Below are 111,506 nucleotides of genomic sequence, written 5' to 3'. Positions count from 1 at the left end.
ACGCGACCGAGGTAGACGTTGCCGATGAGCGAGGACTCCTGGCTGCGGGCGACGTAGTGCTCGACGAGGACGTTGTCCTCGAGCACCGCGATCTGGATGCGGCCGTTCTTGGAGCGGACGATCATGTCGCGGTCGACGGCCTCGCGACGGGCGAGGAACTCGGCCTCGGTGACGACGGTGCGCCGGCGTCCGGCCTCACGGCCGTCGCGGCGGCGCTGCTTCTTGGCCTCCAGGCGCGTGGAGCCCTTGATGCGCTGCGGCTCGGTGATGAGCTCGACGGCGCGGCGGCGCGGTGCGCTCTGACCGCCCGTCGTGTCGTCGGCGTCGGATGCCGGTGACCCGCCGCCGCGGCGACGGTTGCGCCGCCGGGCGCTCGAACCGCCCTGCGAGCCCTGACCGGACGCGTCGTCCTGGTCGTCGCGGTCCTCACGCGCCGACCCCGGGCGCGCCGGCAGCGGCACGATCTCGGGCGCGTAGAACACCAGCTGCGTGGACACGCTGGAGACGAACTCCGCCGGCAGGAGCCCGAGGCTCACGGCGGTGGGCGGCTCGGGCGTGGTCGGCTCGGGGGCTGCGGGCGCCTGTGCCCCGGTCTCGGCCGTCTCGGCCACGGGTGACTCGGGGGCGGGCGCCTCGGGGGCGGCCGCCTCGGCCGCCGTGTCCTCGGCGGCGGGCGTCTCGGCCGCCGTGTCGTCGGCGGCGGGCGCATCCGCGTCGGGCTTCACGGCCGCGGGCACCTCGGAGGCGGCGGTGTCGGCATCCGTCACCTCGACCACGGCGAGCACCTCGGCGGTGTCGAGGCGGGACGGGTCTGCGGCGGCATCCGCGACGGCGTCGGTCTCTGCGATGTCGGCGGAGATCTCGATCTGCACGTCGTCGATGGTCTCGACGGTGGGCTCGTCGGTGGTCTCGGGCGTCAGCGCCAGCTCTTCGTGGGCGGGAGTGGTCTGGTCGTTGTGCTCATCGGCCATCTCTGGCTTACTCCTAGCCGGCGGCTCCGCGGGCCGTCTGGCGAAATCTGGCGGCGTCACCCAGGTGCTGGGGAACCGCGAACTCACTCGGTCTGCAGCCTCACCCGCTCCCTGGCGGGGCTCGTGCTGCGAAGGGCGTTCATCGCCCGAAGTCTTCGGCGATGCCGTGCGCGGCGCGGCCGCGGAGCATCGGCGACTATTATCGCACTTTCACCCGCGGAATGCGCGAAGCCCCACGGCCGGGTCGCCCGGCCGCCTCCGGAGGCCGCCCGAGGGCACAGGCGGCACAGGCGCGGATGGGATAATCGCGCTCATGTCCCCGCGCACGATCAACGCCCGCCCCGTCGCCCTCGCTGTGTGGCTGGTGATCGCGGGGGTCATCGGCTGGATCGCGGCGTTCGCCCTCACCGTGGAGAAGTTCCACGCCTATGCGAACCCGGGTACGGCCGCGTCGTGCGACTTCAGCATCATCGTGCAGTGCACGGAGAATCTGAACTCGCCCCAGGGCAGCGTGTTCGGTTTCCCGAACCCGATCCTCGGTCTCACCGGCTGGGTGGCGCCGATCGTGGTCGGCATGGCGATCTTGGCCGGAGCGCGGTTCGCCCGCTGGTTCTGGTGGGCGTTCTTCGCGGGGATCACGTTCGCGTTCGGTTTCGTACTGTGGCTCATCAGTCAGAGCATCTACGTGCTCGGCACGCTGTGCCCGTGGTGCATGGTGACCTGGCTCGTCACGATCCCGACGTTCTACGCCGTTGCCGTGCACCTCGTCCGCTCGGGCGTCGTGTCCGACGCGCCGCGCGTCCGTGCGGCCGGTGCCGCGCTCGCGCCCTGGGTGCCGCTCATGGCGTTCGTCACCTACGCCGTCGTGCTGCTGCTCGCGCAGCTGCGCCTCGACGCGATCCCCCAGCTCATCGACGTCATCTTCTGACGCGCCCGGCATCTTCTGACGCCCGGTGCGCGCACGTGGCGCGCGCTGAGGATCAGAACCAGATGTCCAGCTCGCGCGCCGCGGACTCGGGGCTGTCGCTGCCGTGGACGAGGTTCTGCTGCACCTTCACTCCCCAGTCACGGCCGAAGTCGCCGCGGATCGTGCCGGGCGCGGCCGTCGTGGGGTCGGTCGTCCCGGCGAGCGACCGGAAACCTTCGATCACGCGGTTGCCGGCGAGGCGGATGGCCACCGACGGTCCGGAGAGCATGAACTCCAGCAGCGGCTCGTAGAAGGGCTTGCCGGCGTGCTCGGCGTAGTGCTGCTCGAGCAGGTCGCGGTCGGGCTCGACGAGCTTGATGTCGACCAAGGCGTAGCCCTTCGCCTCGATGCGCGCCAGGATCGCGCCGGTGAGGCCGCGCGCCACACCGTCGGGCTTGACCAGGACGAGAGTCTCTTCGGTGGGCATGTCAGTCTCCGTTCGTTGCGGGCGGTGAGGTCGTCTGAGCGCGCTGCGCGTTGCGGCGGTCCAAGGCGCCGCCCTTGATCGTCGCATACGCGTACATCGCGCCGAAAATGAGCCCCACGAGGGCGAGGGCGGGTACGAGGAAGGCGCCGAGGACCACGACGAGCTGCCACGCCCAGCCGAGGGCGATTCCCCACCGGTACCGGACGAGGCCGGTCGTGGCGATCATGAGGAGCGCCAGGATCGAGCCGGCGACGATGCCCCACCACTGCGGCACGGCATCGGGGAGCGCGCCCAGGCCGTACGCGGCGAGGCCGCCCAAGAAGACGATGACCGACTCGAAGCCGAGGACGATCTGCGCGAGCGACTCCTCCGCACCGCGCGCCCGTCGCGCCCTCCCGGGCGCCGGCGTGCCCGACGGATCCGGTGCGCTCATCGCTGCCACCCGCTCTTCCAATCCTCTTCCGCCGCGAGCTGCACGGCCTCACCGGCGAGGACGACGCTCCCGGCGATGACCACGGCACGGCGATCGGATGCCGCGGCCCACTCCCGCGCCGCCTCCGCGGCGTCAGCGAGGTCTCGGTGCACCGTGACGGGGATGCCGGCCGCCTCGACGAGGTCGGCGACACGGTCGGGGTCGGCGGCACGGTCGGAGTCCGGCGCGGTGACGAAGACCTGGGTCGCCGCCGGCGCCAGCGTCGACACGATGCCGGCGGTGTCCTTGTCGCCGAAGGCGCCGAACACGATTCCCCATTCATCGAAGTCGAACGAGTCACCCAGCGCCGCCACGAGAGCGCGCGCGCCGTGCGGATTGTGGGCGCTGTCGACGAGCACGGTCGGCGCGACGCCGACGAGCTGCAGGCGGCCGGGCGAGGTCACCTGGGCGAGCCCCTCGGTGAGGACGTCGCCGGTCAGCGGCTGGGTGCCCCCGCCGATGAGGGATTCGACCGCGGCGATGGCGAGAGCGGCGTTGTGGCCTTGATGTGCGCCGTACAGCGGCAGGTAAAGGTCTTCGTACGTGCCCGCGAGCCCCTGCACACTCAGCTGCTGCCCGCCGACGGCGAGGCGCTGCGCGGTGAGCCCGAAGCCCTCGCCCTCGACCGCGAGGCTCGCGTGGCGGGCCGCGGCGGCCGTCTCCAGCACGCGCAGGGCCGCGGCATCCTGCTGCGCGGAGACGACGGCGGCACCGTCCTTGATGATCCCGGACTTCACGGTCGCGATCTCGGCGATCGTGCCGCCGAGCTTGTCGGCGTGGTCGATGTCGATCGGCGCGAACACCGCGACGTCGCCGTCGGCGGTGTTCGTGGAGTCCCACGCACCGCCCATGCCCACCTCGATGACCGCGACATCCACCGGAGCGTCGGCGAACGCGACGAAGGCGAGCACGGTGAGCAGCTCGAAGAAGGTCAGCGGCGCGTCGCCCTTCGCGGCGAGCTCGGCGTCGACGAGGTCGACGAACGGCGCGATCTCCTCCCAGGCGTCGGCGATCAGACCGTCGTCGATGGGCTCGCCGTCGATCATGACCCGCTCCGTGAAGCGCTCCAGGTGCGGGCTCGTGAACAGGCCCGTGCGCAGGCCGTGGGCACGCACGATCGACTCGATGATGCGGCTCGTCGAGGTCTTGCCGTTCGTGCCGGTGACGTGGATGACCCGGTAGGTGCGCTGCGGGTCGTCCAGCAGCTCCAGCACCCGACGGGCGCGCTCGACCCGCGGCTGCACCCACTGCTCGCCCTGCCGTGTCAGCAGCGCGGCGTAGACGGCATCGGCGCGATTGCGGTCGCTCATGAGGTCCTCCCGACGCGGGTCACCGCGATGGTCACTTCTCCGACGTTGGCGTAGGCGCCGGCAGCGACGGATGCCGTGTACTCGGCGTCGATCGTCTCGGCGCCCGCCAGGACCGACCCTTCGCCGACCAGCACCGTGCGCTCGGGGGCGACGACGGCGTACTCGACCGCGAGGGTCTCCCCCGCGACGTCGGCGGCGGTGAACGCCGAGGCGACGGCCGCGGCATCCTGCGCATCGGCGAACAGCAGCTGCAGGCGGATGCGGTCGCTGACATCGAACCCGGCCGCGCGCCGCGTCTCCTGCACGGCGCGGATGACGTCGCGCGCGAGGCCCTCGGCCTCGAGTTCGGGTGTGGTCGTGGTGTCCAGCAGGACGAAGCCGCCGCCGGACAGCAGCGAGATCGCGGTGCCCTCCGCGACGCCGCCCGCCTCGAGCGTCAGCTCGTACTCCGACGGCTCGAGCGCGACGCCGTCGACGATCACGACGCCGTCCACGACCGACCACACGCCCGCTTTGGCGCCCGCGATGACGTGCTGCACCTGCTTGCCCAGCCGCGGCCCGGCCGCGCGGGCGTTGACCGCGAGGCGCTGGCTGATGCCGTACTGCTCGGCAAGCCCCTCCGTCAGCTCGATGACCTGCACCGACTTGACGTTGAGCTCGTCGCGCACGATGTCCTCGAACTGCGAGAGCGCGGCGGCGTCGGTCACGGCGACGGTGAGCGCCGGCAGCGGCAGGCGCACGCGCTTGCCCTCCTTCTTGCGGAGGGCGTTCGCGACACTCGAGACCTCGCGGACGGTGTCCATCGCGGCGCGGATATCGGCCGCCGCGGGGAACGCGTCGGCATCCGGCCAGTCCTCCAGGTGCACGCTGCGCCCGCCGGTCAGGCCCTGCCAGACGCGCTCGGTGACCAGCGGCAGCAGCGGCGCAGCGACGCGCGTGAGCGTCTCGAGCACCGTGTACAGGGTGTCGAAGGCCTCGGTGGTGCTCTCGTCGCCGGGGACGACGCCGACCCAGAACCGATCGCGGGAGCGGCGGATGTACCAGTTGGTCAGAGCCTCGGCGAAGTCGCGGAGCTTCGCGGCGGCGGTCGTCGAGTCGAGCACCTCGAGCTCGGCGGCGACGTCACGGACGAGGTCGCCCGTCAGAGCGAGGATGTAGCGGTCGAGGACGTTCGTCGAATCGGTGCGCCAGCGCGCGGTGTAGCCGGTGCCGGGCGCGGCCGCGTCGCCGGCGGACGCCGCGTTCGCATAGGTGGCGAAGAAGTACCACGCGTTCCACAGCGGCAGCAGGAACTCCCGCACGCCCGCGCGGATGCCCTCCTCCGTCACGATGAGGTTGCCGCCGCGGAGCACCGACGACGCCATGAGGAACCAGCGCATCGCGTCGGAGCCGTCGCGGTCGAACACCTCGCTCACGTCGGGATAGTTCCGCAGCGATTTGCTCATCTTCTGGCCGTCGCTGCCGAGCACGATGCCGTGGCAGGCGACCCCGGTGAAGGCGGGACGGTCGAACAGCGCACCGGAGAGGACGTGCATGACGTAGAACCAGCCGCGGGTCTGACCGATGTACTCGACGATGAAGTCCGCCGGCGCGTGCTCGTCGAACCACTCCCGGTTCTCGAACGGGTAGTGCACCTGCGCGTACGGCATCGACCCGGAGTCGAACCAGACGTCGAAGACGTCCTCGATGCGACGCATGGTGGACCGTCCCGACGGGTCGTCGGGGTTCGGCCGTGTCAGTTCATCGATGTACGGACGGTGCAGGTCGACCTCGCCGGACTCGTTGCGCGGCAGGCGCCCGAAGTCGCGTTCGAGGTCGGCCAGCGAGCCGTAGACATCGATGCGCGGGTGCTCCGGATCGTCGCTGCGCCACACCGGGATCGGCGACCCCCAGAACCGGTTGCGGCTGATCGACCAGTCGCGCGCACCTTCCAGCCACTTGCCGAACTGGCCGTGCTTGACGTTCTCGGGCGCCCAGGTGATCTGCTCGTTCAGCTCGACGAGGCGGTCCTTGATCGCCGTCACCCGCACGAACCAGCTCGAGACGGCCTTGTAGATGAGGGGGTTCCGGCAGCGCCAGCAGTGCGGGTAGGAGTGCTCGTAGGAGGCCTCGCGCAACAGGCGCCCCTCGGCCTTGAGCAGTCGGATGAGCGGGCGGTTGGCGTCCATCCACAGCTGACCGGCGACGTCGGTGACCTGCGGCAGGAACTTTCCGCCGTCGTCGAGGCTCATGATGAGGGGGATGCCGGCGGCCTCGGTCACGCGCTGGTCGTCCTCACCGTAGGCCGGGGCCTGATGGACGATGCCGGTGCCGTCGGTCGTCGTGACGTAGTCATCGACGAGGATGCGCCACGCGCGACCGGTGCCCCACACCTCGGCATCCGCGTAGTAGTCGAAGAGCCGGTCGTACTGCACGTCGGCCAGCTCGGCGCCCGAGATCGTGCGCTCGACGGCGTCAGCGGCGTCGGCGGGGTTCTCGTAGCCGAGGTCCTTCGCGTAGCCGGCGAGCAGCTCGGCGGCGAGCAGGTACCGGTGGGCGGTGGCCTCCTCGGCATCCTGCAGAACATCCGCCGCGCCACGGGGACCGCCCGGGACGACGACGTAGGTGATGTCGGGACCCACCGCGAGGGCGAGGTTCGTCGGAAGCGTCCAGGGGGTCGTCGTCCAGGCGAGCGCACGCACGCCGGTGAGCCCGAGGGCCTCGGCCTTCGCGCCGACGAGGGGGAAGGTGACGGTGACCGACGGATCCTGGCGCATCTTGTAGACGTCGTCGTCCATGCGCAGCTCGTGGTTGGACAGCGGGGTCTCGTCGCGCCAGCAGTACGGCAGGACGCGGTAGCCCTCGTAGGCGAGCCCCTTGTCCCACAGCTCCTTGAACGCCCAGAGGACCGACTCCATGAAGCCGACATCGAGGGTCTTGTACCCGCGCTCGAAGTCGACCCAGCGGGCCTGGCGGGTGACGTAGTCCTGCCACTGCTGGGTGTACTCGAGCACCGACTCCCGGGCTTTGGCGTTGAACGCCGCGAGCCCCATCGCCTCGATCTCGCTCTTCTCGGTGATGCCCAGCTGCTTCATGGCCTCGAGCTCCGCGGGCAGGCCGTGGGTGTCCCAGCCGAACACGCGGTCGACTTTCTTGCCGCGCATGGTCTGGAACCGCGGGAAGAGGTCCTTCGCGTAGCCGGTGAGCAGATGCCCGTAGTGCGGCAGGCCGTTGGCGAAGGGCGGGCCGTCGTAGAAGACCCATTCCTCGGCGCCCTCGCGCTGGGCGATCGACGCGCGGAAGGTGTCGTCGCGGGCCCAGAAGTCGAGCACGTCGCGCTCGATGTCGGGGAACCGCGGGCTCGGCACGAGTGCGGCGTCGGCGGCAGCCCCGAAGGAGCTTATCGAAGGGCGGGGATAGGTCATGTCACTCCAGCAGGTGCTCGTGCGTCTTGCAGCGCTTCCTGCGAGGACGATCGCCGTGCGACCGCGGTACCACCCCGCTTGCCGTCGGTCGGAGACCTCGGGCCACTCACTCTGCGGCTGTGACGGGCCTGCCCCGCGCGGTTCTAGTGAGCGCCGCCCCGTGCGTGCCGGGGTCGTGCTGTTCTTCCGCGAGCTCCCCGGTGATGGCCGGATCGATGCCGATGCGTCCATCATACGCGGGCCTACGCTGAAGCACATGGATCGCCGCACCACCGCCCCCACGCCGCCGCGCGATCACACGCCCGACCTCCCGCCGCGCCTGGAGGAGCACACCGGTCTCGTGCCGCGCGCCGACGTCGTCGAGGCGCAGGTCACGCTGGACGCCGGTGACACGGATGCCGCACACGGACGCATCGCCGAGTCGCGGCTGGCCGCGGCATCCGTCGGCCGGCTCGACCTCACGGGGGCCACACTGACCGACGTCGTGGTGACAGATCTGCGCGCGGTGGAACTCGTCGCCCGCGACGGCACGTGGCGCAATGTCGTCGTCGAGGGCGGCCGGCTCGGGAGCCTCGACGCGTTGCGTGCCGAGTGGGACGGCGTGACCCTTCGCGGCGTGCGCATCGACTACCTCTCGCTGCCGTCCGCGTCACTCGGCGACGTCCGCTTCGTGGGGTGCGAGATCGGAACCCTCGACGTGCCCGAGGCGCGGCTGACGCGGGTGCGGTTCGACGACGCGCGTGCCGACGAGGTCGACACGCGGGGGCTCCGGTCGACGGATGTCGACCTCACCGGGCTGGAGGCGCTGTCCTTCACCGATCCGCGGGGTCTCGCGGGTGCGTGGCTGTCTCCGCGGCAGAGCGAGCTGCACGCGGCGTCGTTCGCGCACGCCCTCGGCATCCGGATCGCCCCGTGACGATCGCGACCGCGCGGCTCGATCTGCGTGAGATGAGCGAGGCCGACATGCCTGCCCTGGCGGCGATTCTCACCGATCCCGTCGCCATGGTCGCCTACGAGGGCGCGTTCAGCGCGGGTGAGGTCGAGGAGTGGCTGCATCGGCAGCGCGAGCGATACGCGCGCGATGGCTTCGGGCTGTGGGCGGTGGTGCTGCGCGCGAGCGGCGAGATGATCGGCCAGTGCGGCATCACGCTGCAGCGCATCGACGACGACGAGGTGACCGAGGTCGGGTACCTGTTCCAGCGTGCGCACTGGCACCGGGGCTATGCGCTCGAGGCCGCCGCCGCGTGCCGCGACTGGGCGTTCGGCGCGCTGCCGCTCGACGACCTGTACGCCAAGGTGCGCTCGACCAACGTGGCCTCCATGAACGTCGCCATCCGACTCGGCATGACCGTCCGCCGCACCTTCACGACGCACTACCGCGGCGTCGACATGCCGCACCTCGCGTTCGCAGTGTCCCGCGCTGCATGGGAGCGCCGCGCGCCGGAGCGGACGGCATAGGCATCTGCGCCGGCCGGGGCGGATTCCGAGGAGAAAGTCGGGTTCCGAGGAGCGGATGCCGGGGTTCGCTCCTCGGCATCCGCCATCTCCGCGGCATCCGCCGCCGGAACGGGCGTGAAGGGCCCGGGCTGGCGCAGTGGGTCAGCGGGTCAGCGGGCGAGGTGAAGGCCCTGCGCGATCGCGCGCTGCACGAGCGCCTGCACCTCGTGCCAGCGGTGCACGACCTGGTCGTAGCCGACCCGGATGACGTGATAGCCGAGGAGCATGAGCTGCGCGTCGTGGCGGATGTCGCTGTCGCGCTGTGCACCCACGTGGGTGCCGCCGTCGATCTGCAGGACGAGTCGGTCGCCGATGAGAAAGTCGACCCGGTGCCCCGCCAGCCACACCTGCGGTGTGATCGGCACCCGCAACCACGCCAGTCGGGGCGGGATGAACGACTCGAGCCCCGAGCCGGAGTACGGCGATGCCTGCTCCAGGATCTCCTGCGCGCGACCGCGGAAGGGCAGGCGCCGCAACTCCGGCAGGGTGACCAGGCGCTTGTCGAGCGCCGACTCCCAGACCGCGAGCGCCTCCTCGTACGGGAGACATCCGGCGACGAGGGCGAGCACGTTCTCGATGGCGTCTTCCAACGCGTCAGGATGCCGCGGCACGATCGGCTGCGCCCAGTGCACGACCGCCTTCGGCTCGCCCGTCGCCGCGTCGGTGCCGATGTGGACAGTGCTCGAGCACGGCGGCGCGGCCACGTGCGGCCGGTCCGGCGCGTCCAGCACCCACAGGCCCATCCGTTGGGCGCGTGTCACGCACGAGATGACCACCCCCGCGCGTGTGGCCGACAGCAGCAGCGGATCGGCGCCGGGGAGCGCCACCCAGCCCTTCCGTGGCCGCACCAGCTCCCGGGCATCGACGGCGCGCCGCACGGCCCGCTCGCTCCAGCCGTCATGACGCAGGGTGCGCAGGCGCACGATCCCGCCCGCGCGCCGCACCGATTCCGCAACTGTCATGCGTGCCAGCCTGGGACTCGGGGCGCCGCCGTAGGGCGCCGGCCCCGGCATCCGTGGACAATTCGGCACGAAGGCGTCCTGTGGAGGAGGCGATGGTCGGCGCGGATTCCGAGGAGAAAACCCGATACCGAGGAGCGGATGCCGGCGTCTGCTCCTCGGCATCCGCCATCTCCGCGGCATCCGCGCTGCGCCGCATCCGACTCGGGCAGCGCCCCCGGGTGCCTGCGGCGGCGCTCCCCGGTAGAATGAGCCCACAACCCACACTCAGGCACGCTCACACAGTGCCGCACATACCGCTCGAGGAGATCCCGATGTCGAACGCGCAGATTCCGGACAAGCCCGCGCTGGAAGGCCTCGAGCAGAAGTGGGATGCCGCGTGGAGCGCGGCCGGAACGTACCTGTTCGACCGCGACGCCGCCACGGCGAAGGGTCGTGCGGGGGTCTTCTCCGTCGACACTCCCCCGCCGACCGCGTCGGGGAGCCTCCACATCGGCCACGTCTTCAGCTACACCCACACCGACGTCAAGGCGCGGTTCGAGCGCATGCGCGGCAAGAGCGTGTTCTACCCGATGGGCTGGGACGACAACGGCCTGCCGACCGAGCGGCGCGTGCAGAACTTCTACGGCGTGCGCTGCGACACCTCGCTGCCGTACGACCCCGACTTCACCCCGCCGTTCCACGGCGACGCGAAGAGCCTCAAGCCCGCCGATCAGGTGCCGATCAGCCGCCGCAACTTCATCGAGCTGTGCGAAGAGCTGACGCTCGAGGACGAGAAGGCCTTCGAGGCGGTGTTCCGTCAGCTCGGCCTCTCGGTCGACTGGACGCAGACCTACCGCACCATCTCCGACGAGACCATCCGCACGAGCCAGCTCGCGTTCCTCCGCAACCTCGAGCGCGGCGAGGCGTACCAGTCGATGGCGCCGACCCTCTGGGACATCGACTTCCGCTCGGCGATCGCGCAGGCCGAGCTCGAGGACCGCGAGCAGCAGGCCAGCTACCACCGCATCGCGTTCCACAAGACCGACGGATCGGGTGACATCCACATCGAGACGACGCGGCCCGAGCTGCTCGCGGCGTGCGTCGCGCTCGTCGCGAACCCCGACGACGAGCGCTACCAGCCCTACTTCGGCACGACTGTGCGCACCCCGATCTTCGACGTGGAGGTGCCCGTGCTCGCGCATCACCTCGCGCAGCAGGACAAGGGTTCGGGCATCGCGATGATCTGCACGTTCGGCGACGTGACCGACATCATCTGGTGGCGCGAGCTCGACCTCCCCAACCGCACGATTCTCGGCCAGGACGGACGCATCCTGCCCGACCCGCCCGAGGCGCTGACCACGGATGCCGCGAAGGGCGCCTACGCCGAGATCGCGGGCCTCACGGTGTTCAGCGCGAAGAAGAAGATGGTCGAGCTCCTCGACGCCTCTGGTGAGCTGCTCGAGGTGTCGAAGCCGTTCAGCCACCCGGTGAAGTTCTACGAGAAAGGCGACCGGGCCCTTGAGATCGTCTCGACGCGGCAGTGGTACCTGCGCAACGGCGCCCGCGACGAGGCCCTGCGCGACCAGCTCATCGCGCTCGGGCGCGGCATGGACTGGCACCCCGACTTCATGCGCGTGCGCTACGAGAACTGGACGAACGGCCTGACGGGCGACTGGCTCATCTCGCGCCAGCGCTTCTTCGGCGTGCCGATTCCGGTCTGGTACCCGCTCGACGAGAACGGAGAGCGCATCGACGGCGAGGTGATCACCGCCGACGTGACCACGCTGCCGGTCGACCCGACGACCGATGCGCCCGCGGGCTACACCGAGGACCAGCGAGGCGTCCCGGGCGGCTTCGAGGGTGAGAAGGACATCTTCGACACGTGGGCGACGTCGTCGCTCACGCCGCAGCTGGCCGGCGGCTGGCAGCGCGACGAGGAGCTGTGGAACCTCGTCGCGCCGTTCGACCTGCGCCCCCAGGGGCAGGACATCATCCGCACGTGGCTGTTCTCCACGATGGTGCGCTCGGCTCTCGAAGACGGCCGCGCGCCGTGGACGGATGCCGCGATCAGCGGCTTCATCGTCGACCCCGACCGCAAGAAGATGTCGAAGTCGAAGGGCAACGTCGTCACGCCCGCCGACATCCTCGAGGCGCACGGCACCGACGCGGTGCGGTACTGGTCCGCATCGAGCCGCCTGGGCGCCGACGCCGCCTTCGATCCGCAGAACCCGACGCAGGTGAAGATCGGTCGGCGTCTCGCGATCAAGGTGCTCAACGCCGCGAAGTTCGTACTGTCGTTCCCCGTGCCCGAGGGTGCCGAAGTGACGCATGCGCTGGATGCCGCGATGCTCGCGACCCTCGATCAGGTCGTCCGTGACGCCACGAAGGCATTCGACTCCTACGACCACGCCCGCGCGCTGGAAGTGACCGAGGCGTTCTTCTGGACGTTCTGCGACGACTATCTCGAGCTCGTCAAGGAGCGTGCGTACAACCAGACCGACGCCGGCCAGGCATCCGCCGCGCTCGCGCTGCGCCTTGCGCTGTCGACCCTGCTGCGTCTGCTCGCCCCTGTCCTCGCGTTCGCGACGGAGGAGGCGTGGTCGTGGTTCGAGGACGGGTCCATCCACACCGCCGCGTGGCCCGAGCCGCTCGAGATCGCGGGTGACCCGGCGGTGCTCGCCGCGGCATCCGCCGCGCTCATCGGCATCCGTCGCGCGAAGACCGAGGCGAAGGCCTCGCAGAAGACGCCGGTCGCCCGCCTCGTGCTGCGCGCCGACGACGCGACGATCGCCGCGCTGCGGTCGGCCGAGGGTGACCTCAAGGCCGTCGGGCGCATCGCCGAACTGGAACTCATCGGTGGCGGCGACGCTCTCGCCGTCGACGCCGTCGAACTCGCCACCGAGGAGGTCTGACATGCAGCTCGGTACACGTTGGACGAGCGGTGACGAGCCGCCTGCGGCGGTACCGGCCGTGCTGCGCCCGCAGATCGCGGCCGTCGACCGGGCGATGCCGCGGGACGACCTCGGTCAGCCGCGCCCGCGGTGGACGCTGACGTTCCTCGAGGGGCGGCCGATCGCCGAACTCGACACCGGCGTCATCGTGGAAGCGAGCGCCTCGGGCGAGGTCGTCGTCCGTCACGACGACGAGGACGAGTTCGGCTGATCCTCAGCGGCGGATGCCGAGAAGGTGCGCGCGCATCGCGCACTGGTCCCATGCCGTCTCCGCGACGTCGGCACGTCGGCAGTCGTTACGGAATCGGCGGCGCTCGATGCGCTCGATGACCCCGACCTCCAGCGCCACCGCAATGCGCAGGGCGACCCGGTCCGCGAGCGTCAGGCGTACCGGCGGGGTCGCGATGGCGGCCATCAGCGGGCACCTCGCGCGCGCGGAGGATTCTGGGAGGGCAGGATGTCGAGGCGGACGCTGTAGCGCACCGCCTCTTCGTCGTCCTGGTCGCGGGTGTCCTCGGCGACCTCGTCGATGATCGCCTGCAGTCGCTGAGCGAGCTGCTCGTACTGCGGCACCGTGAGGGACAGGTTGGCGAACGTCAGGTGCGCATCCCACTGCTCGCTCGGGCGCGCCAGCCGCTCCTGGAGGGTCCGCAGGAACCACTCGCCGCGCTGACGGTAGAGCTCGGTGAGCGCCAACTGGGTGGCGGCGAGCCCCGCGGGGGTTGCCGAGGTCTCCTCGCTCCCCACCAGCACCCGTCCCCGCGGCAGCATCCACCAGCGTTCGCGGGCGTTGCCGCGGGTGGTGTCCTCTTCGATGAGGTGGGCGCGGGCGAGGATGCGGAGGTGGTAGCTCGTCGAGCCGCTGGACTCCCCCGTCATTTCCGACAGGCTGCTCGAGGTCTGGGCGCCCTCGCGGCTGAGGATGTCGAAGATCCGCACCCGCAGCGGGTGCCCGAGCGCACGCAGCGCCGCGGTGTCCAGTTCGCGCATCTGCTGTTCGGCCATGATGCAAAGATACCTTTGCACGCACTCCTTTGCAAACTGTTCTTTGCATGAGCAGCGCGACGGACTCTAGGGTGGTTCCATGACGGATGCCGCGACGAACCCCCTCCTCCTCGAGAGCATGCTCCCCTACGGCCTGCCCGACTACCGGCAGATCCGTCCGGAGCACTATCTGCCGGCCTTCGAAGCGGCGTTCGCGGAGCATCGGCGCGAGATCGAGAACATCACCCGGGTGCGCTCGATGCCGACGTTCGAGAACACGATGGTCGCGCTGGAGCGGTCCGGCGACCTGCTGGGACGCGTCGCGCGCACCTTCTACACGGTGTCGTCGGCGGACGCGACGGCGGAGATCCAGGAGATCGACGAAGCCCTCGCCCCGCTCATGGCCGCTCATCAGGACGCCGTGCAGCTCGACGGTCAGCTCTACGGGCGCGTCAAGACGCTGCACGACCGGCTCGACGATCTCGCGCTCGAGCCCGAGCAGCGCTATCTCGTCGAGCGTCACTTCCGCGAGATGACGCACGCCGGCGCCGGGCTCGACTATGCACAGAAGCAGCAGCTCACAGAACTGAACCAGCGACTCTCGGTGCTGACCACGACCTTCGAGAAGAATCTGCTCGCCGACACCAACGACCTCGCCGTCGTGTTCGACGACGCGGCCGAACTCGACGGACTGACCGAGGGCGAGCTGTCGGCGGCGGCGCAGAACGCCACCGATCGAGGGCTGGATGGCCGCTATGTCGTCACGCTGACGCTGTTCACCGGGCATCCGTATCTGTCGAGTCTCACCAATCGCGAGAGCCGACGACGGCTGATGGAAGCCTCACGCAGTCGCGGTTCTCGCGGAAACGAGCACGACAACCACGAGGTCCTCCGCGAGATGGTCCGGCTGCGGGCCGAGCGCGCGGCGCTGCTCGGGTACGACAGCCACGCCGCGTATGTCACGAGCGACGAGACGGCCGGGTCACCGGAGGCCGTGCACGCGCTGCTGCGCCGGCTCGCCGTGCCCGCGGCCCGCAACGCGCGCGCCGAGCAGGAGGCGCTGCAGCAGATCGTGGATGCCGATGCGGAGCCCTTCGCCCTCGAGGCGCACGACTGGGCGTTCTACACCGAGAAGGTTCGCGCGGCGGAGTACGACCTGGATCGCACAGCGCTGCGCCCCTGGTTCGAGGCGGAGCGCGTCCTGCAGGACGGCGTCTTCCGCGCCGCGACCGCGCTCTACGGGATCACGTTCACCGAGCGGGAGGACCTGCCGGCTTACCACCCCGACGCGCGCGTGTTCGAGGTGCACAATGCCGACGGATCGCCGCAGGGTCTGTTCATCCTCGATCTGTACACACGCGACACGAAGCGCGGCGGCGCGTGGATGAACTCGATCGTGTCGCAGTCGCGACTGCGGGGAACCCTGCCGATCGTCGTGAACAACCTGAACGTCCCGAAGCCCGCGGCCGGACAGCCGACTCTGCTCACCCTCGACGAGGTGACGACGCTGTTCCACGAGTTCGGCCACGCCCTGCACGGACTGTTCGCGACCGTCACCTACCCCCACTTCGCGGGGACGGCGGTGTTCCGCGACTTCGTGGAGTTCCCCAGCCAGGTCAACGAGATGTGGATCCTGTGGCCCGAGGTCCTCGCCGCGTACGCCCATCATCGCGAGACGGGTGAGCCGCTGCCGCAGGAGGTCGTCGACAAGCTGCATGCGTCGGAGGCGTTCAACCAGGGCTTCGCGACGAGCGAGTACCTCGCGGCATCCTGGATCGATCAGGCCTGGCACGCGCTGGACGCGCGTGCGGCTGCCGAGGTCACCGACGTCGCGGCCTTCGAAGCCGCGGCCCTCGCCGACATCGGACTCGACAACCCGGCGGTGCCGACGCGATACTCGTCGACCTACTTCGCGCACGTGTTCTCGGGAGGCTACAGCGCCGGCTATTACTCGTACATCTGGAGCGAGGTGCTCGACGCCGACGCCGTCGAGTGGTTCCGCGAGAACGGCGGCCTCACCCGCGAGAACGGCGACCGGTTCCGCCAGCGCCTCCTCGGCGTCGGCGGCTCGAAGGATCCGCTCGAGGCCTACCGCGACTTCCGCGGACGCGACGCCGACATCGCTCCGCTGCTGAAGCGCCGCGGGCTCGACGCCTGACAGGATGTGGGCGCATTGATCTTGCACAATGCGGGCGTGCATGCTGCCGTCGTGGCGGTGTTCGACGAGATGGCGCCGGACTACGACGAGAATCGCATGCATCGTGCTCTGGCGGCGGAGGTGGCGCGATTCATCGGGCCGCTGGCAACCCATGCAGAGTGGGACGTGCTGGATGTGGCTACCGGCACCGGCCTGGCGCTGCGTGCACTCGCCTCGGCGAACCCCGAGACGTCGCTGAGGATGAGGGGCGTGGACGTCTCGCCGGCCATGCTCGAGGTCGCACGCACCCAGCTGCCGACGGCACGGTTCACTCGCGGCGGCGCCGAGAGCCTTCCCGTCCGTGACGACTCCGTCGACCTCGTGATGTGTGTCACGGGACTCCACGTGTTCGCTGATGCGCGGGAAGCGATCGCGGAATGGGCGCGGGTGCTGCGACCGAATGGCCGCGCCACTGTCGCCACCTTCGCGGAAGGCGGCCCTCAGCCGAGCCCGGAGGCCGGTTTCGTCGTCAACCATGACCCGTTCCGGACGGGGCCGGCCATCGACGCGACCGCGCGCCCCCTCGGCTTCACCGTCACGCGCAGTGAGTCATGGCGTCAGATGCTTCTCGTGGAACTGGCGCATCTCGACGCCAGGCCACGTGAGCGCCGCGGGCTCGACGCCTGACAGGATGTGGGCGCAACTGGTCGCTGCGCGCGCGGGAAGCGACGATCTGCGCCCACTTCTCGTCCGGTGAGCAGCATGGGTCAGCGCGTAGGGGCTGCCGTGACCTCGTAACACAGACGCGCGAACTGGCCGGCGGCGGATGCCGACAGCAGACGCAGCCGGTTCGACTCCAGCCGCCGCGGCAGGAGCGGTGCTCCCCCGTTCAGCAGAACCGGCGCGATCGAGACGGCGATCTCGTCGAGCGCGCCGGCATCGAGGAACTGGCCGGCGAGCTCTCCCCCGCCGACGATCCACACGTCGCCGTCTCCGGCGGCTGACCGGATGGCGGGGAGGGCGTCGGTGACCGCGCCGGACACGAACCGGACATCCGCGCCCTCCGGGACGGGCAACGCACGCGTCGTGAACACGAACGTCGGCCGATCGCCGTGGAAGTTCCGCCACTTCTCGGGGTGCGCGAGGATGTCCTCGTGCTCGAGGACCCACTGGTACGTCGTGGCGCCCTCCACGAGCACCGTCGCGTTCTGCGGCACGAGTGAGGCGTCGGGCTCGGCGCCGCCTTCCACGGCGAACAGCCAATCGAGCGAGTTCTGCTCGTCGGCGATCCAGCCGTTGAGGGTCGTGGCGGTGTCGAAGAGGAATCGGTTCATGCCGGCATCCTACGAACCGGCGCCCACACGCCTCAGGCGCTCTTGCGCTTGCGCTCCAGCACGAGGGTGGGCGGCGCGCCCTCCGTCACCGACGCGCGCGTCACGATGACCTTCGCGACATCGTCGGTCGACGGGATATCGAACATGATCGGGCCGAGCACATCCTCGAGGATCGCGCGGAGACCGCGGGCGCCGGTCTTGCGGGCTACGGCCAGATCGGCGACGGCGCGCAGCGCCTCGTCCTCGAACTCCAGCTCGGCGCCGTCGAGCTCGAACATGCGCTGATACTGCTTCACGAACGCGTTCTTCGGACCGGTCAGGATCTCGATGAGCGCTTCCTGATCGAGCGGCGCGACCGAGGTGACGACCGGCAGACGGCCGATGAACTCCGGGATGAGACCGAACTTGTGGAGGTCCTCGGGGCGCACCTCGCTGAAGAGGTCGAGCTCCTTGCCCTTCTCCTGCAGCGGGGCGCCGAAACCGACGCCATGCTTGCCCACGCGCGAAGAGATGATGTCCTCGAGACCCGCGAAAGCGCCCGCGACGATGAAGAGCACGTTCGTCGTGTCGATCTGGATGAATTCCTGGTGGGGATGCTTGCGGCCGCCCTGCGGCGGGACCGAGGCGACCGTGCCCTCGAGGATCTTCAGCAGCGCCTGCTGCACGCCCTCGCCCGACACGTCACGGGTGATCGACGGGTTCTCGGCCTTGCGGGCGATCTTGTCGACCTCGTCGATGTAGATGATGCCCGTCTCGGCGCGCTTGACGTCGAAGTCGGCGGCCTGCAGGAGCTTGAGCAGGATGTTCTCGACGTCCTCGCCCACGTACCCGGCCTCGGTGAGGGCGGTGGCGTCGGCGACCGCGAACGGGACGTTCAGGCGCTTGGCGAGCGTCTGCGCGAGATAGGTCTTGCCGCAGCCGGTCGGGCCGAGCAGCAGGATGTTGCTCTTGGCGATCTCGACCTCGTCGGCGCGCTGCTCAGCGCTCTGCAGGGTGCCGTGGGCGCGGACGCGCTTGTAGTGGTTGTAGACGGCGACCGAGAGCGCCTTCTTGGCGGCATCCTGCCCCACCACGTACTCCTCGAGGAACGCGTAGATCTCGCGGGGCTTGGGGAGGTCGAAGTCGGCCACGACGCCGTCGCCGGACTCGGCCATGCGCTCTTCGATGATCTCGTTGCACAGCTCGACGCACTCATCGCAGATGTAGACGCCGGGGCCGGCGATGAGCTGCTGCACCTGCTTCTGGCTCTTGCCGCAGAAGGAGCACTTGAACAGGTCGGCGCTCTCACCGATTCGAGCCATGGTGCTCCTCCTTCAGAGAACTCTCAGGTGCGGTTCGAGCCTAACCGCTGTCCGGGACATCCCGGCGGATTGCGACGCCGATGCGTGGATCGCGTGAACCGACGAAGTCCCGCCGCCCGAACAAACCGGTGCGCGGCGGGACTTCGCGGGTGGGTCCGCTCAGGACGTGATCGCGGCGGGCTGACGCTTGCGCGAGGTCAGCACCTGGTCGACGATGCCGTACTCGAGCGCCTCGGTCGCCGACAGGATCTTGTCGCGGTCGATGTCCTTGTTGACCTGCTCCTGCGTGCGGTTGGTGTGACGGGCCATCGTCTCCTCGAGCCACGTGCGCATGCGCAGGATCTCGGCCGCCTGGATCTCGATGTCCGACGCCTGCCCGTGCCCGGCCTCGCCGACGGCGGGCTGGTGCATGAGGATGCGGGCGTTCGGCAGCGCGAGGCGCTTGCCCGGCGCGCCGGCCGCGAGCAGGACGGATGCCGCCGACGCGGCCTGGCCGAGCACGACGGTCTGGATCTGCGGCGAGACGTACTGCATCGTGTCGTAGATGGCCGTCATGGCCGTGAACGAGCCGCCCGGCGAGTTGATGTACATGATGATGTCGCGGTCGGGGTCCTGCGACTCGAGCACCAGCAACTGCGCCATGACATCATCGGCCGACGCGTCGTCGACCTGGACGCCGAGGAAGATCACGCGGTCCTCGAACAGCTTGTTGTACGGGTCCTGACGCTTGTAGCCGTAGGCCGTGCGCTCCTCGAACTGCGGGAGGATGTAGCGGCTGGAGGGCATCGCGATGCCTTGCGGCAGCCCTGCGGTGGGGATGTTCATGTGTCGGTGTCCTCCGGTCAGTTCTCGGTGCCGCCGCCGCCGATGACGTCGGAGGCCGATTCGCGGATGTGGTCGACGAAGCCGTAGGCGAGCGCCTCCTCGGCGGTGAACCACCGGTCGCGGTCGCCGTCCGCGTTGATCTGCTCCACGGACTTGCCCGTCTGCGCCGCGGTGATCTCCGCGAGGCGCTTCTTCATGTCGAGGATCAGCTGGGCCTGCGTCTGGATGTCGCTCGCGGTGCCGCCGAAGCCGCCGTGCGGCTGGTGCAGCAGGACGCGGGCGTTGGGCGTGATGTAGCGCTTGCCCTTCGTGCCCGCCGTCAGCAGCAGCTGCCCCATCGAGGCGGCCATGCCGATGCCGACCGTGACGATGTCGTTGGGCACGAACTGCATCGTGTCGTAGATCGCCATGCCCGCCGTGATCGAGCCGCCGGGCGAGTTGACGTAGAGGTAGATGTCCTTCTCGCTGTCCTCGGCCGCAAGCAGCAGGATCTTCGCGCAGATCTCGTTCGCGTTCTCGTCGCGCACCTCCGACCCGAGCCAGATGATGCGGTCTTTCAGCAGCCTGTCGAAGACGCTCGTCGCGACTAGTGGTTCAGCCATGGATACTCCTGATTCCGGGTTTCCGTACGCCATCGAATCTACCGACGCGGCATCGGCGTCCCGCCCGTGTTCGCCGTCGGCGGAGCGCCGTGTCGCCGGGCCCGCCGCCGGGAACGACGAAGGGCCGGATGCCGCGGCATCCGACCCTTCGTACGTGTGCTTACTCTGCGTCGGCCTTCTTCGCCGGAGCCTTCTTGGCGGGTGCCTTCTTGGCCGGTGCCTTCTTCGCGGCCGGCTTCTCGTCGGCATCCGCCTTCACTTCGGCAGGCTCAGTGCGGCGCTTGGCCGGAGCCTTCTTGGCGGGAGCCTTCTTCGCGGAAGCGGCGTCCTCGGCGTCGGCCGCGGCATCCGCGATCTCCTGCGCCTCCTCGACGACCTCGGCCTCAGCCTCGTCCTCGTCGACAGCGGCGAAGCCGGTGAGGTCGACGCTCTTGCCGTTGGTGTCCACGACGGTGACCTTGCCGAGGGCGATCGCGAGCGCCTTGTTACGGGCGACCTCGCCGACCATCGCCGGCAGCTGGTTGCCCTGCTGCAGCGCGTCGACGAACTCCTGCGGCGCCATGCCGTACTGCGCGGCCGACTGGATGAGGTACTGCGTCAGCTCCTCCTGCGACACCTGCACCTCGTGCGCCTCGGCGAGCTTGTCGAGGATCATCTGGGTGCGGAACTGCTTCTGGCTGGCCTCGGTGACCTCGGCACGGTGCTCGTCGTCCTCCAGGCGTCCCTCGCCCTCGAGGTGTGCGTGCACCTCGTCCTCGACGAGCTGGGCCGGAACGGGGATCTCGACCTTGGCGAGCAGCGCCTCCAGCAGCTTGTCGCGCGCCGCGGCGCCCTGCACGAACACCGACTGCTCGGCGACGCGCTCGGCGAGGCTTTCGCGGAGCTCCGCGATCGTGTCGAACTCGCTCGCCATCTGAGCGAAGTCGTCGTCGGCGTCGGGCAGCTCGCGCTCCTTGACGGCGGTCACCGACACCGAGACCTCAGCCTCCTCGCCGGCGTGGTCGCCGCCGACGAGCGTGCTGCGGAACGTGGTGTCCTCACCGGCGGTGAGCGAGTCCACAGCCTCGTCGATGCCCTCGATCAGCTCGCCGGAGCCGACCTCGTACGACACGCCCTCGGCGCGGTCGATCTCGGCGCCGTCGATCGTGGCGACGAGGTTCAGCTCGACGAAGTCGCCCTTCGCGGCGGGACGGTCGACCGTCACGAGCGTGCCGAAGCGGCTGCGCAGGCGATCGAGCTCGGCGTCGATGGCGGCCTCGTCGGTCTCGACGGCGTCGATCTCGACGGTCACGTCCTCCAGCGCCGGCAGGTCGAACTCGGGGCGGACGTCCACCTCGACCTCGACCTTGAGGTCGCCGGAGAAGTCCTTGTCGCTCGGCCACTCGATGACCTCGGCCGACGGGCGGCCGACGATGCGGATCCCGTTGGCCGTCACGGCCTCGCGGTAGAAGCCGTCCAGGCCCTCGCTGACCGCGTGCTCGATCACGGCGCCGCGACCGACTCGCTGGTCGATGATCGGAGCCGGGACCTTGCCCTTGCGGAAGCCGGGGATCTGGATGTCCTGGGCGATGTGCTCGTACGCGTGCGTGATGCTCGGCTTCAGCTCATCGGGGGTGACCGTGATGTGCAGCTTCACCCGGGTGGGGCCGAGCTTCTCGACGGTGCTGGTGACCATGCCTGTTGTTCTCCTCGTGTCCGGCCGCGCAACAGCGCGTCCGTGGTGGTCTGGGTCTGCGGGCCGTATGTCGGGGCGACAGGATTTGAACCTGCGACCTCCCGCTCCCAAAGCGGGCGCTCTACCAAGCTGAGCTACGCCCCGGGCGCGCACTTGCCTTTCGACAGGGGGCGTGCGCCGAAAAACGGCCGGTGGTCAGTCTAGCCGACGTGACCTAGTAGACTCTTCGAGGCCCTGCCACGCGGCAGGCTCGGGGATGTAGCTCAATGGTAGAGCCTCAGTCTTCCAAACTGATTACGCGGGTTCGATTCCCGTCATCCCCTCCACCGGCCCTCGTGGCCACCTCCGCCGAGAGGCCGCACCACGGCAGGGCTCAGCGGGCGTCGGATGCCGTCGCATGGGCGGCGGAGTGCGCGCGATAGATCTGGGCGTTGCGCACGATCCCCGCCTTCTCATCATCGGTCAACGCGCGCCGCACCTTCGCGGGCACACCGGCGACGAGCGACCCGTCCGGCACGACGGTGCCCTCCAGCACGACAGCTCCCCCGGCGACGAGGCAGCCGGCGCCGATCACGGCCCCCGACAGGACGACGCTGCCCATCCCGATGAGCGAGCCGTCGCCGATCGTGCAGCCGTGGACGACGGCGTTGTGCCCCACGGAGACGTCCGCGCCGATCAGGACGGGGTGCCCAGCATCCACGTGCACCGACACGTTGTCCTGCAGGTTGCTGCCCGGCCCGAGCACGATGGGCGCGCTGTCGCCCCGCACCACGGCGTTGTACCAGACGCTCGCTCCCTCGCCGAGGCTCACGTCCCCGACGAGGCGCGCCCCGGCGGCGACGAACGCCGTCTCGTGCACGCGCGGGGACCCGGCGGGAAGGGACAGGATCGAGGCGTCGTCGGCGATCGTCATGCCCCCGAATGTAGCGCCCGATCGCGCGGTCGACGCAGGGCGTAAGCCCAGCCTTCTCTTGCTTGCGGAATGCTCCGGGCTGAGTAGCGTTGAACACAACGTGGGGCACCGCCCCGACGAATGGAGGCCACATCATGACCAAGACGCAGACGATCTCCTCGACGGCCGCGAGCCCCGAGTACGCCGCCAGCACGGCACAGTTCCTGACGCCGGTCGCGCTCGGCCTGCAGGGCCTCGCCGTCAACGGCAAGCAGGCGCACTGGAACGTTCGTGGCGCGAACTTCATCGCGATCCACGAGCTCCTCGACTCCGTCGTCGCGCACGCGCAGGAGTTCGCCGACCTCGCCGCGGAGCGCATCGTCGCCCTCGGCCTGCCGATCGACGCGCGCCTGAACACCGTCGCCGACAAGACCCAGCCCACCGCGGTGCCGGCCGGCTTCACCCAGTGGGAGCAGGTCATCGCCGCCGTCGTGAGCGACATGGACACCGTGATCGCGGACGTCCAGGCAGCCATCGACGGTCTCGACGAGACCGACCTGACCAGCCAGGACGTCGCGATCACCATCAAGGCGGGCCTGGAGAAGGACCGCTGGTTCCTCTCGGCTCACCTCGCCGCGTAACCGCACCGCACGAAACACGGATGCCCCGGGCCTCGCGCCCGGGGCATCCGTCGTTCCGGACAGGCCATCGGCCGCCCGGCGCCGCGACAGGCGCCAGGAGGTCACGCCATGTGGGTGAGCCGCCCGGCGAGCAGCGTCGCCGAGACGGCTGTGGCGCGCAGCTCCGGCTCCGCCGCCGTCAGCGGGTCGCGATCCACGACGGCCAGGTCGGCCGCGGCGCCCGGCGACAGCGCCGTGGCCGCCGCCGACCCGCCCTCGGTCGACGCCGCGAGGGCGATCGCGGCATCCACGGCCTGCTCGGGGCGCCACGCCGGCCGGCCGTCGCGAGTGCGGTGCACGGCGGCGGCCATCGCGGCCCAGGGGTCGAGGGGGGCCACGGGCGCGTCGGATCCGAACAGCAGGTTCGCATCGGCATCCGCCAATGCGCGCAGTGGATACGCGATCGCTGTCTGATCCGCCCAGATCGCGTCGGTCATGTCGCGATCGTCGATCGCGTGCTCCGGCTGCACACTCGCTCCGACGCCGAGCCGCGCGAAGCGTGGGACATCAGCGGCGGCGACCAGTTGCGCATGCTCGATCGTGCCGGTGGCTCCGGAGAGGGCGAACGCGTCGAGCGCGTGGGAGTTCGCGACGTCGCCGATCGCGTGCACCGCGCACGACAGCCCGCCGCCCGTCGCGCGCGTCATCAGCTCGACGAGCGCGTCGGGCGACACGGTGAGGATGCCGTGGTTGTGCGGGTCTCCGGGGTAGGCGTGCGAGCACGCCGCGGTGCGGGTGCCCAGTGATCCGTCGGTGATCACCTTGAGTGAGCCCACGCGGACGAGTCCCCGCTCATCGAGCGCGTCGCCGGTGCGCATCCCCTCGGTGAGGGCACGATCGAGCTGCGGGGGGTAGATGCCGAAACGGATGCGGGTGGTGTCGAACCCGGCAGCCGTGCGGCGACGCCATGCCTCGGCGTTCCATGCCATGTCGAAGTCGACGATGCCGACGACGCCGCGCGCGGCGGCGGCCTGCAGCGACGCCGCGACGAGCGTGTCGCCGACGGCCGGATCGGCGGCGTTGAGCCGCCGGGAGATCTCGAAGGCGGGCTCCTCCCGGAGCACCCCGGAGGCATCGACGGCGAAGCCCTCTCGACGCAGGGCCGCGGAGTTCAGCCACACGCTGTGCACGTCGGCGTTGATGAGGTAGGTCGGCACCTCGCCCGTCGCGGCGTCGAGGGTGACGATGTCCATCTCATCGGGCCACAGCGCGTCGCGGAACCCGGCACCGACCCGGCGTCCATCCGCGAGCACCGGAGCACGGCTCATCAGGGCAGCCGCCGCGGCCGCCGAGGGCGCGCCGTCGAGCGGCACGCGCTGGGCCGCCAGCGCCCACTGCACGGTGTGCACGTGGTGGTCCCAGAGCCCGGGGATCACCCACCCGCCGTCGGCGTCGAGCACGAGCCCACGGTGCGGCAGCGCGCCCGCCGGAGCGATGTCGACGATGCGGCCGGCAGCGAGATGGATGTCGACCGCGTCGTCGCCGAAAGGGTCGAGCCGGTCGGCTCCGGTGAGGCGCGCGTTCGCGATGACGTCGGGTGCCTCGCCGCGCTGCGGCCGACCGCTCACGACGCCACCCCGCCGGTCGATGGCCCACCGCGGGCGGCCCGGATCGCGTCGTGCGCACGCCGCATCTCCGCGGACAGGCGCGGGTCGGCGTACGGGCTCGCCCCGGCCTCCAGCTCGGCGATGATCGTGTCGACCACCTCGTCGGACTTGTTCTGGCTCAGCTTGCGCTTGGCGACGACCTTCGTCGGCGTGAGGCGGAATCCGACGGTGCCGCGTTCGAGCCGCCGCACATACTCCTCGTCGTTGGGCGCCTGCCACATCAGTCGCGGCTGCGGCAGGGCCGATTCGAACCGCGCGACGAGGCGGTCGAGGACCCGCAGGTTCTCCTCGGGCGAGAGGATTTCCGGGATGCCGCTGAGGTGCACCGACACGAAGTTCCAGGTGGGCACGCTCGGCACATCGCCGTACCAGCCGGGCGAGATGTAGCCGTGCGGACCCTGCACGATGACCAGCAGCTCCCGCTCCCCCAGCCCGTGGATCGCGTCGTCGGGCTTGCCGACGTGGCCGACGATCGTGAGGTCGTCCCGGTCCTCGTCCAGCAGCACGGCATAGTGCGACGCGACGAGACCGTCGGGGGTCTGGCTGACCAGCGTCATCCAGGGGTTGTCGTCGATGACGCGGCGGAGCTCCGCGGCATCCGTCATCGCGAAACTGGGATTCTGCCTCATCGCGGCCCCTTCCTCACTTCTGACACGACGGGCCTCACTTCTGCCACGACGGGCCTCACTTCTGACACGACGGGCACCAGTAGAGCTTGCGGGCGCCCATCTCCTCCAGCACGATCGCCGTGCCGCACACTCGGCACGGCAGTCCCGCGCGGTGGTAGACCCAGTGACGGTCGTCGCGGTGCGCCATGGCGCGGGCGTAGGCCTCGGGGTCGAGGTCGTCCATCGTCATCATCTGGCCGGTCTCGACACCGATCGCGAGGAGCCGCGTCCAATCGCGCCAGATCTCGCGGACGAGCTGCTCGGGCACGAGCTTGCCGGGCGTGTGCGGGTCGAGGAGGGCGCGGTACAGCAGCTCGGCCCGGTAGACGTTGCCGATGCCGCTCACGACCGTCTGATCCATCAGCAGCAGCCCGATCGGAGTGGGCTTGCGCCGTACGGTGGCGACGAACCGCTCCTCCCCCTCGGCGGGGTCGTCCACCAGGGGGTCGGGACCGAGCTTCGCGATCGTCGCCTGCACCTCCTCCGGGCTCTGCAGCTCGCAGGCCGTCGGCCCGCGCAGATCGGCGGACGTGACGTCGGTGAGCAGTCGCAGGCGCACCTGACCGACGACCGGGGGCGGCCACTCCGTCTCGTCGTCAGCGACGAGATCGCGCGTCTGCTCACTCATCCGCACCCGCCCGCGGGCGCGGCGCGGCGCGCCGATCGAGCTCAGCGAGTTCTCCCCCGCCGCGTCGAACACCGCCGCGTCGAACACGGGAGCATCGGATGCCGTGGCGAGATCCGTCCCGCGCTGATTGGTCTGCCCCATCCGCCCGTTGGCCGACGCGATCGTCGGGTCGACGAGGATCTCGCCGGCGAAGTCCCACGCGCCGTACATGCCGAGGTGCACGCGGAGCCACAGGTCGCCGTCGAATTCGAGGAACATCTGCTTGCCGACGGCGCGGACGCTCACCGCCTCGCGCCCCGAGATGAGCGCGGCGCCTTCGACGAAACGGCCCTGGGGACTGGATGCCGCGACCTGGCGGCCGACGTAGTTCCGGTCGAACTGCCGCGCGATGCGGTGGACGGAATGCCCCTCAGGCATCAGCGGAGGAGGGCATCAGCCGGCTTCGGGGTCCATCGCATCGGCGGACTCGCCGCCGAGGCTCTGCGCCGGTTCCTGAGCCTGCCCACGGGCGGCACGCGGGTCGGGCAGGAGAGTGCCGTCCGCCTCATAGGCGGCGAGCTGGGCGATGCGGCGCGCGTGACGCTCCTCACCGGAGAACGGCGTCTGGATGAACCGGTCGATGTACCCAATGGCCTCGGCGACGGTGTGCTGGCGCGCGCCGATCGCGATGACGTTGGCGTCGTTGTGCTCGCGGGCGAGTTCGGCCGTGGCGATGCTCCACACGAGCGCGGCCCGCACGCCGCGCACCTTGTTCGCGGCGATCTGCTCGCCGTTGCCCGAACCGCCGAACACGACGCCGAGGGTGGGGATGCCCGCCTGCTGGTCGCGGACGACGGCCTGCGCGGCGCGGATGCAGAACGCCGGGTAGTCGTCGAGCGGGTCGTACTCCAGTGGGCCGTGATCGATGACCTCGTGCCCCTGCTCGGCGAGGTGGTGCTGCAGCTGCGTCGAGAACTCGAGCCCCGCGTGATCGGTCGCGATGTGGATGCGCATGGCTCCCATCCTAGGGACGCCGGGCGGGCGCCGGACCTCGCGATATGATGGATCCATCATGCCATTCACTCACGCGCAGCGCCCGCTCTACGAGGTCAAGGCGAACCTGTTCAGGGGGCTCGCGCACCCGTTCCGCATCCGCCTCCTCGAACTGCTCGCCACCGCCGATGAGCGCAGCGTCGCCGAGCTCCAGCACGAGACCGGCCTGGAGGCCTCCCATCTGTCGCAGCACCTCTCGGTGCTCCGTCGCCACCGCCTCGTCGACTCCGAGCGCCGTGCCAGCCACGTCTATTACCGACTCGCCGATCCTCGCGTCGCCGATCTGCTCACGGCCGCCCGTGAGTTGCTGCTGGGTATCCTCGCCGCCGACGGCGAGCTGCTCACCGACGCGCGCGCCCTCCCGGCGCTGCCCGATCCTCCCCGCGGTTCGCGCGCGTGACCGCCACCGTTCCGCAGGCGATCAGCGGACCCGGCTGGCGCCGCATCGCCTCGTACCTCCGGGACCTCGCCCCGTCCCGCGCCGACTACGCCGGTGCGCGGCGCACGTGGCGGGGCGATCTGCTGGCGGGGCTGACGGTCGGGATCGTCGCCCTGCCACTCGCGCTCGGCTTCGGCGTCAGCTCGGGCGTCGGCGCCGAAGCTGGGCTCGTCACCGCGATCGTCGCGGGCGTGCTGGCCGCCGTGTTCGGCGGCTCGCCCGTGCAAGTGTCGGGTCCCACCGGGGCAATGGTCGTCGTCCTCGCCCCCATCGTCGCGACCCAGGGGGTCGGATCGGTCGCGGCGGTCACGCTCCTCGCCGGCGGCATCGTGCTCGTGGCCGGGATGCTGGGCCTCGGCCGCGCCGTGTCGTTCATCCCGTGGCCCGTCATCGAGGGGTTCACCCTCGGTATCGCCGTCATCATCTTCCTGCAGCAGATCCCGCAGCTGGTCGGTCACGCCGCCACCGGCCACAGCTCGAACGCCCTCATCGCCGCCGTGCAGGCGCTCGGCGAGGCCGATCCTGTCCTCCTCGCGTGGGGCGTCGGAGCGGCTCTGGTCGTGGCGGCATGCATGGTGCTGGCGCCGCGGCTGCACGCGGCGATTCCCGGCTCCTTGGTCGGGATCGTCGTCGTGACGCTCCTCGCGCTCGTCCTGCCGACGCCGCTGCCGCGCATCGGCGCGCTGCCGGCCGGCCTTCCCACCCCCGCCCTTCCCGCCGTCGACCCGGCGGCGCTGTCGGCGCTGATCCTGCCCGCCGTCACGGTCGCCGCTCTCGCCGCGATCGAGTCGCTGCTGTCGGCGCGGGTCGCCGCGGGCATGGCCGACACCGGCCCCTACGACCCCGACCGCGAACTCGTCGGTCAGGGCATCGCCTCCCTCGGCTCGGCCCTGTTCGGGGGCATGCCCGCCACCGGCGCGATCGCCCGCACCGCCGTCAACGTGCGCTCCGGCGGACGCTCGCGACTCGCCGCCATCGGTCACGCCGTCGTCCTGCTGGTCGTGGTGCTCGCGGCATCCGGCCCCGTCGCGACCATCCCTCTGGCGGCTCTCGCCGGCGTCCTCATGGTCACCGCCGTGCGGATGGTGCACGCCGGCACGGTCCGCGCGATCCTGCGCTCGACCCGGTCCGACGCGCTGGCCTTCGTGCTGACGGCGGTGATCACGGTGTCGTTCGACCTCATCGTCGCCGTCGTCATCGGCGTGATCCTCGCCGGCATCGTCGCGCTGCGGAGCCTGTCCCGCGCCTCTTCCGTGCACCGTGAGGCCATCGGCGGCGACGCGCAGTCCGGCGACGAGCGCATCGCCGTGCTCCGCTTCGACGGGCCGCTCTTCTTCGCGGCCGCGGACCGCGTCTTCGAGGAGGTCAGCGCCCTCGACGACGTATCGGTCGTGGTCCTGCGGATGAGTCAGCTCGAACTCGTCGACGCGACGGGGGCGCGGATGCTGGGGGACATCGTCCAGAGCTTGGAGCGGCGTGGCATCACGGTGCTGATCAAGGGCGTGCAGCCCCGTCACGAGGACCTGTTCCGCTCCGTCGGGGTGCTGGGGTCGCTCCGCCACCACAAGCATCTGTTCACCGACCTGCCCACGGCGATCGCCCACGCCCGCGACCACATCCGACGCGAGCGCGACGCCGCGACGACGTAGGCTTGACCAGTTGCCGTCGACGCCAGCAGCGTCGCCTTGCGGCATCCACCCCTCACCCACGGGAGCATGGCTGTGCCTGGAGAGAACCTCACCCGCACCGAGGCGCAGGAGCGCCGCGCGATCGTCGAGACCGAGTCGTACGACATCGCCCTCGATCTGACGAAGGGACCCGAGGTCTTCGGCTCCCGCGCCGTCATCCGGTTCCGCGCGACCGAAGGCGCCTCGACCTTCATCGACCTCATCGCCCGCGAAGTGCGGGAGATCACCCTCAACGGCCGCGCGATCGACCCCGCGACGGCGTTCGCCGACGCGCGCATCGCGCTGACCGACCTCGCTGCCGACAACGAGCTCGTCGTGGACGCCGACTGCCTGTACACGAACACCGGAGAGGGTCTGCACCGCTTCGTCGACCCGGTCGACGGCGAGGTCTACCTCTACTCGCAGTTCGAGGTCCCCGACTCACGGCGTGTCTTCGCGGTGTTCGAGCAGCCCGACCTCAAGGCCACCTTCCAGTTCACCGTGACCGCGCCCGCCGCGTGGCGGGTCATCTCCAACTCCCCCACCCCCGAGCCGATCGTCCGCGAGGGCGACGACAAGGCGACGTGGGCGTTCGAGCCGACTCCGCGCATCTCGTCCTACATCACCGCGATCGTCGCCGGGCCGTACGAGTCGGTCTTCAGCGAGCTGACGAGCGCGTCCGGGCGTGTCATTCCGCTGGGCGTATACGGCCGCAAGAGCCTGTGGCAGCACCTCGACGCCGACTACATCTTCGACAAGACCCGCGAGGGCTTCGCGTACTACGAGGAGAAGTTCGGGGTCCCGTATCCGTTCGCGAAGTACGACCAGCTCTTCGTCCCGGAGTTCAACGCGGGCGCCATGGAGAATGCCGGCGCGGTGACCTTCACCGAGACGTACGTGTTCCGGTCGAAGGTGACGGATGCCGTGAAGGAGCGCCGCGTCGTCACGATCCTCCACGAGCTCGCCCACATGTGGTTCGGCGACCTCGTCACGATGAAGTGGTGGAACGACCTCTGGCTGAACGAGTCGTTCGCCGAGTGGGCGTCGACGATCGCGACCGCGGAGGCCACCGAGTGGACCGAGGCGTGGACGACGTTCAACGCCATGGAGAAGACCTGGGCGTACCGTCAGGACCAGCTCCCCTCCACCCACCCCGTCGTGGCGACCATCAACGACCTCGAGGACGTGCAGGTCAACTTCGACGGCATCACGTACGCCAAGGGCGGCTCGGTGCTCAAGCAGCTGGCGGCGTGGGTCGGCATCGACGCGTTCTTCGCGGGCGTCGGGCAGTACTTCCAGAAGCACGCCTGGGGCAACACCGAACTCGTCGATCTGCTGACCGAGCTCGAGGCCACGAGCGGGCGCGACCTGTCCACCTGGTCGCGCAAGTGGCTCGAGACCGCCGGCGTCAACACTCTCGCGCCCGAGCTGCGCGTCGGCGACGACGGCGTGATCTCGCGCTTCGCGATCGTACAGACCGCGCCGGCCGACTATCCGACGATCCGACCGCACCGTCTCGGCGTCGGCTTCTACACGCTGCAGGGCGACGAGCTGCTGCGCACGCACCACATCGAGCTCGACGTCGACGGCGATCTCACCGAGGTGCCCGAGCTCGTTGGCCAGCGGCGCCCCGACCTGATCCTCCTCAACGACGACGACCTCGCCTACGCGAAGATCCGCCTCGACGACCGGTCGCTGCAGACGGCGATCGCGCACCTGGCGAAGATCAGCGACCCGCTGGCGCGCTCGCTCGTGTGGGGCGCGGCGTGGGACCAGACCCGGGATGCCGAGGCGTCGGCATCCGATTACATCGACCTCGTGCTGCGCAACATCGGCGCCGAGACCGAGTCGACGACGGTGCGGACGACCCTCGGCCAGCTCCAGCTGGCCGCGAACGCGTACGTCGCCCCGGAGCGTCGGGACGCGGCCCGCGTGCGCGTCGCGGACGGACTGTGGGAGCTCGCGCAGGCCGCGCCCGCCGGCAGTGACAGCCAGCTGCAGTTCGTGACCGCGTTCGCTGGCGCCGCCGCCACGCCGGCGCACTGGGAGCAGGTGCGCGCGCTCCGCGACGGCGACACGACGCTCGCCGGTCTCGACATCGACGCCGACCTGTCGTGGGCGCTGCTGGTGTCGCTGGCCGCCGGCGGCGTGGTCTCCACCGCCGACATCGACGCGGCGCTGGCCGCCGACAACACCGCGAAGGGCGGCGAGTTCGCCGCGCAGGCGAAGGCGGCCCTGCCCGACGTCGCCGCCAAGCGCGCGGCGTGGGCGTCGCTCGTGGACAGCGCGGACCTGCCGAACACGGTCGTGCGCTCCGCCGCAGCGGGCTTCACGCACCCCGCGGGGGTCGAAACGCTCGCCTCGTTCGTCGAGCCGTACTTCGAGATGCTGCTGCCGGTGTGGGACTCGCGGACCTATCAGATCGCCAACTACCTCATCACCGGGCTCTACCCCGCCGCGCTGGCCTCCGCCGAGCTGCGTGACGCGACGCGCGCGTGGCTGGCCGCCCACGCCGACGCCCCCGCGGCGCTGCGGCGACTGGTCCAGGAGAACCTCGCCGGTGTCGAGCGGGCCCTCGCGGTGCAGGAGCGCGACGCCGAGGACTGAGCACGCCGACCGACGCGGCGGCCTCCCCCTACGGGTGGAGGTCGCCGCGTCGTCGTCGGTACCTCCGATGGATGTGGCCGCGGCGCGTGTTCCGTACCGTCGAGGTCATGATCGTTGCAGAGAACCTCACGAAGCGATACGGCGAGAAGACCGCCGTCTCCGACGTCTCCTTCACCGTGCAGCCCGGCAAGGTGACCGGCTTCCTCGGGCCGAACGGCGCCGGCAAGTCGACCACCATGCGGATGATCGTCGGCCTCGATCGGCCCACATCCGGTCACGTCACGGTCGGCGGCGCGGATTACCGGAGCCTGCGGTCGCCGCTCACCGACCTCGGGATCCTGCTCGACGCGAAGGCCGTCCACACCGGGCGATCCGCTCGCAGCCACCTGCGCGCCATGGCCGCGACCCACGGCATCCCCCGTTCCCGCGTCGACGAGGTGCTGGAGATCACCGGTCTCACGCAGGTCGCCCGCCGCCGTGCCGGGAAGTTCTCGCTCGGCATGGGCCAGCGTCTCGGCATCGCCGCGGCGCTCCTCGGAGATCCCCACACGCTGATCCTCGACGAGCCCGTCAACGGGCTCGACCCCGAGGGCGTGCGCTGGGTGCGCCAGTTCGTCCGTGGGCAGGCGGCGCAGGGGCGCACCGTGCTGCTGTCGAGCCACCTGATGAGCGAGATGTCGCTCACCGCCGACCACGTCATCGTCCTCGGTCGCGGCCGGGTGCTCGCCGATGCGCCCATCGACGAGCTGGTCCGGGGGTGGACGCGCACCACCGTGACCGTGCGCACGCCGCGCGCCGACGAGCTCACCCGGCTCGTGGCCGGCCCCGACGTCACGATCGAGGCGGCAGAGGCCGGTGCGCTCCTGATCACCGGTGTGGATGCCGCCGTCATCGGCGACACCGCCGCCGCCCACGGCATTCCGCTGCACGAGCTCAGCCCCCGCGCCGGCTCGCTCGAGGACGCCTACCTCGCCCTCACCGAGACCGCCGTCGAGTACAAGACGAAGGACGCATGATGACCACCGCACTGAACGCCGACGCCACGCCGACCGCCCCCGGGCGCCCGCTGCGCGCGGACAGCCGCTCCGAGCACCTCAGCTTCGGCCGGGTGCTGCGCAGCGAACTGATCAAGTTGACGACGCTGCGCTCCACCTGGTGGTCGCTCGGCATCACGGCACTGCTCGCCGTGGGCATCTCCCTGATGATCGCCTCGGCGGTGGAGTCCTCTCGCGCGTCGGCCGCCGAGGTCGGTGCGACCTTCGACTACGCCGCCGTCACGGCGATCGTCGCGCCCATGCAGTTCACGATGCTCGTCGCCGGGATCTTCGGCGCGATGGCCATCACCGGCGAGTACTCCACCGGCATGATCCGCTCTACCCTGACGGCCGAGCCGCGTCGCGGCACCGTGCTCATCGCGAAGGCCGTCACCGTCGCGGCGCTCCTGATCGCGACGACCGTGGTGAGCTCCCTGGTCGCGATCCTCGTGACCGCGCCGATCTTCGGCGACAGCGGCATCGACTGGTCCGACCCGGCCGGCTCGACCATCCCGCTGCTGTACAGCCTGCTCGCGATGGCGAGCTTCGGCCTGCTGGGCCTCGGCTTCGGGTTCATCGTGCGCAACGGCGCCGGTGCCATCGCCGCCACCGTCGGTGTGCTGTTCGTCCTCCCGATCGTCACGAACATGTTCGTCATGGGAGGCGAGGCCTGGCAGTGGGTCGTCGACCTCGGGAAGTACCTGCCGATGTCGGCGGCTCAGGTGCTGACGACCCCCGGCTCGGAAGACATCGGGACCGCGATCGTGTCCCTCCTGGCGTGGCCGGTCGCCGCGCTCGTGGGAGGCTGGCTGATCCTGCGCACCCGCGACGCCTAGGCTTCAGGCGTGCCCGATCGCCGCAGCCGCAGCGTCGACGTCCCTCGCGACGTCGACCTGCGGCTGCCGCGTGCTCCGGGCGTGATCCGGCGGTTCTGGGCACGGCATCCCCTCTTCGCCGACATCCTCATCGCCCTCGTGACCCTCACACTGTCGGTCGGGCCGGCGACTGGTGGCCTCCCGCCCGGACAGGGCGGTTCGGCGACGGCGCTGCCTTCGGGAGTCGTGCTGGTCGCCGCGGTGACCGCGTCGGCCGCGCTGCTGCTGCGCCGCCGCTTCCCCGTTGCGGTCGCGGCCGTGGCGACCGCCGCCTCAGCCGGCATGATGCTCGCCCCTTCGCCCGGGTCGGCGCCCCTGCTGATGGTCGCGCTGTACGCCGTCCCGGTCTACCGCGGCACGCGCGTGGCGTGGATCTGCTGGGCCGGTGCCGGAGCAGTCCTCATCGCGCTCGCGAGCGCCGGCGTCCTGCTCGGTGGGGCGTCGCCTGCGGATCTGTCGAACATCGTCATCACGAGCCTCGGCTCTTCGCTGATCGGGGTGCTCGTCGGCATCAACGTGGGCAATCGCAAGCGGTATGTCGAGGCCATCATCGACCGCTCACGGCAGCTGCTGGTCGAGCGCGATCAGCAGGCGCAGCTGGCCGCCGCGGCCGAACGTGCCCGCATCGCGCGGGAGATGCACGACATCGTCTCGCACTCCCTGACGGTGGTCGTGGCCCTGGCCGAGGGCGCGACAGCGACCGACGATCCGGAGCGGGCACGGCGCGCGACCGCGCAGATCAGCGACACCGCACGCGACGCGCTGCGTGAGATGCGCGCGATGCTCGGCGTGCTCCGCGACGGCGCGCCCGATGCGCCGCTGGCCGCCGTCGACGACGATCCCGTCGCCGCCCCGGTGGCCGCTGCCCGCCGCGCCGGATTCCCGGTCACCGTCCAGCTGGCCGGCGCCTATCCGGAGTCGGCCGCGGTGCGACGCGCCCTGGCCCGCATCGTCCAGGAGAGCCTCACCAACGCGATGCGTCACGCCCCGCACACCACCGGCATCGACGTCGTCATCGCGACGACCGCGTCGGAGACGACGGTCACCGTGAGCAACGACGGCGTCACCGGTGCGCCGAACGCGGGCGGCCACGGCATCCAGGGTCTGCGGGAACGGGCGGACCATGTCGGCGGCACCCTCGAGGCCGGACCGGCGGAGCGGGGCCGGTGGCGCGTGCACGCCCGTCTGCCGCAGGAGCCGCAGCCACCCTCGACCCCGGAGGACGAATGACCGCTCCCATCCGCGTGCTGCTCGTCGACGACCAGGAGCTCATTCGTGTCGGCTTCCGGCTCGTCCTGGACGCCGAAGCAGACATCGACGTCGTCGGCGAAGCCGGCGACGGGGAGGCCGCGGTCGACGCCGTCCGTCGCACCCGCCCCGATGTCGTGCTCATGGACGTGCGCATGCCCCGCACCGACGGCATCGCCGCGACCGCCCGCATCGTCGCGGAGATGCCGACCACCCGCGTCCTCGTCCTGACGACCTTCGACCTCGACGAGTACGCGTTCGGTGCGCTGGATGCCGGTGCCAGCGGGTTCCTCTTGAAGGACGCCCGCCGGGACGAACTCACGGCGGCGGTGCGGGCGATCCACCGCGGCGACGCCGTGCTCTCGCCGCGGGTGACGCGGGAGCTCATCTCGCGCGCCTCACGGCTGGCGCCGGCGGATTCGGCGTCGCGCCTCGTCGCGAGCCTCACCGAGCGCGAGCGCGATGTGTTCCTCGCGATGGGTCGGGGCCTCACGAACGCCGAGATCGCGGCCTCCCTGTTCCTCGGCGAATCGACCGTGAAGACGCACGTCGGACGCATCCTCGCCAAGCTCGGCGCGCGAGACCGCGTGCACGCGGTGATCCTCGCGCACCGCAGCGGCCTGGTCGGCCCCGCCGACCCGCTGCCGTGACCCGCCGCGCCTCACGGCGGGCGTACGGCCGTCGTCGGTAGGATCGAGAGGATGAGCATCGTCCCCCTCGATACGACGCCGCCCGCGCAGTGGTCCTGGGGCTGGTGGCTCGACATCCTGCAAGCGGTGGGGTTCAAGCTCCTTGCGATCGTCGCCATCATCCTCGGCGCCTACGTGCTGTCGCGCCTGCTGCGCCTGCTGATCCGCCGCGTCGTGAACCGCATCGTGTCGGGCGCCAAGAGCAAGGCGAACGTCGACGACACGCAGGCCCTCGAGCGCTCCCCCCTCGCGGCCATGCGACTCGTGCAGCGCACGCGCACGCTCGGCACGATCCTGCAGAACATCGTCAACGTCGCGATCGCGATCGTCGCGATCCTCATGACCGTCAACGTCATCGATCAGAGTGTGCTCGGTTCGTTCGCCCTGCTGTCTGCGGCGATCGGCGCAGGCCTCGGCTTCGGCGCGCAGAACATCGTGAAGGACGTGCTCAACGGCATCTTCATCGTCGCCGAGGACCAGGTCGGCATCGGCGACGTCGTGGACCTCGGGCTCGCGACCGGCATCGTCGAGTACGTGAGCGTCCGGATCACCCACGTCCGCGACGTCAACGGCACTCTCTGGTACGTCCGCAATGGCGAGATCACCCGCATCGGGAACATGTCGCAGGGCTGGTCGCGCGTCATCATCGACCTGGCGCTGCCCGTCGACGTCGACATCGATCAGGTCGAGAAGACCATGCTGACGACCGCCAAGTCGCTCACGAAAGACCCGAAGTGGCGCACGCGGATCATCGAGCAGCCCGAGATCTGGGGCCTCGAGTCGATCACCGGCGATGCTCTCGTCATCCGTCTCGTCATCAAGACCCGCGCCAACGCGAAGGACGACGTCGCGAGGGAACTGCGGATGCGGCTGAAGCACGCCATGGACGAGCTGGGTGTGACGCTGCCGTCGATGAACACCGTCATGCTGGCGGGTCTGGAGGGCGCCCAGCGCGTGCGCGGCGCCAACCCGCCCCGCACGAGGCCCACACCGGTCACGCCGACCGCGGCCGGCGACGGCAAGGGCGTCTGGAAGCCGCGCAAGAGCGCGACGAAGCGGCCCGCGCCTGCGGCTGAGCCGACCCCGGCGACCGAGTCGACGTCGCAGACCGAACCGACGTCCCCGACCGAGGAGAAGCCCTCATGAGCGAGCCGATGTCGTTCTACGACGAGATCGGCGGGCACGACACGTTCGTGCGCCTCGTCGACACGTTCTATCGCGGGGTCGCCGCCGACGAGGTGCTGCGCCCGATGTACCCGGAGGCCGATCTGGCGCCCGCCGCGGAGCGGCTCACGCTGTTCCTGGAGCAGTACTGGGGCGGACCGACGACCTACAGCCAGCGCCGGGGTCATCCTCGCCTGCGCATGCGACACGCGGGGTTCCACGTCAACCCCGACGCGCGCGACCGGTGGCTCGCGCACATGCGCACCGCAGTCGACGAACTCGCCCTGCCGCCGCTGCACGAAGCGACACTGTGGGACTACCTGCAGCGGGCCGCCTTCGCGATGGTCAACACCTTCGAGCCCAGCTCGTCGGCCGGCGGCATCGGCCCCGCCCGGCCGGCGTCGGCCGCCGAGCTTCCGCTGCATCCCGAGATCCCCCCGACGACGCCGTCGTCCTGACCCCGCCGCATCCCTCGACGAAGGAGTCGACATGACCACAGCATCCCCCCACGCCGCCGATGTCCTCGTGATCGGGTGGGGATTGGCGGGGCTTGTCGCCGCCACCGAAGCCGCCGCCGCAGGCAAGAACGTCATCATCGTGGACCAGGAGCCCCGCACCAACCTCGGGGGCCAGGCGTTCTGGTCCTTCGGCGGACTCTTCTTCGTCGACTCCCCCGAGCAGCGGCGGATGGGGATCTCCGACTCCCTCGACCTCGCCCGGCAGGACTGGTTCGCCACCGCCGGCTTCGACCGCGAAGAGGATCATTGGCCCCGGCAATGGGCAGAGGCATACCTGCAGTTCGCCGCCGGCGAGAAGCGCGCCTGGCTGCGGGAGAAGGGAGTGGGCTTCTTCCCCGTCGTCGGCTGGGCGGAGCGCGGCGGCTACACCGCGACCGGCCCGGGCAACTCCGTTCCCCGGTTCCACATCACTTGGGGTACCGGCCCGGGGCTCGTCGCGCCCTTCCAGGCCGCCGTGGAGAGCGCCGAGGCCCAGGGCCGCATCACGGTGCTCCCCCGGCACCGCGTCACGGCACTCACGAGCACAGCCGGCATCGTGACCGGGGCCGTCGGCGAGGTCCTCGCACCCTCCGGCGCTGCGCGCGGCGTGCTGAGCTCGCGCGAGGTGGTGGGCGAGTTCGAGATCACGGCCGCGGCGACCGTGATCTCCTCCGGCGGCATCGGCGGCAACCACGATCTCGTGCGGGCGCAGTGGCCGGCGAACCTCGGCACGCCCCCGACGACGATGATCTCCGGCGTGCCCGCCTACGTCGACGGGTCGATGCAGCCGGTCGCGCAGCGCGCCGGTGCGCGCGTCATCAACGGCGACCGGATGTGGCACTACGTCGAGGGGATCCAGAACTGGAATCCGGTCTGGCCCAATCACGGCATCCGGATCCTGCCGGGACCGTCCTCGATCTGGTTGGACGCGACGGGCGCGCGGCTGCCCGTGCCGCTCTTCCCTGGCTTCGACACGCTCGGTACCCTCGCCCACCTCCGGACGACCGGGCACGACCACTCCTGGTTCGTGCTGTCGCAGAAGATCGTCGAGAAGGAGTTCACTCTCTCGGGCAGCGAGCAGAACCCCGACCTCACCGACAAGGACGTCCGGCTGCTGCTGCGCTCCCGGCTCGGCAAAGGGGCCGCCGGGCCCGTGCAGGCCTTCCTCGACCACGGCGCGGACTTCGTCGTCCGCCGAACCCTCGACGAGCTCATCGCCGGCATGCGGGCCCTCCCCGGCGGCGAGGCGCTGGATGCCGACACGGTGCGCCGCGAGGTGGAGGCGCGCGACCGGGAGATGGCGAACGACTTCACCAAGGACGCCCAGATCGCGATGCTGCGGTCGGCGCGCGCCTACCGCGGTGACAAGCTGATCCGCACCGCGACACCTCATCGCATCCTCGACCCCGAGAACGGCCCGCTCATCGCCGTCAAGCTGCACGTGCTGACCCGCAAGTCGCTCGGTGGGATCGAGACCGATCTGTCCGGGCGCGCGCTGGGTGCGGACGGCGCTCCCGTGCCAGGGCTGTACGCCGCTGGCGAGGCGTCCGGGTTCGGCGGCGGTGGCGTGCACGGCTACCGGGCACTGGAGGGGACGTTCGTGGGCGGATGCCTGTTCTCCGGCCGCACCGCCGGACGCGCTGCCGCGGCGGCGGTGTGACGTCCGGGTCAGGGTCGGGCGGTTCCCGTCGTCCGCACGGGGGTCAGACCCGCGCGCGTGGTGGAGCGCGACAGGACGTGACCGCGTGAGAGGCTGACCCGCATCCATGGCCCGGCCGTCCGGACCGCCGCCTGCTCGTCCCCGCCGATGAACCCCAGCGCGAACGCCGCGAACGCGACCCCGAGGGGCAGGCCGTCCAGAGCGTCGTCGGCGCTCCCCCAGATCTCCGCGCGGACGGCGCGGACGACATCCTCACCGGGGGCGTCGGGTACCGCCTCGGCCACGGCGGCGATGCCCCACTGCGCGCGCTGCGCGAGGAGGGATGCCGGGAGCTCGCCGACATCGGCCCAGCCCGCGCGCGGGGGTGAGATGCCTGTCCAGGGCGCCGATACCGCGGTGCCGGGCAGCACCACGGCGAGGGGGTCCGCATCGTCGACGGCGAGGGAGGCGGCATCCACCGCCAGGTCGCACTCGAGCTCGGGGTCGACGCGCACGGCGCGCATCCCGAGGACGGTCGGCGTGGTGTCGAGCAGCGTCTGGGGGGCCAGCGGCGCCGCGGTCAGCGCGAGTGTGCCGCGCTGCCCCTGCAACCGCACCGCGCCGTCACCCAGCCGGGCAGCCCGCCCTGCGAAGACGATGGCATCGGCGGCCGTGGGGGCGTCGGGGAACAGGAGGCGGGCGGACACCCGCTCTAAACTAGCAAGCGTCACGCGGTCGAGGACGGGAGTGCACGTGGGTGCGACATGGTGAACGGGCAGCATGACCCGGTGGGCATGATGCTGGAGGTCATCGATCTCGCCTCTTCGGGTGCGCGCACGACGGAGGACATCTTCACCGGGTCGTCGCATCCGATGCCGACCGGTCGCATCTTCGGCGGACAGGTCCTCGCTCAGGCGATCATCGCCGCCGACCGCACCACCGGCGATGAGCGGGTCCCGCACTCGATGCACGGATACTTCCTGCGGCCCGGCGACGCGTCGCAGGGCGTCACGCTGTCGGTGGACCGCATCCACGACGGGCGCTCCTTCTCGACCCGGCGCACGCAGGCGTTTCAGCACGGCGTGCCGATCTTCTCCATGATCTCGTCCTTCGAACACGAGGATCCCGGGCTGGACCACCAGCATCCGATCCCGAGGGGCGTCCTCTCCCCCGAGGAAGCGCAGCAGCGCACGGACGCGACCACCCTGCACCCGCTGTCCCAGCGGCTCGTCTCCGACAGCCCGATCGAACTCGTCCACGCCGACGGGGCGATCTACGATCGCGTGCCGGGGCCGCACGTGCCGCAGCAGCACGTGTGGATGCGGACGCGTCGCCCGATCGGCGACGACCCGGCCCTGCACCGCGCGGTGCTGGCCTACATGAGTGACCTCACCATCCAGGAGCCGGTGCTGCGTGCGCACGGCGTGCCGTGGTCGCTGAGGGGTCTGAAGGTCGCCAGTCTCGACCACGCCATGTGGTGGCACCGCCCCGCGCGGGTCGACGAGTGGCTGCTCTACGCCCAGCAGTCCCCGAGCGCTCGCGGCGGCCGCGGGCTCGCGACAGGGCGCATCTTCACGCGCGACGGCGAGCTCGTGGCCTCGGTCGCCCAGGAGATCATGGTGCGGGTGCCGGAGGCGTCCGCGGACGGCGGCGTCAGCGGCGGCTGAACGCCACGGGCACGCCGAGGTAGGGCGTCCACGCGTCGCGCATCCGCTGCGACAGACGGACCGGGCGGAAGGTCACCGCGTCCACCAGCACGACCGACGACGAGGCACGTGCGTACAGCACCTGCGGCGCGTCGCCGATCGGGCTGTACACCTCGTAGCAGACCTCCACGCTGGACCCGCCGAGCTTGCCGAACCACAGCTGCACGTCCAAGGGATCGCGTCGGTAGGGCACCGGCGCGAGGTATTCGATCTCCTGCCGGGCGATGAGCGTGAGCTCGCCGGCATCCGCACCCGCCTCGATCACGGCTGTGTCAGGAGCATCCTCACCGACGACGGGAAGCCAGAAGACGCGCACGCGCGCTTCTTCGAGGAGCTTCAGCATCGTCGCGTTGTTGACATGGTTGAACGCGTCGAGGTCGCCCCACCGGAGATGGATGGGGACGTGGATCCGTGAGGAGTCCACGGTGCTCAATCGCGGGTCAGCTTGCGGTGCGTCGAGCGGTGCGGGGTGGCCGCGTCGACGCCCAGGCGCTCGATCTTGTTCTGCTCGTACGCCTCGAAGTTGCCCTCGAACCAGTACCACTTGTCCGGCGCTTCGTCGGTGCCCTCGTAAGCGAGGATGTGCGTCGCGATGCGGTCCAGGAACCACCGGTCGTGGGTGATGACCACCGCGCAGCCGGGGAACTCGAGCAGCGCGTTCTCCAGCGAGCTCAGCGTCTCGACGTCGAGGTCGTTCGTCGGCTCGTCGAGGAGAAGCAGGTTGCCGCCCTCCTTGAGGGTCAACGCGAGGTTGAGGCGGTTGCGCTCACCACCGGAGAGCACGCCGGCCTTCTTCTGCTGGTCCGGACCCTTGAAGCCGAACTTCGAGACGTAGGCACGCGAAGGGATCTCGGTCTTGCCGACCGTGATGATGTCGAGGCCGTCGGAGACGACCTCCCACAGCGTCTTGTTCGGATCGATGTTGGCGCGGCTCTGGTCGACGTAGCTGATCTTGACCGTCTCGCCGACCTTCAGGTCGCCGCCGTCGAGCGGCTCGAGACCCACGATCGTCTTGAACAGTGTCGTCTTGCCCACGCCGTTGGGGCCGATGACGCCGACGATGCCGTTCGGCGGCAGGCTGAAGGTCAGGCCGTCGATGAGCGAACGGTCGCCGAAGCCCTTCTGCAGCTTCTTCGCCTCGATCACGACGTTGCCCAGGCGCGGACCGGCCGGGATCTGGATCTCCTCGAAATCGAGCTTCCGGGTGCGCTCGGCTTCTGCGGCCATCTCCTCGTAGCGGGCCAGGCGCGCCTTCGACTTCGTCTGGCGGCCCTTCGCCGAGGAACGCACCCACTCCAGCTCGTCCTTGAGGCGCTTGGCGAGCTTGGCGTCCTTCTTGCCCTGGATGTCGAGGCGCTCGGCCTTCTTCTCCAGGTAGGTCGAGTAGTTGCCCTCGTAGCCGATCAGGCGACCGCGGTCGACCTCGGCGATCCACTCCGCGACGTTGTCGAGGAAGTACCGGTCGTGGGTGATCGCGATGACCGCGCCCTTGTAGGACTGCAGGTGCTGCTCGAGCCAGAGAACGCTCTCGGCATCGAGGTGGTTGGTGGGCTCGTCGAGCAGCAGCAGATCGGGCTTCTGCAGCAGCAGCTTCGCGAGCGCCACGCGACGGCGCTCACCGCCGGAGAGCTTCGTGACCGGCTCGTCACCGGGTGGCGTGCGCAGCGCATCCATCGCCTGCTCGAGCTGCGAGTCGAGGTCCCAGCCGTCCGCGGCGTCGATCTCCTCCTGCAGCACGCCCATCTCGGCCAGCAGGGCGTCGAAGTCGGCGTCCGGGTCGGCCATGAGCGCCGAGATCTCGTTGAAGCGGTCGAGCTTCGCCTTGATCGCTACGCCCTCCTGGATGTTCTCCAGGACGGTCTTGGTCTCGTCGAGTTCGGGCTCCTGCATGAGGATGCCGACGGTGTAGCCGGGGGTCAGCTTCGCCTCGCCGTTGGAAGGGGTGTCCAGGCCCGCCATGATCTTCAGGATCGTCGACTTACCGGCACCGTTGGGGCCGACCATGCCGATCTTCGCCCCGGGCAGGAACGACATGGTGACGTCGTCGAGGATCAGCTTCTCGCCCACCGCTTTGCGGGCGCGGACCATGGAGTAGATGTATTCGGCCATAACGACCCAAGTCTACGCGGACGGTGGTGCGTCCCAGGCGCTCGTCACCAGTCGATGGGGCGTGTCTGACCGATCAGGCACGTGCCGCCGGGCACCTCGGGCAGCACCAGGGCCGTCGGTGCCGGGGTGGAGGGTCCGACCTGGCCCACAAGGCATTCGCCGTCCCACCGCACCGAGAACTGGATCGCGTCGGCGGGGTTGCCCACCGTCGTGAGGTCCTGCGTGACCTCCATGTCGGCCTTGTCGAAGCCCGCCGCCACCAGGGCGTCGATGTACGCCCGCCCCTGCACCGCCCGATCGGTCGCCGCGACCTGGTTCACGATCGCCGCGAAGAGCGGGAGGTTGTCCGCGGCGGTGCCGTCGGGCACCAGCACGGGTCCGGTGGGCGTCGGCGTCGCGGTGGGCGACGGCGAGCTCGGTGACGAGGATGCCGGTGGGGGCACCGGTCCCGGCGTGCAGCCGGCGAGGGCGATGGCCAGGATGGCGCCCGCCGCCGCGAGTCCCCAGCGCGGGCGGTGGTCGATACGTCGCACCCGTCGAGTCTAGGCGGCCCGCCGGTGGGGACCCGCGGCGCCCTCGCGCTCAGAACGGCGTGGTGTCCTCCATCGGCGGTGTCCACGCCCCGGCGGGAACGAGCTCGCGCTCCTGCTGCCCGTCGGGCGCGGCCGAGGGGGCCGGCACCTCGCTCGGGGTGGCCGACGGCTCGTTCAGCGCGGTCGACGCCGCCACGCCCGGGCCGCCGGACTCGCCGGGGGTCGCCGTGGCCCACGCGTCCGTCGCCGGAGCGGGTCCCGCCTCGGCGGGCGCCGCGCTGCGGTGGAAGGTCGTCGTGCCGAACATCAGGTCCGGCCCGAGTCCATCCGCGTCGATCTCCGCCGCCGAGCCCGACTTGCCGCCCGACTCCCACTGCTTGACGCGGAAGCGCCCGGTGACGATCACGCGCTGCCCCTTCTCCAGCGAGCTCAGCGCGTGCTCGGCGAGCTTGCGGTACGCCGACACGGAGTACCAGTTGGTGTGGACGTCGACCCATTGCCCGCCGTCCAGGCGACGCTGGGTGGAGGCCAGCCGGAAGCCGACGGCGATGCCGCCGCCGGGCAGCTCCCGGCGCTCCGGGACGGATGCGATGTTGCCGATGACGGTGATGTGGTCGGTCATGTCGAATTCCTCTCTCTGATCGGTGCGGACGGTCCGCGCCCGCTCCGGCACCCGAGTGTTCGTGCCCGCCGGGTGCCGGAGCACAGCCAGCATGCGCCGCCCGGCCGCGCCGTGGGACGCGCGCGGCGCGATCTGTGGACGGATCGCACGATTGGCGAGCTGGGGAGAGGGTGATGACCGCGCCTGAGATGTCGGAGGCCGTCACTAGCGTCGTATCGGGAGGCAACCATGACCACCGTCACCGATATCCCCACCCCCGCTGTCCGCGGCGTCCGCTTGCTGCCGGTCTCCGCGCGGCGCTGGCGCGTGCTCGATCGGCGCGGCGTCGTGATCGGGCACCTCCGTGCCGACACGGTCGCCGCCGGCATCCGGTTTCGCGCCGAACGCTTCGACCTTGCCGCGGCACGCATGCGTCCGATCGGGTCGTTCTGGAACGCGCACGAGGCGGTCGAGTGCCTGCGGCACCTGCGCTGACCCGAGGCTCTCAGAGGGTCAGACGACCGCCTCGAGCAGGTCCCTCGCGCTCTCCGGTGCCGCGGAACGGACGGTCGGCCAGACGCGGGCCAGCACCGTCACGGCCCGGTGCAGTTCGACCGCGGGCGCGGTGAACGGGATGCGCAGATGACGATCGTGCACGGAATCGACCCCGAACCGCGAGCCGGCCGACAGATAGACGCCGTGACCGCGCGCCGCCAGCACCAGACCCGAACTCAGCGGCGCGTCGAGTTCGACCCACAGCGCGACGCCGCCGGCGACCTCCGGGATCCGCCAGGCCGGCAGCTGCGACGACAGCGCGGCGGTCAGCGTGTCGCGGCCCTGTCGCAGCAGCGCCGACCGCTGCCGCAGGATCTCCGGCATGCGCTCGATCAGCCGCGCAGCGACCGCTTGCTCGAACTCCGGGGTGCCGAGGTCGCGAGAGGGGCGCGCGGCCACGAGGCGGTGAACGAGCTCCTCGTCGGCCCGGATCCATCCCACCCGCAGCCCGCCCCACACCGTCTTGCCGAGCGATCCGACGCGCACGACATCTGCCGTCGTGAACGCCGGCCCTACCGCGGCGTCGATGGCGAGCTCGCCCGTCGTCTCGTCGATCACCAAAGTCGTGCCGGCCCGCCGGCCCGCGTCGGCGAACGCTGCCTCCTCTTCCCCCGTCATCGTGCGCCCCGTGGGATTCTGGAACCGCGGCATCAGGTATGCCAGAGCCGGGGTCGTGCGGGCGAACGCCTGAGTCGCACGGTCGACGTCCCAACCCGCGGTCGTCGTGACCGGCACGCCGACCAGCCGCGCCCCCGCGGCGCGCAGCGCTTCGGCCGCGTGCGGGTATGTCGGGGTCTCGATCAGCGCGCGGTCGCCGCGGCGCAGCAGGGTCTCGGCCAGCAGCCGGATCGCTGCCTGCGCTCCGGAGGTCACCATGACGTGCTCGGCGCCGGTGGGCACGCCGAGCGCCGTGTAGCGCTCGGCGATGGCGCTCCGCAGCGGGAGGGAGCCTCGGATGTCGTAGCCGGCGCGCGCGACGAGCGTCGCGGCATCCGTCGCCACCTCGCTCATCACCCCCGCAAGACCCGGCCACGCCGAGGGACTCGCCTGCTGCAGATCGATCGCGTCCCCCGACACGCTGACGCGGCCCTCGCGCTGCGGTCGCGGCAGCGTCACACTGCCCGATCCGCGCAGGCTCTGGATGTGTCCGCTGTCGCGGAGGCTCCGGTAGGCGGTCGCGACCGTCGTACGGCTGAGTCCCAGCACGGCGGCGAGCTCGCGCTCGGCCGGCAGGAGTGTGCGCACAGCGAGGCGATTGTCGAGGCACAGCAGGCGGATGCCGTCGGCCAGCGCCTCATACGCGGGTTCGCGCGTGCGCCAGCCGCCGAGTGCCGCCGCCAGGGCCCGCGCGCCGATTCGGGAGTCCATCCGGCCACGATAGTGGAATTGGACTGGAACGCGCATGCCAATCATGCGGTGAAATGGGAACATGACATTGCGGATCGCCCAACTGCTGATCGGGCTGGTGTTCTACGGCGCCGGCTGCGCGGTCATGGTGCGCGCCGGCATCGGGCTCGATCCGTGGACCGTGTTCGCCCAGGGCCTGTCGCTGCAGACCGGAGTCGGGATCGGATGGATCACCAACATCGTCGGATTCCTCGTGCTGCTGCTGTGGATCCCGCTGCGCCAGCGCCCGGGCGTGGGGACCGTGGCGAACATCCTGCTCGTCGGGACGAGCATGCAGGCGACCCTCGCCGTGGTTCCGCCGGTCAGCGGGTTCGTCTGGGAACTGCTGGTGTTCGTCGGCGGCATGGTGATGGTGGCCATCGCCTCGGGGCTCTACATCGGTGCGCGTTTCGGCCCAGGGCCGCGCGACGGACTCATGACAGGTCTGCACGCACGATTCGGCTGGCCGATCTGGGCGTGCCGGCTCAGCGTGGAGGCCACGGTGCTCATCGCGGGCTGGCTGCTCGGCGGCACGGTGGGGATCGGAACGGTGCTCTTCGCCGCAGCGATCGGACCACTCGTGCACCTCGCCCTGCCGCTGTTCGACCGTCGCAGCGGGCGGCGCGTTCCGCACCGCGACACGGATGCCGAGCCCGTCGCGGCCTGACACCCGAGCGGAGCGGACGCGCTGCGCCGACTCGAGGAGTCAGTGCTCGCGGAACTGCGGCCAGTCCGATCCCGGCGGAAGGTGACCGTGCAGGGCGTTCTTGGCGATATCCATCGTGGGGTACGTGCCGATGCTCTCGGACGCGCCGGCGATCGTGGAGGTGTATCCCTCGTCGGTCTTGCGGACCGTGCCGACGACGTTTCCTTCGGCCCCGTACGCGACCCAGAGCGTGGACGATGCGGTGCTCATGGCGAGATTCCTTTCGTCGTTGCCGACGCTACGCCTCCCGCCGCGTGCGCGCCAGCATCCGGGTCGGATCGCCGTGCGCGTCGCGGCGCCGAGACGCTACGGTAGAGAGGTTCCCTTCACCCTCCATAGCTCAGTGGACAGAGCGAGCGGTTTCTACCCGCCAGGTCGGGGGTTCGAATCCTCCTGGAGGGACTCTTTCCCCACCCGCGGGCGCGGGCCGGCACGCACGCAGATCGGTGCGTCGGACCCGCTCGTTAGGATGAAGGACATGGTGCACGCCGCGGAGAACGACCGTCTCGTCTGGATCGACTGCGAGATGACGGGGCTCGATCTCTCGGTCGATGAACTCGTCGAGATCGCGATCGTCGTCACCGATTTCGACCTGAACGTGCTCGATCCCGGCTTCCAGATCGTCATCAAGCCCGATCCGTCCGCGCTGGCGAACATGAACGACTTCGTCACGAAGATGCACGAGACCTCGGGCCTGCTGGCTGAGATCCCCTACGGCGTGTCTCTCGCCGAGGCGGAGTTCGAGGCGCTCGAGTACATCCAGCGGTTCGTCCCGGAGGGCAAGGCGCCACTGGCGGGAAACACCATCGGCACCGACCGGATGTTCCTCGCCAAGTACATGCCCCGGGTCGACCGGTGGCTGCACTACCGCAACGTCGACGTGTCCAGCGTCAAAGAGCTGTCGCGGCGCTGGTACCCGCGCGCGTACTTCAACGCCCCCGCGAAAGACGGCGGCCACCGCGCCCTCGCCGACATCCGCGAGTCGATCCGCGAGCTCGCCTACTACCGCGAGACCGTGTTCGTCGCCGCCCCCGGACCCACCAGCGACGCGGCGCGGGAGGCCGCGGCGTCGGCCGTGTCATCGTATGCCCCGGGACTGTAATACAATCGTGTGGTTGCCCGGGAACGGGCACATGGTGGCTATAGCTCAGTTGGTAGAGCACCGCGTTGTGGTCGCGGGGGTCGCGGGTTCAAGCCCCGTTAGCCACCCCACTTCCTCCCCGGTACGGAGGTCCGCATGATCCAGATGGATGCCGACACGTTCGGCGATCTGGTGGAGGACGAGCTCGATCTCCTTCCGGACGACATGGTCGACGGCCTCGACAACGTCGTGTTCGTCGTCGAGGACCGGCCCGAGGACGGCTCGCTGGACCTGCTGGGCCTCTACGACGGTCTCGCGCTCACCGAGCGCGACCGCTACGGCATCGGCGAACTGCCCGACCGCATCATCGTGTACCGGGAGCCGCACCTGCACGCGTGCGAGACCGTGGCTGAGCTGCGCGACGAGGTGCACACGACGCTCGTGCACGAGATCGCGCACTTCTACGGCATCGACGACCAGCGTCTGCACGAGCTGGGCTGGGCATGACACTCCCCCTCGAAGACGTCCGTCTGAACGAGCAGCAGTCGGCCGACGCGCCCTGGCAGACGGTCGTCTGGAACGATCCGGTGAACCTCATGAGCTACGTGGTGCATGTCTTCCGCACCTACTTCGGATTCTCGCCCGAACGTGCCCATCGCCTCATGCTGGCGGTTCACCACGAGGGCCACGCCGTCGTCGCGGAGGGGGCCCGGGAGCAGATGGAACTCCACGTGCAGGCGATGCACGACTACGGCCTGTGGGCCACCGTCCGGAAAGGACCGCAATGACCGGCCGCACCGTGCTGATGGAGATCTCGCTCCTCGAAGCCGCCCACCTGACCGACCTCGTCGCCCAGTTCGCCGAACTGCTCGACACCACCCTCGACACGGATCCCCGGACCGACCCGGCGCTCGCGCGCCTGGTTCCCGACGCCTACGCCGACGATGCCACCGCGTCCGGCGAGTTCCGGCGCCTGACGCAGGACGATCTCCTCGACCGGCGTCGCGCCGACGTCGCCACCGTGACGACGAGTCTGCTGCGCGACGGCCGCACCCTGCGCCCCGGTGCCCTCGACCGCGTGGACGCCGAGACGGCGATGGTGATCGAACTCGACGACGACGCGGCATCGGCGTGGCTACGCACGCTCGCCTCGCTGCGCCTCGTGCTCGCGTCGAGGCTGGGGATCGCCTCCGAAGACGACCACGATCCCGACGATCCCCGCTTCGGGGTCTACGACTGGCTGGGCTACCGTCTCGAGGGACTGCTGCAGGCGCTCGAAGGCTGAGACGCCCTAGGGGACCTCCGCCACGAGCGTCGCCCAGTGGCGCGGGTGGTCGAGGGCGAGATGGGTGTCCTCTTGCGCGGCCCAACGCTCCCAGTGCGGCCGGTACGTGTCGCCGTCGCGGCGCAAGGCCCGCTCTCGGCGAGAGCCGGCTGGCGACTCCAGCCAGATGCGGACATCTGCCAGAGCCGCCGATGCCGGGGTCAGCACCCCGGATCCCTCGACGATGAGCCCGGTGCCCGGCCCCACGGCATCCGACTCTCCGTGCCGCTGCGCGGACCAGTCCCACCGCCGCCATCGGGCCGTACGTCCCGCGCGATGCGGCGCGAGGATCTCCTCTCGGGCGGTCTCTGCTCCCTGCGCGAGGCCGTCCCACCCTGGGTAGATGTCGTCGAGGGCCACGACGCGGACCGGGCCGGGCCAGTCCGCGGCGATCAATGCCGCCAGCGTGGTCTTGCCCGCCCCGGAGCGGCCGTCGAGGAGGACGACCGGCGCGGCGGGAGACGACAGCGCGGCGCTCGCCTGCGCCAGCGCAGCGGTCGCCGCGTCGCGCAGCGCCGTCGCGACCGGATCGTCAGCGCTTAAGGGCACGGATGACGCGACTGAGCGCGCGGCCGGCGACCCACACGAATGGGATCGCCACCGCCACCAGCGACACCAGGTTCGGCTCGAACCTCAGGTCGTCGCCCTTGCGGATGTAGGCGCCCAGGGGCACGGCGAATCCGCCGCCACCGCCGCCGCTGCCGCGGTCCTCGTCCTCACCGGCGCCGAAGCCCGACCAGGAGAGGGCGACGGGAACCAGACGGATGCCGTCGACGTCCTGCTGTTCGCCGTAGACGCTGCTGACGCCGAGGGACGCGGCCTGCTTACCGAGTTCAAGTGCGAGGTTGGGCATGCCTCCACCGTAGTGCGCCGCGTCGCCGCCGGGTAGGCGGGCGGCTGCGCTGTCACTCGGTGCGCGGCACGCGCGGGTTCGTGGGCAGTGCGTTCACGTCGCGGCGTGGACCGAGCACGCTGGCCCGCCTGACCGCTCCCGCGCCGAACCGCTCACGTGCGTCGTCGAGCGCGGCGTCGACCCGTCGCCACTCGGCATCGTCGTCCCAGAGCGGCATGAGCCCGCCACCGGCATGCTGCAGCTTCTCCGCGCGCACACCGATCAGTCGCACCGGCTGCGTCAGCTGCAGCGCCTCGAACAGGCCGATCGCGACGTCGCCGATGCGCTGCCCGACGTCCGTGGGCTCGGGAAGGCTCGACGCCCGGCTCAGTGTCGTGAAATCGGCGTACCGCAGCTTCAACGCGATCGTCCGCGCCCGAAACCCGCCGTCGCGCAGCCGCGCGGCGACCCGGTCGGAGAGCCGCCGCAACTCGCTGCGGAGCACCGTCGGGTCGGCGATGTCGTGCAGGAAGGTCTCCTCGTGCCCGATGCTCTTCTCCACCCGGTCGGTCTCCACGCTGCGCGGATCCACGCCGTGCGCCAGCTGCCACACCCGCTCGCCGCCGGCGGGGCCGAGGGCTCGTTCGATGACGCTGCGGGGGGACGCCAGGATGTCGGCGACGAGACGGATGCCGCGATTCTCCAGCGACTCGGCCGCTTTCGGCCCGACGCCCCAGAGCGCTGAGACCGGCAGCGCGGCGAGGAACGAGGCCGTGTCGGGCGCGCTGACGATCAGCATCCCGTCGGGCTTCGCGCGCGTCGAGGCGATCTTCGCGACGTGCTTGGTCGCGGCGACGCCGACGCTGCACACGAGACCGGTCTCGGCTTTCACCCTCGTCCGCAGCATCCGTGCGATCTGTCCCGGCGTGCCCCAGAGCCGGCGCGCACCGGAGACGTCGAGGAACGCTTCGTCGATCGACAGCGGCTCGACGAGCGGCGTGATGTCGTGGAAGATCCCCATGACCTGTCGGGAGAGGGCCGCGTATCGCTCGAAGTGCGGCACGACGACGGTCGCGTGCGGGCACAGCCGCAGCGCGACCTGGACGGACATCGCCGAGCGCACGCCGTAGCGCCGCGCCTCGTAGGAGGCGCTGGAGACGACGCCGCGCCCCTCCATGCCGCCGACGATGAGCGGCTTGCCGGCCAGCGACGGGTCGTCGAGCACCGCGACCGACGCGTAGAACGCGTCCATGTCGACGTGGAGGATGCGGGTGCCGGTGTCGTCGGCATCGTCGGGCGAGACCATCCGCCCGCTGCCGTCTCCTCGCCCCATGCCTCCATCCTCCCCCGACCCGCCGACACCGGCGCGCCCCTCGCGGGGAGCGAGCCGGTCAGCCGGCGGCGCGCTCCAGGACGAGCTCGCGGACGCGGGCGGCGTCGGCCTGACCGCGCATCGCCTTCATGACCGCACCGATGACGGCGCCGGCGGCCTGCACCTTGCCGTCGCGGATCTTCGCCAGCACGTCCGGCTGCGCCGCGAGGGCCTCGTCGATCGCGGCGATGAGGGCGCCGTCGTCCGAGACGACCGCGAGCCCGCGGGCGTCCACGACCTCCTGCGGCGTGCCCTCACCGGCGATGACGCCCTCGAGCACCTGACGCGCGAGCTTGTCGGTGAGCGTGCCCGCGTCGACGAGGCGCTGCAGGGCGGCGACGGATGCCGGCTCGACCAGCGAGCTCGCCTCCACACCCTGGGCGTTCGCGATGCGACTGATCTCGCCCGTCCACCACTTGCGCGCCGCGGCCGGCGGCGCGCCGGCGGCGACCGTCGCCTCGATCTCGGCGAGGAGCCCGCCGTTGACGACATCCTGGAACTCCAGGTCGGTGAAGCCCCAGTCCGTCTTCAGGCGCCTGCGGCGCACGGCGGGCGGTTCGGGCAGCGCGGCGCGCAGACTCTCGATGAGCTCAGCCGATGGCGCGACGGGCAGCAGGTCGGGCTCCGGGAAGTAGCGGTAGTCGTCGGCATCCGACTTGGGACGGCCGGGCGAGGTCGTTCCGGTGTCCTCGTGCCAGTGGCGGGTCTCCTGCGTGATGGTGCCACCGTCGGCGAGGATCGCGGCCTGGCGCTGGATCTCGTACCGCACCGCCCGCTCGACCGATCGCATCGAGTTGACGTTCTTCGTCTCGGTGCGGGTGCCGAGCTTCTCCTGACCGCGCGGCCGCAGCGACACGTTGGCGTCGCAGCGGAGGTTGCCGCGCTCCATGCGCGCCTCGGAGATGCCGAGACCGATGACGATGTCGCGGATCGCCCGCACATAGGCGGCCGCGAGCTCGGGCGCGCGGTGCTCGGCGCCGAAGATCGGCTTCGTGACGATCTCGACGAGCGGCACGCCGGCGCGGTTGTAGTCGACGAGCGAGTACTCGGCGCCCTGGATGCGGCCGGTGGCGCCGCCGACGTGCGTCAGCTTGCCGGCATCCTCCTCCATGTGCGCGCGCTCGATCGGCACCTCGAAGGTCGTGCCGTCGGTGAGCTCGACCTGGATCTGGCCCTCGAACGCGATCGGCTCGTCGTACTGGCTGATCTGATAGTTCTTGCCGAGATCGGGGTAGAAGTAGTTCTTGCGCGCGAAGCGGCTCGACGGCGCGATCGAGCAGCCGAGCGCGAGACCCAGCGAGATCGAGTAGCGCACGGCCGTCTCGTTGACGACCGGCAGCGATCCCGGCAGGCCCATGTCGACGGGCGCGACGAGCGTGTTGGGCGCGGCGCCGTGATTGCGCTCGTTCGCGGGGTTCCCTGCGGGAGAGAACATCTTGGTCTCGGTGTTGAGCTCGACGTGCACCTCGAAGCCGAGCACCGGCTCGAACAGCTCGAGGGCCTTGTCGAAGTCCATCAGGGCGGCCTTGGCCATCAGCGGTTCCCTCCCAGCGCGGGCGCGCGGTCCAGCAGCGGGCCGCCCCACGAGTCGATGAGCAGCGTCTCGAGTGCGGCGCCGACGCGATACAGGCGCGCGTCTTCACGAGCCGGCGCGACGAACTGGATGCCGACGGGCAGCCCGTCCTCCTCGGCGAGGCCCGACGGGACCGAGATCCCCGGGACACCGGCGAGGTTCACCGGGATCGTCGTCACATCGTTGAGGTACATCTGGATCGGGTCGTCGATCTTCTCCCCCAGGCGGAACGCGGTCGTGGGCGCGGACGGCGTCGCGATGACGTCGACCTGCGCGAACGCCGCGTCGAAGTCGCGCTGAATGAGCGTGCGGACCTTCTGCGCGCTGCCGTAGTACGCGTCGTAGTAGCCCGCGGACAGCGCGTAGGTGCCGAGGATGATGCGGCGCTTGACCTCGTCGCCGAAGCCGACATCGCGCGAGCGCGCCATGACGTCTTCGACGGTGCCGCCGGGGACGTCGACGCGCAGGCCGAAGCGCACCGAGTCGAACTTCGCGAGGTTGCTCGACGCCTCGGCGGGCAGGATCAGGTAGTACGCGGCGACGCCGTACTCGAAGTGCGGCGCGCTGATCTCCACGATCTCGGCCCCCTGGGCCTCGAGGAGGGCAAGGGAGGCACGGAAGGATGCCGCGACTCCCGCCTGGAAGCCGCTGTCGGGCAGTTCGCGGATGACGCCGACCTTGAGGCCCTTCAGCCCTTCGCCGGTCGCGCCTTCTCGGGCCGCGGCGGCGAACGACGGCCAGGCGTCGGTCAGCGACGTCGCGTCGTGCGGGTCGTGCCCGGCGATGACGTCGTGCAGCAGCGCCGAGTCGAGCACGGTGCGCGAGACCGGGCCGACCTGGTCGAGCGAGGAGGCCAGCGCGATCGCGCCGTAGCGGCTCACGCCGCCATAGGTCGGCTTCATGCCGACGGTGCCGGTGACGTGCGCGGGCTGACGGATCGATCCGCCGGTGTCGGACCCGAGCGCGATGGGCGCCTCGAACGCGGCGACGGCCGCGGCGGACCCGCCGCCGGACCCACCCGGGATGCGTTCGAGATCCCACGGGTTGCGGGTCGGGCCGTACGCGGAGTGCTCCGTCGAGGACCCCATGGCGAACTCGTCCATATTGGTCTTCCCGAGAGGAACCAGTCCCGCGGCGCGCGCACGAGCGACGACGGTGGCGTCGTAGGGCGACATGAAGCCTTCGAGGATCTTGGACCCGCTCGTGGAGGGCATGTCGGTCGTGACGAGCACGTCCTTGATCGCGAGCGGAACGCCGGCGAGCTCCCCGAGCTGTTCACCGGCGGCACGGCGCCGGTCGATGTCCTGGGCGACGTCGAGCGCGTGGTCGCTGACGTGCAGGTAGGCGTGGACGTCGCCGTCGACGGCGGCGATGCGATCGAGGTGCGCCTGCGTCGCCTCGACGCTGGACACCTCGCCGGCGGCGAGCTTCGCGGCGAGGTCAGCGGCGCTCAGGCGCGTGAGATCGGTCACTGCTCCTCCGGCCCTCATTGCTCTTCACCGAGGATCGCGGTCACCCGGAAACGGCCCTCCGCGGCATCCGGAGCGTTCTGCAGCACCTGCTCGACGGTCAGCATGTCGCCGACGACGTCGGGGCGGAAGACGTTCGCCAGCGGAATCGGGTGGCTCGTCGCGGGCACGTCGGGAGTCGCGACCTCCGACACCTTCGCGATGTTGTCGACGATGACGGAGAGCTGCCCGGTCAGGCGCTGCACCTCGTCGTCGTCGAGCTGAATCCGGGCCAGCACGCCGAGATGGCGCACGAGTTCAGGGGTGATTTCAGACACCCGTCGATTCTAGACGGCCGCAGTCGAGGCTCTGCGGCGCGGGATCGGCTCTAGGCTGAGCGCGTGACGACGTACGAGCCGCCCCGCCCCTGGATCGCCAGCTACGCGGAGGGCGTCCCCGCCGACCTGGAGCCCGTCGGAGGCAATCTGCTGGACATCGTGGCGGCATCGGCGCGCGACTATCCCGAGGCGCCCGCCCTTCAGGTCTTCGGGCGGGAGACGACGTATCGCGCGCTGACGGATGCCGTCGAGCACGCCGCCGCGGGCCTGCGCGCTCTCGGCGTCGGCAAGGGCGACACCGTCGCGATCGTCCTCCCCAACTGCCCGCAGCACATCATCGCGTTCTACGCGATCCTGCGCCTCGGTGCGATCGCGGTCGAGCACAATCCGCTCTACACGCCGCGGGAGCTGCGCAAGCAGTTCGAGGACCACGGCGCGAAGACCGCGATCGTGTGGAGCAAGGTCGTCGCGACGGTCCAGGAGTTCCCTGCGGACCTCGCGGTGACGAACCTGATCGCCGTCGACGTCACGAAGGCGATGCCCGCGACGCTGCGGTTCGCCCTGCGGCTGCCGATCGCGAAGGCGCGCGCCTCGCGTGAGGCGCTCACCGAGCGGACGCGCGGCGCGATCGCGTGGGAGAAGCTGCTGCAGGCGCCGGCGCTGCCGGCATCCTTCCCGGGGCCTGCCACCGACGACGTCGCGATCATCCAGTACACGAGCGGTACCACCGGAACGCCCAAGGGCGCGGTGCTGACGCATCGCAACCTGCTGTCCAACGCCAGGCAGGCGCAGGCGTGGGTGCCGCAGATCCAACGCGGCAAGGGTTGCGTCGTGTACGCCGTGCTGCCGATGTTCCACGCGTACGGGCTCACGCTGTGCCTCACGTTCGCGATGTCGATGGGCGCGCGACTCGTCCTGTTCCCCCGGTTCGAGCCCGCCATGGTGCTCGAGGTCACGAAGAAGCACCCGGCGACGTTTCTCCCGCTCGTCCCGCCGATCGCCGACCGACTGCTGAAGGCGGCACGGGCCGAGGGGGTGTCGCTCGCCGGCACCGAAGTCGCGATCTCCGGCGCCATGACGCTCCCGCACGATCTCGTCGTGCCGTTCGAGGAGGCCTCCGGCGGCTACCTCGTCGAGGGCTACGGTCTGTCGGAGTGCTCCCCCGTGCTCATGGCCAACCCCGTCGCCGAGAACCGGAAGCCGGGCACGGTCGGCCTACCCCTGCCGGGCACCGAGTGCCGTGTCGTCGACCCCGACGACCCCACGGTAGACGTCCCGGCAGGTGAGCGCGGGGAGCTCGTCGTCCGCGGTCCGCAGGTGTTCCAGGGGTATTACGGCAAGCCCGAGGCGACCGAGGAGGTGTTCGCCGACGGCTGGTTCCGCACCGGCGACATCGTGCAGATCGACGAGGACGGGTTCGTCCGCATCGTCGACCGCATCAAGGAGCTCATCATCACCGGCGGCTTCAACGTCGCGCCGACGGAGGTCGAGAACGCGCTGCGCCAGCACCCGGACGTCATCGACGCCGCCGTCGTGGGCCTGCCGAGCGACCACTCCGGCGAGGAGGTCGTCGCGGCCGTCGTCCTCGACCCCGAGGCGAAGGATGCCGACGTCGAGGGCATCCGGGAGTTCGCGCGCAGCATCCTCACCCCGTACAAGGTGCCGCGGCGCATCTTCGTCGTCGATGAGCTGCCGACATCGCTCATCGGCAAGGTGCTGCGCCGCCAGGTCCGCGAGTCGCTGCTGCAGCTCACCCAGCCGTCGGAGTGATCACCCCGCGTCGGGGTCGAGCGCATCGAGCGCGGCGGGACCCTGCTCGACGAGGAGGCGGAACTGCGCGGCGTCGATGATGCGGATGCCGAGCTCTTCGGCCTTACCGAGCTTCGAACCCGCACCCGGGCCCGCTGCGACGAAGTCGGTCTTCTTCGAGACGCTGGAGGCGGCCTTGCCGCCGGCGGCGATGATCGCCTCCTGCGCCCCCTCCCGGGTGTAGCCCTCGAGCGAGCCGGTCGCGACGACGGTGACGCCCTCCAGCACGCCGCCCGCGGCGGCAGCCGCGCCGGGACCGGGGTGTCCGGGGATCTCCAGCCGCGCGCCCGCGGCCTCCCAGCGCTCGACGATCTCGCGATGCCAGTCGACCTCGAACCATTCCAGGAGCGAGTCGGCGATGATCCCGCCGACGCCTTCCACCGCCGCCAGCTCCTCGCGGCTCGCGGCGCGGATCGCGGCCATCGACCCGAACCACTGGGCCAGCGCGCGCGCCGCGACGGGGCCGACGTGACGGATGCTGAGGGCCACGAGGAAGCGCCAGAGGTCCTTCGTCTTCGCCTTCTCGAGTTCTTCGATGAGCGTCAGCGCCTGCGCGGAGGGCTGCGGGCCGGTGAGGCCCTCCTTCTTCTCGGCCGGGGACGGCTGACGGCGGAACGGCGCGCGGGTCACCGGCTCGCCGCTCTGCTCGTCGAGCTTGGGCTCGCCCGTCTCGGCGTCGCGCACGACGACCTCGATCGGGACGAGTTCGTCGAGCGTGAGGTCGAACAGCCCCGCCTCGGTGCGCAGCGGCGGCTCCGCCCGCACGGTCGGCTGGGTGAGCGCGGCGGCGGTGACCTCGCCGAGCGCCTCGATGTCGAGCGCCCCGCGCGAGCCGATGTGCTCGACACGTCCGCGCACCTGGGCGGGGCACGTCCGCGTGTTGGGGCAGCGCAGGTCGATGTCGCCCTCTTTCGCGGGCGCGAGGGTGGCTCCGCACTCGGGGCACTGCGTCGGCATGACGAACGCGCGCTCGCTGCCGTCGCGCAGCTCGACCACCGGGCCGAGCACCTCGGGGATGACGTCGCCGGCCTTCCGCAGCACGACGGTGTCGCCGATGAGCACGCCCTTGGCGACGACGACCTCCTGATTGTGGAGGGTCGCCTGCCGCACCACCGAGCCCGCGACCCGCGCGGGCGCCATCACCGCGAACGGCGTCGCGCGGCCGGTCCGCCCGACCGACACCACGATGTCGAGCAGCTTGGTGTTGACCTGCTCGGGCGGGTACTTGTAGGCGATCGCCCAGCGCGGTGCGCGGCTCGTCGCCCCGAGTTCGTCGTGCAGGGCGAGCTCGTCGACCTTGACGACGACACCGTCGATCTCGTGTTCGACGTCGTGCCGGTGCTCGCCGTAGTGCGTGACGAAGTCGAGCACGCCGTCGATGTCGTCCGCCGTGCGGAAATACGGGCTCGTCGGGAGTCCCCACTCCGCCAGCAGTGCGTACACCTCGCTCTGCGACTGCACGGGCGGCGCGGGCCAGGCGCCGATGCCGTGCACGAACAGGCGCAGCGAGTCCAGCCGCGCGCGTCCGGCCTCCAACTCCATCCCGCTCTTCTTCTCCAGCTGCTGGCGCAGCCCGCCGCTGGCGGCGTTGCGCGGATTGGCGAAGGCCGGAAAGCGGCGCGCAGCACTACGCGTGAGCTTCTCCTCGTCGCCGCCCCGCGCCAGGCCGTCCGCGATGACGCGCTCGCGCAGTCGCGCCTGCAGCGCGTTCAATTCATCGAATGCCGCGACGGGAATATAGACCTCACCGCGCACCTCCACGAGCGGCGGATGGCCGGTGCCGGACAACCGCGAGGGGATGCCGGCGACCTGCACGGCATTGACCGTCACGTCCTCTCCGACGCGCCCGTCGCCGCGTGTCGCCGCCGAGACGAGCACGCCGTTCTCGTAGCGGAGGTTGATCGCAAGGCCGTCGATCTTCAGTTCGAGCAGCCAGCGCACAGCCCGTCCCGCGGCCCCCTGCGTCTTGACGCACCAGTCGCGCAGCTCGTCGGCACTGAAGACGTTGTCGAGGCTCAGCATCCGCTCCGCGTGCTCGACGGGAGCGAACATCGAGGCCTGCGCGGCTCCCACCGACAGCGTCGGCGAGTCCTGACCCTGCACCTCCGGGTAGGCGCGCTCGATCGCCTCGAGGGCGCGCATCCACCCGTCGTACGTCGCGTCGTCGACGATCTCGGCGTCGCGGCCGTAGTACGCCTCGCGCGCTCCGACGATCAGCTCGATGAGCCGGTCGGACGCGGCGCGGGCCTCGTCGAGCGTCGCGGGAAGCTCCTCTGCAGTATCGGTCACACCGAGAGTCTAGGAGGGGGTGCCGACACCGCCGGGGCGCTTGCGCGCGGACGCAGGATGCGCTTACGCGGTGACCGGCACGGCGGAGACCGTCCGGTCGATCGTGAACTGGCCGATGACACGGGTGCCGTCGTACAGCACCGCCGTCTGGCCGGGTGCGACGCCGTCGAAAGGCACCGCGGGGGTCACCGTGAGAGCGCCGCCGACGAAGGCAGCCCGTGCGGGCACCGGCTCGGCATGGGCGCGGATCTGCACGTCGCAGTCGAAGGCGTCGGATGCCGGGGCGCGCCCCGCCCACGTATACCGCTCGCCCGCGATCTCCGCGGTCGCGAGCGCCTCCTTCGGACCGACGACGACCGTGTTGGAGACGGGGCGCACCTCGAGGACGAACCGCGGCTTGCCGTCCGAGGCGGGAACGCCGAGCTTGAGGCCGCGCCGCTGGCCCACGGTGTACGCGTGCGCGCCCTCGTGACTGCCGACGACGGCGCCCGAGCGGTCGACAATCGCTCCGGCCTGCGCACCGACCCGGTCGGCGAGCCAGCCGCGGGTGTCGCCGTCGGGGATGAAGCAGATGTCGTGGCTGTCGGGCTTCTGCGCGACCGTCAGGCCGCGCGCGGCCGCCTCGGCCCGAACGAGCGCCTTCGACGGCGTCGAGCCCAGCGGGAAGTAGGTGTGGGCGAGCTGCTCGGCCGTCAGCACGCCGAGCACGTACGACTGATCCTTCGCCTCGTCGCTCGCACGGTGCAGCTCCCGCCCGTCCGGCCCGTCGACGAGGGTCGCGTAGTGCCCCGTGCAGACGGCGTCGAAGCCCAGTTCGATCGCACGCTCCAGCAGCGCGGCGAACTTGATCTTCTCGTTGCAGCGCATGCACGGGTTCGGCGTGCGGCCGGCCCGGTACTCGGCCACGAAGTCGTCGATGACGTCGTCGCGGAACCGCTCGGAGAAGTCCCACACGTAGAACGGGATGCCGAGGCGGTCCGCCGCCCGGCGGGCGTCCATCGCGTCCTCGATCGTGCAGCAGCCACGGCTGCCGGTGCGCAGGGTTCCGCCGGCGCGTGACAGCGCGAGATGCACGCCGACGACGTCGTGCCCAGCCTCCACGGCCCGCGCGGCCGCGACGGCGGAGTCCACTCCGCCGCTCATCGCCGCCAAGATCCGCATGCCTCCAGTCTACGAGCGCGACAGCGGGGCGGTCGCGGCGGAGGCGACGGTCAGCGGCCGGCGGAGGCGAGGGCGCGCGCGTACGCGTCGGGAAGGGCCGCCAGCACCGCATCCACGTCGGCATCCGTCGTCGTGCGTCCCAGCGTGATGCGCAGCACCGACCGGGCGGCGCGCTCGTCGCGGCCGAGCGCGAGGACGACGTGCGAGGGCTCGGCGACGCCGGCCTGACAGGCGGAGCCGGTGGAGACGGCGATCCCGGCGACGTCGAGGAGGAACAGCAGCGTCTCCCCCGCCGCCCCCGGGAAGAGCACGTGCACGTTCCCGGGGAGCCGGTGCCGCGGATCGCCCAGAAGCTCGGCGTCGGGCACTCCGGTGCGGATGCCGGCGATGAGCCGATCGCGCAGCCCCGACAGGCGCTGCGACTCCGCGACCCGTTCCGCCTCGGCCTCGGTCAGGGCGGCCGCCAGCGCGGCGGCCCCCGCGACGTCCGGCGTGCCCGACCGCAGCGCGCGCTGCTGCCCGCCGCCGTGGAGGAGCGGCGCGAGCGCGGCGTGCCGCGAGACGACGAGGGCACCGGTGCCCACCGGCGCGCCCACCTTGTGCCCCGACAGGCTCAACGCCACGAGCCCCGCGGCGTCGCGGGCATCCCCACGCCAGCGCGCGAAGTCGACGGGGAGATGCCCGAGGGCGCCGACGGCGTCCAGGTGCAGCGGCACACCGGCGGATGCTGCGGCAGCGGCGAGTGCGGCAGCATCCTGCACCGTGCCGACCTCGTTGTTCGCCACCAGCGCCGTCGCAAGCGCGGCTGGGCGCTCCCCGTCGTCCGCGCACGCGGCGGCGAAGCCGTTCGGGTCGATGCGGCCGACCCCGTCGAGCGGGATGGCCCGGATCCGCGCCCCCTGCGTCTGCAGCCACGCCGCCGTGTCGAGCGTGGCGTGGTGCTCGCCGTCCGGCAGCACGATCGCTTCCGCGCCCGCCGGCCGTGCCCACCACAGCCCCTTGAGGGCGAGGTTGACCGACTCGGTCCCGCCGGAGGTCAGCACGACCTCGATCGGGTCGCAGTCCACGACCGCGGCGATCGCCTCCCGCGACTCCTCGAGCAGCCGGCGCGCCGCCTGGCCGGCGCCGTGCACGGACGAGGCGTTGCCGGTGATGGCAGACGCCGCGAGCCACGCATCGCGCGCGACGGCTCGCACCGGAGCCGAGGCGGCGTGGTCGAGGTAGATCGTCATGACGCTCCCCCGCTGCTCAGGCGGCCGGCTCACCGCGTTACTACTGTAGAGCGCATGGTCAGCCCGCACCCGACGAGCACCGCGCCCCTCGGCATCCCCTCGGCGACGGGTGACGCCCCGCCGATCCCCGCGTTCCTCGGCGCCGCCTACGACGATCTCGGCGTCACCCTGGGCCCCGAGGGGGCGTCGCTGCGCGTCTGGTCGGAGGGCGCGACGAGCATCGACCTGGTGATCTTCGACGCCGTCGACCTCGACTGGATCACGGCGACCCTGCCGCTGGCGCCCGTCGGCGAGGACGTCTGGGAGGTCCGCACCGCCGACCTGCGGGTCGGCACCCGGTACGCGCTGCGGGTCGATGGCCCGGCGGGCGCCGGTCACATGTTCAACCCGTCGAGCCTGCTCATCGACCCCTACGCCCGCGGGCTCGTGCCCGTGCGCCTCGGCGAATGGCGCTCGGTCGTCGTCGATGACGCGTTCGACTGGCAGGGCGTCGCGGCGCCGCGCACGCCGCTCGATCGCACGGTCGTCTACGAGGCCCACGTCACGGGGCTCACCAAGCGGCACCCGGACATCCCGCCGGCGCTGCACGGCACGTACGCGGGGCTCGGGCACCCCGCCATGATCGAGCATCTGCAGCGACTGGGCATCACCGCCGTCGAGCTCCTCCCGATCCACGCATTCGAGACCGAGCCGCGGCTGCTGCACCAGGGCCGCACCAACTACTGGGGCTACAACTCGCTGGCCTTCTTCGCGCCGCACGCGCCCTACGCCACCGCCGAGGCGATCGCGGCCGGTCCGGATGCGGTGCTGCGCGAGCTCAAGGAGATGGTGCGGGCTCTCCACGCGGCCGGCATCGAGGTCATCCTCGACGTCGTCTACAACCACACCGCGGAACTGGGCATCGGCGGCCCTCGATCCAGCTTCCGCGGCATCGACAACCGCGCCTACTACCGCCAGCACGACGACGGCGCCTACATCGACGTCACCGGATGCGGCAATTCGCTGAACACGGCGACGGATGCCGCGGCCCGCCTCGTGATCGACTCACTGCGCTACTGGGCGCGAGAGGTGCACATCGACGGCTTCCGGTTCGATCTCGCCGTGACGCTCGGGCGCGACGGCGCGCACGCCTTCTCGCCCGATCACCCCCTGCTGCGGGCGATCGTCGATGATCCGGCGCTGGCGGGCGTGAAGCTCATCGCCGAGCCGTGGGACGTCGGGATCGGCGGATGGCAGACCGGCAACTTCGGCGCGGGCTGGTCGGAGTGGAACGACCGCTATCGCAACCGGGTGCGCAACTTCTGGCTGAGCGACGTCGACTACGCGCGGCGCGCGGCGACCTCACCGGTCGGCATCGGCGGGTTCGCGACGCGCCTCGCCGGCTCCTCGAACACGTTCAGTGAGGAACGCGGTCCGCTCGCCAGCGTCAACTTCGTCACGGCCCACGACGGCTTCACCCTGCGCGACCTGGTGTCGTACGACGTCAAGCACAACCTCGGCAACGGCGAGCAGAACCGTGACGGCGCCGACACGAACCGCTCCTTCAACCACGGCGCGGAGGGCGCCACCGACGATCCCCACATCCTCGCGACGCGCCGCAAGGCGATGCGGAATCTCCTCGGCACGCTGCTGCTCTCGGCCGGTGTGCCGATGATCACGGCCGGCGACGAGATCGGACGCACCCAGCGCGGCAACAACAACGCGTACTGCCATGACTCCCCTCTCACCTGGCTGAACTGGCAGCTCGCGCCGTGGCAGGAGGATCTCCTCGCCCACGTGCGCCGTCTCGTCCGGCTGCGCCACGACAACCCGGCGCTGCGCCCGCACCGCTACGCCCACGCCGCGTACGAGGTGCCGAACTCGTCCGTCATCGACTGGTACGACGAGCACGGCGAGACGATGTCGATCGAGCGCTGGACCAACCCCGCGCACCGGACGCTGCAGTATCTCGCGCAGTCCACGCCGGAACAGGGCGAGCCCAACCGCATCCTCCTCATCGTCCACGGCACCGAGCACCCCATCGACGTGACCCTTCCGGAGATCGAGGACGTCACCGGCTACGTCTCGCTGTGGTCGAGCGTTCCCGAACGGCCCGACGAGGACGAGCCGGTCCTCGCGCCGGGAGAGGTCATCGCGCTCCCCGGCACGGCCATGCATCTGTTCCGGGTCACCTGAATCCGGGTAGGTTCGAGTCGTGACATCGACGACGCGTTCCGCTCCCCCCGCATCCTCGCCCGGCGCGGCGGCGCCGACGCTGCGCAGCACGGCGCAGATCCCGCTGCGGCCCGCCGTCGCCCTCCCCGACGCGCCCGAGAGCGGCGTCGGGCGGATCCCGCTGCTGCTGCCGCGCCCGGCGGTCCCCACCGGGCTGCACCCCCCGTCGGCGTTCGCCGGCGAAGCCGTCGTGTTCGGCGTCACCGCCTTCCGTGAGGGCCACGATCTCATCGGCGTGCACCTGCGGCTGACCTCGCCGTCGGGAGTGTCGTCGCTGCACCGGCTGACGCCGCTCGGTGACGGGTTCGATCGGTGGGAGGTGGAGGTGGCGCCGCTGGAGGAGGGTGTCTGGACCTTCCGCTTCGAGGCGTTCGCGGACGATTACGCGACATGGGAGCACGCCGCCGAACTGAAGATCGCGGCCGGGGTGGACAGCGCGCTCATGCGCGAGATGGGCGCGCTGCTGCTGACCGCCGCCGCCGCCGAGAAGGACCGCCCCGTAGCACAGCGCCGCGCGCTCTCCGGCGCGGCGGCCACCCTGCGCGATGAGGCGACGACCGACGAGGCGGCTCTGATCGTCGTCCGTGACCCGGCGATCGCCGCCTTCTTCCGGGAGCGCCCGATGGCGAGCCTCACCACGGCCGGCCGGCCGCAGGAGCTCCTCGTCGAACGCGAGCGGGCGGGCGTCGGCGCCTGGTACGAGTTCTTCCCCCGCTCCGAAGGGGCCAAGCGCTTGAAGGACGGGACCATCAAGAGCGGCACGTTCCGCACCGCGACCAAGCGCCTGCCGGCTGTCGCGGCGATGGGGTTCGACGTGCTGTATCTGCCGCCCATCCACCCGATCGGCGAAGTGAACCGCAAGGGCCCGAACAACACCCTCACCGCGGGAGAGGGCGACCCCGGGTCGCCGTGGGCGATCGGCTCGGCCGCCGGCGGACACGACGCGGTGCATCCGGACCTCGGCAGTCTCGCCGACTTCCGTGCATTCGTGCGCGCTGCGAGGGCCGAGGGCCTGGAGATCGCCCTCGACCTCGCACTGCAGGCCGCCCCCGACCACCCGTGGGTGCGAGAGCACCCGGAGTGGTTCACGACCCTGCCGGACGGATCGATCGCGTACGCCGAGAACCCGCCCAAGAAGTACCAGGACATCTATCCGATCAATTTCGACAACGATCCGGCGGGCATCCGCGCCGAGGTCCTGCGGATCGTGCGCCACTGGATTGCGCAGGGGGTGAAGATCTTCCGCGTCGACAACCCGCACACCAAGCCCCTGCAGTTCTGGGAGTGGCTGATCGCCACGGTGAACGCCGAGCACCCCGACGTCGTCTTCCTCGCCGAGGCGTTCACCCGTCCCCGCCCGATGCAGGCGCTCGCGCAGGTCGGCTTCCAGCAGAGCTACTCGTACTTCACGTGGCGCAACACCAAGAGCGAGCTCGAGGAGTTCTTCCATTCGATCTCCCACGAGACCGCCGACTTCATGCGGCCGAACCTGTTCGTGAACACGCCGGACATCCTCACGGAGTACCTGCAGTACGGCGGTCGTCCCGCGTACAAGATCCGCGCCGCCCTCGCCGCCACCGCGGGCGCGTCCTACGGCGTCTACGCGGGGTACGAGCTCGTCGAGAACGTCGCCCGGCCCGGTTCCGAGGAGAACATCGACAACGAGAAGTACGAGTACAAGCTCCGTGATTGGGATGGCGCGGCATCCGCCGGCACGACGCTGGGGCCGTATCTGACGCGTCTCAACGAGATCCGCCGCGCGCATCCGGCGCTGCGGCAGCTGCGCAACCTCACGATCCACTGGAGCGACGACGACGCCATCCTCGTCTACGTCAAGCATCTCCCCGCCGCTCTCAGCCCGACCGGGCAGGCCGACACGATCATCGTCGTCGCCAACGTCGACCCGCATTCCACCCGCCAGACGACCGTCCACATCGACAGTTCGGTCTTCGGTATCCCGCGCGGTCACGACTACGCCGTCGAAGACCTCATCACGGGTGCGCAGTGGACCTGGAACCAGGACAACTTCGTCCGCCTGGACGCGTTCGACGAACCCGTCCACATCCTGCACGTCAAGGAGTCCCGATGAGCGCTGTTTCCGACGAGATCCTCGACACCGTCGCGACCGGCTCCTACCACGCGCCGCACGACGTGCTGGGACCCCATCGCCTGCCCGACGGCAGCTGGGTGATCCGCACCCGCCGGCCCATGGCGCGGACGGTGACCGCTGAGCTGGACGACGGCACCGCGGTCACCCTCGCGCACGTGCGCAGCGGCGTCTGGGAGGGGACCACGCCCCACCAGCCCCGGGCGTACGAGATCGTCGCGACCTACGACGGCGCACCGGACTTCCGGGCCGACGACCCCTACCGTCATCTGCCGTCGCTCGGCGAGATGGACCAGTACCTCATCGGGGAGGGGCGTCACGAGGAGCTGTGGCGCGTCCTCGGCGCGCACGTGCGGCACTACGACGGCGTCAGCGGCGTGTCGTTCGCGGTGTGGGCGCCGCACGCGCGGGCGGTGCGGGTGACCGGTGACTTCAACGCGTGGGACGGTCAGGGGCACGCGCTGCGCAGTCTCGGCTCCAGCGGCGTGTGGGAGCTGTTCGTCCCCGGCCTCGGCGCCGGCACGACGTACAAGTACGAGATCCTCACGCGTCGTGGCGAGTGGATCCTCAAAGCCGACCCCATGGCCCAGTGGGCGGAGGTGCCGCCGGCGACCGGCTCGGTCGTCACGGAGAGCACGTACACGTGGGGGGATGCCGAGTGGCTCGCCCGCCGCGCCGCCGGTGACGTCCTGTCGCAGCCGATGTCGACCTACGAGCTGCATTTCGGCTCCTGGCGTCCGGGACTCGGCTACCGCGACGCGGCCGACCCGCTCATCGACTACCTCACCGAGGTCGGCTACACGCACGTGGAGTTCCTGCCGCTGGCCGAGCACCCCTTCGGCGGCTCGTGGGGCTACCAGGTCTCGGGCTACTACGCCCCGACGAGTCGCTTCGGAACCCCGGACGACCTGCGCTACCTCATCGACCGGCTCCACCAGGCCGGCTTCGGGGTCATCATGGACTGGGTCCCCGGGCACTTCCCGAAAGACGCGTTCGCCCTCGCCCGGTTCGACGGCGAGGCGCTCTACGAGCACCCCGACCCCCGCCGCGGCGAGCACAAGGACTGGGGGACGCTCATCTTCGACTACGGCCGCAACGAGGTGCGCAACTTCCTCGTCGCGAACGCGCTGTACTGGCTCGAGGAGTTCCACGTCGACGGTCTGCGCGTGGACGCGGTGGCCTCGATGCTGTACCTCGACTACTCGCGCGAGGCGGGCGAGTGGGAGCCCAACATCCACGGCGGTCGCGAGAACCTCGAGGCCATCCGCTTCCTGCAGGAGGTCAACGCCACCGCCTACAAGCGCTACCCCGGCATCGCGATGATCGCCGAGGAATCCACGAGCTACCCCGGAGTGACCGCGCCCACCAGCGCCGGCGGCCTCGGATTCGGGCTCAAGTGGAACATGGGTTGGATGAACGACTCGCTGGAGTACATCAAGCGGGACCCGATGTACCGGTCCCACCACGAGGGCGAGCTGTCCTTCTCGTTCGTCTACGCGTTCAGCGAGCACTTCGTGCTGCCGATCAGTCACGACGAGGTCGTGCACGGCAAGGGGACGCTGTTCACGCGCATGCCGGGCGATCACTGGCAGAAGCTCGCGAACACGCGGGCCTTCCTCGCCTACATGTGGGGCCACCCCGGCAAGCAGCTGCTGTTCATGGGTCAGGACTTCGGTCAGCTGTCGGAATGGTCTGAGGGCCGGGGCCTGGACTGGTGGATGCTCGACCAGCCGCCGCACCGTCAGCTCCTCGACTTCGTCGGCGCCCTCAACCGCGTCTACCGGGAGAACGCGCCGCTGTGGGCCCGCGACAGCGACGGATCCGCCTTCGCGCGCATCGGTGCGCCGACGTGGAACCCGAATGTCATCGCGATGGCGCGGCACGACCATCACGGCAACTGCGTCGTCGTGGTCGCGAACTTCTCCGGGGTGCCGATCCACGACTACGTGCTCGATCTACCGCGTGGCGGTGAGTGGACGGAGCTGCTGAACTCCGACGCCGCCGCCTACGGCGGATCGGGCGTCGGCAACCTCGGCGCCGTCCACGCGGACGACAACGGCCGCGCGACGATGGTGCTGCCCCCGCTCGGCGTCCTCTGGCTCGGCCGGCGCGGCTGAGGTCAGAACAGCAGGCTGGCGAGGCGTCCGCGGGCGCGGATGACCCGCGCGTCACCGTCGCCGACGAGCCCGAACAGCTCCAGCAGGCGCTCCCGCACAGGGGCGCGCTCGTCGGCGGGCAGCTGCGCGAACAGATCGAGCAGGCGGGCGAAGGCGTCGTCCACGTGACCGCCCGCGATGTCGAGGTCGGCGACGGCGAACTGGGCGTCCACGTCGAGCGGGGCGGATGCCGCGGCATCCCGCGCCTGCTGCAGATCCACGCCCTGCACACGCTGCAGCAGGCGCACCTGGCCGAGCCCGGCGCGGGCCTGCTCGTCGCGCGGATCCTGTGCGAGCGCCTGCTCGTACGCGGTGACGGCGCGCGCATAGTCGCCCGCCTCGATCGCGTCGAAGGCTTCCTGATGCAGCGGAGGCAGCGCCGGTTCGGCGGGCTCGTCGGCATCCGGTGCCGCCTCGCCCACGGGCACCGTGCCGGTCACGCCGTGCTGCGCCGCGAGCTGGAGCAGCTGGGCGAACACCTCGCGCACCTGCTGCTCGGGCACGGCGCCGGTGAACAGCGGCACCGGCTGCCCCGCGACGAGCGCGACGACCATCGGGATCGACTGGGCGCGGAAGCCCTGCGCGAGCTGCGGGTTCGCGTCGACGTCGACCTTCGCGAGCACCAGGCGCCCGCCGAGCTCGACGACCACCTTCTCGAGGATCGGGCTCAGCTGCGTGCACGGCCCGCACCACTCCGCCCACAGGTCCACCACGACCGGCACCGTGCGCGAGAGCTCGAGCACCTGGCCGAACGACTCATCGGTCGCGTCGAAGACCAGCGACGGCGCGCCGCGTCGAGCCTCCGCGCCAGTCGCCGGCGCGGGAGCGGCCGCGCGGGAGCGGAGTGAGGACAGGTCGACGGCGCCGCGCATCACGGCGCCGGGCGTGGGATCGGACACTACGGGACCACCTTCGCGTCGAGGATTGCGGACGAGTACCCGAGCAGTTGGATGCGCTTGCTGGAGCTCTGCGAGGGCACGAAGAAGAAGAGCTGGTCGAGGTACGTCGTCGTGAAGCCCGTGGACGACTGGGGGACGCCGGTGAGGGTCTGCACGAGCGGATTGTTGTCGAGCTTGATCACGGCGTCGGTGTTCGTCGGCACCACCGTGTCGGTCTCGTTCACCGTGACCGCGACGATCGCGCCGGAGTCCAGCGTCGCGAGCGATTTCGGCTCCTCCGCCCCGGCACTGGCGCTGAATGTCAGTGTGCCGGTCTGCGCGGCGGTCTGGTTGAACGCGTCCATGCGCTCGGCGCGGTTCTGCGCCACGAGGGTGCGGAACGGATCGCTGGACGCGTCGAACAGGTCGGCGTAGGTGCTGGCATCGCCGTTGGTGATGATGTCGGCGTAGGCCGCGGCGACCTCGTTGGGCGGCAGCGTGAGGAAGGGGGATTCCGGGTCGATCGCGACGGCGCCCACGTAGGTCGGCGCGAGGTTGAGGCTCGCATCGGCGACGAGCTCGGATTCGTTCGTCAGCTTGTAGGGCGACCACGGGTCGGCCTGCGTCAGGCTCATGATGACATCGGCGGTCGTCGTGCCGGTCTCGACGACGGCGAAGAACGTGCGGGGCCACTGGTCGTAGGCCTCGGGCAGGACGACCCGCACCGGCGACGCGGGGACGGCGGCGGGGACCGGCGCGTCGGCGACGTCCTTCAGCGTGTACGCGGTCTCGCGGGTGGCCAGCGCGGGCCCGGTGAGGCGGAGCGCGGCAGCAGCCGGGTCCTTCGCCTCATCCGCCGCGGCGACGTCCTCGGACACACGCGCCAGGATCCGCTCGGCTTGCGCCTGCGTCACGACCGGACTGCCCTGGTCATGGGGGACGACGACCGACGGCGACGGCGAGGCCGTCGGCGTCGAGCCGAACTGCGGCCATGCGTCGGCGGAGCAGCCGGCGAACAGCAGCGCGCTCACGGCGACGGCGGGAACGACGACCATGCGACGGCGGCCCCGGGTCAACTGACGGCGGCCGGGCGTCGCGCTGATGACCCCCTTGTCGGCCTCTTCGACCGAGAGGTCGATCGGCTCGGTGACCGGCAGCGGCAGCCCCTTGCGCCGCGGCCCGCGGGAGCGGCGCGCGTGACGGACACCGAGGATGTACAGCACGATCCCTCCGAGCAGCAGGATGCTGCCGCCGACGATCAGGGGACCTGCCCAGGGCGTGGTGGCTCCGGTCGGCCACGTCAGGCTGAGGCTGCTGGGGGCGGGCGCGACGCCGTCGGTGGCCACGAGCAGACTCATGTCCGCGGGAAGCTGCAGCGGCGTGATGAGCACGTCGTCCTGCTGGAACTCGTCGAGCCACAGGTCCGAGCCGATGGGGCTGATCGGCTCCGTGTCCGCCGCGGGCGGGTTCTTCGCCGCGACCGCCTCGGAGGCGATCTCGCCGTCATCCTCCGTGATGTGCGTGTACTCCGAGGGGGTCAGCCACGCCTCGAGGTCGGCGGTGCGACCGTAGGCGGCGAAGATCGTGCCGTCCTCCTGCACGCGCAGGGTCTGCGACCCGTCGTGGCTGTTGAGCACGGCGCCGTCGATGAGGACGTACGGCGCGTCGCCGGTGACCGAGATCGCCTGGCTTTCCGTCTTCGGTCCTTGGAAGACGGTGCGCTGTGCGATACCGGCACCGATCATGAGGGCGGCGAGCACGAAGGCCGTCACAGCCCAGACGAAACGCACGAAACGACACCTCCCTGTGCTCCGCTCGGGGTCGCGGCGCACAACTTCGACGTCTCAGACTAGCGAAAAGCGGCTGAATGTCGCCCGGGAGGGCACGTCTTGCCTGTCGCGAGGGTCCCCGTGCGTATTCTTGCAAGGCGGCCGCGCACAGACGGCGCCGCCGTCGGCATCCTGACTCGAGGATTCGGGGGAACCATGAAACTGCAGCAGCCGTTCCGCACCGCGCTGATCGCGACGCTCGGTGTGGGCGTCGGCATCCTGCTCATCACGAGTGTGCAGACGCTGTCGACGATCCTGCTCTACGTGGGCACGGCGCTCTTCCTCGCGCTGGGCCTCGACCCCGCGGTCTCGTGGCTCGAGCGACGGGGCCTCCCCCGCTGGGCGGCCCTGCTCATCACGTTCGCCGCCGTGCTGGCGGTGTTCGCGGGAATCATTCTCATCGTGATCCCCGTTCTCGTGGGGCAGATCTCGCAGCTGGTGACGCAGCTCCAGAAGCTGGTGCAGAGCGCCGTCGACGGCGACTGGAACCCCGTCGATGCCCTCTCAGACTGGCTGCACAGCGTGTTCCCCGCGCTCGACGTGGACAAGGTCTTCACCGCCATCTCGCAGTGGTACGAGTCGCTGGACCTCGGCCAGATCGGCGGCGCCGCGACCGGGGCGGTCCTCTCGATCGGTGCTGGCATCGTCGCGGGATTCACCGGCGCGATCATCGTGCTGATCCTGACGATCTACTTCACCGCCTCCACCCCGAGCCTCAAGGCGTCGGTGTACCAGCTCGTGCCGGCATCCAAGCGCGCGCGCTTCATCGACCTGTCCGAGCAGATCACGGCGTCCGTCGGCTACTACGTCATGGGGCAGGTCAGCCTCGGTGTCATCAACGGCATCCTGAGCGCCATCTTCCTCACGATCATCCAGGCGCCCTTCCCGGCGGTGCTCGCCGTCGTGGCCTTCTTCTTCTCGCTGATCCCGCTCGTGGGAACGTTGACGGGCTCGGCGATCATCATCCTCGTCTGCCTCACCCCGGGGCTCGGCTCGCCGCTGACGGCGCTCGCCGCCCTCATCTGGTACGCCGTGTACATGCAGGTGGAGGCCTACGTCCTCTCCCCGCGCATCATGAACCGCGCCGTCTCGGTGCCCGGCGCCGTCGTCGTGATCGCGGCTCTCGCCGGCGGGTCGCTCCTGGGCCTGCTGGGCGCGCTCATCGCGATCCCGGTCGCCGCGAGCATCCTGATCATCTACCGCCAGGTGATCATCCCGAGGCAGAACGAGCTGTGACCGGCAGGGCGCGGCGCGGGTCGGTCAGTCCTCGGACCACTCCGTCGGCAGCGGCAGAGCGTCGGGGTTGACGGCCGCGACGATCTCGGTGAGCACGCGACGGGTCTGGTTCTCCCCCACCCACAGGTGCTTGCCGCCCTCGACGGCGATGAGCGTCGCGTGGTCGATGGGTGCGAAGCGGCGACGCGCCTCCTCGGGGCGCAGGTAGTCGTCGAACTCGGGAACGAGCACCACGACGGCGCGCGGCTCCCCCGCCCACGCCGCGACGTCCGCATCCGTCGCACGGTGCAGCGGCGGCGAGAGGAGGATGATGCCGTCCACCGGGTGATCCCGGCCGTACTTGAGCGCGAGTTCCGTGCCGAACGACCAGCCGACGAGCCAGGGATGCGGCAGCGCGCGCTCGCGGACGAACTCCATCGCCGCCGCGACGTCGAACGCTTCCCCGCGGCCACCGTCGAAGGCACCCTCGCTCGTCCCGCGGGCCGACGTCGTCCCCCGCGTGTTGAACCGCAGCACGGCGAGATCGGCGAGAGCGGGCAGCCGCCCCGCGGCCTTGCGCAGGATGTGGGAGTCCATGAAGCCACCCGCGGTCGGCAGGGGGTGCAGCGTGACGAGGGTCGCCACCGGCGGACGCTCGAGCGGTGTGGCGAGCTCCCCGACGAGGGTGAGCCCGTCGAGGGTGTGCAGTTCGATGTCCTCGCGCTGCGCGGGCAGCAGCACGGGTCCGCGGATCTCCATCAGCCGATCCTCCAGCAGGCGGTGTGCCAGTGACGGCGCGCGGCGAGGTCGGCGGCGTCGCCGAGCACCCCGTCGGCGCGCCACACCACGAGGTGCGCGGTGCGGGGCGTGATGTCACGGCCGCACCCGGGGCACGTGTATGTCTTCTGCGCTTGGGACTCACCGACGGGCTGCACGGTGTAGGACACGCCGCGGCGGGTCTCCGTGCGCTTCCAGCCGCTCAGAAGCCGGGCGAACGAGTCGTCGGCGGGTTGCGGCTGGCGCCGGTTCGCGCGGGGCATGCGCTCAGTACCAGCCCTTGGCCTGCGAGTGGCCCCACGCGCCGCACGGGGTGCCGTACCGGCCGGAGATGTAGCCGAGGCCCCAGGTGATCTGCGTCGAGGGGTTCGTCTCCCAGTCCGCACCGGCGGAAGCCATCTTGCTTCCGGGGAGGGCCTGCGGAATGCCGTAGGCGCCGCTGCCGGCGTTGTAGGCGCCGACACGCCAGCCCGATTCCTTGTTCCACAGTGCGACCAGGCACGCGAACTCGTCGTCGCCCCAGCCGCGCTCGAGCACCATCGAATAGGCGATGGCCTGTGCCGTGCCGGGGTCCGGTGCGACGAACGGCGGGGTCCAGGAACGGGCGCCGGATGCCGACGATGAGCCGGTCGGCGCCGGGGTCGGGGTGGGGGTGGGCTTGGGGGTGACGTACACGGAGTAGACGATGTCGTCGCGCCCCAGACCGCTCGCCTGCTTCTGCCCGGCGCCGGCCTCCGACGCCGCGAGATACGCCTGGGCGTCGGCGATGGTCGAGGCGTACAGCGACACCGGGTCGAGCTCGGCGGCATGCGCGTCCGTGCCCGTTGCCGTCAGCGGACCGACGTAGGCCGCGCCGAAGCCCAACACGGCGAGCACCGCGAACACACTCATCGCGCCGCGACGCCGCGACCAGCGGGCGGGCTGCTGGGGCGCGCGCGATGCCGTGGCGCGCACCGCGGCATCCGCCCGTCGCGTGCGGTCGGCTGTCGGGGTCAGCTCGGCATCGGAAGTCACAGTGTTCCGATTCTAGCCAGCCGCCTGCATCGTGTCATGCGACGCGTCAGACGACGGCGAGCATGACCTCGACGGTCGCGTCGAGCACCGCATCCACCTGCGCCTCGTTGTACCCGCGCCGCTGCATCCGGAAGGCGACGGAACGCACCTGGTCGACCGTCACCGTCTCCCCCTCCTCCAGGAAGCGGGCGAGCTTGTCGGCGACGAGGTCCACCTCATCGACGCGATAGCCGAAGCGCAGCATCCCCACGCGGCGGAAACGGCGCCCCTTGGGACGCGTGAGACGGTCGAGGATCTCCTGCGCCAGCTGGCGCGACTGGCCGACCCACGCGCGGGCGCCGGCGCGCGAGAGCGCCTGCTCGCGCTCCCGCGCGGCGAAGGCGTCTTCGATGCGGCCGAGCGCCGCATCCACGGCGGCGACCTGGTAGCCGCGCTTGACGAGCGGGAACGCGACCGTGCGCACCGTCGAGGAGTCGATGTCGGAGCTCTCGGGCGCCTCGAATGCGGCGCGGGCGCGGGCGAGGAACGCGTCCACGTCCTCGGGCCGGTACCCACGTGTGCGTCCGGTCGTGCGGGGGAAGGGACTGGCTGCGGCGGCGGGGGCATCAGCGATCACAGTGTCGGTCATGGGCTCACCATCGGAAAGAACAGGAAGTACAGCGCCAGGGCGGCCGCCGCGGAGGGAAGGATCGAATCGAGGCGGTCGAGCACACCGCCGTGACCGGGCAGCCAGGAACTCATGTCCTTGATGCCGAGGTCGCGCTTGATCATCGACTCGCCGAGGTCGCCCACGGTGGCGCAGCCGAAGATGACGACGCCGAGGACGATGCCGACCCAGATGGGGACATGGAGGACCAGCAGTCCGTAGCCGCCGGCGATCGCCATCGTGGCGACGGCGCCACCGGCGAAGCCCTCCCAGGTCTTCTTGGGGCTGATGCGCGGCGCCATCGGGTGTTTGCCGAAGGCGAGCCCACTGGCGTAGGCGCCGGTGTCGGCCGCGACGACGGCGACGATCATGCCGAGCAGCCAGTACTCGCCCTGCTCCTGCCGCAGCAGCACGAGAGTCAGACTCGCCAAGAACGAGACGTACACGGCGACGAAGCCGGTCACCAGCACGTCGGTGAGGACGTCGCCATAGCGGCGGCCGTCGTGGGCGGCCATCTGCGCGAGCAGACGCCAGACGATCAGCGCCGCCACGCACGCGAACGTGATGACCCAGTGGGTCCAGTGCCCCAGGAAGAACCCGGATAGCGTGATGATGGCGGCGACCACCAGCTGCGGCACGATGTCGATGCGCCGCCCCGCCGTCTGGAGGGCGCGACTGAATTCGAACACGCCCAGCAGGCACACCGGGATCGCGAAGATCAGGAACAGCGACTTCACGAACAGCAGCGACCCGAGCACCACCGCGCCGATCGCGAGACCGATGAGGGTGGCCAGCAGCAGGTTGCGGCCGGTGCGGGCGTTGATGCGGTCATTGACCTGCTCGAAGTCGGCCTTGGCGCGGTCGATCTGCTGCTCGAACTCGCTGCGCGCCGCCCTCACGTGAGCCTGGAAGCTCGATCCGGCGTCGGCGTCGGCGTCGGCGTCGGCGATCGCCCGTCGAGCCTCCGCACGCGTCAGCGGCGGCGCGTCCGGCGCCGCCGCGTCCCCGGCATCGGGATCGCGGAACGCGGGAGGTTCGCCGGAGGGATCGGTCATGCCTTCGCCTCAGACCTCGAGGAGTTCGGCCTCTTTGCGCTTGAGCGCCTCGTCGATCTCGTCGACGTGAGAACGCGTGATCGCGTCGAGCTCCTTCTCCGCGCGCACCAGCTCGTCCTCGCCGACCTCGCTCTTGAGCGCATCCAGCTCGTCCTTGGACTTGCGACGGATGCCGCGCAGGTGCACCTTCGCGTCCTCGCCCTTGCTGCGCACGAGCTTGACGTACTCCTTGCGCCGCTCGGCGGTGAGCTCGGGCATGGTGACGCGCACGATGTTGCCGTCGTTCGACGGGTTCGCGCCGAGGTTCGGCATGTCGCGGATCGCCTGCTCGATGGCCTTCAGCGCCGACTTGTCGTACGGGGTCACCACGAGCGTGCGCGCTTCGGGGGTGTTCAGCGAGGCCAGCTGCGCGAGCGGCGTCGGCGAGCCGTAGTAGTCGACCAGGATCTTCTGGAACAGCTGGGGGTTCGCGCGTCCCGTGCGGACGGTGGCGAAGTCGTCCTTCGCCGCCTCCACAGCACGGTCCATGCGGGCGGTCGTGTCGGCCAGGATCTCGGCGATCACGGTCACTCCATTCGTCGATGCGTCAGGGGAAAGTCTAGTGCGGGCGGATGCCGCGACTCAGACCGTGACGAGCGTGCCGATCGACTCCCCGAGGAGCGCGCGGGTCACGTTGCCGGCCGGCTCCATGCCGAACACGCGCATGTCGATGCCGTTGTCCATGCACAGGCTGAACGCCGTCGAGTCAACGACCTTCAGGCCGCGCTGCAGGGCGTCCTGGTAGGTGATGCGGTCGATCTTGGTGGCCGTGGCATCCTTCTTCGGATCTGCCGTGTACACCCCGTCCACGCCGTTCTTGGCGACGAGCACCTCGTCGGCGCCGATCTCCAGCGCCCGCTGGGCGGCGACGGTGTCGGTGGAGAAGTAGGGCAAGCCGGCGCCGGCGCCGAAGATGACGACGCGACCCTTCTCCATGTGCCGCTCCGCGCGGCGCGGGATGTAGGGCTCGGCGACCTGGGTCATCGAGATCGCCGACTGCACCCGGGTGGCGGCTCCGGCCTGCTCCAGGAAGTCCTGCAGGGCGAGGGCGTTCATCACGGTGCCGAGCATGCCCATGTAGTCGGCACGACCGCGGTCCATGCCGCGCTGGCTGAGCTCGGCGCCGCGGAAGAAGTTGCCACCGCCGACGACGATCGACACCTCGACGCGGTCGACGGCCGCCGCGATCTCGCGGGCGATCTGGCCGACGACGTCGGGGTTGACCCCGAGCTGCCCTCCCCCGAACGCCTCGCCGGACAGCTTCAGCAGGACGCGGCGGCGTCCGGTGTTCTCATCGATCACGCAGGGGTTCCTCTCGTCGGATGCAGACTATCGAAGCGGGCATGGGAAAGGGGGCCCGCATCCGTGAATGCGGGCCCCCTTTCGCGGCTTACGCGCCGACCTTGAAACGGGCGAAGTCGGTGATCGTGATCCCCGCGTCGCCGGCGACCTTGGCGACGGACAGCTTGTTGTCCTTCGCGTAGTCCTGGTCGAGCAGGGCGACCTGCTTGAAGAACGCGTTCACACGGCCCTCGACGATCTTCGGCAGGGCGGCCTCGGGCTTGCCCTCGTTGCGGGAGATCTCCGTGACGATCTCGCGCTCCTTCTCGACCTCGGCGGCCGGGACCTCGTCGCGGCTGAGGTAGGAGGGGTTCGCGAAGGAGATGTGCTGCGCGATCGAGCGGGCGGTCTCCGCGTCGTCGCCGGTGTAGGCGAGGACGACGCCGACCTGGGGCGGCAGGTCCTTGCTGGTCTTGTGCAGGTAGATCTCGAACTTGTCGCCCGAGAGGGTGCGCACGCGACGCAGTTCGACCTTCTCGCCGATGATCGCGGCCTCGTCGGAGATGAGGTCGGCGACGGGCTTGCCGTCGGCATCCGCGGCCAGAGCCGCCTCCACCGAGTCGGCGCCGACGGCGGCGGCGGCGGCCAGCACCTTGTCGGCGAGGGCCAGGAAGCGGTCGTTCTTCGCGACGAAGTCGGTCTCGGTGTTCAGCTCGAGGATCGTGACCTTGCCGTCCTTCTCGGTGGCGGCGACGAGGCCCTCCGAGGTGGAGCGGTCGGCACGCTTGGCGTTGCCCTTCGCGCCCTTCAGGCGGAGGATCTCGACGGCCTTCTCGAGGTCGCCGTCGGCCTCCTCGAGAGCCTTCTTGGTGTCGACCATGCCCGTGCCGAGCTGCTCGCGCAGGGCCTTGATGTCGGCGATGGTGAAGTTGGCCATGGGTGGTGGCTCCTTGACTAGTGAATTCTGCGTGGTGAGTTCTCGTGGATGCCGGTGCGGGATCGCCGCGATCGGGGCGATCCCGCACCGGCGGGAAGCTGTCTTACTCGGCAGCGACGGCCGCGGCGTCGCCTTCGGCCTTGGCCTCGGCACCGGCGGCGTCGGCAGCCGACTCCGTCGCGATGGTCTCGACCTCGGCGACGTCGGTGACGACCGGCGTCTCGGCCTCGGCGGCGGGCGCCTCAGCGGTGCCGCCCTGCTCGAGCAGCTCGCGCTCCCAATCGGCGAGGGGCTCCGCCTCGGCGGACTCGTCGGTGGGCTGGTGGCGCTGGATGAGGCCCTCGGCGGCGGCGTCGGCGATGATGCGGGTGAGCAGGCCCACCGAGCGGATCGCGTCGTCGTTGCCCGGGATCGGGAACTGGAACTCGTCGGGGTCGGCGTTGGTGTCGAGGATGCCGATCACCGGGATGCCGAGCTTCTTGGCCTCGTCGATGGCGAGGTGCTCACGCTTGGCGTCGACGACCCAGATCGCGGACGGGGTCTTCTGCAGGTTGCGGATGCCGCCGAGCGACTTGTGCAGCTTGTCGAGCTCGCGCTTCTTGAGCAGGAGCTCCTTCTTCGTGAAGCCGCTGTCGGCGGGGTTGTCGAAGTCGAGCTCCTCGAGCTCCTTCATGCGCGCCAGCCGCTTGCCGACGGTCTGGAAGTTGGTGAGGAGCCCACCCAGCCAGCGCTGGTTGACGTAGGGCTGGCCGACGCGCGTCGCCTGCTCGGCGATGACCTCCTGGGCCTGCTTCTTGGTGCCGACGAACAGGACGGTGCCGCCGTGGGCGACCGTCTCGCGGACGTACTCGTACGCCTTGTCGATGTACGACAGCGACTGCTGCAGGTCGATGATGTGGATGCCGGAGCGCTCCGTCAGGATGAAGCGCTTGACCTTCGGGTTCCACCGGCGGGTCTGGTGTCCGAAGTGAACGCCGCTGTCGAGCAGCTGGCGAATGGTGACGACGGCCATGGCCGTTCTCCTTTGTTTCTGGGTTGATCGCGTGGACCGGTCGGCCCGTGCGCCTGGTGCCCGGCACGCACCCGCTCCCGTTCGCACGGTGAGACCTCTGGGTGTGGATGCCGCGAGTCCCCGTCTGAGACAGGTCGTCGCTGTGGGCACGCGGAGTCACCCCGACGCGCGGGGTGCGTCTGACAGTGTATCAGCCGCATCGCTCTCTCCCCCGCCGGCGAGTGCGCGGATCTGTCCACAGATCGGGCATCTTCGCCGCCGCGGTGCGCCGCGCAGGAGCACGGTGGGGGCATGTCTTCACTCGCTCGCTGGATCGCCGCCGTCGCGCTGGCCGTGTGCGTCGTGCTGGCGTGCCCCTGGCCGGCTACGGGGCGCATCGATGTCGTCGGCGCGGCGGCCCCGCCCGGTGTCGTCGCTGGAGCGGCCGCCGTGGTCGCGCCCGGCGCCGCGCGCGACGCGGATCCGGTCGCAGCGGGGTGGCGGTGGCCCGTCAGTCCCGCCGTGGTCGTGGCGCCGTATCGTGCCCCCGCCCACGCCTACGCCGCCGGGCACCGGGGCATCGATCTCCAGGCGGAACCGGGCTCGCCGGTCGTCGCTCCGGCGGACGGGATGATCGCGTTCGCGGGGACGGTGGTGGATCGGCCCCTGCTGACGATCGACCACGGCGAGGGGCACGTCACGACACTCGAGCCTGTCCTCCCCGCCGTCGCGATCGGCGCGCGGGTCGCCGCGGGCGACGTCGTAGGAACCGTCGCGGCCGGAGGTCACACGGCACCCGGCGCGGTGCACTTCGGGGTGCGCGAAGCAGGCCAGTACATGAACCCGCTGCTGCTGCTGCTGGGGACGGTGCCGCGCGCCGTCCTGCTGCCCTGTTGCTGACGGCGCGCTCTCAGGCGCGCGGGTGCGCGAGCCGGTAGGCGGCGGCAAGCTTCTCCGCGGAGACGTGGGTGTAGATCTGCGTCGTCCCCAGGCTCGCGTGACCGAGCATCTCCTGCACGGTGCGCAGATCCGCGCCCCCGTCGAGCAGGTGCGTGGCCGCGGAGTGGCGGAGTGTGTGGGGCCCGGTGGTCTCCGTGCCGAGAGCGGGGGCGACAGCACGGGAGACGACGTCGTACGCCGCGCGGGTCCCGAGCCGCCCGCCGCGGGCTCCCAGGAACACGGCCCGGCTCCCCTGACCGCGTGCGGCGAGGACCGGGCGGCCGCGCACGAGATAGGCGTCGAGGGCGGATGCCGCCGGTCCCCCGAACGGCACGATGCGCTCCTTGGATCCCTTGCCGATGACCCGGACGGTGCGACGGTGAGCGTCGATGTCGTCCACGTCCATCCCGCACAGCTCGGCGACGCGCAGCGCGGATGCGTACAGCAGCTCCAGGATGGCGGCGTCGCGCAGCGCGATGGCGTCGCCCTCCCCGGCGCGCGCGGCCGCTGCGTCGAGGACGGCGGTCATCGCCGGCGCGGTCGCGACTTTCGGCAGGGTGCGCGCACGCTTGGGGGCGACCAGACGCAGGCTCGGATCGACCGCGATGATCCCGTGCTCCTGCGCCCAGGCGAAGAACCCCCGCACCGACGCCGTGCGACGGGCGATCGTGGCGCGCGCGTCACCGCGCTGCGTCGCCCGCCACCGCCACTCGTGCAGGCTCTCGAGGTCGATCTCGGCGAGCTCGACGTCGCCCGCCGCGTTCTGCAGATCGCGAAGGTCCGCGGCGTAGGCGCGAACCGTCGCCGGGGAGAGCCGGCGCACGTGCGCGAGGTCGTCGGCGTAGGCCGCCGTCGCCGCCGCGAGTCTCATGCCTCCAGCATGCCTGCCCGTTCCCCGACGGCGGCGACGGCGCACCGCACCGACGCGCGAGGCGATCTCACCACAGCGTCGCCGCCGCGCGGTGCCGCGCCCGGACCCATCCGCCCGGGCGCCGTTCCACTGTGCCCTCCAACTCCAGGAGACCGAGGAGCGCGGTCGCCTCCTCCGCTCCGAAGCCTGCACGGCGCGCGATGTCGTAACCGCTCCGCGCGCTGCGGTCGCTGAGCGCGTCGAGGATACGGGTGAGGTCGCCCGCACCCTGATCCGCGCCCGGCGCCACCGCGCCGGGCGCCTGAGCGTCCAGACCCAGCAGCTCCATCATGTCGGCGACGGAGGTGATGCACTCGGCCTGCGCCTCACGCAGCAATCGGTGGCAGCCGGCGGATGAGGCGCTCGTGACCGGCCCGGGAACGGCACCGAGCGGCCGACCGAGCGCCGCCGCATGATGCGCCGTGTTGAGCGAGCCGCTGCGCCATCCGGCCTCCACGACGACGGTTGCGTCGCTCATGGCCGCGATCAGCCTGTTGCGCGCGAGGAAGCGCCACTTCGTCGGTGACGATCCGCACGGCACCTCGGCGGCCACGGTCCCCTCCGCGGCGATGCGCTCCAGCAGGTCGCGGTGCCCCGCCGGGTACGGGCGGTCCACCCCGCCGGCCAGCAGCGCCGTGGTCGCGCCGCCCGCCGCCAGCGCACCGCGATGCGCCGAGCCGTCGATGCCGTACGCCGCGCCGGAGATCACGGCGACCCCGGCCGCGGCGGCCCCCGCGGCGAGATCGTCCGCCAGCATGTCGCCGTAACCGCTCGCCGCCCGCGCACCGACCACCGCCACGGCGGGACACGACGCCCCGAGCGCGTCGACGTCGCCGAGCACCCACAGGCACACCGGCGCGAACGGCCCGAGGTCCGCGACGCGCTCGGGCCACGCGTGATCCTCCGGGGTGACCAGACGGGCGCCCGCGCGTCGTGCCGCCGCGATGCGCTCGGCGACGTCGCCGCGGCGTGGATGCCACCGGGTGCGCGCTTTGTCGAGCTCGCCGAGCTCGATCCCGGCGGCGTGGGCGACCTCTGCGCCGCCCGTGGTGGCGATGGCGATCTCGAGTGCCCGCACCGGCCCGCACGTCGCGATCAGTGCCCCGGCGACGCGGTCGCCGGGTTCGACCAGGCAGGACCAGACCGCGCGCGCGTAGGCCACGACGAGATCATCGTCTTCGCTCAGCGCATCCGCGATGCCGGCGAGCTCCCGGCGCGCGTGCTCCGGTGTCGATTCGAGGACGTTCATCCCCGCACCCCCTTCTTCAGATACAGCGCCCGGCCGATGTCGGCGACCTCCAGCCGGTCACGCCCGGCGAGATCGGCGACCGACCAGGCGACCCTCAGAACCCGGTCGTAGCCGCGGAGGGTGAGCGACCCGCGGTGCAGCGCGGCGTCGAGCGGCCGGCGGATCGCCGGCTCAGGCGCGAGCGGTCCGTCGCGCAGCCACGCGCCGGACACCTCCGCGTTCGTCCGCCACGGTGTGTCGCGGAGTCGATGGGCGGCACGATCGCGCGCGGCGCGCACGCGTTCCCGCGCGGCGGCCGAGCCGGCGCCGCCGCTGCGGTCGCGCAGCCGGGCGACCGAGACGCGCTGCAGCGACAGCTCGATGTCGATGCGATCCAGCAGCGGGCCGGACAGTTTGCCGAGGTAGCGCCGGATCGCGAGCGACGGGCAGGTGCACTCCGCCCCCGGCACGCCGTAGTTGCCGCAGGGGCAGGGGTTCGTCGCGAGCACGAGCTGGAACCGCGCCGGGAACGTGGCCCGGAACCCCGCGCGATGGATCTCGATGCTGCCCGACTCGAGGGGCTGACGCAGGGCATCCAGGGCACGTCCCCCGTACTCGCCGGCTTCATCCAGGAACAGCACTCCCCCGCTCGCGCGGGCGATCGCGCCCGGCCGGACGGTCCGGCTGCCGCCACCGACGAGCGCCGCGACGCTCGCACTGTGGTGTGGCGCCTCGAAGGGCGGCGTGCGCCGCAGTTCGGCCACCGGCATCCCCGACAGCGACCGCAGCGAGGCGGCCTGGATGGCGGCGGCATCGTCGAGATCGGGCAGGATGCCGGGCAGTCGTCGCGCCAGCATCGTCTTGCCGGCGCCGGGCGGCCCGCTCATGAGGAGGTGGTGACCGCCGGCGGCGGCGACGATCAGCGCGTCCACGGCGTCGGCCTGACCGATCACATCCGCGAGGTCGAGCTCCGTATCTCCGACCGGTTCGGCCGCGACAGGCGCCGGAACCGGCTCGAGGTCGACCTCGTCCACGTCGAGCCCGTGACGGCGCGCCACGTCGCGCAGGCTCACCGCCCCGAAGACCTCGACGCCGGGGACCAGTTCCGCCTCGGCGCGGTTGGCGTACGGCACCACGACGCGGCGCATGCCGGCGCGGGCCGCGGCCGCGACGGCGGGAAGCACGCCCGGCACCGGACGCAGCCGCCCATCCAGTCCCAGCTCGCCGATGTGGACGGTCTCGGCCAGTGAGGCGGCGTCGATGGCGCGCTCGGTCGCGAGCGAGGCGATGGCGATCGCGACATCGAGCCCCGTGCCCTGCTTCGGCAGGTTCGCCGGCGACAGGTTCGCGGTCAGTCGCCGCCGCGGCAACGCCAGGTCGCTGTTGGCGCAGGCGTTGTGCACCCGCTGGTGCGCTTCGCCCACCGCGCGGTCGGCGAGCCCGATGATGCAGAAGGCGGGCGTCTGGTTCGACAGGTCGGCCTCGACCTCGACGAGATCGCCCTGAAGCCCCGTGAGCACGACGCCCCACGTGCGGCCGACGGTCATCGCAGGTCCACGAGATGTTCGATCGCGGCCGACGCCGGATCCTCGCCGGTGACGCCGATGACGTCCAGGCGCAACCGGCGTCGAGCGGCGAGGTCGGGGTGCGCGGCGATCCACGCGCACGCCACCCGCCACAGCCGGTCACGCTTGCGGGCATCGACCGCCTCGAACGGATGCCCGAACCCGTCCGTGCGGCGTGTTTTGACCTCGACGACCACCAGGTCGCCGCCGCGGGCGGCGACGATGTCGAGCTCACCGGCACGACAGCGCCAGTTGCGGTCGAGCACCGTGAAACCGTTGTCGGCGAGGTAGCGCGCGGCGCGTTCCTCGCCGGCGCGTCCGCGCACATCTTTGTCTGCCATGACGGCATGGTGCCGTGCCGCACACCCTCGTGGTGGCGGTGATCACGGCATCCGTGGACAACTCCCCCGATCACCCGGTTGGGGAGAGGGCGATGAGCTCAGGAATCCAGCGAGAGTTCCTCGGGCAGCTGGAAGTCGCGACGCTGCAGCTCCTCGACGTTGACGTCCTTGAACGTCAGCACGCGCACCGACTTCACGAAGCGGTCGGCGCGATAGATGTCCCAGACCCAGACGTCGGTCATCGAGATCTCGAAGTAGAAATCGTGCTCCGTGTCGCGGCGCACGACGTTCACGTCGTTGGCGAGATAGAACCGGCGCTCGGTCTCGATGACATACGCGAACTGCGAGACGACGTCCCGGTACTCCTTGTACAGCGCCAACTCGAGTTCGCGGTCGTAGTCGTCAAAGCCCTCGTCGTCCATGGTGCTCCCATCCTATGCGGCGGGGGTGCGACCCGGCGCCAGATCGGGGCCGCGTGCGCGCCGCGACAGCGGGTCAGAACAGCGTGGGCGCGTCGGCGATCGCCCACGAGGCGCGATGATGCGCACTCAGCCCGTGGGACCGGATGGCGTCGCGGTGCTCCGCGCTCGCGTAGCCCTTGTTGCGCTCCCAGCGGTAGACCGGATGCTCCTCGTGCAACCGCGTCATGAGGTCGTCGCGCGCCACTTTCGCCAGCACCGACGCCGCCGCGGCGGAGGCGCAGTCGCGGTCGGCCTTCACGATGGGCTGCACCCGAAGTCCGCCGCCGCCCGCCGGCGTGATGTAGTCGTGGTTGCCGTCGAGGATCACGATCGCCTCTTCGGGGACGATGCCCTGGGCGCGCAGGTCGGCGATGGCGCGGAGCGCCGCCAGCCCCAGGGCGCGGATGATGCCGACGCGGTCGATCTCGTCCGCCGTCGCCCATCCCACCGACGCGGCCCCGACCCACCCGGCAGCGCGCTCGGCGACGGCGTGCCGGTGGTGCTCGGCGACGAGCTTGGAGTCGCGGAGTCCCTCCGGGATGCGGCGGCGCGCCCGGGCGGCGTCGATGACCGCGGCGCCGACGGCGACCGGACCGGCCAAGGCGCCGCGGCCGACCTCGTCGCAGGCGATGACGAGCGCGTGCTCGCGCAGCAGCCGTCGCTCGACGGTCAACCGCGGCACGGCGACGGTCATCGTCCCGCGGCGGCGGCGGCGGGAACCCCCGAGAACACCTCGTGGTGCCCGTCGATCGTGCCGAACCGGTTCAGCGGCCAGGTGATGAGGAAGGCCCGGCCGACGACGTTGTCGATCGGGACGAAACCGTGCGAGGGCTGGTCCATGTTGTACCGCGAGTCGCGGGAGTGGTCGCGATTGTCGCCGAGGACCCACAGCGACCCGTCCGGGACGGTCACGTCGAACGGCACCACCTCCGGCGCACTCTGCCCGGGTGCGAGATCGAGGTACGGCGTCTCGTCGATGGGCGTGCCGTTGACGGTGATCTGGCCGATCGCGTTGCAGCACACCACGTGATCGCCGGGCAGTCCGATGAGGCGCTTGATGAGGTGCTCGTCGCTGTCCGACGCCGTGATCCCCAGGAGAGACAGCAGCCAGTCACCGGCCTGCACGAGCGGTGACTGGTCGGCGGGTGCGGGCGAGACCGGCAGCCAGCCGCCGGGATCGCGGAAGACCACGACATCGCCGCGCTCGTACCCGGTGAAGCGGGGGGTCAGCTCGTCGACGAGGATCCGGTCCTTCACCAGCAGCGTCTGCTCCATCGACCCCGACGGGATGTAGAACGAGCGCACGAGGAACGTCTTGATCACCAGCGACACCACGATGGCGATCACGACGATGACGAGGATGTCGCGCACGAGCGACCAGAAGCCGCGGCGACGGGAGACCGGCGGGACCAGGGGTGCGGCGTCGGTCGGGTGATCGGAGGTCATGCAGCGTCTTTCTCGTCGGCGTGCCCGTGGGTCGGTTGCCGCCCCCCAAGGGTCGCACATCCCGGGCGCGATCCACGTCGCGCCACGACCGCGATCCGCGCCCGGGAACGACGGATGCCCCGGACCAACGGTCCGGGGCATCCAAGAGGCCGAGCTCAGTGCTCGCGCTTCTCCTTGATCTTCGCCTTCTTGCCGCGGAGGTTGCGCAGGTAGTACAGCTTGGCGCGGCGCACGTCGCCACGGGTGACGACCTCGATGTGGTCGATCACGGGGCTGTGCACCGGGAAGGTGCGCTCCACGCCCACCTGGAAGCTGATCTTGCGGACCGTGAAGGTCTCGCGCACACCGTCGCCGGAGCGGCCGATGACGACGCCCTGGAAGACCTGGATGCGGGAGCGGTTGCCCTCGGTGATGTTGACGTGCACCTTGACGGTGTCACCGGGACCGAAAGCGGGGATGTCGCTGCGCAGCGATGCTGCGTCGACGGCGTCGAGGATCTGCATGATCTTCACTTCCTGCAGCCGCCACAGGTCGACCGCGAGAGTTCTGGAAAGGATGGGTTTGTGCCCCCGGCATCCGTCACCGGATCCGTGCTCCCCTGAGGCAGAGCCTGTTCAGGGCACAAGCATCCATTCTGCCATGGATGGCGCACCCCACCAAAACGCACTCAAGCGGGCGGCGGGGTCTTCTCGCGGATGATGACGATCTCCTCGTCGACCACTCGCGGCGCCTCCGGGCGAGGGGCGGGCACGTACCCGACGCCGTCGGGCGTGCGCAGCAGCACCGGCGCCGGCTTCGCCTCACGCCACAGCTGCGACAGCGATGTCCACATGGCCGCGATACCCACGGCGATCGTCAGGGCGAACACCGGCCACCACCAGCGTCCGTCGAAGACGCCGAGCGCGATGACGAGCACGTGCCAGGCGCCGACCACACCGAGGTCGGTCCAGGAGACCGCGCGCCCCGCGCGCACTGTCCCCCGGGCGCGGATGAGGAGAGTCAGGATGACCTGCCACACGAGCACGATCGGGGCGGAGACGATGACCCACAGCAGCGCCCACGGGTTCGCGCCGAAGACGATCCAGCCGATGAGCAGCCACAACGGCAGCAGGAACGCTGCCGGGATCAGCCACCGGAAGAACGCTTGACGCAACCACATGCCTTCGATGCTACGCCGGTCAGCCACAATGGATGCTGACGAAAGGATCACGATGATCGAGCTGCGCACCCCCGCCGAGATCGAGGCGATGCGTCCCGCGGGACGGTTCGTCGCCGAGACCCTCGCGACGCTCCGGGCCGAGACGACGGTGGGCACGAACCTCCTGGCGATCGACCGGCGCGCGCACGAGCTGATCCGGCAGGCCGGCGCCGAGTCGTGCTACATCGACTACCACCCCTCGTTCGGGGCGAGCCCGTTCGGCAAGGTCATCTGCACCTCGGTGAACGACGCGGTGCTGCACGGCCTGCCGCACGACTACGCGCTGCGCGACGGCGACCTGGTCTCGCTCGACTTCGCGGTCTCGGTCGACGGCTGGGTCGCGGACTCGGCGGTCTCGTTCGTCGTCGGCACGCCGCGCGACGAGGACCTCGCCCTCATCGACACGACCGAGCGCGCGCTGGATGCCGCGATCGCGGCCGCGACGGTCGGCAACCGCATCGGCGACATCTCGCACGCGATCGCGGAGATCGCGCATGCCGACGGTTACGCCATCAACACCGACTTCGGCGGCCACGGCGTCGGCCGTGTGATGCACGGCGACCCGCACGTGCCCAACGACGGCAAGCCCGGCCGCGGATATCCGCTGCGCGCCGGCCTCGTGCTGGCCCTGGAGCCTTGGTTCCTGCAGACGACCGACGAACTGGTGACCGATCCCGACGGCTGGACCCTGCGCAGTGTGGACGGCTCGCGCGGAGCGCACTCCGAGCACACGATCGCCATCACCGACGACGGCCCGATCGTGCTCACCGACCGGTCGCACCTCGGCTGAGCCCGCGCGCGCCGCGGGGGTGCGGGGCAGTTCCCGAGGAGAATGCACGATAACGAGGAGCGGATGCCGGGGATTTCTCCTCGGCATCCGCCATCTCCTCGGCAACCTACGCGGTGGGTTCGGTGTCCGGTTCTGCCCAGACCAGGATCGGTTCGGTCGGCGGCAGCACGATGTCGGCGGGGCCGGTTCCGGTCAGCATCCGCTCGCTCCGTCGTCGCACGGGTCCATCTTGCCGTAGGGCGTCCCACCCGCCGGGGCGTTGTCCACGACGTCGATCACGACAGCCGTCCACGAGATGATCGTGCCCGCAGGCAGCCCCTGATCCGCCAGATCGCGCACCGCGACCTCACGTTCGCCGATGAACTCCCCCGTCGCCGGGTCGATGATGATCTCCATCCGCGTGCCCCAGGCACCCTCCACCCGGCCGATCGCGACACCGGTCCGCCCGTCGAGCGTCGCCTGGCCGTCGACGAACTCGACACCGGGATCATCGCGGCGGCCTGATACATCGCGGCACGCAGGTCGGCCGGCACGACGCAGGCTTTTCGAAGGCGACGAGGAAGGTCTCCGACATGATGTCCTCGGCCCGGTGGTCTCCCATCCGCTGCGCGGCGTAGCGATAGATCGCCGGCGCATGACGGTCGAAGAGAACCGCGAACGCCCCCGGCTCATCGCCGGAACGTCCGATCACCTCGGAGTCTGTGCTCACATCCGTATTGCGCGATTCAGGCGGACGAGTTCACGGAATCTTCGGATTCAGTCGGGCAGGAGGTCCGGCCGGCGCTCGCGGGTGCGCTGGACCTGCTGGTCGCGGCGCCACTGCGCGACGCGACCGTGGTGACCGCTCAGCAGCACGTCGGGGACGTCGTACCCCCGCCACGACGCGGGCTTGGTGTAGGACGGATACTCCAGCAGGCCGTCCTCGTGGGACTCCTCGACGAGACTGTCCGGGTTGCCCACGACGCCCGGGACGAGCCGCCCGACCGCCTCGATCATCGCCATCGCGGCGACCTCTCCTCCGTTGAGGACGTAGTCGCCGAGGCTGACCAGCCGCACCTCGCCGAGGGTCGCCGCATAGGCGAACACCCGCTCGTCGATGCCCTCGTAACGCCCGCAGCCGAAGACGAGGTGCGGTGCCGCGGACAGCTCGCGCGCCATCGCCTGCGTGAACCGCTCGCCCGCCGGGGAGGGGAAGAGAAAAGTCGGGCGCGCGTCGCCGGCATCCGCCACGATCGCGTCGAGCGCCTCGCCCCACGGCTCAGGCTTCATGACCATTCCGGCGCCGCCGCCGTAGGGCGTGTCGTCGACGGTGCGGTGGCGGTCGTGGGTGAACTCCCGCAGGTCGTGCACGCGGACATCCAGGATGCCGGCGCCGCGCGCCTTCCCGAGCAGCGACACCTCGAGGACGTCGAAGAACGCCGGGAAGATCGTGACGACGTCGATGCGCACGTCAGCGCTCGACGTCGGAGTCGTCGGATGCCGGGGTCGCGTCGATCGCGTCCGCACCGGCATCCGTCTCGTCGTCGCCGGGAAGGTCCTCGAACAGGCCGGCGGGCGGCGTCACGATGACGCGTCCGGCGGCGATGTCGACCTGGGGGACGATCGCGGCCACGAACGGCACGAGGATCTCGTCATCGGTCCCGGTCGGCCGGACCACGAGCAGATCCTGCGCGGGCAGATGGTCGACGCGGATCACGCGGCCTACGCTCGCGCCGTCCCGGAAGACGTCGAGTCCGGTGAGCTGGTGGTCGTACCAGGCGTCGTCCTCAGCGGGAGCCGACTCGTCCTGGTCGATCCACAGGATGGCGCGGACGATGCTCTCCGCGGCGGTGCGGTCCTCGACCTCGTCGAAGAAGACCACGGGGTGCGAGTTCATCCAGCGGAACTCGCGGACGGTCACCGTCTTGCCGTGCCACGGTGAGGACTCCGGCACCTGCAGTGTGAAGACGGCACCGGGGACGAATCGTCCGTCCGGGTCGTCGGTGTACAGCTCGAGCTTGAGGGCGCCCTTCAGGCCGTGGGCCTTGACGAGTCGCCCGACGCGCAGCTGTGTGCGCGCGGGTCCTGCAGCGGCCATGTCAGTCGTCCGCGACGTCGACACGGACGCGCGCACCGTCGGCGAGAGCCGACACGAGAGTGCGCAGCGCCTTCGCCGTGCGCCCGCCGCGCCCGATCACCCGGCCCCGGTCATCGGGGTGCACGCGCACCTCGAGGACGTCGCCGCGGGGCGACGACGAGGAACGGATGGTGACATCGTCCGGGTGATCGACGATCCCCTTGACGATGTGCTCGAGCGCGGCGGAGAGCAACGGACTTACTCGGCGTCGGTCTGCTCGGCCTCGGCGCCAGCCTCGACCTCGGCAGCCTCGTCGGCGGCGGGAGCAGGCTCTTCAGCCTTCTTCTCGGCCTTCGGCTTGATGACGGACTTCTTGGCGGAGTCCAGCTGGAACTCCTCTTTCGCCCCGGCGGTGCGCACGGTCGAGACCGCGTTCGCGTCGCCCTTGAACTTGCCCCAGTCGCCGGTCAGCTTCAGCAGCGCCGCGACCTGCTCGGTCGGCTGCGCGCCGACGGACAGCCAGTACTGCGCCCGCTCGGAGTCGACCTCGATGAACGACGGCTCCTCGGTGGGGTGGTACTTGCCGATCTCCTCGATGACACGACCATCGCGCTTGGTGCGCGAGTCGGCGACGACGATGCGGTAGTAGGGCGCGCGGATCTTGCCGAGGCGCTTGAGACGGATCTTGACAGCCACAATTCTCCTGAGTGGTGTTGTGAGGTGATGAACGACGCCTGGGCTGTGGGGTGCACACCCGGCGGAAGCTCTGCGGTGGGCCTTCTCGCCGGATAGAGGGTCGAGCGAGCGGTCCAGCGACCTATTTTGCCAGATCATGACGGATGCCGCGAACCACCGCGCGACGACGTGTCAGACTGACCCCATGTCGGTGCCCTTCGCGACCTCCGCCCGCTCCACCGTCGGGCTCGAGTGGGAACTCATGCTGGTCGACCCCGACACCGGGGATCTCGTGTCTCGCGCACCCGAACTCGTGCCGGAGCTCGAGGAGCGCACGGAGCTGGAGCGCTACACCGTCACCGGTGAGCTGCTGACGAACACAGTGGAGGTCACGAGCGGCATCGGTGACACGGTCGCCGCCGCGGTCGACGACATCGCGGACGCGATCGCGGAGGTCCGCCGCCTCACGACCCCGCGCGGCATCGACCTGATGTGCGCCGGGAGCCACCCGTTCGCGCAGTGGTACGACCAGCAGGTCACCGACAAGACCCGTTACAACAAGCTCATCGAGCGCACCCAATGGTGGGGGCGCAACATGATGATCTGGGGCATCCACGTGCACGTCGGGGTCGAAGACGTCAATAAGGTCCTTCCGATCATCGGGGCGCTGTCGATCTACCTGCCGCACCTGCAAGCGCTGTCCGCATCGAGCCCCTTCTGGGCCGGGGAGCGCACCGGCTACGCCTCGAACCGTTCGCTGGTGTTCCAGCAGCTACCGACCGCCGGCCTGCCATGGCCGCTGGCCGACTGGGCGCAGTTCGAGCACTACCTCGACGACATGGTCGGCACCGGTGTCATACAGGATGCGACCGAGGTGCGCTGGGACATTCGCCCGGCGCCGCGCTGGGGCACGATCGAGGTTCGGGCCTGCGACGGCATGTCGACGCTGCCGGAGCTCGCCGCCGTCGCGGCGCTCGTGCAGACGCTCGTGGAGCACTTCTCCCGTCGGCTGGACGAGGGCGAGACTCTGCCGAGCCTGCAGCCTTGGTTCGTCCGGGAGAACAAGTGGCGCGCCGCACGTTACGGGCTGGGGGCGCGGGTCATCGTCGACCCCTCGGGGACGCAGCGTCTCGTCGCGGAGCATCTGCGCGAGACGATGGCCGACCTCGCCCTGATCGCCCAGGAACTGCACTGCGCCCGCGAGTTCGCCGGGCTGGAGACGATCCTCGACGAGGGCGCCAGCTACGCGCGGCAGCTTGTCGTCGCCGATGCCGCCGAGGGCGACCTGCGCGCCGTCGTCCAGCATCTGCTGCGCGAGTTCCGGCAGGGCCCGAGCTTGCGCGAGCACCTCGCGGAGCACGCCTGAGCGCTACGGCGCGCTACCGGTCCGGGCCATCCCCTCGGCATCCGCTTCGGGGACCCATTCCGATAATCCGTGCTCGGTCTTCTGCCAGTAGTGCGGCTTCGTGATGAGTTGCCACAGCGCCTTGTAGGACGCAATGGAGTGCAACAACCAGTAGATGGGGTTCAGCAGCGCCCACGCGACGAGCCGGAACGCCCCGCGCTTGTACGGTCCCATCATGTTCAGGTAGACCATCAGCGCGTTGCCGGCGACGAAGTTGAGAAGACAGAGCCACAGCACCAGCGGCGGAAATACCGCGCTCAACTCGGCGAGCGGAACCAGGAACGACGCGATGAGGATCACCGTGAACGGGATGACACCGAGGAAGGTGATGGGCGTTCCACCGATGAGCAGGGCGAACGCCCCGAATCGACGCCACCCGATGTTGCGCAGCAGGCGCACGGGGCGGCGGGCATGCACGAGGGCGGTCTGCATGTACCCCTTGATCCAGCGGCTGCGCTGACCGATGAAGATGCCGATCCGGGAGGTCGCCTCCTCCATCGTGGTGGAGTCGACGACGCCGACGCGGTATCCCAGGGCACTCGCGCGGATCCCGAGGTCGGCGTCCTCGGTCACGTTGTAGGGGTCCCAGCCGCCGAGCTCCCGCAGCGCCGCGGTGCGGAAGTGGTTGGACGTGCCGCCGAGCGGGATCGGGAGGTCGCGCACGTCGAGCCCGGGCAGCATGTAGTCGAACCAGTAGCTGTACTCGAGGGCGAACATGCGGGTGAGCACGTTCTCCCGCGCGTTGAAGTAATTGAGCGCCGCCTGCATGACGACGGTCTCGGGGGCGCTTCGGTGGAAGGCGACCACGGTCTTCTTGAGCTGGTCCGGCTCCGGCGCGTCCTCCGCGTCGTAGATGACCAGGAACTCCCCGCGAGCCACCTGCAGCCCGACGTTGCAGGCGCGCGGCTTGGTCTGCGGGGTCCCCTTCGGAATCGTGACGACGACGAAGTTGTCGGGCGGGTTCGACAGGGCGATCGCATCCCGGGTCTCGTCGTCCTCCTCCTCGACCAGGATGAGAACCTCGAGGCGCTCGGCGGGGTAGTCCAAGCGGCCGAGGTTCTCCACGAGCCTGCCCACGATGCGCGCCTCGCGGAACACGGGCACCAGCACGGTGTAGATCGGGAGCTCGTCGTCCTCCAGCGCCCTCAGATCGTCGGCGGCGATGCGCTCGGCGAGATCGAAGCGCGAGCCGAACAGCGCGATGCTGAACTTGAACACGGTCGAGGCGAGAAAGACGACGCTCGCGGCGCCGATCACGGTGATCAGCGTCTGCAGAGGCCAGAGGATCCCCGCTGCGACGAGAAGGATCAGGACGACGGCCAAGCACACCTGCTGCGTGCGGGAGAGGACCGTCTTGGCCGACAGCTCCTGGTCGCGCTGCGCCAGCCCCTCCGACGCCTCAAAAGCGAAGTCCGCCCCGAACTGCGCCATGACAGCGCCGACGATCCGCGACTGCAGCATCGGCTCGACGGTTATCGGCGAGCCGATCAGCTTCTCGACCCGAGCCCGTTGGGAGCGCCCGAGCGGCTGCGCCGCCCCGACGACCACGACGTCGCCCTCGCGACGCAGGGGGAGCCACCCATTCCGGACGTATTCGTGACGGAGCTCGCGCTCGAGCAGTGCGGAGGCGACATCCGGTCCGGTCATAGCGCGCCTCCCGTGAGAGTGGACATCCAGGTGAGGATGGTGGGACGTCCGAATGCGCTCACCCAGCCGATGCACAGGAGCAGGAGAGCCGTCCCCCCAAGGATCCATGCGTGCGGGCGCGTACGCGGCCGTTGGATGAGGGCGATGGCGAAAAGCAGCGACATGACGAAGCTGTTGCCCGCGGTGCCCGGGGGCGCGTAGCCGAGGAGGTACGCGAGCGTGGTGCTGACGGTCAGGAGCACCCCGACAAGCCCGAGCCACAGGTATCCCAGCACGCCCGCGGCGAGAGCGATCACGACCGTGGGCGAGTAGTAGAGCGCACCGGCCGGGGTGGCCAGAGCGCTGAGCAGCGTGTCGGCGTTCGACTGACTCCACGCAGGGGCACCCCCGAGCATGGCGAACGGCCCCACGCGGAAGGCGACTCCGAGCGCCGCGAACGCCGCGTAGAACGCGACGGTGGGATAGGCGATCACGAGCGCATTGGCGAGGCGGGCACGTTGCCGGGATTGCACCAGGACCAGGCCGGCCGCCGCGACGACGAGCACGGCGAACGCCGCGGTCGTGTCCGAGAACGCAGCTAGTGCCAGCAGCAAGCCCGCACGGAATCCCGCTTGCGTGTTGGCGAACGTGGTGAAGCGCAGGAGTGCGATCATCGCGAACCCGAAGAATGTCAGGCTCAGCACGGCCTGGAAGTTCGTCGTGACGATGTAGAAGAACATCGGCGTCAGGCTGAGCGCCACGACGAGCGCCACCGCGAGCGGGCGAGGAACCGCCTTGCGCTCCAGCGACTGGACGATCAGCTGCACGAGGAATGCCCCGACGACACAGCCTGCGATCGACAGTCCGAACGCACCGCCGGGGATGACGGATGCAAGGATGCCGGTGATCAGCGGATGGAGCGCCTCGATGGGCTCGATGCCCGCCCCGAGTCGGAGATCGGCGATGCGCGCTGCCAGCTCCGCGTTGGCCGTCGCGGTCTGCTGTCCGTCGGAGGCGATCTCGAACCACACCGCGACAGCGGCGAAGATGAGGAAGAATCCGAATCGGAGCAACCATCGCTCCCTCCGGCGAGCGGGGAACTTCGGCAACACGCCCGACGCGCTCTCGATGTAGAGCGGCGTATCACGGTCGAAGAGTGTCGTCTGTGTCACCGCAATATACCCGCGCCCTCTCCCGTGGGCGCCGACACGGGCCCGACAGCGTTTCAATCAGACTAGTGGGTGCGCGCGCCGGCCCGACGTGCGCCCGGGGCGTGCGCTTCCACTGCGCTGCCCTCGGGGCGATGGGCGTCAGGCCTTGCCGAAGAGCTTCTGGATCTCCGCCAGATCGGCCTCGCTCGGCTGCGGCGCTCCGGCGCCGAGACCGAACCCCGACCCGGTCGGCGCGTTCTGCGTCGCCGCCGCGAGGCCGGCGTTCTCCGCCGCGCGCTTGGCAGGGTTGCCCGACCGTGAGCCGCCGCCCTTCTTCTGCTTGTTGCCGCGCTTCGCGGACGCCCCGGGCTTGCCGCCGAGCGATCCCATGCCCGGGATCGAGGGAACCCCGCCGCGCGCGACGGTCTTCATCATCTTCGCGGCCTGGTCGAACCGCTGCACCAGCTGGTTCACGTCCGTCACGGTCATCCCCGACCCGCGCGCGATGCGCAGCCGGCGCGAGCCGTTCAGCACCTTGGGGTTGCGGCGCTCCCCCGGCGTCATCGACCGGATGATCGCCTCGGTGCGGTCGATCTCGCGATCGTCGAAGTTCTCCAGCTGCTGCTTCATCTGGCCCATGCCCGGGAGCATCCCGAGCATCTTCTTCATGGAGCCCATCTTCTTCATCTGCTGCAGCTGCTCGAGGAAGTCCTCGAGCGTGAACTGCTCGGTCGCGAGCTTCTCGGCGACCTTGCGGGCCTCTTCCTCGTCGAAGGCCTGCTGGGCCTGCTCGATGAGCGTGAGGATGTCACCGAGGTCGAGGATGCGGCTCGCCATGCGGTCGGGGTGGAACGCCTCGAGGTCGTCGAGGCCCTCCCCCGTCGACGCGAAGATGATGGGTCGGCCCGTGACGGATGCCACCGACAGCGCCGCACCGCCGCGCGCGTCGCCGTCGAGCTTGGAGAGCACGACACCGGTGAAGTCGACGCCGTCCTGGAACGCCTTGGCGGTGTTCACGGCATCCTGACCGATCATCGCGTCGATGACGAACAGGACCTCGTCGGGGTCGGTGGCCTTGCGGATGTCGGAGGCCTGCTTCATGAGCTCGGCGTCGACGCCGAGGCGGCCGGCGGTGTCGATGATGACGACGTCGTGCTGCTTCTGCCGGGCGTAATCCACGCCGTCCTTGGCGACCTTCACGGGGTTGCCGACGCCGTTGCCCGGCTCGGGGGCGTAGATGGCGGCGCCGGCCTGCTGGGCGACGACCTGCAGCTGGTTGACGGCGTTGGGGCGCTGGAGGTCACAGGCGACGAGCAGCGGCGTGTGGCCGTCCTTCTCGAGCTGCTTGGCGAGCTTGCCCGCGAAGGTCGTCTTACCGGAACCCTGCAGGCCCGCGAGCATGATGACGGTCGGGGCGGTCTTCGCGAACTGCAGGCGACGCTGCTGGCCGCCGAGAATCGCGATGAGCTCCTCGTTGACGATCTGCACGACCTGCTGCGCGGGGTTCAGGGCCTTGTTGACCTCGTCGCCGAGCGCGCGCTCGCGCACCTTCGCCGTGAAGTCCTTGACGACCGGCAGTGCCACGTCGGCATCCAGCAGCGCGCGACGGATCTCGCGGACGGTGCCGTCGACGTCGGCGGGCGTGAGCTTGCCCTTGGTGCGGAGGTTGCGGAACGTCTCTGTCAGCCGGTCGCTGAGGGTGCCGAAAGTCGCCATGATGGCTCGATTCTACCGGCCGCGTCTTCCGCGCCCGGCGCGCAAGCTAACTGCAAGGTCGTTGCCGCGACACGCCGCAGGCGCGGGCGCAATCGCGGCGTGTCGCGCAGCATCCCTTGCAGTTGGTGTCGTGGACTCGCCTGCGCCCCGAGTCAGAGAGGGACGGATGCCGCGGCGAGGGCCTCGTCGAGAAGGCCGCCGAGGTCGCCGCGCGCGGTGCCGGCGGACGCCCACGCCCACACAGCGGCGAGAACGGCCGCGGCAGCCACCCCCGCCCGGACGTCTGCGATGAGCCGCGGTGCGCCGTCGCCGGCCAGCCGGTCCGACACGGCACGGGCGAGCCGACCGGTGCGCAGCGCCCGCTCGTCGTCGAGGTCGCCGGCGATGCCCATCGCGTCGGCGTTCGTGATCGCGAGCGCGAGCGCGTCGGGGGCGAAGCCGTCCACGAGCCTGTGCAGTGCTTCCCGCACCGGCGCGCCCGTGGTCAGTGCCGCCACCGCGGCATCCATCCGCTCATCGAACCCGCCCCAGAGGACGTCGGCCTTCGATCCGAAGTAGTTGAAGAAGCTCGACCGGCTCACGCCCGCGCGGCGGGTGATCTCCGCGACGGTCGTGTCCGCGTAGCCGCGCTCGAGAAACAACTCACAGGCCGCCTCGGCGATCGTGTCGCGCGATGTCGCCCGGGGCCGTCCGCGCGCGTCGGCGCCGGCGCTCATCGCAACGGTCCCGACATCCACAAGACGTCGCCGTCGACATCGCCGTCCGGACGGGTGCCCGCGACGATGACGTCGGCGCGGGTCCACGGGCGCTGCGCATCCTGATACGCGAGCTCGGCGGCCATCCAGTCGTGCCAGAAGGCGATGGATGCCGCCTCGTCGCCGTTCCCTCCGTGTGCGATATCGCGGGCGATGCCGCGGCGCTCGGCCTCGGCGACGTCGGACTGCACCCAGACGACGGCATCGACGACGTCGGCGAGCTCGCGGCACGCAGCACCCACGCCCTCGAGCACGACGAAGGTCGTGGCCGCCGGCACGTCGATCGCACCGGCGCGCTCGTGGGCATCCCACGCGGGCGGGCGATAGTGCACCTCGCGCCCCGCCGCGAGCGGCGCGACCAGCCCTTCGAGCACGAGCGAACTCCACGCGAACATGGGGGCGTTCCACGCGAAGTCATCCGTGCCGATGTGCACGGCGCCGGGCAGGTGATCGACGAGACGCGCCGCCAGGGTCGACTTGCCGCCGCCACTGCGCCCGTCGACCGCGATGATCCGGGTCCGCTCCGCCAGCCCCGGCCGTTCGGCGACCGAGGTGAGGTGCGCGGTCAACTGGCTGACCGGAGTGCGCTGCCACGCGCCGACCGCGGGCTCCCCCGGCGCGGGCCTCAGTTCGACGCGGAGCGGGTCGAGGTGCATGCGCTCACCCTAACGCGAGCGCTCGCGGCGCCGCCGTGACGTATTGTTGGTCTGCGTCCAACAAACGCGATGGCAGACCAGTCAGGAGAGACGATGCTCGACATCCGCACGGTGGGGCTCGCGCCCGACCTCGTCCCCTACACCGAGGGCTGGGCCCTGCAACGCGAGATCCACGCCGACGTCGTCGCCGGGACGCGTCCGGACACCCTGCTGCTCGTCGAGCACGAGCCGGTGTTCACTGCCGGCGCCCGTACGGCTCGGCACGAACGGCCGACGGATGGAACGCCGGTCGTGGACGTCGACCGCGGCGGCAAGATCACGTGGCACGGTCCGGGTCAGCTCGTCGGGTACCCGATCGTGCGGCTGCACGAGCCCGTCGACGTCGTCGCGCACGTGCGGCGACTCGAAGGGATCCTCATCGACGTGCTCGCGGGCCTCGGCGTCGACGGCTATCGCGTCGTAGGGCGCAGCGGTGTCTGGGTGCGCCGGCCCCTGTCCGAGGACAAGATCGCCGCGATCGGCGTGCGCGTGCAGCGGGGCGTCACGATGCACGGCTTCGCGCTCAACTGCGACAACTCCCTGCTGCCGTTCTCGCAGATCGTCCCGTGCGGAATCTCGGATGCCGGGGTCACGACCCTCTCCGAAATGCTCGGTCGCGACATCCGCCCCGTCGACGTGGTGGATGCCGTGAGCGCCGCCTTCCAGGCATCCTTCGCCGCCCCCGTGTCCGGATCCGAGGTCGCGGCATGAGCGGCTGCGGTGTGACTCCGACCGGCGAGGCGGGTCCCGCGAACGCACCGGAGGGGCGCAAGCTACTGCGTCTCGAGGTGCGCAACGCGCAGACCCCCATCGAGCGCAAGCCGGAGTGGATCAAGACCAAGGCCAAGATGGGGCCGGAGTACCAGGCGCTGCAGGCGCTCGTGAAGGGCGAGGAGCTGCACACGGTCTGCCAGGAGGCCGGGTGTCCCAACATCTACGAGTGCTGGGAGGACCGCGAGGCGACGTTCCTCATCGGCGGCTCGCAGTGCACGCGCCGCTGCGACTTCTGCCAGATCGACACCGGCAAGCCCGCCGCCTACGACACCGACGAGCCGCGTCGCGTCGCGGACAGCGTCCGCCGGATGCAGCTGCGCTACGCGACTGTCACGTGCGTCGCACGCGACGACCTGCCCGACGGCGGGGCGTGGCTCAACGCCGAGACGATCCGTCAGATCCACGCCGTCAACCCGGGAACGGGCGTCGAGCTGCTCGCCACCGACTTCAACGGCGAGCCGGCGCTGCTCAGCGAGGTGTTCGATGCGCGGCCCGAGGTCTTCGCCCACAACGTCGAGACGGTCCCGCGTATCTTCAAGCGCATCCGACCCGCGTTCCGGTACGAGCGCTCCCTCGACGTGCTGACGCAGGCGCGGAACGCCGGGCTCATCACGAAGTCGAATCTCATCCTCGGCATGGGCGAAGAGCCCGAGGAAGTGGTCCAGGCGCTGCACGACCTCTACGACGCCGGCACCGACATCGTGACGATCACGCAGTACCTGCGTCCGACGCCACGCCACCTGCCGGTCGCACGCTGGGTGAAGCCGCAGGAGTTCGTCGAGTTCAAGGAGGAGGCCGAACGGATCGGCTTCCTCGGGGTCCTCGCCGGCCCCCTCGTGCGCTCGTCCTATCGCGCGGGGCGCCTCTGGGCGCAGTCGATGGCGGCGAAGGGGCGCGCATTGCCCGCGGACCTCGCGCACCTGGCAGACGCCGACCTGGGGTTCGCCCAGGCCGTCTGAGTCAGTCGGCGCTCGTCACCGACTGCACGTCGCCGTCGCTCGTGAGGTTCACGAGGAGAACCTCGTCGGTGGCGTCGGGATCGAGCGCATACTCCAGCACCGCGAACGGGTCGGAGCCGCCGTGCTCGTCGGCGAGGATCGTCATGCTCACCAGCTGCAGCGAGCGGATGATGTCGATGTGGACGTCGCCGGAGATGTCCACCAGCACATCGTCGAGGTCTTCCCCGAGGCTCTCCTGCTGCTGCAGCAGGTACTCTGTGACCTCACTCGTGCGGTCGTCGAGCTCGGCGACCATGGCGTTCCGCGACGCGAGGTCGATCTGCTCGAGCGAGGAGATCATCGCGGCGGCGACGTCGAGGGCGGCCTGGGACACGTCGTCCTGGTCGGGAGCGGTGAGGTCGACCGTCACCCGCTGATCGGCGAAGTCGACCACCTCCGACCAGAAGATCGATCCGTCGGGTCCCGATTCCAGCAGTCCGAAGTAGTCGTGCTCGATCGCCATGGCCCTATGCAACCACCCTCCGGCGCCTCAGTCCACCAGCGCCGCGGCGAAGACGTGCGGCGTGAAGCCGGTGAGGTCGCCGATGCCCTCACCCTGGCCGAGAAGCTTGACCGGGATGCCGGTGCGCTCCTGCACGGCGAGCACGAACCCGCCCCGGGCCGACCCGTCGAGCTTCGTCAGGACGAGCCCGGTCACTCCGGCATGCTCGAGGAAGGCCTCGGCCTGCATGACGCCGTTCTGACCCGTCGTCGCATCGAGCACGAGCAGCACCTCGCTGATCGGCGCCTGCTTCTCGATGACGCGGCGGATCTTCGTCAGCTCGTCCATGAGCCCGTTCTTGGTGTGCAGTCGTCCCGCCGTGTCGACGAGGACGATCTCGGTGCCGTGCTGCTTTGCGTAGTCGATGGTCTGATAGGCGACGGATGCCGGGTCCTGACCCTCGTGCTGCGGCCGCACGATCGTCGCTCCCCCGCGCTCGGCCCATGTCGCGAGCTGGTCGACGGCGGCGGCGCGGAAGGTGTCGGCCGCCCCGACCACGACGGAGCGACCGTAGCGCTGCAGGAACTTCGCGAACTTGCCGATCGTCGTCGTCTTGCCGACGCCGTTCACCCCGACCACCAGCACGACGGCCGGACGCTCGGTGAGTCGCAGCGTGGTGTCGAACTTGGCGAAGTGCTCCTCGAGGGTCTCCTTCAGCATCCGCTGCAGGTCACGCGGATCGGTCGTGCGGAAGCGCTCGACCTTTTCCCGCAACTCCTCCACGATCCGCTCGGTGATGTCGGGGCCGAAATCCGCCGTGAGGAGCGCCGTCTCGAGGTCCTCCCACGTGTTCTCGTCGATCGTGGGCTTGACGAACATGCCGCGCAGCGCGCGACCGAGTGACCAGGAGCTCTCCGCCATGCCTCCAGCCTATGGGGCGGTGCAGTCCGTTCGGCGCGCGTCGGTGGGTCCGCGACCTCAGTCGAAGAGCGGGTGCACGAAGAGGGAGAAGCCGCGCTCGCTGACCTCGTCGTACACCACCGTCGGGTCGACCTCGCCGGGCAGTCGATGGTGAGCGTCAGGCCCGATGACATCGCACCGAACCCCCGCGCCACCACCAGGTACACCGCACCGTCGCTCCCCGACCCGGGCACCGCACGTGCCGACGCCGTGCCGCCGCCGCCGCCGAGAGTGGGTAGCGCAACGGTCTGCGCGTGCGGGGTGACGTCGGCCTCCGCGGCGCCGAAGACGTTCGCGAGGACCTGATCGGACAGCGACTGGTCACCCTTGGACGTGTCGAATCCCGTGAGCGAGCCCTGCCAGAACTTCAACCCGCACTGCGAGGCCTCGTGCCGGTAGGTCCAGCTGCCGTTGCCGTCGTCCGGGGCGGTGAGCGTGTACCCGTCATCGGCCATCATCCCGTCGCTCCATTCGGCGAGCCACGTGGAATCCAGCCGAGGATCAGGATCGAAGTCCAGGTCGGTGACCGGCTCGGACGTCGGCGTCGACGCCTCGGGGGACGGCTGTGTGGACGTGTCAGTTGTTGCCGGCGTCGACGTGTGCACGGTCACGAACGGGGACGCGCACGCCGCCAGAGCCAGCGCCGGCAGGAGCAGAAGAATGCCAAGCCGAGGATTTCTCATGCGCGCAGCGTATCGAGACTCGTTCAACCGCCGTTCGAACCACTCACAGGTACGCTTCGAACCGCGCCGCAGACCCTCTTCCACGTCCGCACCCCGCTCGTCGACGGCACGGCCGCGCTGCTGCCACTGAGCGACCTCGCCACCGTTGACCCGGTCGCGCATGCGGTCGCGATCGCGAAGTACGACGACACCCCGGAGCGACGTCGCCTCCGAAACACCCGCATCCCTCTCGTTGACCCGCTCTGGACCGAGGTCGTGTTTCTGAGCCCGGTCCACCCGCACGCGATCTGGCGCGCGTGGCGGGAGATCACCGGACGCGAACGCGCGACGTGGGAGTTCTGGGCGATCAAGGCGAACGTGTTGCCGTCCGGTTCCGTCTGGCTGGATCGGACGCTCACGCAGACGGGCGAGAGCATCGATCCGCGCGAGGTGAGCCCGTTCGACCGGGCGAGGTATCAGACGATGACCGCTACGACGTCGGCGAACCGCGCCTGGCTCGAGCAGCTCGCCGCGTCCGGGCACAGCGGCGCCTGGTTCCAGGGCATCCCGCACGTGCTCGACCCCACAGCGGTTCCGCTCGCGGCAGCAGAAGTCGTCGACTGGCGCGACGCGCCCTGACCACCGACTCGCCGTCCTGCATCCGCGATCTCGAGGCGGCGGATGCCGGGATGCGCTGCGCGGGTACCCTCGATCCGTGCCGCGTCATCTCGCAGAGGTCTTCATCCACAGTGACCGACGCACGATTCGCGACGCGTGGCCGCGCGTGACCGCTGGCCCCGAGTCTGTGTCGTTCGCCTTCTCGTGGAGCGAGTCGATCCAGGACCAGGCCGTGCGGTTGAGACACTCGCTGCGCGGGCCGACGGTGTTGTTCGCCGATTCGATCGGGGCAGTGCCTGCCATGATCGCGGCAGACGGCTGCCCGGCCCTCCTGGCCATGGTCCTCGTCGAACCGCTGCCGCGAGGTTCGCACAGGGCAACGTTCCGTGGGGCCACGGCATCCGCACCGATGTGCTGTCGGGCATCCCGGCGCTCGTGATCACCGGCCGCTGGAACGCCGAGTATGAACGGATTGCCGCCTCCCTCGCGGAGGCGGGCGTCGATCACCGCGTGATCCCCACGCGAGACCATCGCCCGCAGGACGACCCCGCATTCGCCGGGCTCGTGCAGCGCTTTCTGCGAAGCCTCCAGTAGGCCACGTCCACGACGCGGCACCCATCGCATCACCGAGACAGGAGATGTCACGGTGACAGGACGTGTGATCGCCGCCACGTCCTGTGTCGGTGACTTCTCCTGTGTCCGTGACGTCGAAGGGGGTGAATGCCGGGAAACTGCGGCCGCTCAGACGGCTTCGCGCTCGCGCACGCGCTGCCCGACGACGGCCGAGACGCCGTCCTGCCGCATCGAGACGCCGTAGAGCGCGTCGGCGATCTCCATGGTGCGCTTCTGATGAGTGATGACGATGAGCTGGCTCGACGCACGCAGCTGCTCGAACACCCCGAGCAGTCGCCCAAGGTTCGCATCGTCGAGCGCGGCCTCGACCTCGTCGAGGATGTAGAACGGGCTCGGCCGCGCCTTGAAGATCGCCGTCAGGAGCGCGACCGCGGCGAGCGACCGCTCACCGCCGGACAGCAGTGACAGGCGCTCGATCTTCTTGCCCACCGGACGCACCGACACCTCGATGCCCGTCGTGAGCGGGTTGTCGGGATCGGTCAGCGAGATGCTGCCCGACCCTCCCGGGAAGAGGATCGGGAACACCTCGCCGAACGCCGTCTTGGTGTCTTCGAACGCCGCGAGGAAGATCGTCTGCATCCGCTCATCGAGGTCGGCGATGATCGTCTGCAAGTCGGTGCGGGTCTGGACCAGGTCGGCGAGCTGCTCGGTGAGGAACGCGTGACGCTGCTCCAGCGCCGCGTACTCCTCGAGCGCGAGCGGATTGACGCGGCCGAGCTGCCCGAGCTTGCGCTCAGCCTCCTGCAGCCGCCGCCGCTGAGCCGCACGATCGAACGGCGTCGGCTCCCCATCGCCATCGTCAGCGAGGACCGGCTGATCAGGTCCATATTCCGAAACAAGAATATTCTCGTCGAGGCTGAGCTCAGACGCGACGCGTTCGAGCAGGCTCGTCACGTGCAGACGCTTCTCGTGCATCTGCAGCTCGAGCCCGTGGACGCTTTCGGTGAGCCGGCTCAGCCGCTCGCGGACGGCGGCATCCTCCGCGCGCAGCGCGGTGAGCTCGCTCGTCAGCGCGCTGCGAGCCTGCTCGGCCAGCTGGAGCTCGACACGCGCCTGCGTGACCGAACGGTCGACCGAGTCGAGCACCGGCGGCAGCGTCTCGGCGACCTCGGCGGCCAGCTCCCGCTGCGCACGGCGGATGACCGCGCGCCGGGCGGCTTCCTCGGCCGCGACGCGTTCGCGCTCGCGCTGGCGGACGAGCTGGTCCACGCGTGCCTCGCCGGCGCGGACCCGCTCTTTGAGGGTCTCGACCTCGAGTCGCGCGCGCATCTCACGGTCACGGGCCGTCTCCAACGCCTCGAGCAGGCCGTCCCGCGCCGACGCGTCGAGGATGGGGCGCGGGGCCTGCTGTGCCGTCTGCAGGGCGTCGTCCGCGGCACGCGCGGTCTTCTCGGCGTCGGCGACCGCCGCCTGCGCCTGGGCGAGACCAGCCTCGAGGCGCTCGCACTCCGCGACGGCAGCCTCGTGCCGCACGGTCGCGCGGTTGACCTGCTCGGTGTGCGCGGCGAGGGCGGCATCGTGCTCGCGGAGGCTCTGCAGTGCGTCCTTCGTGTGGCGCCGTGCCGACTCCCACGCCGCCTGCGCCTCGGCCAGCGCCTCCCGCAGCGAATCGGCGACGACGCGGATCTCGGCCAGCCGCTCCTCGGCGCCGTCCCGCTCCGCCGCGAGCTCCAGGCGAGATCGGCCGCCGCCGGAACCTGCACGCACGGTGAAGGGCGTGACGACCTCGCCCGCTCGGGTCACGATGGTCACCGGCGCCCCCGCCGTCGCCGTCGTGAGCGTGCGTGCGGCGTCGTGTGCGGCCGCGAGGTCGTCGACGATCGCGACGTAGGCGAGCAGACCCCGCACGCCCTCCGGCCCGGTCACGACATCGGCCGCCGGCGTCGCCCCTTCGACGCCGGTGAGATCCGGTGCGGGGGCCGACGCCGACGCCAGCAGGATGTCCACGCGGCCGAGGTCGTCCTCGCGCGCCGTGCGCGCCACGTCGAGGGCGGCGGCGATGTCGTCGACGAGCACGCCCTCCGACAGCGCGCCGAGTGCGGCGGCGACGGCGGCCTCGAACCCCGGCTTCACCTTCACGGCGTCACCGACCAGCCCTCGGATGCCACGGCCACCGCGCTCGATGAGGGCAGCGGCCGCGTTGCGCACATCGAGGGCGCGGCTCAGCGCCGCGGACTGCGCGGTGAGCGACTCGACCTCGCGTTCGGCCGCGTGCAGGCGTTCCCGCAGCGCCGACACCTGGACCTCGGCGTCGGCGGCGTCACGCTGGGCACGTTCGTACGCCGCCGCGTGCTCCGCAGAGGATCCCTCCGGGACGAGGTCGGGATCGACGCCGGCGAGCACCTCCTCGGCCTCGGCGCGTCGCTGCTGGGCCGCCTCGAGGGCGCGCTGCTGGCGCTCCACCGCCGCGCGCACCGCGTCCAGGCGGGATCCCGCGGCATCGGCGGCGCCGCGCAACTTCGTCAGCCGCATATCGTGCTCGGAGACGAGCGCGCTCTGCGCCGCGATGTCGGCGTCGAGGGCGTCGAGCTCGGCGCGCGCCCGGATGACGTCGCGGCCGGCGGTGGCGGCGGCATCCTGCGCACCGCCGAGACCCGCGGCGATCTCGTCGACTTCGGCGCGCGCCTCGTCGATCGCGCCCTGGCTGACGGTCGTCACCTCGATCGCGAGCTGTCCGTCGTCCTCCAGCAGCGCGAGCCGCTGCCCCGCCAACGAGTAGAGCCCGCGCAGTCGCTCCTGCACACGCTCCAGCGCGAAGGCGGTGCTCCGGGCGGCGTCGACGGCCTCAGAACGCTGCTGAGCCTCCAGCGCGTCGATGCGCAGCTTCAGCTGCTCGGCCTGGTCCTGCAGCACCAGACGCTCGGCGTGTCGCTCCTGCTCGTTGCGCGCATGGTCGGCCAGCTGTGCCCGAAGCCCCACGAGGTCGTCGGCGAACAGCCGGGCCTTGGCGTCACGCACGACAGCCGCGATCGTGGCGGCCTCCCGCGCGATCTCCGCCTGCTTGCCGAGCGGCTTCAACTGTCGACGCAACTCCCCCGCGAGGTCGCTGAGCCGCGTGAGGTTCGCCTCCATCGCCTCGAGCTTGCGGAGCGTCTTCTCCTTGCGGCGACGGTGCTTGAGAATGCCGGCGGCCTCCTCGATGAAGCCGCGGCGGTCCTCGGGGCTCGCCTGCAGCACGCTGTCCAGGCGCCCTTGACCCACGATGACGTGCATCTCGCGGCCGAGGCCGGAGTCGCTCAGCAGCTCCTGCACGTCCAGCAAGCGGCAGCTGTCGCCGTTGATCGCGTACTCGCTGGTGCCGTTGCGGAACAGCGTCCGGCTGATCGTGACCTCGGAGTACTCGATCGGCAACGCACCGTCGGCGTTGTCGATCGTGAGCTGCACCTCGGCACGGCCGAGCGGGCCGCGCGTGGACGTCCCGGCGAAGATGACGTCCTCCATCTTGCCGCCGCGCAGCGTCTTGGCGCCCTGCTCGCCCATCACCCAGGCGAGGGCGTCGACGACGTTCGATTTGCCCGACCCGTTGGGTCCGACGATGCAGGTCACGCCGGGTTCGAGCGCGAAGGTCGTCGGCTGGGCGAACGACTTGAAGCCCTTGAGCGTCAGGCTCTTCAAATGCATTCGGGCGTCCTCCGCGGGCAGGGTGTGCGGACCACGCTAGCGGAACCGATCCGCAATCCCGTCTTGACGCGGCGCATGCGGAGGGTCTAACGTGACAGATCGCGTCTGAAGTCGAGAGGAGGTCCCAGAAATGATGATGCACATTGACACCGCCGGAGCGTTCGCTCCCGTCGTTGCGTTCACCGGGACCGGCTCCTTCGGCGCATTCCGCCGCACGGCCGGCTGACCGTCGCACGGGAGAACTCCGCCCGGGTACGGACCTGAGCGTCCCGCACGCCCTTCTCGCGCCTTCGTCGCCTCCGCGACCACGCGCCGCTGCCGCAGCCCGGCACCGCCTTCGGAGCGCTCGCTCCCTCACGAAAGAACCGCACATCATGCATCCCTTCACCGCGTCATCGCTCGACGCCACCTCATATGAGAACCGCCGCCTCCGGCTCGCTCAGCGCGATCGGCTGCAGCGGGAGCACGACTGGCAGCGTCTCCTGCAGATCCGCCCGTTCCTGTGACGCCGCTCCCCTTCGGCCGGGGCGTCATCACGACGCCCCGGCCGAAGAGCCGGCAGACGATCCCCGACACCGACACCGACACCACCCAGGACATCCCATGAGCCACATCCCCGGGGTCGAGTTCCGACCCCTCACCATCCCGGCATCCGTCGACGACACCGATGCCGCCGACTTCCGCGAGTTCACCCGCGTACGCAACCTCGTGTACCGCGAGATGTCCGGCAACGATGACGACGCCAAGACGCCGGCAGAACTGCTGCCGCACTACCAGAGCGATGTCGACGAGATCCGCCACGCGTGGGCGGTCGTCGCCGACGGCGTTTTCATCGGCCGCGCCGGCGTCGACATCCCGCTGGAGGAGGGCTCGCGCACCGCCTACTGGCTGATCGAATTGCTCGCGAGCCACCACGGGCGGGGCATCGGCTCCGCCGCGTACGAGCTCATCGAGCAGACGGCGCGGACGCACGGCCGGACCGTGCTGCAGTCGTGGGCCGAGCACCGCGATGCCCCGGGTCCGCGCCTGGAGGCGCCGACCGGCTTCGGCTCGATCCCGACGGACCACGCCGCCCGCTTCTTCCTACGGCACGGATACACGCTCGAGCAGATCAACCGGCAGAGCGCGCTCGATCTCACCACCGCGGACGACACGGTGGCGGCGCTGTTCGCCGAGGCGATGCGCGCGGCGCAGGGCTACCGCATCGTGCAGTGGCTCCTCCCGACGCCTCCCGAGTACGTCGACGGCTACGCGTGGATGAAGTCACGCATGTCGACCGACGCCCCCAACGCCGATCTCGAGGTCGACGAGGAAGTGTGGGATGCCGACCGGGTCGCCCGTCATGATGCGAAGTACATCGCCGCAGGCCAGACGGTTCTCGTGACCGCCGCTGTGCACGAAGCCACGGGCGGGCTCGTCGCTTTCAACGAGCTGGTGCGCGGCGGCGACCCCGACGCGGCCAGCCACCAGGAGGACACCCTCGTCCTGCGCGAGCACCGTGGCCACAGGCTGGGACAGCTCGTCAAGTGCGCGGGCCTGACCCGGTGGCGCGCGACCGAGGCCCCAGCCTCGCCGAAGGTGATCACCTACAACGCGGAGGAGAACCGTCCGATGCTCGACATCAACGAGGCGATCGGCTTCGTCCCCGTCGTGTACGAGGGCGCGTGGAAGAAGGTGCTGTCGTGAGGTGAACGGTCACCGGCGCCGCTGACAGCGCGGGCAGAAGTGACTCGAGCGGTTGGTGAACGACACGCGGACGACCGGCGTGCCGCAGCGAGGGCACGGCTGCGACGTCCGCCCGTATGCGTTTAACGAGTGCGCGAAGTAGCCGGCCTGACCATTGACATTCACGTACTGCGCGTCGAAGCTCGTGCCGCCCTCGGCCAGCGCCTTCTGCAGCACCGCGCGCACATCGGCGAGCAGGCGCCCCGCCGCCCGCGCCGACAGCGCGGCGGCGGGCGTCTCGGGGTGGATGCGCGCCGCCCAGAGGGCCTCGTCGGCGTAGATGTTGCCGATTCCGCTGAGCACCGTCTGATCCAGCAGCACGCGTTTGATCGCGGAGCGCTTCGCGCGGACCGCAGCGATCACGGCGCGGTCGTCGACGGCGGGGTCCAGCGCGTCGCGGGCGATGTGCGCCACTTGCGACGGGGTGGCCGCGGCATCCGTCCCCCATCCGCCCGCGGCGCCGTCGGGGGTCGGGACCAGGGTGTCGACGGCGAGTGATCCGAACGTGCGCTGGTCGCTGAAGACGACGTCGATCTCGCCGTGCGACGGATGCTGGATGTGCAGGCGCACGCGCTCGTGACGCTCGTCGGGGGCGCCTGGGGCCCGCAGCAGCAGCTGGCCGCTCATGCCGAGGTGGGCCACGACGGCCTCCCGCGGTCCTCGGGCGCCGGCCTCCGCCGATGCGGACAGTGGCAGCCACAGGAACTTGCCCCGCCGCGCCGCCGCCGTGATGGTGCGACCGGTGAGGGCGCGTTCGAACGACGCGGAATCTCCGGAGTGGCGGGTCAGTGCCCGCGGGTCGCGAGCATCGACCGCGACGATGCGCGCGCCGACGACGGCCGGCTCCAGTCCCGCCCTGACGACCTCGACCTCGGGGAGTTCAGGCACGGTCGCTCAGCGCGTGCCAGACGGCGAGGGCCGCGGCCATCTCCGCCTGCTTCTTGCTCGACCCGGTACCGCTGCGGGCGACATCGCCGACAGCGACGGTCGCGGTGAAGACGCGGTGGTGGTCGGGGCCTTCGGCCTCCACGACGTACGCCGGCGGGGCGAGATCGAGCCGCGCCGCGAGCTCCTGCAGGCTGGTCTTCGGGTCCATGGCCGCGCCGTATCGCTCGGGGTCGGCCATGAGCGGCTGCACGAGCCGAAGCACGAGGCCGGTTGCGGCATCAGGACCCGCCGACAGGTAGGCGGCACCGATGACGGCTTCCATGGTGTCGGCGAGGATCGAGTCCTTGTCGCGGCCGCCCGTCTGATTCTCGCCGCGGCCCAGGCGCAGATGCGCGCCGAGCCCGATGCTGCGGGCGACTTCGGCCAGCGCGACGGTGGAGACGACACTCGCGCGTCGCTTGGCCAGCGCGCCCTCATCGAGTTCGGGGTGGGTCGTGAACAGGTGGACCGTCACGGCCTGGCCGAGGATCGAGTCGCCGAGGAACTCCAGCCGCTCGTTGTGCGGCGTCCCGCCCTTCTCATACGCGAAGGAGCGGTGCGTGAGCGCCAGCGACAGAAGCTCGGGGTCGATGTCGACCCCGAGCTTGTCGGTGAGCACCGCGTGCTCCGTCACAGCATCCGTCATCGGGAAGCTGCCGCGATCAGATGTCGGCGACCTTGCGGCCCTTGTACTCGAGGAACAGCTCGGTGCCCTGCGAGTCGGTGACGACCTTCGCCTGGTGCGGGCGGCTGTAGACGACCTTGCCGTTCTCGACGGTCTTGACGAGGGCGGGCGCCTCGGCCTTCCACTGCGCGCGACGCGAACGGGTGTTGGAGCGGGAGACCTTCCGCTTCGGGGGGTTACCTGCCATGGCTAGCTCTTCTCTGTATCTGAGGCGAGGCGGCGCGCGGCCACATCGTCCTGGTCTGGGGTGAGGGCCTTCAGCGCGGCCCAGCGCTCGTCGATCGGGGTTTCCGGCACGGTTCCTGCGGCCAGCTTCTCGCCCGTGACCGGATCAAGGCCGGGGCAGTCCGGCTGGCACACCGGCTGGAACGGAAGCGACAGGACGATCGAATCCCTGACCGGAGTTTCAAGATCCACGTGGTCGTCTTGAACCTCGAAGTCGGTCGCTTCCGTCCCAGGATACCCGAAGAGCTCCTGAAACTCGACTTCGACAGGCCGGTCGATGTCCTCGAGACAGCGCCCGCACACCCCGCGGTACGTCGTGTCCACCTCTGTCGTGACGAGGATGCCCTCGTGCACGGACTCGAGTCGCACCCGCAGCTGCACAGGTTCGCCCTGTGCCACGTACACGAGCCCCTCGCCCCACTTCGCCGGGGCGGGCACCTCGACGTCGAACTCCCGCATCTCTCCGGCGCGGTGCGCGATGTCACGCACCGGGAAGACGAACGGACCGCTCACATGCTTTCTGACCACCCAGCAATGCTATCCGCCGGCGGCACCGCGGGGGCCGTCAGCCCTCGCGCGCGCCGGTGTCGAGGAAGCGGGCCACGGGTCCGGGCACGAACGGTGCGACGTCGCCGCCGAGAGCAGCGACCTGGCGCACGAGCGAACTGGAGACCATCGCGTGTGCAGGGTCGGGCAGCAGGAAGACGGTCTCGATCGCGGCGAGGTGACGGTTCACGACCGCCATCGGCGTCTCGTAGGCGACGTCGACCTGTGAGCGGATGCCCTTGACGAGCACGCCCGCGTCGACGTCCTCGGCGTAGTCGACGAGCAGACCCATGCTCCACGACGCGACGATGACGTTGCCCTCGATCTCCTGCTCGGCGATGGACTGCTCCAGGAGCGTCAGACGCTGCGCGATCGGGAGCATCGCCTCCTTGCCGGGGTTGTGCACGACGAGCACGTGCAGCTCGTCGTACAGCGCGGCCGCGCGGCGGATGACGTCGAGGTGTCCGAGGGTCGGCGGGTCGAAGGATCCAGGGACGACCGCGATGCGGTTGTTCATGCGTTCAGCCTAACGGCGCGGCGGGGTGGGATTTCGACGCGTTGCGATCGATCAGCCATGTGCCGCGCCGCGTCAGTTCTTCGCGAGTGCGGCGCGCTCCTGCTGGCCCACCCGCCGCTCGATGGCCGCGGCGAGGCCGGGATGCCGCAGCAGCGCCGGGTCCTCGTCGAGCACCTGCTCCGCCGCCGCACGCGCGAGCGCGATGAGGTCCGCGTCGGCGACCACCCGCAGCAGGCGCAGCGACGTGCGCGCGCCCGACTGGGCGTCGCCCAGTACGTCGCCCTCACCGCGCAGTTCGAGGTCGACCTCCGCGAGCGCGAAGCCGTCGGTCGTGGCCGCGACGGCGTCCACGCGGGAGCGGGCGGGGCTGCCGGCGGGCGCCTCGGTGACGAGCAGGCAGAGCCCGGGAACGGCGCCGCGACCGACGCGGCCGCGCAGCTGGTGCAGCTGGGACACGCCGAACCGATCGGCCTCCAGGATCACCATGGTCGACGCGTTGGGGACGTCCACACCGACCTCGACGACCGTCGTAGCGACGAGCACGTCGATCTCGCCGCGCGCGAACGCCTGCATCACGGCATCCTTCTGCTCCCCCGGCATGCGTCCGTGCAGCGTCTCGACGCGCAGCGCGTCGTATGCCGGAAGCTGCGCGAGCATCTCCCGCACCTGGACGACGCCCCAGCGGGTGCGCGGCTGCTCGCCCTCGAGCACCGGCGCCTCGTCGGCGGCATCCTTCGCATCCTTCCCCGTCGCCTCGGCGTCGATCGCGGCGCAGACGACGAATACCTGGTGGCCCGCGGCGACCTCCTCGACCACCCGCTCCCACACCCGGGCGAACCAGGCGGGCTTCTCGGCCAG

The 111,506-nt window shown here is 70.6% G+C and carries 113 protein-coding genes and 4 tRNA genes (2 of these 117 cut by a window edge); 42 read left to right on the top strand and 75 right to left on the bottom strand.

The features are described from left to right. Positions 1–971, bottom strand: partial view of an Rne/Rng family ribonuclease gene (locus tag JOD60_RS11420; protein WP_232321602.1) — the start only. Its footprint begins 1,540 nt before the window's first position; only the first 971 of its 2,511 coding nucleotides appear in the window; its start codon is at positions 969–971; the stop codon falls past the left edge of the window. 313 nt (positions 972–1,284) lie between these two features. Here JOD60_RS11420 and JOD60_RS11415 point away from each other — a divergent pair, with 313 nt between their 5' ends. Next, positions 1,285–1,899 carry a vitamin K epoxide reductase family protein gene (locus JOD60_RS11415; RefSeq protein ID WP_076690722.1) on the top strand — a complete coding sequence of 205 codons (615 nt, stop codon included), beginning with the start codon at positions 1,285–1,287 and terminating at the stop codon, positions 1,897–1,899. A 52-nt stretch (positions 1,900–1,951) separates the two neighbouring features. Here JOD60_RS11415 and ndk read toward each other — a convergent pair whose 3' ends face one another. Genes ndk through ileS form a run of 4 tightly spaced genes read right to left on the bottom strand, consistent with a single transcriptional unit; the run spans position 1,952 to position 7,551 of the window. Further along, on the bottom strand, positions 1,952–2,365 hold the full coding sequence (gene ndk, locus JOD60_RS11410; protein WP_076690721.1) for a nucleoside-diphosphate kinase: 414 nt from the start codon (positions 2,363–2,365) through the stop codon (positions 1,952–1,954). Between the two features lies 1 nt (position 2,366). Further along, the gene (locus JOD60_RS11405; protein WP_076690720.1) at positions 2,367–2,798 is read right to left on the bottom strand and encodes a DUF4233 domain-containing protein; all 432 of its coding nucleotides are present in this window, start codon (positions 2,796–2,798) and stop codon (positions 2,367–2,369) included. Then, complete coding sequence (locus tag JOD60_RS11400; RefSeq protein ID WP_076690719.1) at positions 2,795–4,147, bottom strand: bifunctional folylpolyglutamate synthase/dihydrofolate synthase; 1,353 nt, start codon at positions 4,145–4,147, stop codon at positions 2,795–2,797. The genes JOD60_RS11405 and JOD60_RS11400 overlap by 4 nt, the downstream gene beginning before the upstream one ends. Beyond that, positions 4,144–7,551: an isoleucine--tRNA ligase gene (gene ileS, locus JOD60_RS11395; RefSeq protein ID WP_076690718.1), complete on the bottom strand. Its 3,408-nt coding sequence runs from the start codon at positions 7,549–7,551 to the stop codon at positions 4,144–4,146. Before ileS ends, JOD60_RS11400 begins: the two co-directional genes overlap by 4 nt. 256 nt (positions 7,552–7,807) lie before the next feature. Here ileS and JOD60_RS11390 point away from each other — a divergent pair, with 256 nt between their 5' ends. Together JOD60_RS11390 and JOD60_RS11385 are read left to right on the top strand one after the other, a co-directional pair. Further along, positions 7,808–8,467 (top strand): pentapeptide repeat-containing protein, encoded by a 660-nt coding sequence (locus JOD60_RS11390; protein ID WP_076692192.1) that lies wholly within the window; start codon positions 7,808–7,810, stop codon positions 8,465–8,467. After that, entirely contained in the window at positions 8,464–9,009 is a 546-nt protein-coding gene (locus tag JOD60_RS11385; protein ID WP_076690717.1) for a GNAT family N-acetyltransferase, read from the top strand. The genes JOD60_RS11390 and JOD60_RS11385 overlap by 4 nt, the downstream gene beginning before the upstream one ends. A gap of 149 nt (positions 9,010–9,158) precedes the next feature. Here the strand turns inward: JOD60_RS11385 and JOD60_RS11380 are convergent, their stop codons facing one another. Continuing rightward, positions 9,159–10,010: a type IV toxin-antitoxin system AbiEi family antitoxin domain-containing protein gene (locus JOD60_RS11380; RefSeq protein WP_076690716.1), complete on the bottom strand. Its 852-nt coding sequence runs from the start codon at positions 10,008–10,010 to the stop codon at positions 9,159–9,161. Between the two features lie 311 nt (positions 10,011–10,321). On the opposite strand from JOD60_RS11380, the gene valS reads away from it, so the two are divergent. Beyond that, positions 10,322–12,901, top strand: a complete 2,580-nt coding sequence (valS, locus tag JOD60_RS11375; RefSeq protein ID WP_076692191.1) for a valine--tRNA ligase — start codon at positions 10,322–10,324, stop codon at positions 12,899–12,901. Between the two features lies 1 nt (position 12,902). Further along, positions 12,903–13,151: a hypothetical protein gene (locus JOD60_RS11370; RefSeq protein WP_076690715.1), complete on the top strand. Its 249-nt coding sequence runs from the start codon at positions 12,903–12,905 to the stop codon at positions 13,149–13,151. 3 nt (positions 13,152–13,154) lie between these two features. Here the strand turns inward: JOD60_RS11370 and JOD60_RS11365 are convergent, their stop codons facing one another. Both JOD60_RS11365 and JOD60_RS11360 read right to left on the bottom strand, forming a co-directional pair. Next, positions 13,155–13,355 (bottom strand): hypothetical protein, encoded by a 201-nt coding sequence (locus tag JOD60_RS11365; protein ID WP_076690714.1) that lies wholly within the window; start codon positions 13,353–13,355, stop codon positions 13,155–13,157. Then, positions 13,355–13,945 (bottom strand): winged helix-turn-helix domain-containing protein, encoded by a 591-nt coding sequence (locus JOD60_RS11360; RefSeq protein ID WP_076690713.1) that lies wholly within the window; start codon positions 13,943–13,945, stop codon positions 13,355–13,357. The genes JOD60_RS11365 and JOD60_RS11360 overlap by 1 nt, the downstream gene beginning before the upstream one ends. 79 nt (positions 13,946–14,024) lie before the next feature. Between JOD60_RS11360 and JOD60_RS11355 the strand changes: the two genes are divergently transcribed. After that, positions 14,025–16,082 (top strand): M3 family metallopeptidase, encoded by a 2,058-nt coding sequence (locus JOD60_RS11355; protein ID WP_076690712.1) that lies wholly within the window; start codon positions 14,025–14,027, stop codon positions 16,080–16,082. 36 nt (positions 16,083–16,118) lie between these two features. Continuing rightward, positions 16,119–16,748, top strand: a complete 630-nt coding sequence (locus JOD60_RS11350; protein ID WP_084201992.1) for a class I SAM-dependent methyltransferase — start codon at positions 16,119–16,121, stop codon at positions 16,746–16,748. 80 nt (positions 16,749–16,828) lie between these two features. On the opposite strand, the gene JOD60_RS11345 is transcribed toward JOD60_RS11350, so the two are convergent. The 6 genes from JOD60_RS11345 to JOD60_RS11320 all read right to left on the bottom strand — a co-directional run bounded on the left by JOD60_RS11345 (position 16,829) and on the right by JOD60_RS11320 (position 21,942). Then, positions 16,829–17,395: a dihydrofolate reductase family protein gene (locus tag JOD60_RS11345; RefSeq protein ID WP_076690710.1), complete on the bottom strand. Its 567-nt coding sequence runs from the start codon at positions 17,393–17,395 to the stop codon at positions 16,829–16,831. Between the two features lie 32 nt (positions 17,396–17,427). Then, positions 17,428–18,696: an ATP-dependent Clp protease ATP-binding subunit ClpX gene (gene clpX / locus JOD60_RS11340; protein WP_076690709.1), complete on the bottom strand. Its 1,269-nt coding sequence runs from the start codon at positions 18,694–18,696 to the stop codon at positions 17,428–17,430. A gap of 159 nt (positions 18,697–18,855) precedes the next feature. Beyond that, the gene (locus JOD60_RS11335; protein ID WP_076690708.1) at positions 18,856–19,521 is read right to left on the bottom strand and encodes an ATP-dependent Clp protease proteolytic subunit; all 666 of its coding nucleotides are present in this window, start codon (positions 19,519–19,521) and stop codon (positions 18,856–18,858) included. Positions 19,522–19,538: 17 nt separating this feature from the next. Further along, on the bottom strand, positions 19,539–20,123 hold the full coding sequence (locus JOD60_RS11330; protein WP_076690707.1) for an ATP-dependent Clp protease proteolytic subunit: 585 nt from the start codon (positions 20,121–20,123) through the stop codon (positions 19,539–19,541). 160 nt (positions 20,124–20,283) lie between these two features. Beyond that, complete coding sequence (tig, locus tag JOD60_RS11325; RefSeq protein ID WP_076690706.1) at positions 20,284–21,798, bottom strand: trigger factor; 1,515 nt, start codon at positions 21,796–21,798, stop codon at positions 20,284–20,286. A 70-nt stretch (positions 21,799–21,868) separates the two neighbouring features. Further along, positions 21,869–21,942, bottom strand: a tRNA-Pro gene (locus JOD60_RS11320). A gap of 108 nt (positions 21,943–22,050) precedes the next feature. On the opposite strand from JOD60_RS11320, the gene JOD60_RS11315 reads away from it, so the two are divergent. After that, positions 22,051–22,124, top strand: a tRNA-Gly gene (locus JOD60_RS11315). Positions 22,125–22,171: 47 nt separating this feature from the next. On the opposite strand, the gene JOD60_RS11310 is transcribed toward JOD60_RS11315, so the two are convergent. Next, positions 22,172–22,711 carry a gamma carbonic anhydrase family protein gene (locus tag JOD60_RS11310; protein ID WP_076690705.1) on the bottom strand — a complete coding sequence of 180 codons (540 nt, stop codon included), beginning with the start codon at positions 22,709–22,711 and terminating at the stop codon, positions 22,172–22,174. Positions 22,712–22,845: 134 nt separating this feature from the next. Between JOD60_RS11310 and JOD60_RS11305 the strand changes: the two genes are divergently transcribed. Beyond that, the gene (locus JOD60_RS11305; protein ID WP_076690704.1) at positions 22,846–23,331 is read left to right on the top strand and encodes a Dps family protein; all 486 of its coding nucleotides are present in this window, start codon (positions 22,846–22,848) and stop codon (positions 23,329–23,331) included. Positions 23,332–23,432: 101 nt separating this feature from the next. Here JOD60_RS11305 and JOD60_RS11300 read toward each other — a convergent pair whose 3' ends face one another. Genes JOD60_RS11300 through JOD60_RS11285 form a run of 4 tightly spaced genes read right to left on the bottom strand, consistent with a single transcriptional unit; the run spans position 23,433 to position 27,266 of the window. Beyond that, on the bottom strand, positions 23,433–24,938 hold the full coding sequence (locus JOD60_RS11300; protein ID WP_076690703.1) for an amidohydrolase: 1,506 nt from the start codon (positions 24,936–24,938) through the stop codon (positions 23,433–23,435). Continuing rightward, a complete protein-coding gene (locus tag JOD60_RS11295) occupies positions 24,935–25,606 on the bottom strand; it encodes an FMN-binding negative transcriptional regulator (RefSeq protein ID WP_076690702.1) in 672 nt (223 codons plus the stop codon). The genes JOD60_RS11300 and JOD60_RS11295 overlap by 4 nt, the downstream gene beginning before the upstream one ends. A 55-nt stretch (positions 25,607–25,661) precedes the next feature. Beyond that, entirely contained in the window at positions 25,662–26,690 is a 1,029-nt protein-coding gene (locus tag JOD60_RS11290; protein WP_076690701.1) for an Fpg/Nei family DNA glycosylase, read from the bottom strand. 15 nt (positions 26,691–26,705) lie between these two features. Further along, positions 26,706–27,266 (bottom strand): ribose-5-phosphate isomerase, encoded by a 561-nt coding sequence (locus JOD60_RS11285; protein WP_076690700.1) that lies wholly within the window; start codon positions 27,264–27,266, stop codon positions 26,706–26,708. A gap of 58 nt (positions 27,267–27,324) precedes the next feature. On the opposite strand from JOD60_RS11285, the gene JOD60_RS11280 reads away from it, so the two are divergent. The 10 genes from JOD60_RS11280 (at position 27,325) to JOD60_RS11235 (ending at position 39,185) form a co-directional block, all read left to right on the top strand. Further along, entirely contained in the window at positions 27,325–27,705 is a 381-nt protein-coding gene (locus tag JOD60_RS11280) for an ArsR/SmtB family transcription factor (RefSeq protein ID WP_076690699.1), read from the top strand. Beyond that, a complete protein-coding gene (locus tag JOD60_RS11275; protein WP_372431032.1) occupies positions 27,702–29,393 on the top strand; it encodes a SulP family inorganic anion transporter in 1,692 nt (563 codons plus the stop codon). The genes JOD60_RS11280 and JOD60_RS11275 overlap by 4 nt, the downstream gene beginning before the upstream one ends. 72 nt (positions 29,394–29,465) lie before the next feature. Continuing rightward, complete coding sequence (gene pepN / locus JOD60_RS11270) at positions 29,466–32,018, top strand: aminopeptidase N (protein ID WP_076690698.1); 2,553 nt, start codon at positions 29,466–29,468, stop codon at positions 32,016–32,018. Between the two features lie 107 nt (positions 32,019–32,125). Beyond that, positions 32,126–33,034, top strand: coding sequence for an ABC transporter ATP-binding protein (locus JOD60_RS11265; RefSeq protein ID WP_076692189.1), 909 nt, complete (start codon positions 32,126–32,128; stop codon positions 33,032–33,034). After that, positions 33,031–33,888: an ABC transporter permease subunit gene (locus JOD60_RS11260; RefSeq protein ID WP_232321601.1), complete on the top strand. Its 858-nt coding sequence runs from the start codon at positions 33,031–33,033 to the stop codon at positions 33,886–33,888. The genes JOD60_RS11265 and JOD60_RS11260 overlap by 4 nt, the downstream gene beginning before the upstream one ends. A gap of 9 nt (positions 33,889–33,897) precedes the next feature. Continuing rightward, on the top strand, positions 33,898–35,157 hold the full coding sequence (locus JOD60_RS11255; RefSeq protein WP_157127942.1) for a sensor histidine kinase: 1,260 nt from the start codon (positions 33,898–33,900) through the stop codon (positions 35,155–35,157). Next, entirely contained in the window at positions 35,154–35,825 is a 672-nt protein-coding gene (locus JOD60_RS11250) for a response regulator transcription factor (protein ID WP_076690697.1), read from the top strand. The genes JOD60_RS11255 and JOD60_RS11250 overlap by 4 nt, the downstream gene beginning before the upstream one ends. Before the next feature lie 51 nt (positions 35,826–35,876). Further along, positions 35,877–37,010, top strand: coding sequence for a mechanosensitive ion channel family protein (locus JOD60_RS11245; RefSeq protein ID WP_076690696.1), 1,134 nt, complete (start codon positions 35,877–35,879; stop codon positions 37,008–37,010). Next, on the top strand, positions 37,007–37,486 hold the full coding sequence (locus JOD60_RS11240) for a globin (RefSeq protein ID WP_076690695.1): 480 nt from the start codon (positions 37,007–37,009) through the stop codon (positions 37,484–37,486). Before JOD60_RS11245 ends, JOD60_RS11240 begins: the two co-directional genes overlap by 4 nt. Positions 37,487–37,517: 31 nt before the next feature. Beyond that, a complete protein-coding gene (locus JOD60_RS11235; protein ID WP_076690694.1) occupies positions 37,518–39,185 on the top strand; it encodes an FAD-binding dehydrogenase in 1,668 nt (555 codons plus the stop codon). Positions 39,186–39,193: 8 nt separating this feature from the next. Here JOD60_RS11235 and JOD60_RS11230 read toward each other — a convergent pair whose 3' ends face one another. Beyond that, positions 39,194–39,871, bottom strand: a complete 678-nt coding sequence (locus JOD60_RS11230; RefSeq protein ID WP_076690693.1) for a DUF8185 domain-containing protein — start codon at positions 39,869–39,871, stop codon at positions 39,194–39,196. An 87-nt stretch (positions 39,872–39,958) separates the two neighbouring features. On the opposite strand from JOD60_RS11230, the gene JOD60_RS11225 reads away from it, so the two are divergent. Then, a complete protein-coding gene (locus JOD60_RS11225; RefSeq protein WP_232321774.1) occupies positions 39,959–40,831 on the top strand; it encodes an acyl-CoA thioesterase in 873 nt (290 codons plus the stop codon). Here the strand turns inward: JOD60_RS11225 and JOD60_RS11220 are convergent. The 4 genes from JOD60_RS11220 to JOD60_RS11205 are packed head-to-tail and all read right to left on the bottom strand — an operon-like array spanning position 40,818 to position 44,134. Continuing rightward, positions 40,818–41,303 (bottom strand): acyl-CoA thioesterase, encoded by a 486-nt coding sequence (locus tag JOD60_RS11220; RefSeq protein WP_372431028.1) that lies wholly within the window; start codon positions 41,301–41,303, stop codon positions 40,818–40,820. The two genes, JOD60_RS11225 and JOD60_RS11220, sit on opposite strands and share 14 nt — an antisense overlap. Further along, a complete protein-coding gene (gene ettA / locus JOD60_RS11215) occupies positions 41,300–42,979 on the bottom strand; it encodes an energy-dependent translational throttle protein EttA (protein WP_076690690.1) in 1,680 nt (559 codons plus the stop codon). The genes JOD60_RS11220 and ettA overlap by 4 nt, the downstream gene beginning before the upstream one ends. A gap of 44 nt (positions 42,980–43,023) precedes the next feature. After that, positions 43,024–43,512, bottom strand: a complete 489-nt coding sequence (locus JOD60_RS11210) for a DUF6993 domain-containing protein (RefSeq protein WP_076690689.1) — start codon at positions 43,510–43,512, stop codon at positions 43,024–43,026. 49 nt (positions 43,513–43,561) lie between these two features. Next, positions 43,562–44,134 (bottom strand): single-stranded DNA-binding protein, encoded by a 573-nt coding sequence (locus tag JOD60_RS11205; RefSeq protein ID WP_084201991.1) that lies wholly within the window; start codon positions 44,132–44,134, stop codon positions 43,562–43,564. Positions 44,135–44,362: 228 nt separating this feature from the next. On the opposite strand from JOD60_RS11205, the gene JOD60_RS11200 reads away from it, so the two are divergent. Beyond that, positions 44,363–44,608, top strand: a complete 246-nt coding sequence (locus JOD60_RS11200) for a DNA mismatch repair protein (RefSeq protein WP_076690688.1) — start codon at positions 44,363–44,365, stop codon at positions 44,606–44,608. Between the two features lie 18 nt (positions 44,609–44,626). Here the strand turns inward: JOD60_RS11200 and yczR are convergent, their stop codons facing one another. After that, the gene (gene yczR / locus JOD60_RS11195; RefSeq protein ID WP_076690687.1) at positions 44,627–46,036 is read right to left on the bottom strand and encodes a MocR-like transcription factor YczR; all 1,410 of its coding nucleotides are present in this window, start codon (positions 46,034–46,036) and stop codon (positions 44,627–44,629) included. Positions 46,037–46,097: 61 nt separating this feature from the next. Here yczR and yczE point away from each other — a divergent pair, with 61 nt between their 5' ends. After that, positions 46,098–46,721 (top strand): membrane protein YczE, encoded by a 624-nt coding sequence (yczE, locus tag JOD60_RS11190; protein ID WP_076690686.1) that lies wholly within the window; start codon positions 46,098–46,100, stop codon positions 46,719–46,721. Between the two features lie 39 nt (positions 46,722–46,760). On the opposite strand, the gene JOD60_RS11185 is transcribed toward yczE, so the two are convergent. Next, complete coding sequence (locus tag JOD60_RS11185; protein WP_076690685.1) at positions 46,761–46,970, bottom strand: methyltransferase; 210 nt, start codon at positions 46,968–46,970, stop codon at positions 46,761–46,763. Positions 46,971–47,089: 119 nt separating this feature from the next. Here JOD60_RS11185 and JOD60_RS11180 point away from each other — a divergent pair. The 6 genes from JOD60_RS11180 (at position 47,090) to JOD60_RS11155 (ending at position 49,126) form a co-directional block, all read left to right on the top strand. Next, positions 47,090–47,162: transfer RNA gene (locus JOD60_RS11180), tRNA-Arg, on the top strand. 76 nt (positions 47,163–47,238) lie between these two features. Beyond that, the gene (gene orn, locus JOD60_RS11175) at positions 47,239–47,862 is read left to right on the top strand and encodes an oligoribonuclease (protein WP_076690684.1); all 624 of its coding nucleotides are present in this window, start codon (positions 47,239–47,241) and stop codon (positions 47,860–47,862) included. A gap of 34 nt (positions 47,863–47,896) precedes the next feature. Continuing rightward, positions 47,897–47,972, top strand: a tRNA-His gene (locus tag JOD60_RS11170). Positions 47,973–47,997: 25 nt separating this feature from the next. Beyond that, positions 47,998–48,348, top strand: coding sequence for a metallopeptidase family protein (locus JOD60_RS11165; RefSeq protein ID WP_076690683.1), 351 nt, complete (start codon positions 47,998–48,000; stop codon positions 48,346–48,348). Further along, positions 48,345–48,629: an ATP-dependent Clp protease adapter ClpS gene (gene clpS, locus JOD60_RS11160; protein WP_076690682.1), complete on the top strand. Its 285-nt coding sequence runs from the start codon at positions 48,345–48,347 to the stop codon at positions 48,627–48,629. Before JOD60_RS11165 ends, clpS begins: the two co-directional genes overlap by 4 nt. Beyond that, a complete protein-coding gene (locus JOD60_RS11155) occupies positions 48,626–49,126 on the top strand; it encodes a DUF2017 family protein (RefSeq protein ID WP_076690681.1) in 501 nt (166 codons plus the stop codon). The genes clpS and JOD60_RS11155 overlap by 4 nt, the downstream gene beginning before the upstream one ends. Positions 49,127–49,132: 6 nt before the next feature. Here JOD60_RS11155 and JOD60_RS11150 read toward each other — a convergent pair whose 3' ends face one another. From JOD60_RS11150 to gatC, 6 genes are read right to left on the bottom strand one after another with little or no spacing between them, the layout of a single operon-like run. After that, positions 49,133–49,714, bottom strand: a complete 582-nt coding sequence (locus tag JOD60_RS11150) for a nucleoside/nucleotide kinase family protein (RefSeq protein WP_076690680.1) — start codon at positions 49,712–49,714, stop codon at positions 49,133–49,135. Continuing rightward, positions 49,698–50,018 carry a hypothetical protein gene (locus JOD60_RS11145; RefSeq protein ID WP_076690679.1) on the bottom strand — a complete coding sequence of 107 codons (321 nt, stop codon included), beginning with the start codon at positions 50,016–50,018 and terminating at the stop codon, positions 49,698–49,700. The genes JOD60_RS11150 and JOD60_RS11145 overlap by 17 nt, the downstream gene beginning before the upstream one ends. A 52-nt stretch (positions 50,019–50,070) precedes the next feature. Further along, the gene (gene dinB / locus JOD60_RS11140; RefSeq protein ID WP_076690678.1) at positions 50,071–51,330 is read right to left on the bottom strand and encodes a DNA polymerase IV; all 1,260 of its coding nucleotides are present in this window, start codon (positions 51,328–51,330) and stop codon (positions 50,071–50,073) included. Between the two features lie 58 nt (positions 51,331–51,388). Beyond that, the gene (gatB, locus tag JOD60_RS11135; RefSeq protein WP_076690677.1) at positions 51,389–52,903 is read right to left on the bottom strand and encodes an Asp-tRNA(Asn)/Glu-tRNA(Gln) amidotransferase subunit GatB; all 1,515 of its coding nucleotides are present in this window, start codon (positions 52,901–52,903) and stop codon (positions 51,389–51,391) included. Continuing rightward, entirely contained in the window at positions 52,903–54,414 is a 1,512-nt protein-coding gene (gene gatA, locus JOD60_RS11130) for an Asp-tRNA(Asn)/Glu-tRNA(Gln) amidotransferase subunit GatA (RefSeq protein ID WP_076690676.1), read from the bottom strand. The genes gatB and gatA overlap by 1 nt, the downstream gene beginning before the upstream one ends. Before the next feature lie 14 nt (positions 54,415–54,428). Continuing rightward, positions 54,429–54,728: an Asp-tRNA(Asn)/Glu-tRNA(Gln) amidotransferase subunit GatC gene (gene gatC / locus JOD60_RS11125; RefSeq protein ID WP_076690675.1), complete on the bottom strand. Its 300-nt coding sequence runs from the start codon at positions 54,726–54,728 to the stop codon at positions 54,429–54,431. A 63-nt stretch (positions 54,729–54,791) separates the two neighbouring features. On the opposite strand from gatC, the gene JOD60_RS11120 reads away from it, so the two are divergent. Beyond that, the gene (locus JOD60_RS11120; protein ID WP_076690674.1) at positions 54,792–56,498 is read left to right on the top strand and encodes a long-chain-fatty-acid--CoA ligase; all 1,707 of its coding nucleotides are present in this window, start codon (positions 54,792–54,794) and stop codon (positions 56,496–56,498) included. On the opposite strand, the gene ligA is transcribed toward JOD60_RS11120, so the two are convergent. The 3 genes from ligA to JOD60_RS11105 form a co-directional block, all read right to left on the bottom strand. Continuing rightward, positions 56,499–58,826 (bottom strand): NAD-dependent DNA ligase LigA, encoded by a 2,328-nt coding sequence (ligA, locus tag JOD60_RS11115; RefSeq protein ID WP_076690673.1) that lies wholly within the window; start codon positions 58,824–58,826, stop codon positions 56,499–56,501. A gap of 63 nt (positions 58,827–58,889) precedes the next feature. Further along, positions 58,890–59,987 carry a tRNA 2-thiouridine(34) synthase MnmA gene (gene mnmA / locus JOD60_RS11110; protein ID WP_076690672.1) on the bottom strand — a complete coding sequence of 366 codons (1,098 nt, stop codon included), beginning with the start codon at positions 59,985–59,987 and terminating at the stop codon, positions 58,890–58,892. A gap of 50 nt (positions 59,988–60,037) precedes the next feature. Continuing rightward, positions 60,038–61,219 (bottom strand): cysteine desulfurase family protein, encoded by a 1,182-nt coding sequence (locus JOD60_RS11105; RefSeq protein WP_076690671.1) that lies wholly within the window; start codon positions 61,217–61,219, stop codon positions 60,038–60,040. 54 nt (positions 61,220–61,273) lie between these two features. Between JOD60_RS11105 and glgX the strand changes: the two genes are divergently transcribed. From glgX to glgB, 3 genes are all read left to right on the top strand, one after another. After that, a complete protein-coding gene (glgX, locus tag JOD60_RS11100; RefSeq protein WP_084201990.1) occupies positions 61,274–63,394 on the top strand; it encodes a glycogen debranching protein GlgX in 2,121 nt (706 codons plus the stop codon). A 160-nt stretch (positions 63,395–63,554) separates the two neighbouring features. Next, complete coding sequence (locus JOD60_RS11095; protein ID WP_076692185.1) at positions 63,555–65,522, top strand: alpha-1,4-glucan--maltose-1-phosphate maltosyltransferase; 1,968 nt, start codon at positions 63,555–63,557, stop codon at positions 65,520–65,522. Further along, positions 65,519–67,657 (top strand): 1,4-alpha-glucan branching protein GlgB, encoded by a 2,139-nt coding sequence (glgB, locus tag JOD60_RS11090; RefSeq protein WP_076690670.1) that lies wholly within the window; start codon positions 65,519–65,521, stop codon positions 67,655–67,657. The genes JOD60_RS11095 and glgB overlap by 4 nt, the downstream gene beginning before the upstream one ends. Before the next feature lie 2 nt (positions 67,658–67,659). Here the strand turns inward: glgB and JOD60_RS11085 are convergent, their stop codons facing one another. Both JOD60_RS11085 and JOD60_RS11080 read right to left on the bottom strand, forming a co-directional pair. Further along, positions 67,660–68,595 carry a tetratricopeptide repeat protein gene (locus JOD60_RS11085; RefSeq protein ID WP_076690669.1) on the bottom strand — a complete coding sequence of 312 codons (936 nt, stop codon included), beginning with the start codon at positions 68,593–68,595 and terminating at the stop codon, positions 67,660–67,662. Continuing rightward, a complete protein-coding gene (locus JOD60_RS11080) occupies positions 68,595–70,364 on the bottom strand; it encodes a DUF8094 domain-containing protein (protein ID WP_076690668.1) in 1,770 nt (589 codons plus the stop codon). Before JOD60_RS11080 ends, JOD60_RS11085 begins: the two co-directional genes overlap by 1 nt. Positions 70,365–70,559: 195 nt before the next feature. Here JOD60_RS11080 and JOD60_RS11075 point away from each other — a divergent pair, with 195 nt between their 5' ends. Further along, positions 70,560–71,639, top strand: a complete 1,080-nt coding sequence (locus JOD60_RS11075) for an AI-2E family transporter (protein WP_076690667.1) — start codon at positions 70,560–70,562, stop codon at positions 71,637–71,639. 24 nt (positions 71,640–71,663) lie between these two features. Here the strand turns inward: JOD60_RS11075 and JOD60_RS11070 are convergent, their stop codons facing one another. The 9 genes from JOD60_RS11070 to rpsB form a co-directional block, all read right to left on the bottom strand. Next, positions 71,664–72,377 (bottom strand): alpha/beta hydrolase, encoded by a 714-nt coding sequence (locus JOD60_RS11070; protein ID WP_076690666.1) that lies wholly within the window; start codon positions 72,375–72,377, stop codon positions 71,664–71,666. After that, entirely contained in the window at positions 72,377–72,658 is a 282-nt protein-coding gene (locus JOD60_RS11065) for an Rv1322 family protein (RefSeq protein WP_076690665.1), read from the bottom strand. The genes JOD60_RS11070 and JOD60_RS11065 overlap by 1 nt, the downstream gene beginning before the upstream one ends. Positions 72,659–72,662: 4 nt before the next feature. Continuing rightward, positions 72,663–73,409 carry an aggregation-promoting factor C-terminal-like domain-containing protein gene (locus JOD60_RS11060; RefSeq protein WP_076690664.1) on the bottom strand — a complete coding sequence of 249 codons (747 nt, stop codon included), beginning with the start codon at positions 73,407–73,409 and terminating at the stop codon, positions 72,663–72,665. Between the two features lie 46 nt (positions 73,410–73,455). After that, the gene (locus tag JOD60_RS11055) at positions 73,456–74,022 is read right to left on the bottom strand and encodes a DivIVA domain-containing protein (protein WP_084202158.1); all 567 of its coding nucleotides are present in this window, start codon (positions 74,020–74,022) and stop codon (positions 73,456–73,458) included. Positions 74,023–74,033: 11 nt separating this feature from the next. After that, on the bottom strand, positions 74,034–75,110 hold the full coding sequence (locus JOD60_RS11050) for a phosphatidate cytidylyltransferase (protein WP_076690662.1): 1,077 nt from the start codon (positions 75,108–75,110) through the stop codon (positions 74,034–74,036). A 9-nt stretch (positions 75,111–75,119) separates the two neighbouring features. Further along, positions 75,120–75,674, bottom strand: coding sequence for a ribosome recycling factor (gene frr / locus JOD60_RS11045; protein ID WP_076692184.1), 555 nt, complete (start codon positions 75,672–75,674; stop codon positions 75,120–75,122). Between the two features lie 57 nt (positions 75,675–75,731). Next, the gene (gene pyrH / locus JOD60_RS11040; protein WP_076690661.1) at positions 75,732–76,451 is read right to left on the bottom strand and encodes a UMP kinase; all 720 of its coding nucleotides are present in this window, start codon (positions 76,449–76,451) and stop codon (positions 75,732–75,734) included. 88 nt (positions 76,452–76,539) lie between these two features. Further along, a complete protein-coding gene (gene tsf, locus JOD60_RS11035) occupies positions 76,540–77,367 on the bottom strand; it encodes a translation elongation factor Ts (protein ID WP_076690660.1) in 828 nt (275 codons plus the stop codon). Between the two features lie 103 nt (positions 77,368–77,470). After that, a complete protein-coding gene (gene rpsB / locus JOD60_RS11030; RefSeq protein WP_076690659.1) occupies positions 77,471–78,379 on the bottom strand; it encodes a 30S ribosomal protein S2 in 909 nt (302 codons plus the stop codon). Positions 78,380–78,670: 291 nt separating this feature from the next. On the opposite strand from rpsB, the gene JOD60_RS11025 reads away from it, so the two are divergent. Beyond that, positions 78,671–79,258 (top strand): murein hydrolase activator EnvC family protein, encoded by a 588-nt coding sequence (locus JOD60_RS11025; protein WP_084201989.1) that lies wholly within the window; start codon positions 78,671–78,673, stop codon positions 79,256–79,258. A 10-nt stretch (positions 79,259–79,268) separates the two neighbouring features. On the opposite strand, the gene JOD60_RS11020 is transcribed toward JOD60_RS11025, so the two are convergent. The 9 genes from JOD60_RS11020 to JOD60_RS10980 form a co-directional block, all read right to left on the bottom strand. After that, positions 79,269–80,168 (bottom strand): tyrosine-type recombinase/integrase, encoded by a 900-nt coding sequence (locus JOD60_RS11020; protein WP_076690658.1) that lies wholly within the window; start codon positions 80,166–80,168, stop codon positions 79,269–79,271. A gap of 67 nt (positions 80,169–80,235) precedes the next feature. Further along, positions 80,236–81,456, bottom strand: a complete 1,221-nt coding sequence (gene dprA / locus JOD60_RS11015; protein ID WP_076690657.1) for a DNA-processing protein DprA — start codon at positions 81,454–81,456, stop codon at positions 80,236–80,238. Further along, positions 81,453–82,982, bottom strand: a complete 1,530-nt coding sequence (locus tag JOD60_RS11010; RefSeq protein ID WP_076690656.1) for a YifB family Mg chelatase-like AAA ATPase — start codon at positions 82,980–82,982, stop codon at positions 81,453–81,455. The genes dprA and JOD60_RS11010 overlap by 4 nt, the downstream gene beginning before the upstream one ends. Beyond that, positions 82,979–83,341: a YraN family protein gene (locus tag JOD60_RS11005; protein WP_076690655.1), complete on the bottom strand. Its 363-nt coding sequence runs from the start codon at positions 83,339–83,341 to the stop codon at positions 82,979–82,981. The genes JOD60_RS11010 and JOD60_RS11005 overlap by 4 nt, the downstream gene beginning before the upstream one ends. A gap of 98 nt (positions 83,342–83,439) precedes the next feature. Beyond that, a complete protein-coding gene (locus JOD60_RS11000; RefSeq protein WP_076690654.1) occupies positions 83,440–83,763 on the bottom strand; it encodes a DUF2469 family protein in 324 nt (107 codons plus the stop codon). A 73-nt stretch (positions 83,764–83,836) separates the two neighbouring features. Further along, a complete protein-coding gene (gene rnhB / locus JOD60_RS10995) occupies positions 83,837–84,496 on the bottom strand; it encodes a ribonuclease HII (RefSeq protein WP_076690653.1) in 660 nt (219 codons plus the stop codon). Beyond that, complete coding sequence (lepB, locus tag JOD60_RS10990) at positions 84,493–85,248, bottom strand: signal peptidase I (RefSeq protein ID WP_076690652.1); 756 nt, start codon at positions 85,246–85,248, stop codon at positions 84,493–84,495. Before lepB ends, rnhB begins: the two co-directional genes overlap by 4 nt. Positions 85,249–85,403: 155 nt before the next feature. Further along, positions 85,404–85,751, bottom strand: coding sequence for a 50S ribosomal protein L19 (gene rplS, locus JOD60_RS10985; RefSeq protein ID WP_076692182.1), 348 nt, complete (start codon positions 85,749–85,751; stop codon positions 85,404–85,406). A 164-nt stretch (positions 85,752–85,915) separates the two neighbouring features. After that, positions 85,916–86,407, bottom strand: a complete 492-nt coding sequence (locus JOD60_RS10980) for an MFS transporter permease (RefSeq protein WP_076690651.1) — start codon at positions 86,405–86,407, stop codon at positions 85,916–85,918. A 52-nt stretch (positions 86,408–86,459) separates the two neighbouring features. Between JOD60_RS10980 and map the strand changes: the two genes are divergently transcribed. Further along, positions 86,460–87,236, top strand: coding sequence for a type I methionyl aminopeptidase (gene map, locus JOD60_RS10975; RefSeq protein WP_076690650.1), 777 nt, complete (start codon positions 86,460–86,462; stop codon positions 87,234–87,236). A gap of 192 nt (positions 87,237–87,428) precedes the next feature. On the opposite strand, the gene JOD60_RS10970 is transcribed toward map, so the two are convergent. From JOD60_RS10970 to rpsP, 6 genes are all read right to left on the bottom strand, one after another. After that, positions 87,429–87,632 carry a hypothetical protein gene (locus tag JOD60_RS10970; protein WP_076690649.1) on the bottom strand — a complete coding sequence of 68 codons (204 nt, stop codon included), beginning with the start codon at positions 87,630–87,632 and terminating at the stop codon, positions 87,429–87,431. Between the two features lie 91 nt (positions 87,633–87,723). Beyond that, on the bottom strand, positions 87,724–87,927 hold the full coding sequence (locus JOD60_RS16780; RefSeq protein WP_157127941.1) for an RNA polymerase sigma factor: 204 nt from the start codon (positions 87,925–87,927) through the stop codon (positions 87,724–87,726). A gap of 65 nt (positions 87,928–87,992) precedes the next feature. Continuing rightward, positions 87,993–88,685 carry a tRNA (guanosine(37)-N1)-methyltransferase TrmD gene (gene trmD / locus JOD60_RS10960; protein WP_076690647.1) on the bottom strand — a complete coding sequence of 231 codons (693 nt, stop codon included), beginning with the start codon at positions 88,683–88,685 and terminating at the stop codon, positions 87,993–87,995. Between the two features lies 1 nt (position 88,686). Further along, positions 88,687–89,313 (bottom strand): ribosome maturation factor RimM, encoded by a 627-nt coding sequence (gene rimM / locus JOD60_RS10955; RefSeq protein ID WP_076690646.1) that lies wholly within the window; start codon positions 89,311–89,313, stop codon positions 88,687–88,689. A gap of 1 nt (position 89,314) precedes the next feature. Continuing rightward, the gene (locus tag JOD60_RS10950) at positions 89,315–89,545 is read right to left on the bottom strand and encodes an RNA-binding protein (protein ID WP_076690645.1); all 231 of its coding nucleotides are present in this window, start codon (positions 89,543–89,545) and stop codon (positions 89,315–89,317) included. A gap of 5 nt (positions 89,546–89,550) precedes the next feature. Then, positions 89,551–89,988 carry a 30S ribosomal protein S16 gene (gene rpsP / locus JOD60_RS10945; protein WP_076690644.1) on the bottom strand — a complete coding sequence of 146 codons (438 nt, stop codon included), beginning with the start codon at positions 89,986–89,988 and terminating at the stop codon, positions 89,551–89,553. 184 nt (positions 89,989–90,172) lie between these two features. Between rpsP and JOD60_RS10940 the strand changes: the two genes are divergently transcribed. Continuing rightward, positions 90,173–91,333, top strand: a complete 1,161-nt coding sequence (locus JOD60_RS10940) for a glutamate--cysteine ligase (protein WP_076690643.1) — start codon at positions 90,173–90,175, stop codon at positions 91,331–91,333. A 3-nt stretch (positions 91,334–91,336) separates the two neighbouring features. On the opposite strand, the gene JOD60_RS10935 is transcribed toward JOD60_RS10940, so the two are convergent. From JOD60_RS10935 to JOD60_RS10915, 5 genes are all read right to left on the bottom strand, one after another. Beyond that, positions 91,337–93,019, bottom strand: coding sequence for a glycosyltransferase (locus JOD60_RS10935; RefSeq protein ID WP_076690642.1), 1,683 nt, complete (start codon positions 93,017–93,019; stop codon positions 91,337–91,339). Then, positions 93,016–94,071, bottom strand: a complete 1,056-nt coding sequence (locus tag JOD60_RS10930) for a hypothetical protein (protein ID WP_157127940.1) — start codon at positions 94,069–94,071, stop codon at positions 93,016–93,018. Before JOD60_RS10930 ends, JOD60_RS10935 begins: the two co-directional genes overlap by 4 nt. Positions 94,072–94,308: 237 nt before the next feature. Further along, positions 94,309–95,865, bottom strand: coding sequence for a signal recognition particle protein (gene ffh, locus JOD60_RS10925; RefSeq protein ID WP_076690640.1), 1,557 nt, complete (start codon positions 95,863–95,865; stop codon positions 94,309–94,311). 152 nt (positions 95,866–96,017) lie between these two features. Continuing rightward, complete coding sequence (locus JOD60_RS10920; RefSeq protein WP_076690639.1) at positions 96,018–96,581, bottom strand: TetR/AcrR family transcriptional regulator; 564 nt, start codon at positions 96,579–96,581, stop codon at positions 96,018–96,020. Next, entirely contained in the window at positions 96,578–97,276 is a 699-nt protein-coding gene (locus tag JOD60_RS10915; protein ID WP_076690638.1) for a uridine kinase family protein, read from the bottom strand. Before JOD60_RS10915 ends, JOD60_RS10920 begins: the two co-directional genes overlap by 4 nt. Before the next feature lie 93 nt (positions 97,277–97,369). On the opposite strand from JOD60_RS10915, the gene lipB reads away from it, so the two are divergent. Together lipB and lipA are read left to right on the top strand one after the other, a co-directional pair. Next, a complete protein-coding gene (lipB, locus tag JOD60_RS10910) occupies positions 97,370–98,026 on the top strand; it encodes a lipoyl(octanoyl) transferase LipB (RefSeq protein ID WP_076690637.1) in 657 nt (218 codons plus the stop codon). Then, positions 98,023–99,048, top strand: coding sequence for a lipoyl synthase (gene lipA, locus JOD60_RS10905; protein WP_076690636.1), 1,026 nt, complete (start codon positions 98,023–98,025; stop codon positions 99,046–99,048). Before lipB ends, lipA begins: the two co-directional genes overlap by 4 nt. A gap of 1 nt (position 99,049) precedes the next feature. Here the strand turns inward: lipA and JOD60_RS10900 are convergent, their stop codons facing one another. Continuing rightward, a complete protein-coding gene (locus tag JOD60_RS10900; RefSeq protein ID WP_076690635.1) occupies positions 99,050–99,550 on the bottom strand; it encodes a DUF2004 domain-containing protein in 501 nt (166 codons plus the stop codon). A 27-nt stretch (positions 99,551–99,577) separates the two neighbouring features. After that, entirely contained in the window at positions 99,578–100,450 is an 873-nt protein-coding gene (gene ftsY, locus JOD60_RS10895; protein ID WP_076690634.1) for a signal recognition particle-docking protein FtsY, read from the bottom strand. Positions 100,451–101,088: 638 nt separating this feature from the next. On the opposite strand from ftsY, the gene JOD60_RS10890 reads away from it, so the two are divergent. Together JOD60_RS10890 and JOD60_RS10885 are read left to right on the top strand one after the other, a co-directional pair. Then, the gene (locus tag JOD60_RS10890) at positions 101,089–101,790 is read left to right on the top strand and encodes a hypothetical protein (RefSeq protein ID WP_232321600.1); all 702 of its coding nucleotides are present in this window, start codon (positions 101,089–101,091) and stop codon (positions 101,788–101,790) included. 390 nt (positions 101,791–102,180) lie between these two features. Continuing rightward, the gene (locus JOD60_RS10885; protein ID WP_076690631.1) at positions 102,181–102,363 is read left to right on the top strand and encodes a hypothetical protein; all 183 of its coding nucleotides are present in this window, start codon (positions 102,181–102,183) and stop codon (positions 102,361–102,363) included. 147 nt (positions 102,364–102,510) lie between these two features. Here the strand turns inward: JOD60_RS10885 and smc are convergent, their stop codons facing one another. Continuing rightward, complete coding sequence (gene smc, locus JOD60_RS10880; RefSeq protein WP_076690630.1) at positions 102,511–106,023, bottom strand: chromosome segregation protein SMC; 3,513 nt, start codon at positions 106,021–106,023, stop codon at positions 102,511–102,513. 374 nt (positions 106,024–106,397) lie between these two features. Here smc and JOD60_RS17045 point away from each other — a divergent pair, with 374 nt between their 5' ends. Both JOD60_RS17045 and JOD60_RS10875 read left to right on the top strand, forming a co-directional pair. Then, positions 106,398–106,529, top strand: coding sequence for a hypothetical protein (locus JOD60_RS17045; RefSeq protein WP_269746929.1), 132 nt, complete (start codon positions 106,398–106,400; stop codon positions 106,527–106,529). Between the two features lie 97 nt (positions 106,530–106,626). Beyond that, entirely contained in the window at positions 106,627–107,709 is a 1,083-nt protein-coding gene (locus tag JOD60_RS10875; RefSeq protein ID WP_076690629.1) for a GNAT family N-acetyltransferase, read from the top strand. 9 nt (positions 107,710–107,718) lie between these two features. On the opposite strand, the gene mutM is transcribed toward JOD60_RS10875, so the two are convergent. The 6 genes from mutM to JOD60_RS10845 all read right to left on the bottom strand — a co-directional run. Further along, positions 107,719–108,636 (bottom strand): bifunctional DNA-formamidopyrimidine glycosylase/DNA-(apurinic or apyrimidinic site) lyase, encoded by a 918-nt coding sequence (mutM, locus tag JOD60_RS10870; protein ID WP_076690628.1) that lies wholly within the window; start codon positions 108,634–108,636, stop codon positions 107,719–107,721. Further along, positions 108,629–109,321 (bottom strand): ribonuclease III, encoded by a 693-nt coding sequence (gene rnc, locus JOD60_RS10865; RefSeq protein WP_076690627.1) that lies wholly within the window; start codon positions 109,319–109,321, stop codon positions 108,629–108,631. The genes mutM and rnc overlap by 8 nt, the downstream gene beginning before the upstream one ends. 16 nt (positions 109,322–109,337) lie before the next feature. Beyond that, entirely contained in the window at positions 109,338–109,547 is a 210-nt protein-coding gene (rpmF, locus tag JOD60_RS10860; protein WP_040165203.1) for a 50S ribosomal protein L32, read from the bottom strand. A gap of 2 nt (positions 109,548–109,549) precedes the next feature. Then, complete coding sequence (locus tag JOD60_RS10855; RefSeq protein WP_076690626.1) at positions 109,550–110,098, bottom strand: YceD family protein; 549 nt, start codon at positions 110,096–110,098, stop codon at positions 109,550–109,552. Positions 110,099–110,150: 52 nt separating this feature from the next. After that, positions 110,151–110,648, bottom strand: a complete 498-nt coding sequence (gene coaD, locus JOD60_RS10850) for a pantetheine-phosphate adenylyltransferase (RefSeq protein ID WP_076690625.1) — start codon at positions 110,646–110,648, stop codon at positions 110,151–110,153. Between the two features lie 72 nt (positions 110,649–110,720). Continuing rightward, a protein-coding gene (locus tag JOD60_RS10845) for an ATP-dependent DNA helicase RecG (protein ID WP_076690624.1) crosses the window boundary here: on the bottom strand, positions 110,721–111,506 show its final stretch. Its footprint extends 1,380 nt past the window's final position; only the last 786 of its 2,166 coding nucleotides appear in the window; the start codon falls outside the window, past its right edge; the stop codon is at positions 110,721–110,723.

This window comes from Microbacterium aurum (genome assembly GCF_016907815.1).
In the GTDB taxonomy this organism is placed as follows: Bacteria; Actinomycetota; Actinomycetes; order Actinomycetales; family Microbacteriaceae; genus Microbacterium; species Microbacterium aurum.
This window is presented reverse-complemented; position numbering and strand designations above follow the sequence as displayed.

What these genes read in the sequence shown, in the direction of transcription:
- rpsB (WP_076690659.1), bottom strand. Translation starts at nt 78,379, where the DNA reads ATGGCCGTCGTCACCATTCGCCAGCTGCTCGACAGCGGCGTTCACTTC.
- JOD60_RS10875 (WP_076690629.1), top strand. Translation starts at nt 106,627, where the DNA reads ATGAGCCACATCCCCGGGGTCGAGTTCCGACCCCTCACCATCCCGGCA.
- JOD60_RS11295 (WP_076690702.1), bottom strand. Translation starts at nt 25,606, where the DNA reads ATGAGGCAGAATCCCAGTTTCGCGATGACGGATGCCGCGGAGCTCCGC.
- lepB (WP_076690652.1), bottom strand. Translation starts at nt 85,248, where the DNA reads ATGACCTCCGATCACCCGACCGACGCCGCACCCCTGGTCCCGCCGGTC.
- JOD60_RS11240 (WP_076690695.1), top strand. Translation starts at nt 37,007, where the DNA reads ATGAGCGAGCCGATGTCGTTCTACGACGAGATCGGCGGGCACGACACG.
- JOD60_RS11010 (WP_076690656.1), bottom strand. Translation starts at nt 82,982, where the DNA reads ATGACCGTCGGCCGCACGTGGGGCGTCGTGCTCACGGGGCTTCAGGGC.
- valS (WP_076692191.1), top strand. Translation starts at nt 10,322, where the DNA reads ATGTCGAACGCGCAGATTCCGGACAAGCCCGCGCTGGAAGGCCTCGAG.
- smc (WP_076690630.1), bottom strand. Translation starts at nt 106,023, where the DNA reads ATGCATTTGAAGAGCCTGACGCTCAAGGGCTTCAAGTCGTTCGCCCAG.
- rnhB (WP_076690653.1), bottom strand. Translation starts at nt 84,496, where the DNA reads ATGACCGTCGCCGTGCCGCGGTTGACCGTCGAGCGACGGCTGCTGCGC.
- JOD60_RS11370 (WP_076690715.1), top strand. Translation starts at nt 12,903, where the DNA reads ATGCAGCTCGGTACACGTTGGACGAGCGGTGACGAGCCGCCTGCGGCG.
- mnmA (WP_076690672.1), bottom strand. Translation starts at nt 59,987, where the DNA reads ATGCGGATCTTGGCGGCGATGAGCGGCGGAGTGGACTCCGCCGTCGCG.
- JOD60_RS11000 (WP_076690654.1), bottom strand. Translation starts at nt 83,763, where the DNA reads ATGGACGACGAGGGCTTTGACGACTACGACCGCGAACTCGAGTTGGCG.
- JOD60_RS11380 (WP_076690716.1), bottom strand. Translation starts at nt 10,010, where the DNA reads ATGACAGTTGCGGAATCGGTGCGGCGCGCGGGCGGGATCGTGCGCCTG.
- JOD60_RS11390 (WP_076692192.1), top strand. Translation starts at nt 7,808, where the DNA reads ATGGATCGCCGCACCACCGCCCCCACGCCGCCGCGCGATCACACGCCC.
- JOD60_RS10940 (WP_076690643.1), top strand. Translation starts at nt 90,173, where the DNA reads ATGTCGGTGCCCTTCGCGACCTCCGCCCGCTCCACCGTCGGGCTCGAG.
- ileS (WP_076690718.1), bottom strand. Translation starts at nt 7,551, where the DNA reads ATGACCTATCCCCGCCCTTCGATAAGCTCCTTCGGGGCTGCCGCCGAC.
- rnc (WP_076690627.1), bottom strand. Translation starts at nt 109,321, where the DNA reads ATGACGGATGCTGTGACGGAGCACGCGGTGCTCACCGACAAGCTCGGG.
- JOD60_RS11360 (WP_076690713.1), bottom strand. Translation starts at nt 13,945, where the DNA reads ATGGCCGAACAGCAGATGCGCGAACTGGACACCGCGGCGCTGCGTGCG.
- JOD60_RS10900 (WP_076690635.1), bottom strand. Translation starts at nt 99,550, where the DNA reads ATGGCGATCGAGCACGACTACTTCGGACTGCTGGAATCGGGACCCGAC.
- JOD60_RS11155 (WP_076690681.1), top strand. Translation starts at nt 48,626, where the DNA reads ATGACCGGCCGCACCGTGCTGATGGAGATCTCGCTCCTCGAAGCCGCC.
- yczE (WP_076690686.1), top strand. Translation starts at nt 46,098, where the DNA reads ATGACATTGCGGATCGCCCAACTGCTGATCGGGCTGGTGTTCTACGGC.
- JOD60_RS17045 (WP_269746929.1), top strand. Translation starts at nt 106,398, where the DNA reads ATGCATCCCTTCACCGCGTCATCGCTCGACGCCACCTCATATGAGAAC.
- JOD60_RS11075 (WP_076690667.1), top strand. Translation starts at nt 70,560, where the DNA reads ATGAAACTGCAGCAGCCGTTCCGCACCGCGCTGATCGCGACGCTCGGT.
- JOD60_RS11020 (WP_076690658.1), bottom strand. Translation starts at nt 80,168, where the DNA reads ATGAGACTCGCGGCGGCGACGGCGGCCTACGCCGACGACCTCGCGCAC.
- rplS (WP_076692182.1), bottom strand. Translation starts at nt 85,751, where the DNA reads ATGCAGATCCTCGACGCCGTCGACGCAGCATCGCTGCGCAGCGACATC.
- JOD60_RS11065 (WP_076690665.1), bottom strand. Translation starts at nt 72,658, where the DNA reads ATGCCCCGCGCGAACCGGCGCCAGCCGCAACCCGCCGACGACTCGTTC.
- map (WP_076690650.1), top strand. Translation starts at nt 86,460, where the DNA reads ATGATCGAGCTGCGCACCCCCGCCGAGATCGAGGCGATGCGTCCCGCG.
- yczR (WP_076690687.1), bottom strand. Translation starts at nt 46,036, where the DNA reads ATGGACTCCCGAATCGGCGCGCGGGCCCTGGCGGCGGCACTCGGCGGC.
- JOD60_RS11280 (WP_076690699.1), top strand. Translation starts at nt 27,325, where the DNA reads ATGCCATTCACTCACGCGCAGCGCCCGCTCTACGAGGTCAAGGCGAAC.
- ftsY (WP_076690634.1), bottom strand. Translation starts at nt 100,450, where the DNA reads ATGGCGGAGAGCTCCTGGTCACTCGGTCGCGCGCTGCGCGGCATGTTC.
- JOD60_RS11145 (WP_076690679.1), bottom strand. Translation starts at nt 50,018, where the DNA reads ATGCCCAACCTCGCACTTGAACTCGGTAAGCAGGCCGCGTCCCTCGGC.
- JOD60_RS11365 (WP_076690714.1), bottom strand. Translation starts at nt 13,355, where the DNA reads ATGGCCGCCATCGCGACCCCGCCGGTACGCCTGACGCTCGCGGACCGG.
- JOD60_RS11070 (WP_076690666.1), bottom strand. Translation starts at nt 72,377, where the DNA reads ATGGAGATCCGCGGACCCGTGCTGCTGCCCGCGCAGCGCGAGGACATC.
- JOD60_RS11225 (WP_232321774.1), top strand. Translation starts at nt 39,959, where the DNA reads ATGATGCTGGAGGTCATCGATCTCGCCTCTTCGGGTGCGCGCACGACG.
- JOD60_RS10935 (WP_076690642.1), bottom strand. Translation starts at nt 93,019, where the DNA reads ATGACCGGACCGGATGTCGCCTCCGCACTGCTCGAGCGCGAGCTCCGT.
- JOD60_RS11245 (WP_076690696.1), top strand. Translation starts at nt 35,877, where the DNA reads ATGAGCATCGTCCCCCTCGATACGACGCCGCCCGCGCAGTGGTCCTGG.
- JOD60_RS11415 (WP_076690722.1), top strand. Translation starts at nt 1,285, where the DNA reads ATGTCCCCGCGCACGATCAACGCCCGCCCCGTCGCCCTCGCTGTGTGG.
- JOD60_RS11330 (WP_076690707.1), bottom strand. Translation starts at nt 20,123, where the DNA reads ATGGCTGAACCACTAGTCGCGACGAGCGTCTTCGACAGGCTGCTGAAA.
- JOD60_RS11165 (WP_076690683.1), top strand. Translation starts at nt 47,998, where the DNA reads ATGATCCAGATGGATGCCGACACGTTCGGCGATCTGGTGGAGGACGAG.
- glgX (WP_084201990.1), top strand. Translation starts at nt 61,274, where the DNA reads ATGGTCAGCCCGCACCCGACGAGCACCGCGCCCCTCGGCATCCCCTCG.
- dprA (WP_076690657.1), bottom strand. Translation starts at nt 81,456, where the DNA reads ATGAACGTCCTCGAATCGACACCGGAGCACGCGCGCCGGGAGCTCGCC.
- JOD60_RS11250 (WP_076690697.1), top strand. Translation starts at nt 35,154, where the DNA reads ATGACCGCTCCCATCCGCGTGCTGCTCGTCGACGACCAGGAGCTCATT.
- clpS (WP_076690682.1), top strand. Translation starts at nt 48,345, where the DNA reads ATGACACTCCCCCTCGAAGACGTCCGTCTGAACGAGCAGCAGTCGGCC.
- JOD60_RS11235 (WP_076690694.1), top strand. Translation starts at nt 37,518, where the DNA reads ATGACCACAGCATCCCCCCACGCCGCCGATGTCCTCGTGATCGGGTGG.
- JOD60_RS11305 (WP_076690704.1), top strand. Translation starts at nt 22,846, where the DNA reads ATGACCAAGACGCAGACGATCTCCTCGACGGCCGCGAGCCCCGAGTAC.
- JOD60_RS11355 (WP_076690712.1), top strand. Translation starts at nt 14,025, where the DNA reads ATGACGGATGCCGCGACGAACCCCCTCCTCCTCGAGAGCATGCTCCCC.
- orn (WP_076690684.1), top strand. Translation starts at nt 47,239, where the DNA reads ATGGTGCACGCCGCGGAGAACGACCGTCTCGTCTGGATCGACTGCGAG.
- JOD60_RS11185 (WP_076690685.1), bottom strand. Translation starts at nt 46,970, where the DNA reads ATGAGCACCGCATCGTCCACGCTCTGGGTCGCGTACGGGGCCGAAGGA.
- dinB (WP_076690678.1), bottom strand. Translation starts at nt 51,330, where the DNA reads ATGGGGCGAGGAGACGGCAGCGGGCGGATGGTCTCGCCCGACGATGCC.
- ndk (WP_076690721.1), bottom strand. Translation starts at nt 2,365, where the DNA reads ATGCCCACCGAAGAGACTCTCGTCCTGGTCAAGCCCGACGGTGTGGCG.
- JOD60_RS10920 (WP_076690639.1), bottom strand. Translation starts at nt 96,581, where the DNA reads ATGAGCGCCGGCGCCGACGCGCGCGGACGGCCCCGGGCGACATCGCGC.
- tig (WP_076690706.1), bottom strand. Translation starts at nt 21,798, where the DNA reads ATGGTCACCAGCACCGTCGAGAAGCTCGGCCCCACCCGGGTGAAGCTG.
- JOD60_RS11285 (WP_076690700.1), bottom strand. Translation starts at nt 27,266, where the DNA reads ATGCGCATCCACATCGCGACCGATCACGCGGGGCTCGAGTTCTCGACG.
- JOD60_RS11200 (WP_076690688.1), top strand. Translation starts at nt 44,363, where the DNA reads ATGACCACCGTCACCGATATCCCCACCCCCGCTGTCCGCGGCGTCCGC.
- JOD60_RS11290 (WP_076690701.1), bottom strand. Translation starts at nt 26,690, where the DNA reads ATGCCTGAGGGGCATTCCGTCCACCGCATCGCGCGGCAGTTCGACCGG.
- JOD60_RS11335 (WP_076690708.1), bottom strand. Translation starts at nt 19,521, where the DNA reads ATGAACATCCCCACCGCAGGGCTGCCGCAAGGCATCGCGATGCCCTCC.
- JOD60_RS10970 (WP_076690649.1), bottom strand. Translation starts at nt 87,632, where the DNA reads ATGGAGATCATCATCGACCCGGCGACGGGGGAGTTCATCGGCGAACGT.
- JOD60_RS10980 (WP_076690651.1), bottom strand. Translation starts at nt 86,407, where the DNA reads ATGTGGTTGCGTCAAGCGTTCTTCCGGTGGCTGATCCCGGCAGCGTTC.
- JOD60_RS11400 (WP_076690719.1), bottom strand. Translation starts at nt 4,147, where the DNA reads ATGAGCGACCGCAATCGCGCCGATGCCGTCTACGCCGCGCTGCTGACA.
- lipB (WP_076690637.1), top strand. Translation starts at nt 97,370, where the DNA reads ATGCTCGACATCCGCACGGTGGGGCTCGCGCCCGACCTCGTCCCCTAC.
- JOD60_RS11105 (WP_076690671.1), bottom strand. Translation starts at nt 61,219, where the DNA reads ATGACGATCTACCTCGACCACGCCGCCTCGGCTCCGGTGCGAGCCGTC.
- JOD60_RS11405 (WP_076690720.1), bottom strand. Translation starts at nt 2,798, where the DNA reads ATGAGCGCACCGGATCCGTCGGGCACGCCGGCGCCCGGGAGGGCGCGA.
- gatB (WP_076690677.1), bottom strand. Translation starts at nt 52,903, where the DNA reads ATGGCCAAGGCCGCCCTGATGGACTTCGACAAGGCCCTCGAGCTGTTC.
- ffh (WP_076690640.1), bottom strand. Translation starts at nt 95,865, where the DNA reads ATGGCGACTTTCGGCACCCTCAGCGACCGGCTGACAGAGACGTTCCGC.
- tsf (WP_076690660.1), bottom strand. Translation starts at nt 77,367, where the DNA reads ATGGCCAACTTCACCATCGCCGACATCAAGGCCCTGCGCGAGCAGCTC.
- glgB (WP_076690670.1), top strand. Translation starts at nt 65,519, where the DNA reads ATGAGCGCTGTTTCCGACGAGATCCTCGACACCGTCGCGACCGGCTCC.
- JOD60_RS11310 (WP_076690705.1), bottom strand. Translation starts at nt 22,711, where the DNA reads ATGACGATCGCCGACGACGCCTCGATCCTGTCCCTTCCCGCCGGGTCC.
- JOD60_RS11005 (WP_076690655.1), bottom strand. Translation starts at nt 83,341, where the DNA reads ATGGCAGACAAAGATGTGCGCGGACGCGCCGGCGAGGAACGCGCCGCG.
- JOD60_RS11265 (WP_076692189.1), top strand. Translation starts at nt 32,126, where the DNA reads ATGATCGTTGCAGAGAACCTCACGAAGCGATACGGCGAGAAGACCGCC.
- JOD60_RS11205 (WP_084201991.1), bottom strand. Translation starts at nt 44,134, where the DNA reads ATGACCGACCACATCACCGTCATCGGCAACATCGCATCCGTCCCGGAG.
- rpmF (WP_040165203.1), bottom strand. Translation starts at nt 109,547, where the DNA reads ATGGCAGGTAACCCCCCGAAGCGGAAGGTCTCCCGCTCCAACACCCGT.
- JOD60_RS11025 (WP_084201989.1), top strand. Translation starts at nt 78,671, where the DNA reads ATGTCTTCACTCGCTCGCTGGATCGCCGCCGTCGCGCTGGCCGTGTGC.
- ettA (WP_076690690.1), bottom strand. Translation starts at nt 42,979, where the DNA reads ATGGCCGAATACATCTACTCCATGGTCCGCGCCCGCAAAGCGGTGGGC.
- lipA (WP_076690636.1), top strand. Translation starts at nt 98,023, where the DNA reads ATGAGCGGCTGCGGTGTGACTCCGACCGGCGAGGCGGGTCCCGCGAAC.
- rimM (WP_076690646.1), bottom strand. Translation starts at nt 89,313, where the DNA reads ATGGCCGCTGCAGGACCCGCGCGCACACAGCTGCGCGTCGGGCGACTC.
- JOD60_RS11345 (WP_076690710.1), bottom strand. Translation starts at nt 17,395, where the DNA reads ATGAACCGATTCCTCTTCGACACCGCCACGACCCTCAACGGCTGGATC.
- JOD60_RS11260 (WP_232321601.1), top strand. Translation starts at nt 33,031, where the DNA reads ATGATGACCACCGCACTGAACGCCGACGCCACGCCGACCGCCCCCGGG.
- JOD60_RS11050 (WP_076690662.1), bottom strand. Translation starts at nt 75,110, where the DNA reads ATGACCGATCCCTCCGGCGAACCTCCCGCGTTCCGCGATCCCGATGCC.
- clpX (WP_076690709.1), bottom strand. Translation starts at nt 18,696, where the DNA reads ATGGCTCGAATCGGTGAGAGCGCCGACCTGTTCAAGTGCTCCTTCTGC.
- coaD (WP_076690625.1), bottom strand. Translation starts at nt 110,648, where the DNA reads ATGAACAACCGCATCGCGGTCGTCCCTGGATCCTTCGACCCGCCGACC.
- JOD60_RS10915 (WP_076690638.1), bottom strand. Translation starts at nt 97,276, where the DNA reads ATGCACCTCGACCCGCTCCGCGTCGAACTGAGGCCCGCGCCGGGGGAG.